Source organism: Paenibacillus sp. 2TAB23, assembly GCF_052115165.1.
Taxonomy (GTDB): domain Bacteria; phylum Bacillota; class Bacilli; order Paenibacillales; family Paenibacillaceae; genus Pristimantibacillus.
The window spans coordinates 1-82,815 of record NZ_JBFRGD010000028.1 but is presented as its reverse complement, the minus strand read 5'-3'; the positions used below and the strand labels follow the sequence as shown (position 1 = coordinate 82,815).

At 47.9% G+C, this 82,815-nt stretch carries 70 protein-coding genes; 47 read left to right on the top strand and 23 right to left on the bottom strand.

Translation table 11 applies throughout. The features are described 5' to 3' along the window. Positions 1–183, bottom strand: a 183-nt coding sequence (locus tag AB4Z29_RS28250) for a helix-turn-helix domain-containing protein (protein WP_441946299.1), incomplete at its 3' end; no start/stop codon positions are given. 212 nt (positions 184–395) lie between these two features. Between AB4Z29_RS28250 and AB4Z29_RS28245 the strand changes: the two genes are divergently transcribed. Further along, positions 396–1,640 (top strand): ATP-binding protein, encoded by a 1,245-nt coding sequence (locus AB4Z29_RS28245; RefSeq protein ID WP_441946298.1) that lies wholly within the window; start codon positions 396–398, stop codon positions 1,638–1,640. Positions 1,641–1,946: 306 nt separating this feature from the next. Then, entirely contained in the window at positions 1,947–3,332 is a 1,386-nt protein-coding gene (gene fumC / locus AB4Z29_RS28240; RefSeq protein WP_441946297.1) for a class II fumarate hydratase, read from the top strand. Between the two features lie 189 nt (positions 3,333–3,521). Here the strand turns inward: fumC and AB4Z29_RS28235 are convergent, their stop codons facing one another. Then, entirely contained in the window at positions 3,522–4,076 is a 555-nt protein-coding gene (locus AB4Z29_RS28235; protein WP_441946296.1) for a guanylate kinase, read from the bottom strand. Positions 4,077–4,256: 180 nt separating this feature from the next. On the opposite strand from AB4Z29_RS28235, the gene AB4Z29_RS28230 reads away from it, so the two are divergent. Beyond that, positions 4,257–6,197, top strand: coding sequence for an ABC-F family ATP-binding cassette domain-containing protein (locus AB4Z29_RS28230; RefSeq protein ID WP_441946295.1), 1,941 nt, complete (start codon positions 4,257–4,259; stop codon positions 6,195–6,197). Between the two features lie 35 nt (positions 6,198–6,232). Further along, positions 6,233–6,865, top strand: a complete 633-nt coding sequence (locus AB4Z29_RS28225) for a fumarylacetoacetate hydrolase family protein (protein WP_441946294.1) — start codon at positions 6,233–6,235, stop codon at positions 6,863–6,865. 83 nt (positions 6,866–6,948) lie between these two features. On the opposite strand, the gene AB4Z29_RS28220 is transcribed toward AB4Z29_RS28225, so the two are convergent. From AB4Z29_RS28220 to AB4Z29_RS28210, 3 genes are all read right to left on the bottom strand, one after another. Then, entirely contained in the window at positions 6,949–7,410 is a 462-nt protein-coding gene (locus AB4Z29_RS28220; protein WP_441946293.1) for a Dps family protein, read from the bottom strand. A 1,601-nt stretch (positions 7,411–9,011) separates the two neighbouring features. Continuing rightward, positions 9,012–10,988, bottom strand: coding sequence for a glycoside hydrolase family 15 protein (locus tag AB4Z29_RS28215; protein ID WP_441946292.1), 1,977 nt, complete (start codon positions 10,986–10,988; stop codon positions 9,012–9,014). A 4-nt stretch (positions 10,989–10,992) separates the two neighbouring features. Beyond that, the gene (locus tag AB4Z29_RS28210) at positions 10,993–12,021 is read right to left on the bottom strand and encodes a LacI family DNA-binding transcriptional regulator (RefSeq protein WP_441946291.1); all 1,029 of its coding nucleotides are present in this window, start codon (positions 12,019–12,021) and stop codon (positions 10,993–10,995) included. A 493-nt stretch (positions 12,022–12,514) separates the two neighbouring features. Between AB4Z29_RS28210 and AB4Z29_RS28205 the strand changes: the two genes are divergently transcribed. The 4 genes from AB4Z29_RS28205 (at position 12,515) to AB4Z29_RS28190 (ending at position 17,879) form a co-directional block, all read left to right on the top strand. Then, on the top strand, positions 12,515–13,837 hold the full coding sequence (locus tag AB4Z29_RS28205) for a sugar ABC transporter substrate-binding protein (protein ID WP_441946290.1): 1,323 nt from the start codon (positions 12,515–12,517) through the stop codon (positions 13,835–13,837). Positions 13,838–13,965: 128 nt separating this feature from the next. Next, positions 13,966–15,279 (top strand): carbohydrate ABC transporter permease, encoded by a 1,314-nt coding sequence (locus AB4Z29_RS28200; protein WP_441946289.1) that lies wholly within the window; start codon positions 13,966–13,968, stop codon positions 15,277–15,279. Positions 15,280–15,281: 2 nt separating this feature from the next. Next, on the top strand, positions 15,282–16,121 hold the full coding sequence (locus AB4Z29_RS28195; RefSeq protein WP_441946304.1) for a sugar ABC transporter permease: 840 nt from the start codon (positions 15,282–15,284) through the stop codon (positions 16,119–16,121). A 3-nt stretch (positions 16,122–16,124) separates the two neighbouring features. After that, a complete protein-coding gene (locus tag AB4Z29_RS28190) occupies positions 16,125–17,879 on the top strand; it encodes an alpha-amylase family glycosyl hydrolase (RefSeq protein WP_441946288.1) in 1,755 nt (584 codons plus the stop codon). Positions 17,880–18,162: 283 nt separating this feature from the next. Here AB4Z29_RS28190 and AB4Z29_RS28185 read toward each other — a convergent pair whose 3' ends face one another. Then, positions 18,163–19,017, bottom strand: coding sequence for an AraC family transcriptional regulator (locus AB4Z29_RS28185; protein ID WP_441946287.1), 855 nt, complete (start codon positions 19,015–19,017; stop codon positions 18,163–18,165). 292 nt (positions 19,018–19,309) lie between these two features. On the opposite strand from AB4Z29_RS28185, the gene AB4Z29_RS28180 reads away from it, so the two are divergent. Genes AB4Z29_RS28180 through AB4Z29_RS28165 form a run of 4 tightly spaced genes read left to right on the top strand, consistent with a single transcriptional unit; the run spans position 19,310 to position 23,482 of the window. Continuing rightward, a complete protein-coding gene (locus tag AB4Z29_RS28180; RefSeq protein ID WP_441946286.1) occupies positions 19,310–20,443 on the top strand; it encodes an LLM class flavin-dependent oxidoreductase in 1,134 nt (377 codons plus the stop codon). Positions 20,444–20,461: 18 nt separating this feature from the next. Beyond that, entirely contained in the window at positions 20,462–21,769 is a 1,308-nt protein-coding gene (locus AB4Z29_RS28175) for an ABC transporter substrate-binding protein (RefSeq protein WP_441946285.1), read from the top strand. A gap of 4 nt (positions 21,770–21,773) precedes the next feature. Continuing rightward, positions 21,774–22,646, top strand: a complete 873-nt coding sequence (locus AB4Z29_RS28170; RefSeq protein ID WP_441946284.1) for a carbohydrate ABC transporter permease — start codon at positions 21,774–21,776, stop codon at positions 22,644–22,646. Between the two features lie 20 nt (positions 22,647–22,666). Beyond that, positions 22,667–23,482 carry a carbohydrate ABC transporter permease gene (locus AB4Z29_RS28165; RefSeq protein WP_441946283.1) on the top strand — a complete coding sequence of 272 codons (816 nt, stop codon included), beginning with the start codon at positions 22,667–22,669 and terminating at the stop codon, positions 23,480–23,482. 21 nt (positions 23,483–23,503) lie between these two features. Here AB4Z29_RS28165 and AB4Z29_RS28160 read toward each other — a convergent pair whose 3' ends face one another. The 4 genes from AB4Z29_RS28160 to trxB form a co-directional block, all read right to left on the bottom strand. Then, on the bottom strand, positions 23,504–24,784 hold the full coding sequence (locus AB4Z29_RS28160; protein WP_441946282.1) for an MFS transporter: 1,281 nt from the start codon (positions 24,782–24,784) through the stop codon (positions 23,504–23,506). Positions 24,785–24,982: 198 nt separating this feature from the next. Further along, complete coding sequence (locus AB4Z29_RS28155) at positions 24,983–25,915, bottom strand: LacI family DNA-binding transcriptional regulator (RefSeq protein WP_441946281.1); 933 nt, start codon at positions 25,913–25,915, stop codon at positions 24,983–24,985. 453 nt (positions 25,916–26,368) lie between these two features. Continuing rightward, positions 26,369–28,285 carry a glycoside hydrolase family 13 protein gene (locus AB4Z29_RS28150; protein WP_441946303.1) on the bottom strand — a complete coding sequence of 639 codons (1,917 nt, stop codon included), beginning with the start codon at positions 28,283–28,285 and terminating at the stop codon, positions 26,369–26,371. 233 nt (positions 28,286–28,518) lie between these two features. Then, the gene (trxB, locus tag AB4Z29_RS28145) at positions 28,519–29,463 is read right to left on the bottom strand and encodes a thioredoxin-disulfide reductase (protein ID WP_441946280.1); all 945 of its coding nucleotides are present in this window, start codon (positions 29,461–29,463) and stop codon (positions 28,519–28,521) included. A 157-nt stretch (positions 29,464–29,620) separates the two neighbouring features. On the opposite strand from trxB, the gene AB4Z29_RS28140 reads away from it, so the two are divergent. The 5 genes from AB4Z29_RS28140 to AB4Z29_RS28120 all read left to right on the top strand — a co-directional run bounded on the left by AB4Z29_RS28140 (position 29,621) and on the right by AB4Z29_RS28120 (position 36,966). Then, entirely contained in the window at positions 29,621–30,295 is a 675-nt protein-coding gene (locus AB4Z29_RS28140; protein ID WP_441946279.1) for a response regulator transcription factor, read from the top strand. Next, positions 30,292–31,683, top strand: coding sequence for an ATP-binding protein (locus tag AB4Z29_RS28135; RefSeq protein WP_441946278.1), 1,392 nt, complete (start codon positions 30,292–30,294; stop codon positions 31,681–31,683). Before AB4Z29_RS28140 ends, AB4Z29_RS28135 begins: the two co-directional genes overlap by 4 nt. 404 nt (positions 31,684–32,087) lie before the next feature. Beyond that, on the top strand, positions 32,088–32,966 hold the full coding sequence (gene galU, locus AB4Z29_RS28130; RefSeq protein WP_441946277.1) for a UTP--glucose-1-phosphate uridylyltransferase GalU: 879 nt from the start codon (positions 32,088–32,090) through the stop codon (positions 32,964–32,966). Between the two features lie 1,609 nt (positions 32,967–34,575). Continuing rightward, on the top strand, positions 34,576–35,835 hold the full coding sequence (locus AB4Z29_RS28125; protein WP_441946276.1) for an FxLYD domain-containing protein: 1,260 nt from the start codon (positions 34,576–34,578) through the stop codon (positions 35,833–35,835). A gap of 12 nt (positions 35,836–35,847) precedes the next feature. Continuing rightward, complete coding sequence (locus AB4Z29_RS28120) at positions 35,848–36,966, top strand: S1C family serine protease (RefSeq protein WP_441946275.1); 1,119 nt, start codon at positions 35,848–35,850, stop codon at positions 36,964–36,966. A 113-nt stretch (positions 36,967–37,079) separates the two neighbouring features. On the opposite strand, the gene AB4Z29_RS28115 is transcribed toward AB4Z29_RS28120, so the two are convergent. Next, positions 37,080–37,427: a hypothetical protein gene (locus AB4Z29_RS28115; RefSeq protein WP_441946274.1), complete on the bottom strand. Its 348-nt coding sequence runs from the start codon at positions 37,425–37,427 to the stop codon at positions 37,080–37,082. A 59-nt stretch (positions 37,428–37,486) separates the two neighbouring features. Between AB4Z29_RS28115 and AB4Z29_RS28110 the strand changes: the two genes are divergently transcribed. Beyond that, entirely contained in the window at positions 37,487–37,966 is a 480-nt protein-coding gene (locus tag AB4Z29_RS28110; protein ID WP_441946273.1) for a hypothetical protein, read from the top strand. A gap of 247 nt (positions 37,967–38,213) precedes the next feature. Here the strand turns inward: AB4Z29_RS28110 and AB4Z29_RS28105 are convergent, their stop codons facing one another. Beyond that, the gene (locus tag AB4Z29_RS28105) at positions 38,214–38,825 is read right to left on the bottom strand and encodes a superoxide dismutase (RefSeq protein ID WP_138755821.1); all 612 of its coding nucleotides are present in this window, start codon (positions 38,823–38,825) and stop codon (positions 38,214–38,216) included. Positions 38,826–39,170: 345 nt separating this feature from the next. On the opposite strand from AB4Z29_RS28105, the gene AB4Z29_RS28100 reads away from it, so the two are divergent. The 8 genes from AB4Z29_RS28100 to folE all read left to right on the top strand — a co-directional run bounded on the left by AB4Z29_RS28100 (position 39,171) and on the right by folE (position 44,026). Then, the gene (locus tag AB4Z29_RS28100; protein ID WP_183570570.1) at positions 39,171–39,593 is read left to right on the top strand and encodes a GNAT family N-acetyltransferase; all 423 of its coding nucleotides are present in this window, start codon (positions 39,171–39,173) and stop codon (positions 39,591–39,593) included. 110 nt (positions 39,594–39,703) lie between these two features. Further along, the gene (locus AB4Z29_RS28095) at positions 39,704–40,261 is read left to right on the top strand and encodes a DUF402 domain-containing protein (RefSeq protein WP_441946272.1); all 558 of its coding nucleotides are present in this window, start codon (positions 39,704–39,706) and stop codon (positions 40,259–40,261) included. A 2-nt stretch (positions 40,262–40,263) separates the two neighbouring features. After that, positions 40,264–40,881, top strand: coding sequence for a signal peptidase I (gene lepB, locus AB4Z29_RS28090; RefSeq protein WP_441946271.1), 618 nt, complete (start codon positions 40,264–40,266; stop codon positions 40,879–40,881). Between the two features lie 13 nt (positions 40,882–40,894). Next, the gene (gene rnhA / locus AB4Z29_RS28085) at positions 40,895–41,329 is read left to right on the top strand and encodes a ribonuclease HI (RefSeq protein ID WP_441946270.1); all 435 of its coding nucleotides are present in this window, start codon (positions 40,895–40,897) and stop codon (positions 41,327–41,329) included. 3 nt (positions 41,330–41,332) lie between these two features. Continuing rightward, a complete protein-coding gene (gene queG / locus AB4Z29_RS28080; RefSeq protein ID WP_441946269.1) occupies positions 41,333–42,520 on the top strand; it encodes a tRNA epoxyqueuosine(34) reductase QueG in 1,188 nt (395 codons plus the stop codon). Between the two features lies 1 nt (position 42,521). Beyond that, complete coding sequence (locus tag AB4Z29_RS28075) at positions 42,522–43,052, top strand: methylated-DNA--[protein]-cysteine S-methyltransferase (RefSeq protein ID WP_441946302.1); 531 nt, start codon at positions 42,522–42,524, stop codon at positions 43,050–43,052. A 123-nt stretch (positions 43,053–43,175) separates the two neighbouring features. Then, positions 43,176–43,397, top strand: a complete 222-nt coding sequence (locus AB4Z29_RS28070; protein ID WP_183570562.1) for a YneF family protein — start codon at positions 43,176–43,178, stop codon at positions 43,395–43,397. 35 nt (positions 43,398–43,432) lie between these two features. Further along, positions 43,433–44,026: a GTP cyclohydrolase I FolE gene (folE, locus tag AB4Z29_RS28065; RefSeq protein WP_183570560.1), complete on the top strand. Its 594-nt coding sequence runs from the start codon at positions 43,433–43,435 to the stop codon at positions 44,024–44,026. A 218-nt stretch (positions 44,027–44,244) separates the two neighbouring features. On the opposite strand, the gene AB4Z29_RS28060 is transcribed toward folE, so the two are convergent. Then, the gene (locus tag AB4Z29_RS28060) at positions 44,245–45,330 is read right to left on the bottom strand and encodes a Fe-Mn family superoxide dismutase (protein ID WP_441946268.1); all 1,086 of its coding nucleotides are present in this window, start codon (positions 45,328–45,330) and stop codon (positions 44,245–44,247) included. Between the two features lie 81 nt (positions 45,331–45,411). Next, a complete protein-coding gene (locus tag AB4Z29_RS28055) occupies positions 45,412–46,464 on the bottom strand; it encodes an alpha/beta hydrolase (protein WP_441946267.1) in 1,053 nt (350 codons plus the stop codon). Positions 46,465–46,718: 254 nt separating this feature from the next. On the opposite strand from AB4Z29_RS28055, the gene AB4Z29_RS28050 reads away from it, so the two are divergent. Then, positions 46,719–47,462 carry an IclR family transcriptional regulator gene (locus tag AB4Z29_RS28050; protein WP_183570554.1) on the top strand — a complete coding sequence of 248 codons (744 nt, stop codon included), beginning with the start codon at positions 46,719–46,721 and terminating at the stop codon, positions 47,460–47,462. Positions 47,463–47,705: 243 nt separating this feature from the next. Here the strand turns inward: AB4Z29_RS28050 and acnA are convergent, their stop codons facing one another. Beyond that, a complete protein-coding gene (gene acnA, locus AB4Z29_RS28045) occupies positions 47,706–50,429 on the bottom strand; it encodes an aconitate hydratase AcnA (RefSeq protein ID WP_441946266.1) in 2,724 nt (907 codons plus the stop codon). Between the two features lie 244 nt (positions 50,430–50,673). On the opposite strand from acnA, the gene AB4Z29_RS28040 reads away from it, so the two are divergent. The 15 genes from AB4Z29_RS28040 (at position 50,674) to AB4Z29_RS27970 (ending at position 67,689) form a co-directional block, all read left to right on the top strand. Further along, the gene (locus AB4Z29_RS28040; RefSeq protein WP_441946265.1) at positions 50,674–52,002 is read left to right on the top strand and encodes an amidase domain-containing protein; all 1,329 of its coding nucleotides are present in this window, start codon (positions 50,674–50,676) and stop codon (positions 52,000–52,002) included. Between the two features lie 23 nt (positions 52,003–52,025). Further along, positions 52,026–53,147: a D-alanine--D-alanine ligase gene (locus AB4Z29_RS28035; protein WP_441946264.1), complete on the top strand. Its 1,122-nt coding sequence runs from the start codon at positions 52,026–52,028 to the stop codon at positions 53,145–53,147. Positions 53,148–54,437: 1,290 nt separating this feature from the next. Continuing rightward, positions 54,438–54,755 carry a hypothetical protein gene (locus AB4Z29_RS28030; protein ID WP_183570632.1) on the top strand — a complete coding sequence of 106 codons (318 nt, stop codon included), beginning with the start codon at positions 54,438–54,440 and terminating at the stop codon, positions 54,753–54,755. A gap of 3 nt (positions 54,756–54,758) precedes the next feature. Continuing rightward, positions 54,759–55,784, top strand: coding sequence for a UV DNA damage repair endonuclease UvsE (gene uvsE / locus AB4Z29_RS28025; protein ID WP_441946263.1), 1,026 nt, complete (start codon positions 54,759–54,761; stop codon positions 55,782–55,784). 192 nt (positions 55,785–55,976) lie between these two features. Next, on the top strand, positions 55,977–56,795 hold the full coding sequence (locus AB4Z29_RS28020) for a sulfite exporter TauE/SafE family protein (RefSeq protein ID WP_441946301.1): 819 nt from the start codon (positions 55,977–55,979) through the stop codon (positions 56,793–56,795). A 105-nt stretch (positions 56,796–56,900) separates the two neighbouring features. Further along, complete coding sequence (locus AB4Z29_RS28015) at positions 56,901–57,755, top strand: inositol monophosphatase family protein (RefSeq protein ID WP_441946262.1); 855 nt, start codon at positions 56,901–56,903, stop codon at positions 57,753–57,755. A gap of 72 nt (positions 57,756–57,827) precedes the next feature. Beyond that, positions 57,828–59,018 (top strand): PQQ-dependent sugar dehydrogenase, encoded by a 1,191-nt coding sequence (locus AB4Z29_RS28010; protein ID WP_441946261.1) that lies wholly within the window; start codon positions 57,828–57,830, stop codon positions 59,016–59,018. Between the two features lie 161 nt (positions 59,019–59,179). Continuing rightward, positions 59,180–59,782, top strand: a complete 603-nt coding sequence (locus AB4Z29_RS28005) for a sigma-70 family RNA polymerase sigma factor (protein WP_441946260.1) — start codon at positions 59,180–59,182, stop codon at positions 59,780–59,782. Beyond that, on the top strand, positions 59,709–61,031 hold the full coding sequence (locus AB4Z29_RS28000; RefSeq protein ID WP_441946259.1) for a DUF4179 domain-containing protein: 1,323 nt from the start codon (positions 59,709–59,711) through the stop codon (positions 61,029–61,031). The genes AB4Z29_RS28005 and AB4Z29_RS28000 overlap by 74 nt, the downstream gene beginning before the upstream one ends. A 148-nt stretch (positions 61,032–61,179) precedes the next feature. Next, the gene (locus AB4Z29_RS27995; protein ID WP_441946258.1) at positions 61,180–61,641 is read left to right on the top strand and encodes a DIP1984 family protein; all 462 of its coding nucleotides are present in this window, start codon (positions 61,180–61,182) and stop codon (positions 61,639–61,641) included. Between the two features lie 303 nt (positions 61,642–61,944). Continuing rightward, positions 61,945–62,190 (top strand): hypothetical protein, encoded by a 246-nt coding sequence (locus AB4Z29_RS27990; protein ID WP_441946257.1) that lies wholly within the window; start codon positions 61,945–61,947, stop codon positions 62,188–62,190. Positions 62,191–63,003: 813 nt separating this feature from the next. Next, positions 63,004–63,948 carry a helix-turn-helix transcriptional regulator gene (locus tag AB4Z29_RS27985; RefSeq protein WP_441946256.1) on the top strand — a complete coding sequence of 315 codons (945 nt, stop codon included), beginning with the start codon at positions 63,004–63,006 and terminating at the stop codon, positions 63,946–63,948. Between the two features lie 69 nt (positions 63,949–64,017). Next, positions 64,018–65,232, top strand: coding sequence for an epoxide hydrolase family protein (locus AB4Z29_RS27980; RefSeq protein WP_441946255.1), 1,215 nt, complete (start codon positions 64,018–64,020; stop codon positions 65,230–65,232). Between the two features lie 659 nt (positions 65,233–65,891). After that, the gene (locus AB4Z29_RS27975) at positions 65,892–66,740 is read left to right on the top strand and encodes a stalk domain-containing protein (protein WP_441946254.1); all 849 of its coding nucleotides are present in this window, start codon (positions 65,892–65,894) and stop codon (positions 66,738–66,740) included. Positions 66,741–66,762: 22 nt separating this feature from the next. Beyond that, the gene (locus AB4Z29_RS27970) at positions 66,763–67,689 is read left to right on the top strand and encodes a phosphotransferase family protein (protein WP_441946253.1); all 927 of its coding nucleotides are present in this window, start codon (positions 66,763–66,765) and stop codon (positions 67,687–67,689) included. Positions 67,690–67,815: 126 nt separating this feature from the next. Here the strand turns inward: AB4Z29_RS27970 and AB4Z29_RS27965 are convergent, their stop codons facing one another. From AB4Z29_RS27965 to AB4Z29_RS27940, 6 genes are all read right to left on the bottom strand, one after another. After that, positions 67,816–69,327 (bottom strand): ABC transporter substrate-binding protein, encoded by a 1,512-nt coding sequence (locus tag AB4Z29_RS27965; protein WP_441946252.1) that lies wholly within the window; start codon positions 69,325–69,327, stop codon positions 67,816–67,818. Positions 69,328–69,389: 62 nt separating this feature from the next. Further along, positions 69,390–70,151 carry a response regulator transcription factor gene (locus AB4Z29_RS27960; protein ID WP_441946251.1) on the bottom strand — a complete coding sequence of 254 codons (762 nt, stop codon included), beginning with the start codon at positions 70,149–70,151 and terminating at the stop codon, positions 69,390–69,392. Next, complete coding sequence (locus tag AB4Z29_RS27955; RefSeq protein WP_441946250.1) at positions 70,126–71,889, bottom strand: sensor histidine kinase; 1,764 nt, start codon at positions 71,887–71,889, stop codon at positions 70,126–70,128. The genes AB4Z29_RS27960 and AB4Z29_RS27955 overlap by 26 nt, the downstream gene beginning before the upstream one ends. A gap of 236 nt (positions 71,890–72,125) precedes the next feature. Further along, positions 72,126–73,631, bottom strand: a complete 1,506-nt coding sequence (locus AB4Z29_RS27950) for an ABC transporter substrate-binding protein (RefSeq protein WP_441946249.1) — start codon at positions 73,629–73,631, stop codon at positions 72,126–72,128. A gap of 87 nt (positions 73,632–73,718) precedes the next feature. Next, positions 73,719–74,648, bottom strand: a complete 930-nt coding sequence (locus AB4Z29_RS27945) for a carbohydrate ABC transporter permease (protein ID WP_183570525.1) — start codon at positions 74,646–74,648, stop codon at positions 73,719–73,721. Positions 74,649–74,660: 12 nt separating this feature from the next. Next, positions 74,661–75,617: an ABC transporter permease gene (locus AB4Z29_RS27940; RefSeq protein WP_441946248.1), complete on the bottom strand. Its 957-nt coding sequence runs from the start codon at positions 75,615–75,617 to the stop codon at positions 74,661–74,663. Positions 75,618–76,594: 977 nt separating this feature from the next. Here AB4Z29_RS27940 and AB4Z29_RS27935 point away from each other — a divergent pair. The 3 genes from AB4Z29_RS27935 to AB4Z29_RS27925 all read left to right on the top strand — a co-directional run bounded on the left by AB4Z29_RS27935 (position 76,595) and on the right by AB4Z29_RS27925 (position 80,179). After that, positions 76,595–77,068 carry a DUF3888 domain-containing protein gene (locus AB4Z29_RS27935; RefSeq protein ID WP_441946247.1) on the top strand — a complete coding sequence of 158 codons (474 nt, stop codon included), beginning with the start codon at positions 76,595–76,597 and terminating at the stop codon, positions 77,066–77,068. A 230-nt stretch (positions 77,069–77,298) separates the two neighbouring features. Continuing rightward, positions 77,299–77,967 carry a DNA alkylation repair protein gene (locus AB4Z29_RS27930; protein ID WP_441946246.1) on the top strand — a complete coding sequence of 223 codons (669 nt, stop codon included), beginning with the start codon at positions 77,299–77,301 and terminating at the stop codon, positions 77,965–77,967. Positions 77,968–78,676: 709 nt separating this feature from the next. Next, entirely contained in the window at positions 78,677–80,179 is a 1,503-nt protein-coding gene (locus tag AB4Z29_RS27925; RefSeq protein ID WP_441946245.1) for an alpha/beta hydrolase family protein, read from the top strand. 257 nt (positions 80,180–80,436) lie between these two features. Here AB4Z29_RS27925 and AB4Z29_RS27920 read toward each other — a convergent pair whose 3' ends face one another. Then, positions 80,437–81,288, bottom strand: a complete 852-nt coding sequence (locus AB4Z29_RS27920; RefSeq protein ID WP_441946244.1) for an aldo/keto reductase — start codon at positions 81,286–81,288, stop codon at positions 80,437–80,439. A gap of 172 nt (positions 81,289–81,460) precedes the next feature. Between AB4Z29_RS27920 and AB4Z29_RS27915 the strand changes: the two genes are divergently transcribed. Together AB4Z29_RS27915 and AB4Z29_RS27910 are read left to right on the top strand one after the other, a co-directional pair. Continuing rightward, positions 81,461–81,910, top strand: a complete 450-nt coding sequence (locus AB4Z29_RS27915) for a MerR family transcriptional regulator (protein ID WP_441946243.1) — start codon at positions 81,461–81,463, stop codon at positions 81,908–81,910. A 252-nt stretch (positions 81,911–82,162) separates the two neighbouring features. Next, positions 82,163–82,567, top strand: coding sequence for a nuclear transport factor 2 family protein (locus AB4Z29_RS27910; RefSeq protein WP_441946242.1), 405 nt, complete (start codon positions 82,163–82,165; stop codon positions 82,565–82,567). 142 nt (positions 82,568–82,709) lie between these two features. On the opposite strand, the gene AB4Z29_RS27905 is transcribed toward AB4Z29_RS27910, so the two are convergent. Next, positions 82,710–82,802 (bottom strand): IS3 family transposase, encoded by a 93-nt coding sequence (locus tag AB4Z29_RS27905; protein WP_441946300.1) that lies wholly within the window; start codon positions 82,800–82,802, stop codon positions 82,710–82,712. Between the last annotated feature and the right edge of the window lie 13 nt (positions 82,803–82,815).

The following is an 82,815-nucleotide window of genomic DNA, read 5'->3' as shown; positions in this document are numbered from 1 at the left end:
CGCTTCTTGGGCAGAGCTAGCCACATAAGTCCCATTCTTCTTACCACCGCTACGCGCCAGTTCCCGCGCAATAGTAGAAGGATGTCGACCTAACTCATGCCCAATCCTGCGGCATGACCAGCCTAATCGATGCAGCGCTTCTAGTTGYCCTCGTTCAATTATGTTAAGATGGGAGTAGCTCATGTTGGGTTCTCCTGTAATTGATGGTTGTGTGGTAACTTCCATTTTACACGAATCCACTCATGGGCTTCTTTGTTCTTCTAGCTGTCGCACTTCATATTACAATTCGACTTAAGAAAAGGTTTAGACATCTCCTTCATAGAGGTATATGCTTTAGAGTAGCCTGAAGTATGTGCTTCAAGACTATAATTATGTTTATGATAGGGATGGGTAGTATGAGGTCAACAATGATCGAGGACATGCTTACGATCGTCTCGCGCCATATTTATGATTCGGCAACGCAAGTCATGAGCACGGCGAGTGCGATGATACCGGCTAATACATTTTGCATTGCGATAAATGACAGGCTTACGACTACGGTGCTCCGATCGTACAACCGTCGGCATATGATTTTGGACGAAGGATTGGTCGTGGATAATGAGGATTCTTACTGCCATTTAGTTATCGAGAAGTCCAAGGGTCCGCTCGTAATTGAAGACAATCTTACGCATCCTCTCACGAGAGAGATGGATGCAACAAAGCTAGTCGGCGGATGCTCCTTCATGGGGGTTCCGATCGTGAAACGGGAAGGCGAGGTTTATGGCTCGCTTTGCGCATTTGACCATAACTTCTACTCCTATGATGAGAAGGAAATAGCGTTTATGTCATCATTGGCCGCGTTTTTTGCGAATGTATTGGAATTGGAGGATGCGGCAAACGCGTTGAAGGATGCCCATCGGACGATTTATAGCTTGGCAGAGGAGAAGTCCAATCTGCTGGCTGTTATGAGCCATGAGATACGTACACCGCTTAACGGTATTATCGGTATGATAGATTTGCTTCAATCGACTGAGCCGTCGCTGGAGCAGCGCCAATTCTTGGACATTGCGAAAGCAAGCGGAGATTCGTTGATGGCTATTCTGAATGACATCCTATCGTATTCCAAGTTGGAATCAGAGGATAAGGAAACAAGCTATCATTCTATTAATCTGCAAGCCTGCGTGAAGCAAGTGCATGACCTGCTCCTTCACGATGCTTCTAATAAAGGAATCGAGCTTTACATGGACATAGATCCCACGATACCTGATCTTATAAGCGTGGATGTGACCAAGCTGCATCAAATTATCATTAATTTGCTCAGCAATGCGATTAAGTTCACCGATTCCGGAAGCGTAACGATAAAGGCAGAAGCGCTAACGGAAAGCGCGGATAGCCCAAGGCTGCTGCTTATGGTCAAGGATACGGGAATTGGGATCAATGCTAAAAAGCTGGATCAGCTGTTTCAGCCTTTTAGCCAATTGCATGCGCCGAGCCGGTCCGAAGAATATGGCGGCACAGGACTGGGACTATCGATTTGCAAGAAGCTTGCTGAGCAGATTGACGGACGTGTCTGGCTGGTAGAATCAAGCGAAAGCGGATCATGCTTTGCGCTGGAGCTGCCGCTGCTGCTTACGGAAGCAGATGTACAGAAGGCTCTGTAGGCATTCGAAGTATACATGGTAATGGTCTCGGTAGTAGAGGCCGTCGAATCTTGTGCAATGCAAAGTTTGCGGAAATGATGGACGCCGAGAGGCGTTCTTTTTGTTAGCGTTCGGTTGGCTGCAGTGCGAGTTGAAAGGGTTTATAAACGCTTTCGCACTTCAGGAGAAAGTTCGGAACCAGGGAGCTGTGCACAATTTCTTCTTATCTTAAATACGCTGGTTTGCTTGATTCTGAGCCAGATTAGCGTTATAACAGAAACAGGGTCATGTGAGATAAAACAATTGATTAAAGGAGTCGTTCAATTAATGGATTATCGGATTGAGAAGGACACGATGGGCGAGATTCAGGTTCCAGCAGACAAGCTATGGGGCGCACAAACGCAGCGCAGCTTGCAAAACTTCAAAATAAGCGGAGAGCGCATGCCGATAGAAGTCGTATACGCGATGGCTTTTATTAAGAAAGCTGCGGCGCAAGCGAACGAAAAGCTTGGCGTATTGGACGCGGCTAAATCGGCAATTATCGGTGAGGCCGTTGACGAAATCGTCGCAGGCAAATGGGACGAGCATTTCCCGCTAGTCGTATGGCAGACGGGGAGCGGCACGCAAACGAATATGAATGTCAACGAGGTTATCGCTAATCGCGCTAACGGCTTGCTTGCTGAGCGGGGAAGCGAAGTGCGCATTCATCCGAATGATGACGTGAACCGCTCGCAAAGCTCGAACGATACATTCCCAGCAGCTATGCATATCGCGGGCGTAATCGCTCTTGAGGATCGTTTGCTTCCTTCGCTTGATTTGCTTAACGGTACGCTTCGCGCCAAAGCAGAGAAATTTAACGATCTTGTCAAAATCGGCCGTACGCATCTTCAGGATGCAACACCAATTACACTTGGCCAAGAAATTAGCGGCTGGTATTCCATGCTGGACAGAACGCGTGCGATGCTGGTTCAAAGCGTTGAAACGATGCGTGATCTGGCGCTTGGCGGTACTGCGGTCGGTACGGGGCTTAACGCTCACCCTGACTTCGCAGTAGCGGTAGCTGAGGAGGTTACGGCGCTTACTGGAAAAACATTCGTAACGGCGGAGAACAAATTTCATTCGCTTACAAGCCATGACCAAATCGTCTATACGCATGGTGCGGTTAAAGCGCTGGCTGCGGACTTGATGAAAATCGCGAATGACGTGAGATGGCTCGCAAGCGGACCGCGCTGCGGCATTGGCGAAATCTCGATTCCAGAGAACGAGCCGGGCAGCTCTATTATGCCGGGCAAAGTTAACCCGACTCAAAGCGAAGCTTTGACAATGGCGGTATGCCAAGTCATCGGCAATGACACTGCGATTTCGATGGCGGCAAGCCAAGGCAATTTCGAGCTTAACGTATTCAAGCCTGTAATCATCTATAACTTCCTGCAATCGGTAGCGCTTCTAGCTGACGGCATGGTGTCTTTCAATGACAATTGCGCAATTGGAATTGAGCCTAACGAAGCGGTAATCAAGCGCAACCTTGACCAATCGCTCATGCTCGTTACCGCGCTTAACCCGCATATTGGCTACGAGAACGCGGCTGCGATTGCCAAAAACGCGCATAAAAAAGGACTAACTTTGAAAGAGTCCGCCATCGCAAGCGGCTTGCTTACTTCAGAGCAATTCGATGAGTTTGTCCGCCCGGAGAATATGATCGGCAAACGTTAATCGATAGTAAAAAGGGCTGGTTCTCGTCTTATAGACGGGAATCGGCCCTTTTTGATTGGAAACAGGTGCAATGAGACTGTTAGTTAGTGTGTTAGTTAATAAGCTAATTAATAAGTTAATTAATAAGCTAATTAATAATTTATTCAATAAGTTATTCAATAAGTTAGTTAATAAGTTAGTTAGTGAGTTCTAATGCATATATCTGTTGATAATCGCTTTGATTTGCTTGACTGTCTCTTCAATCGTGACATTCTCGATAATATGCTCGCAGTATTTGCGATAAGTCACTTCTTCCGAATAGTGGTCGAGGTAGCTGTTGATGATTTCATAGCTCGTGCCTTTGCTTTCCAGCCGCTCGGAAACGGTTTTCTTATCCACATATAGGAAGATTCGAATGGCACGGTCACCATACAACTTACGAATCGTGTCAGAGCCTTCACGGTTTAAAATGAGATAGGCGCTATTGCCGGCTTGCAGGGCTAAATCGAGATAGCGTTTGCCGATGCCATAGCGGTGCCGGTCGATTCGGACCGATTCGGTGAAAAAACCTTCGGCTGCCAATTGGTCGAATTGCTCTTTGCTGACGTAACGATAATCCATGTCGGGGCGCTCTTTGTCGCGCGGCGGTCGATCCGTGCAGGAGGGGATATGCGCTATGCCGGAACCTTGTAGCGCCTTATGCGCTGCTGTTTTACGGCCGGAGCCGCTTGTGCCGGTAAACAGAAATAGATAGGGCTTAACCATGCGGAATCACTCCTTCCTCATAGGTTATATATCGGCATAAAGAGGACAAACGATGATCATGATTTAGTGAAGCGGGAAAGGCTTTCGTGGCAGGCTGCGAGTGAAGACTAATCCTTTTTGTGGTATGATACGAATGGTTGCAATTGCAGCTATACTCTTGCGAAAAAGTAGGTTTGCCTCATGCATTTATTGTCTGTTGAACATATAACGAAGAGCTACGGCGAGAAGCTGTTGTTCGAAAATGTCACGTTCGGCGTAGAGGATGGCGACAAAGTCGGCATTATTGGCGTTAACGGGACAGGGAAATCTACCTTTCTGAAGGTTATAGCCGGCCTAGAGCAGGCTGACTCTGGCAAAGTGTCCATCGGCAACCGGGTGACGGTCAGAATGCTGGCACAGGACCCAGTGTTCGCACCTAATGAGACGACGCTTGAGCATGTGCTAGGCGGCGATTCCCCGCAGCTTAGAGCCGTGCAGGCGTATGCGGCTGCAATGGAAGCTATCGAGCTGAATCCGAGCAGTACGGCGCTGCAGGAGCAGCTGATCAAAGCGAATCAGCTGATGGATGAGTTCGATGCCTGGCAGCTTGAGAGCGATGCGAAGATGGCTTTGTCGAAGCTGGGCATCTATGATTTTGAAGCCAAGGTAGAAACATTATCCGGCGGACAGCGCAAGCGCGTTGCCATGGCGGCTGCGCTTCTGCTTCCTTCCGATGTGCTTATTCTTGATGAGCCTACGAACCATATTGATAATGATTCCGTTGCCTGGCTGGAGGGAATGCTCCAGAAGCGCAGGGGTGCATTGCTCATGATCACGCATGACCGCTATTTCCTTGATCGTGTCAGCAACCGAGTGATCGAGCTTGATAAAGGGCAAGCCCATTTCTATCAAGCCAATTACAGCCGCTTTCTGGAGTTGAAGCTTGACCGAGAGGAGCGGGAGGCAGCGACGGAGTCGAAACGCCAAAACCTGCTCCGCAACGAGCTTGCCTGGATAAGAAGGGGAGCTAAGGCAAGAACGACAAAGCAGAAAGCGCGTATCGACCGATTCGAAGCTTTGAAGGCTGATGCGCCTAAACAAGCAGGCGGTAAAATGGATGTTTCGGTCGCCTCTACGAGACTGGGCCGCAAAATCGTCGAGCTGGAAGAGGTGACGAAGCGTTTCGGCGAACGAACGCTGATCCGGGATTTCAGTTACATTGCGGTACCCGAGGATCGGGTTGGCATTGTCGGGCGCAACGGGAGCGGCAAATCAACCTTAATGAAGCTGATTGCTGGACATTTAACGCCGGATGAGGGAACCGTAGATCTGGGGACAACGGTTAAGCTAGGCTGGTTCTCGCAGGAGCATGAGGAAATGGATCAGACGCTGCGCGTCATTGAATATATTCGCGAAGGCGCCGAGCAGGTGAAGACGGCAGACGGCTCGACGATATCCGCTGGACAGATGCTGGAGCGATTCTTGTTCTCGCCGACCATGCAGTGGACGCCGATCTCCAAGCTTTCGGGCGGCGAGAAACGCCGTTTGCAGCTGCTCCGCGTGCTCATGAACGCGCCAAACGTGCTGCTGCTGGATGAGCCGACGAATGATCTTGATATTTCGACACTTACGGTATTGGAAGATTATTTGGACGATTTCCCTGGAGTCGTATTTGTTGTTTCTCATGACCGCTACTTTCTGGATCGGACAGTGGATAAAATCGTCGCCTTCGAAGGTGATGGGGTCATTGCGCATCATACCGGCAATTATTCCGATTATCAGGAGTATGTTGCGAAGCATGGGGCTGCAGCGAACAACACTTCATCTGCTCCAGCGGTGAAAGCACAGGAGCCGGTAATATCAAGCGTAACTGCAGCATCTGAGAAAGAAGCGGCTAAGCCGCGAACGCTCAAAATGTCCTACAAAGATCAGAAGGATTTCGAGCAAATCGACGGCTGGATTGAGGCTGCCGAGAATGAAATTAACGATATAGCCTCCCAAATGGAAGCAGCCAGCAGTGACTCTGTTAAGCTGCAAGAGCTTGCTGCCAAACAGCAGCAGCAGGAAGAAAAGCTGGAGAAGCTGATGGACCGCTGGGCGGAGCTGAATGAATTGGCTGAGCAGATTGCAGCGCAGAAATAGACGAGTTATTTTCAAAGTGGAAGGCGGAATTTTTCATGAGTACGAATGATATTCGAAATATATACTGCATTGGCCGCAACTACCGGCTTCACGCCTTGGAGCTTGGTAACGAGGTGCCTGATGAGCCGCTTGTGTTCACGAAGCCGACGCATGCGGTTGTGCCGATGGACGGCAATACGGTGACGCTTCCTGGGAGTGTGGGCGAGGTGCATTTTGAGCTAGAGATCGTGCTTCGCATCGGCCGCGCTTACGAGCCGGGAATGGATACGGAGCAATGCATCGACGGTATAGCGTTAGGCCTTGATTTGACGCTGCGCGATGTGCAGTCCAAACTGAAAGCGAAAGGCCAGCCTTGGCTGGCGGCCAAAGGGTTCAAAGGATCGGCGCCGCTAGGCGAATGGCTTCCTTACCCGGGTGCGGCTGCGCTAGCCGAAACGGAATTCGTGCTGCTTCGCAATGGTGTAGAGGCGCAGCGCGGAAAAGCGGCGGACATGTTGTTTAGTGTAGCTGAGCTGATACAATATGTCGGCGAGCATTATGGGCTGGGCGAAGGCGATATTATTTACACAGGAACGCCTGCGGGCGTGGCTGCTTTGCATGAAGGTGATCAGCTGCAAGCGCTGTGGGCGGACAAGAATGTTGGAAGCTGCAATGTGACGTTGGTTTAAACAAAGATAACGATGCATACAAAAGAGGGTGCCCCAGCAGCGAATTGGCTGATGGGACACCCTCTTTTTACGATGATGGCCGCTTATTTGCTATTAAATGCGCTTAGCATCCATACATGCTTTTCAAGGGTTGTATGAATCGCGAGCAGCATATCAGCCGTAGTCTCATCCTCGGCCTCTTGTGCTGCTTGCATGCCTTCCTTCAGCTCGCCAATGATCGTAGTGAAATCGGCGATCAATTGATCGACCATTTGGGTAGCATCCTCTTTGTTCGAGGCTTCCTCGATGCTGGAGGTTTTCATATGCTCCTTCATCGTTGCGATTGGCTTGCCTTTCAAGGCGAGTAGACGCTCCGCCAGTTCATCGACATGGAGTGCAGCTTCCTCGTAAAGCTCTTGGAATTTGACGTGTAAAGTGAAAAATTGGGAGCCCTTCACATACCAATGGTAATTATGAAGCTTAATGTAGAGCAGGCTCCAGTTGGCGATTTGGTGATTCAGATGCTGTTGTACAGTTGTCGATTTAGCAGTAGTTGCTGTTGTCATAGTGATCATCCTTTCTGATGGTAGTTTGCGCTATAAGTAAGTGGTGAATACGAAGTAAATAAGGAGAACTATATTTGATGATTTCGATTTAGACCAATTCCTTATTTATAATTATTACAAATAGCTAACTACTTGTCAATACTATTACACGCATTTGCGCGATGTGAAACATGGCAGGTGTAGATGATGTTGAAATAGGCAGGAGAATAAGCTCAAGGCAGTAACGCTAGGGGAGAGGGAGAAAGCGCTGGGAATAAAGTTGATTGCTGGAAATGGAATGTATTGTTAGTGGTTGCTTTGCTGGAAAAGGAATGTATTGTTTGCTGAATGAGGGATAAAATGATTACCTTCAGCTAAGGCTACATTGTAGTTTTTACAATAGAAACCGGATTTATGAGGCAATTTACCAGCTACGTTGCAGTTATTGCAATAGAATAGATCTTCAAAGGCTAAGTATCGTCTATATTGCTGGCTTACGTTGCATAAACTGCAATCTAGATCCTTGATAAGGCTGTCTGCAACACTTTCTGTTGTATTTTCTACATCGTACGAACAGCATCCGGTAACTTATCCTTTCTATTGGTATGAATAGCTGGGGGTATGAAGGTAAAGCCGCTGTCTAGACAACCCACAGCTTCGAGTTGTACCAGTTATTGTTTGCGAACAGCTGTTGGTTAGGGAACAAGGATTGCTACTGAGGCAGTAATAGACATTCAACGAGCGGGTCCATCGGTTGTGGGCAGCTGTTGGTTAGGGAACGAGGATTGCTACTGAGGCAGTAATAGACATTCAATGAGCGGGGCCATTGGTTGCGAGCAGCTGTTGGTTAGGGAACGAACGAGGGCTGCTACTGAGGCAGTAATAGACATTCAACGAGCGGGTCCATTGTTGCGAACAGCTGATGGTTAGGGAACGAGGATTGCTACTAAGGCAGAATTGACACTCAACGAGCGGGTCCATCGATTGTGGCAGCTATTGGTTAGGGAACGAGGACTGCTACTGAGGCAGTAATAGTTACATTCAATGAGCGGGTCCATTGTTGCGAACAGCTGTTTGTTAGGGAACGAACGAGGGCTGCTACTGAGGCAGTAATAGTTACATTCAATGAGCGTGTCCATTGGATGCGTGCAGCTGTTGGTTAGGTAACGAGGACTGCTACTGAGGCAGTAATAGACATTCACCGAGCGGGTCCATTGGTTGCGAACAGCTGATTGGTTAGGGAACGAGGACTGATACTTCGGCAGTATTAGGCATTCAACGTGCGAGGCTATTCGTTGCGAACAGCTCTTGGTTAAGAGTGAGAGCCGCTTTTTAGGTGGTCCTTGGCATGTGTCGATAATTGTTACGATTAGCTGTTGGTTATGATGTGAAGAGTGAGCTGATGGTTATGATGCGAAGAGCACGGCGAAGGCAGCCCACGGCATACAATAATGCAGGTCATTTGTTGCAAACAGCTGTTGGTTTCAAAACAAGGACCGCTGCTTAGCAACGGTCCTTGGACGTAATTATACTGGTTAGTTACTAGCAGCATGAATCAACAGCTTCAGCAGTTCAGCTTCTACCGATCAACTGCTGCTGTTCTTGCTTCAGCTGTTCAGCTTCTACCGATCAACTGCTGCTGTTCTTACCGCTACTGTTTTTGCTTCTGCTTCAGCAAGCATAAATACAGTTAGAATAAACATCGCGTGCGACCATGTGAGCGGCACAACCCAGGCTGTTTCGCCGGTGTTTTTGTCGACTTGCTCGGGCAGCAGTCCCATTTCCGTACGGTGGTTGATCGCCCACTTGAGCAGCTGCTTGGCTTGTTCGAGGCTTCCCGTTTGAATGCGGTAATGGGCCAGCCATAGCGTCGTGAGAATCCATGGATTGCCGCCGATATAAATGTCATCCTCATAACGTTTAATGCCGCCAACACCAGGTACGGTTAAAGCCGCTTCCACTGCGTCGGCTGTCCGGCGCATATATTCGTGATCAGCAGATACAGCTTCAAAAGGAACCGCGATGCCGAGCAGGCTGACGTCGATGATGGCATCGTAATGGATAATATGCTTCTTGTTGCCCTTATTGCCTTCCACGATATAGCCCGTTGCGCCATCAGCAATCGTCTGCGTATATTTGCTCGCATGCACGGTCAGCTCGACTCCGCGATAGAAGGAACCGACGTCCTCGTTCCAGCATAGCTCTTTAATGGCTGATGCCATACGCTCGGCAGCTACGGTCCATTCGGCTGCTAGCTCAGCTTCATCCATAAGCTGCGCAAAGCTTGCAGCAGCGGTCAAGCCGCCATAAACGGCAGCGGAGGAGTAAGTATGGGAGGCTTCGCGTTCTTCCCACAAGTCGATGCTCGGTTTTGGCAAACCGCTCTCGGCATCGATATAGCTCATTAAGAAAGAAGCGCCTTTCTCGACGGCCGGCCAAACTTGCTCTGCAAATTGCCGATCTTGCTTTTCCATGTAATGCTGCCACATCCCCCAGATGATGGATGAGCCTTCGTCGATCTGAAGTCCCCATGATGGAGCTAGGCTCCCGTCATGATAATGGCGCTGCTGCCACGAGCCGTCAGGTGACTGTGCGGTAAGCGTCCATGCATAGAAGCTGTCCGATAAGTAGCCAAGGCCTGCTCTATCAAGCGCAGTTGTAATGAATGCGGCATCTCGGCCCCAACAGAACGAATATCCGCCGCAACGGACGAATTGTTCATCAAATTCCGGTGCTGCAATAATGCTTCCCGTCTGCTCGTCAGACATAAGCTTGAACATCAGCAGGGAGCGGTCATACAAATCGGATATGTCCGCATCTGCAATAGGACATGGTACTGCCGAGGTCAGGAAATTCTGCCAGTAACTCGTCGTTTCCTCCAGCCACTCAGCGCTTTCCTTCTCCTTCACCAAGCGCATTTGCTGCAAAGCGCTCTGTTCATCATGCCCTGCCGTAATATATACGGGGATCGTTAGTGATTCACCTGCAGCAAGTGAGCTAAACTGCCACTTTAATGCGCCGTCAGGCTTCATGTCAATCTCATTTCCATTCAACTGGCCGCTTTGCGCTGACTCCCATGAAAGCCCCGATTGGAAGTTTGTGCATACGTTTGCACTAGAAAGCGCAAAATAATACTTGTGCCGAAAATGAACCAAAGCATCGTCAGCTGCTGCGAACTTTGTAGTGTTGTAGAGCTGATTTTCGCTGACGAGAAAAGAGGAATGCATGACAAACGAGAAGGAGAGCGGCTCATTGCTTGTATTCGTAAAAGTATATTCCCGCACGATTGCATCTTGGCCAGGAATGGCGAAATGAAAGCTTTCAACCTGAAGCGGCTGCTGCACGGAACTTGCTGTCACGCGGAATATATTGGTTTTATCCACATATCCGGCTTGATGCTTCCAGCCATCAGCTTCTTCATCGAACCAAGATATATTCTCTTGCTCATATTGGATCCCCGTGCGAATCGCGTCTACATGTTGGGGGAGATCGATGTTTGGCCACCACAGGCGGTACATTTTGCCTGTGCGGCCAAGGGACGCGAGGAATTTAGAATTTCCGATGATCGCGTCGACTAAATATGGCTTTTTATCTGACATGAGGTCAGCTCCTTTTGGATATGTTCTGTATCGATGACTCTCGAACAATCAATCTATGGGGAATGATCATTCTGTTCTGGTGTACGCTTTCCTCCTGAATGAAACGAATCAGCATTTGCGAGGCAGTATAACCAAGCTGGTAGGTTCCGATATCGATGGAGCTGATCGGAGGCGTTGCTAGCTCGGATAGGGCAATGTTATTGAAGCTTACAATGCTCAAATCATCCGGAACTTTGAACCCAAGCTCCGTCAAGCCGCGGAGTACGCCGAAGCCGACAACATCATCGATGACGACAAGGCCGCTTGGCCGCTCAGGCAAGCTCATCATGAAAGACATCGCGCGATAGCCACTCTGTTGCAGAAACTCGCCTTCGACAATCCATTCGGATCGGACAGTGAGGCCTGCCTCGCGCATTGCTCTTCGATAACCTTCCATCCGGTCATGCGCCACGGTAAGCGTAGGCGGTCCGCTGACGAATCCGATTCTTTCATGGCCTTGCAAAATAAGATGCTGGGTTGCATCATACGCTGCGAGCTCATTGTCGTTGTCGACAGATAAAATATTCGGGCGATCTTCCGTTCGACCAATTAATACGGTAGGGAAGTTATGTTTGTTCAAGAGGTCAATTAGCGGGTCATTCACTCGTGACGACAACAAAATAACGCCATCAACTCTGCGGCCGAATACAAGTCTAGACACCGTTTCTGTTTCGTCGCTTGGCGAGGTTGCAGCAGTAAGAAGCATGTCATAGCCAGCTCTTGTTGATTGTGTCAAAATACCGCGAAGCAATTCACCGAAGAAAAAATCTTGGAACAGCTCTTCGGCAGGTCGAGGAAGCATGATGGCCAGCGTCTGGGTTGTTTTTGAGACAAGGCTCTTCGCCATCACGTTAGGATGATAGCCCATTTCTTCCATAAACCGTTTAACCTTCAAGGTGGTTGCTTTACTGATTCGAGGGTGATTGGAGACGACCCTGGATACGGTAGAAGGAGACACTCCGGCGGCTTTTGCAATATCTTTAATGGTTACCATAGTAAGTACCTTCCCCCATTGCGCAATCATGCATGCTATATATGCTACATCCTAATGCAATTGTTGCCTAAAAGTAAATATATATCTAAAGAAAGCGTTTCACAAATCATAAAAAACTGAATCAGAAAGAGAAAAGAGGAGAATAATGAAGAAAACGCAGTATTTGTTCCGCATAATCAACTGTGCAAACGTTTTAACAAATGATAGAGCTTGTTGTATGATGAATCCACGAATAGAACGCTTTCAAAGTCGTTTACTCAGGTTAGCTTCGCAAATAACGCTGAAAATGCCAATTGCGACGCTATTTTTTTGACAGATTGTACAAACGTTTGCACAAATCGTATAAGAGGTCATTCCAACCGGATGGGACTATTGCGGAAGGTGCCAAATGAAGAGTGCTAGAAACAGTCTGCCGATTCTAATCTGAAAAACCTTTTGAACGGCGTCGATTCAAAAAAAGCATGGAACACATTATGGAGGGGGATCACCCAGCATGAAAAAGTGGTTTGTAATGTCATTAATTGTTTCCTTGTTTATCGTATCCGCATGCGGCGGATCGAACAACGGAGGTAAAACGGAAAATGCCGCTAACGCTACAAATGCACCTGCTAACACAAACAACGCAGCAGGTAATGAGAGTGAAGGCGCAGCAGAGTCTGACGAAATAACTCCTGAGGAAGGCGCATCCTTGCTCGTATGGGAGAGTAAAGAAGAGCGTCCATTCGTTGAAGCAATTTCAAAAGAATTTACGGAAAAATACGGCATTGAAGTGAAATTCGAAGAGGTTGGCGCAGCTGACCAAGTAACGAAGCTTACCACGGACGGTCCGGCTGGGCTTGGCGCAGACGTCGTTGTTTTCCCGCATGACAACCTGGGCAGAGCGGTAACGGCAGGCCTTGTTCTTCCGAACGATTTCTATGAAGAGCAAGCCAAAACGGCTAACTCGGAAATCGCGGTGAACGCCGTTTCTTACGGCGGTACACTTTACGGCTACCCGCGTTCGATCGAAACGTATGCTTTGTTCTACAACAAAGCACTCATTAAAGAAGCGCCAAAAACGTTTGACGAAATCGTAGCGTTCGCAAAAACCTACAATGACGTGCCAAATAACAAATTTGCTCTGATGTGGGAAGTAGGAAACTTCTACTTCAACTATCCGTTCATCTCAACTGGCGGCTATGTTTATGGCGAGAATGGCCAAAACAAAGACGACATCGGCTTGAATACAGAAGGCGCAGTCAGCGGCTTGAAATACTATGGCTCGCTAAAAGACAGCATCCTGCCGCTTAACTCCGGCGACATCACGTATGACATCAAAAAAGGCATGTTCACAGGCGGTACGCTTGCCATGGACATTAACGGCCCTTGGACGATTGCGGATTACAAAAGCGCTGGTATTGATTTCGGCGTGGCACCAATCCCGAGCATTAATGGCCAACCGGCATCTTCGTTCTCCGGCGTAAAGGCTTGGTATGTGAATCAATTCTCGAAATATCCGAATGCGGCTCGTTTGTTCGCGAATTTCGCTTCCACTAAGGCAGCTCAATTGAAGGATTTCGAATTGACAGGCGCTATTCCAGCTAACACAGAAGCAACAAATGACGCAGCAGTCCAAGGAAATGACATCGTAAAAGGTTTTGTTGCACAGTTCAACCAATCGACGCCTATGCCTTCGATTCCTGAAATGGGCAACGTATGGAGCCCAATAGCGGCGGCGTTCTCCGATGTGTGGAATTCCGGCAAGGATGCGAAAGCAGCTCTTGATAACGCGGTTCAACAAATCAAGGATGCGAATAACGGTACAGCAGCCAAATAATAAATCATGTCTGGCACAACCCGCCGAGCTATGCTCGGCGGGTGAGCCGATGTGCTGAAATCCGCGGCTTATTTAAGCGTATGGCGGTTTAAATTGTTTGTGATATGAAAGGAAGGGAGCTTGGCGGGATGAAGCGTCATCGCAGCACCGCGGCTATATTGTCGTTACTCGTAATGGGTCTTGGCCAATTGTATAACCGCCAGTTTATTAAAGGCTTGATCATGCTTGCTGTCGAAGCGGCAGCGCTGATGTATTTTATACCGAATTTAGGAAGAGCCATATGGGGTATCGTAACATTAGGCGAAAAAACGCAAGGGCTCGAGAAAATCGGAAAAATAAGTGTGCGCGTGGAGGGAGATCACTCGATCTTTCTATTAATCAGCGGTCTAATTACGCTATTCCTATTTATACTTTTTATCATCATCTACATTATGAATATTCGCGATGCCTATCGGAATGGCAAGCAGAGAGATGAAGGCGTACTGCTAGCAAGCTTCCGGCAGACGTTGGCTTACGTGACGGACCGTAATTTTCCGCATTTGATGCTGACCTTGCCGGCGCTCGGCGTGTTGTTTCTAACGATCATGCCGATTATCTTCATGGTTATGCTTGCTTTCACCAACTACGCGTCGCCTGATCATATTCCTCCGGCCAAGCTGGTGGATTGGGTAGGCTTCCAAACGTTTGCTAATTTGCTCACACTCAAGACGTGGAGCCATACGTTTATTGGCGTGTTTACATGGACGATTATATGGGCCGTTATCGCAACGGTAACGACATATTTCGGCGGCCTGCTGGTTGCCCTGTTAATCGAGCAGAAGGGCATTCGCTTCAAAAAGCTGTGGCGGACGCTGTTCATTATTCCTTATGCGATTCCGCAGCTGATTTCCTTGCTCGTCATGCGAAATCTATTCAACGGGCAATTTGGTCCGATCAATCAATACTTAGGTTATTTCGGCATGGGCAAGCTGCCTTGGCTGACAGATCCTTTCTGGGCAAAAGTAACGGTTATTCTAGTTAATATGTGGGTGGGCATACCGGTATCGATGGTGCTCATTCTGGGTGTATTGACCGCTATTCCGAAGGACCTGTATGAAGCGGCGGATGTTGATGGAGCGACCGGTATTCAGAAGTTCCGCATCATCACGATTCCGTTCGTGCTGTTCTCTACAGCGCCGATTCTGATTACGCAATTTGCTGGCAACATTAACAACTTCAACGTTATTTTTCTGCTTACGAACGGGGATCCGGTAAAAGGTGATTATCAATTCGCCGGCAGCACCGACCTGCTCGTGACGTGGCTGTATAAACTGACGCTGAACAACAGTCAATTCAACATGGCCTCGGCCATCGGCATTATTATTTTCATCATCGTCGCTACATTCTCGATTTACAACTATCGCCGTACGCGGTCATTCAAAGAGGAGGATATGATCCAATGAAAATGGGACGCAAAACAGCGAATGTTGTCCGTTTGACGTTAAGCTATCTCTTATTAATAGCGATTGCCATCTGCGCGATCTATCCGGCGCTTTGGGTGCTGCTGTCGTCGCTTCGTCCGGGTACGTCGCTATTCAGCTCGAGCTTGATTCCGGAATCCTTTACGCTTGTCCATTATAAAGAGCTGTTCACGAATCCAAGCTTCCGTTACGGAGTCTGGTACTTGAACACGCTGAAGATTGCGACTTTAACGATGATTTTCTCTACGATTCTCGTTACGCTAAGCATGTACGCCTTGTCGCGTTTCCGCTTCCGCGGCCGCAAGATGACACTGACGATTATGCTTGTACTCGGCATGTTTCCCGGCTTTATGAGCATGATTGCGATCTTTATTTTCTTGCTGCAGCTTAATTTGCTGGATACGCATGCAGCGTTGATCATCGTTTATTCGGCAGGTGCGGTACTGGGAGGCTTTGTCGTAAAAGGCTTCTACGATACGATTCCACGCAGCTTAGATGAAGCGGCGCGTATTGACGGAGCGTCTCATTTGCAGGTATTTGTCAAAATCATGCTCCCGCTATCGCGCCCGATGCTTACGTACGTGGCACTAACGACATTCGCGGGCTCATGGGTTGACTTCATATTTGCGAGATTGGTGCTGCGCAGCAAAGACAACTGGACGCTGGCTGTCGGAATGTGGGATCTTGTTAACTCCTATCAGAACAGTAACTTTACGCTCTTTGCGGCTGGTGCGGTCTTGATTGCGATTCCGATTACGTTGCTATTCGTCTTCTTGCAGCGTTTCCTTGTGCAAGGGCTTATGTCCGGCGCTTCAAAAGGGTAAGGCATGAAAGACATACGTTTGCATAACGTTGGAACTGTCCTGTTTAGTCTAATGCTGCTTGCTGCACTTGCTGCTTGCTCTTTGGGCGGCGACAGCACTGAGCCGCATTCGGGAAATCCAGCGCAAGGAAATCATGCCCTTAGTACACCGGATGGTGATGATAAAGGTAAAGGTGAAAGTGAAAGTGAAAGTGAAAGTGAAAGTGAAAGTGAAAGTGAAGGTGAAAGTGAAGGTGAAAGTGAAGGCGAACCGGCCGCAGCGGCTTATCAAGTGGATGAACAGCCAGGAGGCGTTTATTATGAAATCTTTGTGCGTTCCTTCTATGACACGAATGGAGACGGAATTGGCGACTTGAACGGGGTTACCGCCAAGCTTGATTATTTGCAAGAGCTTGGCGTGAGCGGCATTTGGCTTATGCCGATCAATGCCTCTCCAAGCTATCACGGATACGACACGACCGATTATTATGCCGTTAATCCGGAGTACGGTACGCTTGAGGACTTGAAGAAGCTGCTGGGTGAAGCGCATAAGCGCGGGATTAAGATCATCATGGATCTTGTCGTGAATCATACGAGCAAGGAGCATCCTTGGTTCAAAGAAGCGCTCGCGGATGAGAATAGCCCTTACCGTAGCTGGTATACGTTCACGAAGCCAGACGATAAGGTTCGTGCAGACGGCGCGGTTGGCGGCGACCCTTGGCATAGCTATGGCGGTTTGAAGTATCTCGGAGTGTTCTGGGAGGGTATGCCTGACCTGAATTTCGATGAGCCTAAGGTTCGAGAGGAAATGGTCAAGATCGGTCAATATTGGCTGGATCAAGGACTGGACGGATTTCGGCTGGATGCAGCCAAGCATATATATGGAGACTTTGCTTCAACGGCTAGCACGCCGGAGATTCAGGCTAAGAACAAAGCCTGGTGGCAGGAATTCCGTACAGGCGTGACAAAATCGAAGCCGGATGCGTACCTCATCGGAGAGGTATGGGATTCACTGACGGTGATCGCGCCTTACTTTGACCAAGCGCTGGATTCCGCGTTTCACTTTGATCTGGCGGGGCGCTTGATTAGCTCAGCCGACAAAGAACTAGATGTAGACTTGGCTTTCTCGCTAGGGCGCGCCTATGGCGTCTACGAGAAATCCTCGGGCGGCAAGTTCGTGGATGCGCCATTCCTGAGCAATCATGATCAGAATCGCGTCATGACCGTATTGAACGGAAACATTGATCATGCCAGAATGGCGGCGGCTATGCTGCTGACCCTTCCGGGAACGCCTTATCTTTATTACGGCGAGGAGCTCGGCATGAAAGGCGCTAAGCCAGATGAGTTTATCCGCGAGCCGATGCCGTGGTATAAAGATTCAAGCGGCGGCGATGGTCAGACTGCATGGGAGAAGCCGCGCTTTAATCTGGAGCCGGAAAAGGTGTCCGTAGAAGCGCAAACGAAAGATGAAGCCTCTCTACTGAACCATTATCGCCAACTGATTAAGTGTCGGAACGAGGAACCCGCGCTGCGGGACGGGAGCATTGCGGAGTTCAAGCTGGAACCGGCTAATCGAAAGCTTAGCGCCTATGTTCGAATGACAGCCGGTGAACGTGTACTCGTTATTCATAATTTATCCCCAGACAAGCAAACGACGATGTTGCAAGCGTCTCAAGCATATGGCAGCTTTGAGGCGCTTACCAGAGCGACAAGCACCGAAGCCGAGCTAGCTGAGAGCAGGCTAACGATTCCTGCATACAGCACGGTTATATTGAAATAATGAAGAGGGAGCTGCACATAAAGTGCGGTTTCCTCTTTTTTGTATACAGATTGGGGACGAACTTTGTAAGGAGCATCCGCTTGCTTGGATCGCCTAGAAAGCGACATAGGAGGAGATTTGCAAAAATATTGAAGTGTGATGCCGTTTTTTTAACAGTCTGGGCTTTGCATGGGCAATGTGGGAAATTACGAATGTGCTGGTACTGGTTGGGTTCATATATGTCCTGCATCTCTTCAAAAGCAGAATGGGGAGCGAGACGAAGGGCGCTTCTTAACTGGGAGGGTTATTCTTTCCTGAACTGGGCAGGAGACACGCCAACATGTTTTTTGAATGCCTTCGAAAAGGAGAATAAATCGGGATACCCGACGGATTGCGCAATTTCAGCAAGCTTGTAGTCCGTCTGCTTCATTAGTAATCTAGCTTCGTTCATACGGAGCTGCTGCACATATTTCATCGGAGAGAGTCCGAAAGCTTTGGAGAAGCTTTTGGAAAAATGCGTGCGGTCGATACCTACATAATCCGCAACGCTTTCAATGGTTATCCCGTCGGCATAGTGGATTTCCAAATAATCCTTTGCCCGCTGCAGCCAGCTGCCAGATGAGGCGAGAACATCTTGCGGAACATTGCTTCTAGCGAGGATGTCGAATATTTGATGAAAGATGGACAGGCGCAACAAATCCGAAGCAGGTTCTACCTTGTCAGTGGCAAGGGTGAAGAATTGCCCCATTCGCTCAATTGCAGCATTGGTCAATCCGTCCCGCAAATGAGGTTGATAGGGAGTTAGTCCGACTCGCTCCAGCAGGGACAGTGCGTATTTACCATCGAATGCAAAAAAGATTTTGCGCAGCAAAGCATGCTCGGTTGTGTAATATTCATGCGTCACCTGAGGAAACAGGCAGTAGAGATCGTTCTTGCGCAGCGGGTACGTTTGTCCCCCTTGAATAAAGGTGCCTTCCCCTTCAAGCACCATAATCAAATAATAATAAGGCGTAATTCGGGGACCGATATGATAGCCGGGCTTTGCGATATTGGCACCGAGCCGAATAGGCCAAGCTGCGCCTGCCTTCTCGAATGCAGACGGCGTGAAATAGTGGATCTCAAGCTGCTCGTGATGATCCTCTTTCATGTTATGGAACATGGATGGCCCCCCCTTTTTTACCATTGCTTTTCCGATGTGAAGCTTATCCTATGATTTGGTTCATACCTATGAAACCACAAAATGACAAACAACTCAAGCTACGAATTGACATTTACACGATGGGTGTCTCCTTGCTATTATTCAAATAACAAATTAATCCGATAAATTTTGTTGGTTATCTACCGGACAACTGGTGAAACGGCAATATTCGCATCGTATGCGTTTGTTGTTGTATGACTCGAACATAGCATTCTTTACTTCACGACAACGAAGCGTAAAGGGGACAAACGAAATGAGCAAGCAAGCAAAGGTGGAATTTGGCTGGTTTATTCCGACAAACGGAGATGGTCGCTATATAGGCGTGAAGCCGGAACGGGAACCGTCTCAGCAATATTTTGTAGAGGTTGCACAAGCCGCAGAGGAAGCGGGTTATGAGTTCGCGCTTATTCCGGCTGGAGGGGATTGCTGGGATGGCTGGATCGTTGGTTCTTGGGTAGCCTCGGCGACAACGAAGCTGAAGCCGCTAATTGCGATGAGACCAGGCCTCGTCTCACCTGTGCTTGCTGCCCGCATGGCCTCGACACTGGACCGCATGTCAGGCGGACGCGCGCTCATTAATGTGGTAACCGGACATTACCCGGCAGATTTAAAAGCAACTGGCGATCCGCTGCATGGCAGCCACGATGAACGTTATGAGCGGACAAAAGAATTTCTTGATGTTGTGAAGGGTGTATGGCAGCAGCCGGAAAGCGAAGGGGCAGGCTTTGATTTTGCTGGGAAACACTATGAGGTAGAAGGCGGCCTTAGCAAGCCTGCGCCGATTCAAACGCCGCATCCCCCCCTGTATTTTGGAGGAAGTTCGGTCGCTGGCAAACGTGTGGCAGCGGAAACGGCGGACGTTTACTTAATGTGGACGGAGCCGCTTGATTGGATTCAAGGTCAAATCGGCGAGATGGAAACGTATCTGGCAGAGCTTAAAACAGAGAAGGGTATCGAAAGAGAGCTGCGCTACGGTATTCGGGCACAGGTCGTGGTTCGGGAAACGGAAGAAGAGGCTTGGGCGGCAGCTTGGAACATTCTGAGCAAAGCCGATCCGGAGCAATTAAAGGCTAAGGAGAAGCTGCATTCGAAGACGGATGCGACGAACCAGAAACGCCAGATGGATTTGTTCAGCCAATCGAAGGAGCAGGACTATGTAATCGGACCTAACCTTTGGTCAGGGCTGTCTGCGATTCGCGGCGGCGGCGCGGTGACGTTCGTCGGAACGCCGGAGCAGGTATCGGATCGTTTAATCGAGTTTATTGATGCCGGTGTCACCTCATTTATTTTATCGGGTTATCCGCATCTGGAAGAAGCTAAAATCTCAGGAGAGCTGCTGCTGCCTCTCGTGAAGCGGAAGCTCGCTGCTAAAGGCATCACCATTTAATCCATTGGAGGAATGAGAATGAAATCATTACGTAAACCGCAACTAGCGCTGCTGGCGCTAACGATCATATTGAGCTTGGTGCTGTCGGCCTGCGGTTCGAATAATTCTGCGAATTCGAATACGGGCGGGAACAAGCCGTCTGAAGGTTCGGAGGAAGGCGGCAATGGAAATAAGCCTGTAACGATCAGCTTTATTCACTGGCGCGGCGAGGATGCTGCCGTGCTCGACGGCATCATTAAGAAGTTCGAGGAGAAGAACACGAACATTAAAGTGGAAACGCAGGTGTTCCCTTCCGATCAATATCAATCGACAGCTCAAGCGAAGCTGCTTGACGGTTCGGTAGGCGACGTGTTCGCTTCATTCCCGGGCGCCCAGTTCGAGGCGATAGCCAAAGCCGGCTTGTTCACCGATTTGACAGGAGCCTCTTTCGTAGCCAACTTTACGCCATCCTTAATTGAATCGGGCCAAAAAGAAGGCAAGCAGCTGGCGGTACCTTACCAGCTGGTATACAACATTCCGATTTATAATGTAAAGCTATTCGAGAAATACGGCATCGAGGTGCCGAAGGATTGGGAGGGCTTCCTTGCTGCGGCCGAGAAGCTGAAGCAGGAAGGCATCGTGCCGATTGCATTCCCGGGAGCAGATATCGGTCCAGGCCAATTCATGAATCCGATGGTAATGAATAACGCGCCCGATGAAGAGGTATTCGTGAAGCTTGAAGCGGGCGAAACAAAGCTTACCGATGAATGGTGGGTCAAGACGCTGTCCCAATTCAAGGAGTTAAATGACAAAGGTTATTTCCAGAAGGATGCGCTCGGAACGAAGGGCGATGCGGCAGGTGCGTTGTTCGTGCAGGAGAAGGCGGCGATACTGGCTACTGGCTCCTACCAGCTCGTGGGCAATAAGAAAAACAATCCAGAGCTGCAGCAGGGCTTGCTTGCGCCGATTACGGTTTCTGCTGATCAAGCCGTGTTTGAGGGGATTCATACGACGACCTTCATGCTCGCTGTGAACAGCAAGTCGAAGCATCCGGAGGAAGCGAAGAAATTCATCGAATTTCTGAGCCAAAGCGATGTTGCCGGCGAATACGCAAACGGAACGGGACAGAACGTTACGGTCAAAGACGTGGCATACACGAGCGACGAGCTGAAGGCTGTTGCTGAATGGACGGCGAAGAAAACGCGGTTCCAACCCCGCTTTACGATTAAAAACGCAGAGGTTCAGAAAGCGGTCACCAGCTCCATACAAGCCGTGTTAGGCGGGACGGAGCCGGCGAAGGCCGCGGCAGACGCGCAAGCGATCGTGAACCAGCAGATAGGAAAATAAACGAATGAAAAAGGCAACGAAGCTATTACCGTTTTTTGTACCGGGCATTGCCTTGTACCTTGTACTCTTCATTTATCCGACGGTTACGGGCTTCTATTATTCTTTAACGGATTGGGACGGCTTATCGCCGTCCTATCAGTTCGTTGGCTTGGATAACTATGCGAACGTAGCCAAGGATATTATTTTCCGCAAATCGATCGTAAACAACATTAAATTTATGCTCGCTGTCGTTGTGGTGCAGACGCTCGTTTCGCTGCTGCTTGCGCTGCAGCTGTCCAAGCAGACAAAGGTGAACGTAGCGCTGCGTTCCCTCTATTTTGTTCCAACGATTCTCTCGTCCGTATCGGTCGGATTCATTTGGACGTTCGTATACGATCCGTTGCTCGGGTTATTGAATGGCTTGCTTGAGGCGGTTGGCCTGTCATCCTGGACACAAAATTGGCTGGGCGATGCAGGAATAGCGATATTCTCGATTGCGGCCGTTCAAGCTTGGGCGCATATCGGCCAAATGGTTATTTTGTTCGTCGCGGGACTGCAAGCGATACCGGAGGAGCTGGTAGAATCGGCAAAGCTGGACGGCGCAACGCGGCTGCAGCTGTTCTTTCGGGTGATCTGGCCGCTGCTCGCGCCGGCTGCCGCGATCGTAGTTTCCTATACGACTATTCAATCGTTTAAGGCGTTTGACCTTGTGTTCACGATGACCGGAGGCGGACCAGCGTATTCCACTGAAATCTTATCGACTTATATTTACAACTCGGCGTTCATGAATTATACGTTTGGCAAAGCGTCGACGGCATCCGTATATTTTCTTGTGCTGATTTCGTTTATTACGTTTCTTCAATTCCGCGCGCTTCGGACCGATCGCGTAAACTATTAGCAAGCAGGCAGGTGAAATCGTTGGTTCTCAAATGGTTAGGCAAATTGCTGCTGCTCTTGTTCGCAGCTGTTATTCTCGTTCCTTTATTGATCGTATTGTTTACCTCATTAAAGACGACACCGCAGTTCTATGCAAGTCCGCTTGGTCTGCCGGAATCGCTGTCGCTCCACAACTTCAAGGCGCTGTTCGACGGACAACCGATGTGGGGATATTTCCGCAATAGCGTTGTCGTTACGCTGGCTACGGTAGGTCTCGAGCTTCTGCTTGCCGGATTTATCGGGTATGGCATCATGCGCTCGGGACGCCGGGCAGGGGCATTCGTATTCGGCTTATTCGCTATTGGACTGATGGTTCCGTCACAAGTGAATATGATCCCGATCTACACGTTTGTGCATAAATTGGGCTGGAGCAATTCCTTAGCGGGATTAATTGTCGTATCCGCTTCGGTGCTGCTTCCGCTTTCCGTGTTCATGCTATCTGGTTTTATGAAAACATTGCCGAAGGAGATCTTGGAGGCAGGGGAGATCGACGGCGCAGGCGAATGGACGCTTCTTGCACGTATCGCACTTCCTCTTAGCGCTCCGTACCTCGCGGCAACAGCAGCATTTTTGTTCGTTATCGTCTGGAATGACCTGCTTTTCCCTATGCTGCTGCTGAATGGAAAGGATAAGCTGACGCTTCCCCTAGCTATGCTGCAATTCCGGGGAGAGTACATTACCGATTATCCCGTGCTTCTCGCTGGTGTCGTCATAACGGCATTGCCGATGATTGCTTTGTTTATATTTCTTCAGCGTTATTTCATCTCGGGTGCGCTGGCAGGTTCATTAAAGGGTTAGCTACCGGGGACTCCCCCCCAGCTACTGGAAGGCACGAATAGCTGTGAAACGCCGGTAGGAGATCATTCCCATCAGCAGCATGGCGGTACCGCTTGCCGCAATAATGACGGAAGGGCCGTATAGATCCGATAAGGTGGAGAAGACAGCGAGCCCGATTGGCGGGGCTACGCTGGTTAAAGCGCCTACCAGGCCGAATACCCTGCCCTGCATGGATGGTTCAACGGCAACTCGAAGCGCGATGAAAATAATAGTTGTGCTGAACGAGAAAAGGAAGCCAACGAGCAAGATAAGCGGTAGAGCTGCGCTTGCTGATGACATGAGCGAAATGGCGATAAACAAAGGTCCCATTAGGATCATGCTCCATAGTGTCCATTTCCCTCTGCTTTTTAGCCGAGTATCGAGCCGCATGATTAATATTGAACCAATCACGTAGCCTAGAGGGATACATGCTTCCATGAGTCCAAAGACAAAGGGCTGCGCATGCCACACCTTCACGGCCATGACTTGTATTAGCATAAAGGTTGATAGGAAGAAAAACATGACGAGCGGGAGCAGCAATACAGCCGCTTTGGCAAATGGCTTCCTCCATACATAACAGAATCCTGCTTTGAGATCCTCTTTGAAGGAGGTCTTCGCTTTGGCTTCGTCCTTAGATGCTTGATAAGGGAATTTGCCTGCAACCAGCAAAAGAATTGCCGAGAGGAGGAAGGTGGCAGCATCGATTGCGATCGCGAAAGCGCCGCCGAATGCAGCGACTGCTATGCCTCCGAGTGCAAATCCGGATATGCGGATGATATTATCGGAGATGCTGATTGCCCCAACTGCTTGGGTAATCTGCTCTTTGCCTACGATCTCGACGAGCGAGGCTTGGAAGGCAGGCGTACGGAATACACCGGCAAATGCGACAAGCCCGGTTAACAGGACGATATAGGCAAAAGGCACATTAGGAAAGTAAATGAGTAAAGCGATCGCTGCGACCAGCACGAAGCGTACCGCATCGGATACCCACATTAATGTGCGGCGGTCGGTTCGATCGGCAAAGGTTCCTGCGAAGGACCCGAACAACATGCTGATGACGAGATGCGTGATGAGGACGACGGACATGAGCTTAGCGCTTCCGGTCGTTTGCAGCACCCAGAGATTGAGCGCAATGCTGTGAAAGGTATTGCCGAGCAGTGACAGGCTGTAACTGGAGAATACGGCGAGAAAAGTCCGGTTTCTCCAAATAGATACGGTACTCGCATCGTTTGTCAGGGCTGTAGTCTTCGCATCATCCTTGGCTGATTTAGCTATTTCAAGCATATGGTAACCTCCTGAATGAATGATTGGAATGGTGAATGAGCAGTCGAACATGGATGCGAAAAAATAGCATTCGTCTTTTAACTTAAACGTTTAAGTTGATATAGGAATAGTAGTAGCTGTTCGCTTTCCAAGATACTGGACAGCGAACTGGTGTCATTTATTTTCTATTATCGCGGTTACAAGAACACATTAGCACCGTTAATGTTCTCTGTCCGCTTTCACAAGCACATATTGGGTATCGGGGCCTTCTCTCGGCGCTATTAAAAGCTTCATCATCAATTGAAATACTGCTTCCGACTTGAGATCGCCAAACGAGATACGTACGGCTGCGTTCGGTAGAATGTCCGGACAACCTGCCGAGCAAATAACGGCTAAATTCGCCGGATTCACGTATTTTGCCGCCATAATGGCTGCAAATTCGCTTAGTGCCAATCCTGTCTGATTCATTTTGTTTTTCAGAAAACGCGAAAGCGATTCCTCATCCCTTAGAAAATGAACTGCATCTTGCTCCAAGCCCGAGACGGAGGCAATATACTGGGTAAGCTCTTCATTGTTGAAGCTATCAATGATGATATACCCGAATGGAGCGAGTGGGGATGCTTTTGCAAGGGCGAAGGCATCGTCATAGTCGTAATTCACCTTATAAAACAAAGAATCATTTATGATGCTGTCGATTACAATAAGCGGAACGCCTATCGAGAAGCGGCTTGAAATGAGGTGGAAATTTTCAGTTCTGACATCGACGACGTAGACGCCGTCCAGCTTTCGCTCGGAAATAATATCGAGCTTCGGATCAGCCGCGTCGAGGCTGAATAAAACAACATGATAGCCTCGTGCCGTGAGCAGCTGCTCCAGGCGATTAATGAATGTCGAATAATGCAGCTGCCTCCAAAAGCCGTCATTCTCGGTGCGATTGACCAAGATTCCAATTAAGCCGGACTTTTGCTTCACTAGCGATCTAGCCGCTAGGTTGGGCACGTAATGCAGCTGTTTGGCTGCTTCCAGCACGCGGCGCTTCGTCTCCTCGGGTATTGTCTGGCTAGTGACGTTGTTGATCACATAGCTGACGGTTGCGACAGACACCTCAGCGGCTTTGGCAATATCTTTGAGCGTAGCTTTTTTGATCGTCATACAGCTCCCTTCCTCTTTGCCTGCAAGCAAAAATACGATGGCATATGTGTATAAGACATACCGATGCAGCACAATCATAATAACTTAAACGTTTAAGTTATTATGACATCCTATAAGCTCATTTGTCTAGGGGCTATGATATGCAGCAAAGCCCAACAAGGTGAGGACCAGTAGGGCTTAGAAAGGAATGCCTGATATGCCGAGATCGGCTCGAGGCATTCCTTTCTGTATAAGTTGAACGAATGAATGATCTGCGCAGGCGGAGAGAATAAAGTCGTTCTGAAGGAATGTAATGTTCGCTTTTGCAGACCAAATGGAAACTATATATGAAGCTAACGAATCAAACCATTTGGCTGCAACCGCGATCGGAAGAATGGCTTTGTTCACGCAGCTATGACGGCATACTAATGTTTAGTTCATATTACATTGATTTCCTATTACATTAATTCTCTATTAGTATTCACTTTGCTCTAATACAACAAAACCGTATGCCGGAAGAGTAAGGTTAAGCTTGCCGCTGATCGTATCGAACTTTGAAGCAGTGTTTGCAGCAGGAGCGGAATCGCTTGAAAGCACTGTTATCCAATGGGTTTCACTCGCATAGTCAGCTGATCGGATTATGCTTGATTCTGCCATCTTAGCCGATAACAACCCAACAGGCGGCTCTGAATCAGTTCTCGCAAAGCCGGTAAATGTGATAGCTTGCGGCTGCAAATCATCACCATCTTGCACAGCTGGGATAGGGATGCTGAGTTCCGCTTCATTCTCGCGCGCATTTAATGCGATCAGCAAACGCTGGTTGCCTTCACGCCGTTCATAGACGAGGATGCCGTCTGTGCTGCTGGCATGGACAAAGCGAATATCTGCGCTGCGGAGCGCATCGTATTGGCGTCGAAGTCCGATTGCCGAGGTATAGAAAGCGAGCAGATCGCGATTTTGCTCAGCCGGGTCCCAAACCATGCACTTGCGGCATCCAGGATCTCCGGCACCGTCAATACCGACTTCATCTCCGTAATAGATGCAGGGAGTACCAGGATAAGTGAGCTGGAACAAGGAAGCAAGCTTCATGGCTGCTTCATTATCACCGCAGAGTGTAAGCAGCCTTGGCGTATCGTGGCTGTCCAGCAGGTTGAAGGCCGTTTCGGTTACCTGCTGCGGGTAAGCTGCCAGCTGCTCGCCGATCGCCAGCGCAAATTGTGATGCATCAATCGTCTGGTAGGCGAAGAAATCTAATACGGCGTTCGTGAACGGATAATTCATGACGGCATCGAATTGGTCCCCTTGCAGCCACATGATCGAATCATGCCAAATCTCGCCCAAAATATAAGCCTCCGGGTTAACCTTTTTCACCGTCATTCGGAATTCGCGCCAGAATTGGTGATCAACCTCATTCGCTACGTCAAGCCGCCAGCCGTCGATTCCGATTTCCTCGATCCAATAACGCGCAACCTCGAATAAGTAATGCTTCACCTCGGGATGCTCGGTGTTCAGCTTAGGCATAAGCGGCTCAAACGCGAACGTTTCGTAAGTAGGAACGCCGTCAACGACTTGCAGCGGCCATTCCCTTACATAGAACCAATCCGCATATTTGGAATCACGCCCATTCTGCTGCGCATCGACGAAAGGCGGGAATGTTTTGCCGGAATGGTTGAATACGGCGTCCAGCAAAACGCGAATACCGCGGGCATGGCAAGCAACAACAAGCTCTTTGAGCTTCTCGTTTGTACCGAACTGTGGATCGACCTTCATATAATCCTGCGTATCGTACTTGTGATTGGTCGTAGCCTCGAACAGAGGCGTGAAATAGACGGCATTAATGCCAAGCGCGGCAATATGGTCTAAGTGGTCGATTACCCCTTGCAGGTCCCCGCCAAAGAAATTGTAAGGCGTCGGTTCGCCGCCCCACGGCAGAACGTTCTCTGGATCAAGCGAAGGATCACCGTTCGCAAAGCGCTCCGGGAAGATTTGATAGAATACGGCATCCTTTACCCAAGCAGGCGGCTTGAATACGTCAATCGGATTGATATAAGGGAAGTCGAAAAAAGTGTTCGGGTTATTCGGCAGCAATAGCTCGAAGCCTTTATCCGTAAGCAAGATGCATTCAGAGCCGCTAGTTAAGCGGAAAGCATAGCGAAGACGGCGAAAAGGGGGAATAACAGCCGTTTCCCAATAATCGAATCGTGCGTCCGAGGACAAAATACGCATAGGCACCGTGGTTATGGTTTGATCCCAAGCATATTTGTCGCCAACGATCGCTTCAACCGCGGTTACGTCATTTTTTTTGGTGCGAATGCGAAGGTGCAAGGTTTGATCGTCGTAGGCATAAGCCCAGTTCTGCTTTGGTCTGTGATATACCGCTTCTAATAACATCATAATCGCTCCTTTAAGCTAAATGGGAGAAAGGATGAAAACGCGAAAAAAGGTACAACCTCTGCTCATAAAAGCCGAGGTTGTACCTTCTCCCATAACACGTTCAGGCGCCGCTAACGCGATGCATAATGTGAACATATGGATGCGGTAGCATTGCCTTTCTATTGTAAATCTCAACACATTTATTATACATAATTTGCACGTATTGTACCAGTATGAATTTCAAAAAAAGTTTATGCGTGAACGGCTTCGTGTGCTTGGGATTCCAAGAATCGCTCGCAATCAAGGGCAGCCATACAACCGCTGCCTGCCGCTGTAATGGCTTGACGGTAATTGCGGTCCTGAACGTCGCCGCAGGCGTATACGCCTGGGATGTTCGTCTCGGAGGTACCCGGCTTCACGATAATATAGCCTTGGTCATCGGTATCGATTTGCCCGCCAAGGAAGCTAGTATTCGGGGTATGGCCTATCGTAATAAATACGCCGTCCGTTTCAAGCAGCTCTTCCTCGCCGGTTTCATTATTGCGTACTTTCAACCCTTGCAAGCCCATGCCTGTCGCTGCTACTTCAAGCGGCGTGCGGTTTAAGCTCCACACGATTTTTTCGTTGGCGCGAGCGCGGTCCTGCATGATTTTGGAAGCGCGCAAATCGTCGCGTCGATGTACGAGTCTGACCTCGGAGGCGAAGCGGGTAAGGAATACCGCTTCTTCCATTGCGGAGTCGCCGCCGCCGACTACAATAATTTTTTTGCCGCGGAAGAAGAAGCCGTCACAGGTTGCGCAGGTGCTGACGCCGCGTCCGATATTGTCCTGTTCGCCTGGGATGCCAAGGTACTTCGCGGAAGCGCCGGTTGAGATAATGATCGACTCCGCCTGCAATTGGCCAATACCCTCAACGTCTAGCGTATAAGGTCGTTTGCTGAAATCAACGCTTTTCACGGAGCCTGTTTTGAAGTTCGCTCCGAATCGCTGTGCTTGCTTGCGCATATTGGACATCAGCTCGCTGCCCAGTATACCGTCTGGGAAGCCGGGGAAGTTCTCTACCTCTGTAGTCGTAGTCAGCTGGCCGCCTGGCTGCCAACCTTCAATGACAAGCGGCTCCATGTTCGCGCGGGCTAGATAGATGGCAGCTGTCAATCCTGCAGGTCCTGTACCGATAATGATCGTTTTGTAAGTCATCTATATTCTCCTCCATTTCGTATACGTTCAATGTAATAAATACTACTTTAAAATTATTACAATCTACATGCAATGTCAATATCGTTCATGTAACGTTCATGTTCGTATTATATGCTGTTTGTAGAGCTTGCTTGAGCAGGACTGGAGGACGATTGAAATGCCGAAAATTGTCGTGGTTGACGATGATCCGAATATTCGCGAGCTGGTAAGCCTTTTCTTAAAAAGAGAGGGCTATCAGGTGATAGAAGCCATAGATGGAGTAGATGCGCTGGAGCAGCTTGATGCGGTTCGCCCCGATTTTGCCATAATCGATGTGATGATGCCGCGAATGGACGGATGGGCGCTTTGTACCGCGCTGCGGGAAAGCTATGACATTCCGCTGCTGATGCTGACGGCGAAGGGGGAAACGACCCATAAAGTAAAAGGCTTTGAGCTTGGAGCGGATGATTATATGGTCAAGCCGTTTGATCCGCCAGAGCTGGTAGCTAGGGTCAAGACGCTGCTCAAAAGATACCGCATAACCGCATCCCAGACGGTCGAATTCGGCGAAGTTACGATGAATAAAACCGATTTCCATATGTCTGCATGCGGCGAGAAGATTACCTTGCCGCCCAAGGAATTCGAACTGCTGTTCAAGCTTGCCGGTTATCCTGGCAAAACGTTCGCGCGCGATCAGCTGATTGAACAAATTTGGGGCATGGATTACGAGGGAGATGAACGGACGGTCGACGTACATATCAAAAGGCTCAGGGATCGTTTTCCGGAGGAGTCCTACCGCTTCCGTATTGTTACGATTCGCGGGCTTGGGTATAGGCTGGAGGAATGGTCATGATTCGCAGCTTGTATGTCCGTATCACAGCTACTTTCCTAGTCGTCGTCTTAATAAGCATCGGCGTTGCTTTTTTGTTTACGAATCAAATGTTCAAACGTGACGCAAGGGGACAGCTTCCGAATCAGATGGAGAAAGCGATCAGCCGGATCGAGCAGCTTTATGCTGTTTCCAAGCCAGCATCGCTGAAAGAATTTTTGGAAGAGGTATCGGATCAGCAGGGCTTGTCGATCATTGCAGTCAGCAGCGCAAACCGGCTCGTGCAGGCTGGCGAGCGAAGCGATGCGATGGTGAATAGGCTGACATATGAGCAGCTTGGCAGCGTATTCCGAGGGAATATGGTCAACATGGGAATGTTCAACCGCGAGGAAGGGAGCCCGCCGACGCCGCCTGCCATGGGCAAGCTGGTACAGTTCGGAAACGAGAACTGGGCATTGTTCGTGCAGCCGGAATCTTTCCCGCAGAACAGTAATTTTATATGGACGGCCGTTACGCTGCTCGTCACGCTGCTTGTCGTCGGGAGCGTGCTTATTCTCGTTGCCGCCCGTTATTTGGTCATGCCTCTGAAAATGATGACGAATGCGGCTACGCGGATGTCAGAAGGAGATTTCACTGTTCGCCTGCCTGTCAGGCATGGGGACGAGCTTGGCGAGCTGGCCGAGGGGATGAACAAGATGGCGCTAAGCTTGTCCCAGCTTGAGATGATGCGCCAGGACTTCGTATCGAACGTCTCCCATGAAATTCAGTCGCCGCTTACGTCGATTGGAGGTTTTGCTGAAGCGCTTCGCAGCGAAGAGGTAACCGAATTGGAGCGGGATCGCTACATTACCATCATTAAACAAGAAAGCATGCGGCTGTCGCGTTTAAGCGAGAACCTGCTCAATCTGGCTTCTTTGGACTCGCGGCAGCATCCTTTTCATCCACGGCCGTATCGTCTGGATCGGCAGCTGCGCGACGTCGTGCTTGCGTGCGAGCCGCAGTGGATGGCTAAGCGGCAGACCGTCGAGCTTCTAATGGAAGAAACGACGATTACAGCGGACAGCGACCAGCTTAATCAGCTATGGATGAATCTGTTCGCGAACAGCATGAAATTCACGCCGGAGGATGGGAAAATATTTTTTGGGCTGAGTGAGCAGGATGGGTATGCTGTCGTCCGAATATCTGATACGGGCATAGGCATCAGCGAGGAGGACCGCGAGCGTGTCTTCGAGAGGTTCTATAAAGGCGATATGTCGCGGGACCGCAGTCAAGGAGGCAGCGGTCTTGGATTATCGATCGCGCAAACCGTTGCCCAAATCCATGGAGGCAGCATCATGCTTGATCCGCATGCGGATCAGCTGGCAGGTGCGAGCTTCATTGTGAAGCTCCCTCTCGTGGCGTTAGAGCGATAACGCGGTATGGCTCCCCCTCTCGTGGCATTAGAGCGATAACGCGGTGTGGCTCCCTCTCGTGGCTTTAGAGCGATAACGCGGTGTGCCTCCCTCTCGTGGCTTTAGAGCGATAACGCGGTGTGGCTCCCTCTCGTGGCGTTAGAGCGATAACGCGGTATGGCTCCCCCTCTCGTGGCATTAGAGCGATAACGTGATGTGGCTCCCTCTTATGGCGTTAGAGTAATAACACGGTGCGACTCTTTCTCGTGGCGTTAGAGTGCTAGTTGCGGTGCAGCATGAGGTAGTGCGATAGCGTACGTCGGCTTCCTATTTAGTGATGCTGAAAACGTAGATAATCCCAGGCCAAGCGGTTATGATGGAGGGAGATTATTTCATACATGTAACGTTTTGGGGGAGAGACTTAAATGGAGAAACGGATACGGAAAGCCATCATACCGGCAGGAGGACTGGGAACAAGATTTTTGCCTGCAACCAAAGCGCAGCCGAAGGAAATGCTCCCAATTATCGATAAGCCTGCTATTCAATATATTGTAGAAGAAGCCGTTCATTCTGGTATCGATAGCATCGTTATTGTCAGCGGCCGCAACAAAAGGGCGATCGAGGATCATTTTGACAAATCTGCTGAGCTTGAGATGGAGCTGGAAGCACGCCATAACGAGGAAATGCTGGAAATGGTGCAAAAGATATCACAGCTGGCGGACATTTATTATGTCAGGCAGAAGGAGCCGCTCGGACTTGGTCATGCCGTATTATGCGCACGCCGCTTTATCGGAGACGAGCCTTTCGCGGTCCTGCTGGGCGACGACATTCTGAAGTCAGACCCGCCTTGCTTGCGCCAAATGATGGATATTTACGAGCGTGACCAATCATCGGTCGTAGCAGTCATGGAAGTGCCGTGGAACCAGACCCATAAATACGGAATCGTCGACATCGAAAGCGGCAAGCAGATTGCCCGCGTACGCGACATTGTCGAAAAGCCGGCACCCGGTCAAGCACCTACCAATTATGCGGTTGTGGGACGTTATGTACTGGATCCCGCTATATTTGGATTGCTGGAGAACGCAGCGCCGGGGAAGGCGGGCGAGATTCAGCTTACGGACAGCCTGCAGCAATTAAACCGGCTTTCTTCATTGACCGCGTACCGTTTCGACGGACGCAGGCATGACGTAGGCGACAAGCTTGGTTTTGTTCAAGCTACGATCGACTTTGCGCTGGAGCGTGCAGATTTAGGCGATGACGTAAGGAAGTACATGCTGGAGCGTTTGAAGGAAACCAACGCTTAGGATTGGTCTGTGAATGAGAACCTGAAAGAACCATGAAAAGAACGATAGACAGAACTGCAGGTAGAATCGCAGAAAGATCTAAATAAAGAGCAAATGACATAACCATAGAGAGAACCACAAACAGAACCACAAACAGAACCACAGACAGAACGACAGACAGAACGACAGACAGAACGACAGACAGAACGACAGACAGAACCACAGACAGAACGACAGACAGAACCACAGACAGAACGACAGACAGAACGACAGACAGAACGACAGACAGAACTACTGACAGAACGACAGACAGAACGAAAGACAGAACGACAGACAGAACTACTGACAGAACCACGGATAGAACGTCAGAGAGAACCACTGACAGAACGACAGACAGAACGACAGACAGAACCACGGACAGAACGTCAGAGAGAACCACTGACAGAACGACAGACAGAACGACAGACAGAACGACTGACAGAACCACTGACATACCCACAGAAAGAACCGCGCGGACAGCGGTTCTTTTTTGTTGTTTGGGGAATTATGCAGATATTAAAGTGGTGGATAAGCCTGTGGAAATATAAGATAGGGGGATGGACGTGGAGGAACGAGAGACATCAACGAGCCTATAAGAAACATATTGGCAGGAGAAAATCTGAGATAACCAACCATTACTTCGGGTACACTGCACTTTGTACAATAGAAACCTCATATAAAGGGAACTACGAGAAGCTACATTGCAGAAAGTACAATAGAATCAGCCTTACGAGTGAAATATGGCTGTAACAGCGTCATTCTGTTGCAGAAACTACAACGTAGCAAGAGCCTGATGACTTAAACGACGAATAGAGTGTATAAAGTACAACGTAGCTTGGGTAGCCGAAAAGAGAAAGCTGAGACGATCAACCAATCGCTTTGAGAAAGCTTAGGTAGCTAACCAAGCAAAAAAAACAAATTAGTTGGAGAAGGTCAGAGGCAACCAGATTTGAGAAGCTATAATGAATCAAGAACCCTATTACTTAAACGAAGAATATAGTGTGCCAGGTTCAACGTAGTTTAGGTAGTCGGCTAGAGAAAGCTTAGGGAGTTAACTAAACTAAAAGAAACAAATCGGCTAGAGAAAGCTTAGGAATTAAACCAAGCTACATGAAACAAATCAACTCGCGAAAGCTAAGTTTGTCAAACGAGCTAATTGAAATAATCGGCTGGAAACGCCAGAGGCAGCCAACCAATCTTTACAAAACAAACAAAGAGGCGCCATTTGAGCGCCTTTTCTCTTTTTAGCCACGCTTCATCTTACGAAAGTCTGACGGTGTTACGCCGGAGCTTTCCTTGTGCTAAGTCCCCTCTTCCATGGAGGAAGGAAGCGTTTGCTCTCTACACGGACGAAATTATATACGTACAAACCAGAAGCAGCCTATCGGGTCACTGTTTTCGTGAGCGCGAACGGTTGCTTTTTGTATGCCAAGGGATAATGAGGCGTTGAAATGTGTGAATGGCAGGATGCCATAAAAGACGATACGTAATTCCCACTAATTAAAAATGGAGATCATTTACTTTTTGAGATAGAATAGATAAATGTGTATAGAGAGAGATGAGAGAATCATGGGCTGGGGGATGAACGGAAGTGTATTGCCATCATTGCGGAAAGAAGCGCACAGACGATGCGGTTTATTGTAGCCAGTGCGGCAGGTTGCTTGCTGCTGATGAGAATGAAACGGCAAGCGTTAGCTCGGAGAGTACATTGGTCGTATTGGAAACGGCTGCTTCTATAGAGACAAGGCGAGCAGGGACGATAGAGAGCGTGAGCGTGCCGGCTGGCGTACATCGGGGAAAGAGAAAAGGGTCGGCTTTGGTATGGCTGCTGCCTGTTATTCTTTTTTTAGTTACGGGAGCCTCACTGTTTGGCTACTATATATATCAAGCTGGAATGAATGATAGAGTTATCAAGCTGCAAATAGAAGCGAAGATTTCAGCGCTTGATGGCAAGTATGAAGCAGCGCAGGCAAAGCTTAAAGAGGCGGCAGAAGCTAGGCCCGCTTTTGCTTCGGTACAGAAGGATGCGGAGATCGTTGCGATGGCAATCGAACTGTCGCGTTCTGTCGCAGCCGCAGGCAAGCAGTTGGAGGAGAACAAGCTGGAAGACGCTGAGCTGACCATTGAGAAAGCTAAAAATGAGCTGCATGGGCATAGCGAGCCGATTTTTTTGAGCATGAAAGAACAGCTGAGGGGTTATGCCGTAAAGCTTAGCGTATTGAAGCTGACAGCGGAGCTGGCTGATTTGAATACGGTGGATGAACTGGGAGCGAAGCTCAGCCTCGCAAGTCAGCTGGACGGTGAAGAAGCTGCTGCCGTGAAAGAGCAAATTATCGTTAAAATCGTAGAGATTAGCATAAAGGAAGCAGATGCTTTACTGAAGAAGAAAAGCTATTCCGATGCTTTGGCGGTAACGGGCAAGGGGCTGTTGTATGCCAAGGATGAAGCCAAGCTGATTAATCTGGAGAAAAAAATTACCGATGCTCAGGCTGCGTACGAGCAGGATGAGCAGCGCCGGCTGGAGCACGCCATGCAGCAAGCGGCAGCGGAGGATTTGAAAAATCAGACAGCAGCCGTTGAGGTCGTCCAGATTGAATCTACGCTGGATGAATTCGGTGACCTGAACATTGAAGGCGAGTTAAGAAATGCGGCAACGCGTCCGATTTATTCGATTTCCGTGAAACTTATCGTACGAGACGCCGAAGGCAATGAGGTAGGGTCCGGCACGGCTGAGGCAACGCCTGATTATGTAGAACCGGGCGAAAGCATTCGCTTTACGAGCACCGTATACGGCGTCTACGTTCAGAATACGACTGTCGTCGTGGATCATGCGACATGGTACTTGGATTAAGGTGGTGGTGAGATGAGCAAACGAGCGTGGGTCAGCGCGATCGCTTCCGTCTTGATCGTGTGCGGAGGACTGGCGGCTGCAGCTGCTATTCATTCAGAGGTGCCTAGCAGACTAGAAGGAAAGCCGCTGCTTGCAATTGCCGATGAATCGAAGAAAAAGTCATTAAAGGATATTATTTTTGAAACGCAGAAGCTCGTTGTGATGATTGAAACGGATGACGGCACACAAGGCTCCGGGTTTCTCTATAACTCGGAGGGAGACCTGATTACGAATGCACACGTCGTTGCAGGCGCCAAAAAGGTGAAAATTAAAACAGCTGATGCTCGTGAGCTCGAAGGAGAAGTCATCGGCATCAGTACGGAGACGGATGTTGCCGTTGTGCGTGTCGAAGCGCTGGCAGGCACCGAGCCGCTGCAGCTTGTGCGCGATGAAAAAGCGGAGGTCGGCGACGAGGTAATGGCGGTAGGAAGTCCGCTCGGCTTTCAAAATACGGTGACAACCGGCATTATTAGCGGACTCGGACGTAGCTTCGAGATCGAGCCATATCTTTATTCTGATTTGTACCAAATATCGGCGCCTATCGCGCCAGGCAATAGCGGAGGCCCTCTTGTCGATCGAACGACCGGCGCTGTGCTGGGGATCAATTCGGCTGGATACGAGCAAGGCTCGATAGGGTTCAGCATGCCAATCTCGAACGTCATCGACATTGCGGAAAGCTGGTCGAAGGAGCCTATGGCGGAGCTGCCGGAGCTGGAAGTATCAGAGGAGTCTGCTGTTAACGAGGCTGACGCGAAAGTAGAAGAGTTCGCAGGTTATCTCGTGACGCATTTCTATGACAGTCTTAACAATGCGGATTATGTCTACGCCTATTCGCTGCTCGGAGGGAATTGGAAAGAAGGCACGAGCTATGAGAAGTTTAGAGAAGGATATCTAGGCACCTTGAATGTCGTCATCGACGATATGCATGTGAAGGACAGCAGAGACGACAAAGCGACGGTCATTGCGGTTATTTCGGTGGATGAGCGCGTCGACGGCAAATATGTATTGAGCAAGTATCAAGTCACCTATGAGGTTGGCTACGAGAATGATCAATTGAAGCTGGTAAGCGGCAAAGGAAAAGCGATCAAATAAGCAAGCTCCAAACAGCATGATTACGCACAAAAAAAGAGCGAGAGAAAGCCGTTCAGGGGAAACGGCTTCTCTCGCTTTTTTGCTATCGGAGCAGATCGGATATGATGCTGAACCTAGTCCTGCTCGTTAGATGATTCGAGGTAGTCCTGTTCATAGGCAAACTCGGCTTCCTCTTCGCGCAATATCGGATTGAAAATAAGCACAAGTGCTACAGAATCGTTGCGCTGAACAGGGAAGCTAAGCAGCGATGCTGGTATGACGCGTCCATTCAACTGAAGCTGATAAGTGGTTCTGCCGCCAATAGGTACACCGCTGACGGAAACGATTTGTCCGTTGAAGTTGAAGCGAACGGCGCCTGTTTCCGCTAGTGCCTGATATATCGTCAAGCCAGGGCGGAAAGGTACCCTGTAGGCCTGCGTGACGTTAGGAAACGTTCTGCCTCCATTGATTACAACCGTCACCGATGCCTGATGCCCAGGAGGAAACGGCAGAGGAATGGGAAACGGAATAGGGAACGGAAATGGAAACGGCGGACGTGGCGGAGGGAACGGCCCTGGTCCGGGAGGGAACGGTCCTGGCCCAGGAGGGAACGGCCCTGGTCCGGGTGGAAACGGCCCTGGTCCGGGTGGAAACGGCCCTGGTCCGGGTGGAAACGGCCCTGGTCCGGGTGGAAACGGCCCTGGTCCGGGTGGGAACGGTCCTGGCCCTGGAGGGAACGGCCCTGGTCCGGGTGGAAACGGCCCTGGTCCGGGTGGAAACGGCCCTGGTCCGGGAGGGAACGGCCCTGGTCCGGGAGGGAACGGCCCTGGTCCAGGAGGGAACGGCCCTGGCCCGGGTGGAAACGGCCCTGGTCCAGGAGGGAATGGTCCTGGCCCTGGAGGGAACGGTCCTGGCCCTGGAGGGAACGGCCCTGGTCCGGGTGGAAACGGTCCTGGTCCGGGAGGGAACGGCCCTGGTCCTGGAGGGCCGAAGCCGCCGCCTGGCGGGGGAGGCGGCATAATGGACCTAGGTCCGCCGCAGCCGCAGTCGCTGCCGGTTGTAATCGCTTGCTGCGGGTACGCAGGAAATTGTTGCTCGTTAGTGTAAGTATAATCCATGCAAGCACTCATACTCCTTTACGAAACAGATTAGGCATCTATCCTTATCTATCGTATGCGGCAAATGCCTATCCGGTGTACGCAGCGTTTAACGCAAAAAAAACGACGCCGTCTCATAAATGAGACAAGCGCCGTTTCTATTTCAATCGATTATTTTACAGCTGCTTCGTAACGTTTGCCAACTTCATCCCAGTTAACTACGTTCCAGAACGCCGCGATGTAATCAGGACGTTTGTTTTGGTAGTTCAGGTAGTAAGCGTGCTCCCATACATCAAGACCAAGAACTGGCGTTTCGCCTTCCATGATCGGGCTGTCTTGGTTCGGCAAGCTGTATACTTTCAATTTGCCGTTAGCAACTGCTAGGAATGCCCAGCCGCTGCCGAAACGAGTTGTTGCTGCTTTAGCGAAATCAGCTTTGAAAGCCTCGAAGCCGCCAAGCTCGCTCTCGATTGCAGCTGCAAGAGCGCCAGTTGGTGCGCCGCCAGCGTTCGGAGCAATTGTTTCCCAGAACAAGCTGTGGTTAGCATGTCCGCCGCCGTTGTTGCGAACAGCTGTGCGAATGGCTTCAGGTACGCTTGCAAGGTCGGCAATCAATTCGTCGATTGATTTGCTTTGCAATTCTGGAGCGGACTCCAGTGCAGCGTTAAGGTTAGTCACGTATGCGTTATGGTGACGGCCGTGGTGAATTTCCATTGTAGTCGCATCGATGTGCGGCTCAAGTGCGTTGTGCGCGTAAGGCAAAGCTGGTAGTTGATGTGCCATTATTTACAGCCTCCTAATTTGTATGTAGTTATTCCATTCCATTATCCCTTATCCGATCGAATAAATCAACATTATTGTTTCAAAAGTCAAAGGGGGAACATCGCTCGAAATAGGGTATCACCGTCCTATGGATATTATACGAAGTAGGCGCAAGGAACGGCATTCGTTAACACAAAAACCGATTAAATGACTGTAAGCGCTTAATATAAAGCGTTTTCACGAGATAATCGATGATTTGTTTAATTTTTTTAAGGAATATTAAAGATACAAGCAGGATTTCGTTAAATTTTGTCGTAATATATTCTAAATGCAGTACTATGACATGGTATAGAAGGTGTAATTTTAATGAATGTTCGTTCCTTCCAGCTGTCCGATTACCGACCAATTACAGCACTGCTTGAGGATGTTCTTACCGAAGAGTGCTACGAACAAACGATGGAGGCTTTTGCCCGCCAGTTGTCATGGGATAGTGATTTGGTTCTTGTCGCTGTCGAAAATTCCGAGATTGTGGGCATGATTATCGGTACGATCGATAATAACAAAGGTTATTATTATCGCATTGCCGTGTCTCCCCTCCACCAACGGAAAGGGATCGGCAAAACGCTTATCCAGTCACTGCGTCAGCGCTTCGAACAGCGCAATGTCACAAAGATACTAATTACCGCGGACGAGCACAATGAGCCTGTTCTGCCGCTGTATGAATCGATGGGCTACGTTGCCAACGATTTTATCAGATCATTTCAGAAGCTCAGCATTGTAGCCGGTTAACGCGAACTTTACTGCATGTACGTTGTACGCAGGGCATATCTGCATCGCCATTGCTTTTGGCGGTCAGATATGCTTTTCTTATTACTATATACTTTTATGAGGAGAACGGGATGGAACCATATCGGCACTGTGTCATCAAAAGCTTTAAACATAACGGTCACATTCACCGTACTTGGCAGCAGAATTGGCTTGTTCCGGACGAGCTGCTTGATGATAAGCATAAAGCGGAAGCGATGAAGGTCTTCATCAACCGCCAAACGCCAATTCAAGAGTCGGATGGGAAGATATGGATCAGCCGTGTGCCGGCAGTCTCGTTTTTTATACCGAAGCAGTGGTTCAATGTCGTTGCTTTATTGGAAGAAGGAGGCGTACGCTACTATTGCAACATTGCTTCTCCTCCTTATATGCAGGGCGACGTATTGACCTATATTGATTACGACCTGGATGTTATTCGTACGGCAGATGGCGAGAGATCCATCGTGGACCAAGATGAGTATGAGCTGCATAAGGCGGCCTATCACTATCCGAAGATGGTGGATGAGAAGGTGCAAGCAGGCCTTTCCGCGCTATTGGAGCGCATGGATCAGAACCTGTCTCCTTTCCAGGATGAGCTCGTTACGTCCTATTACGAGGCATGGGTCAAACGCAGCGATGAGGTGGAACAATGAGCATGAACGAGTTGAGCGGCGGCGAAGGCAATGGTCAAGCTGCAGAGAATCAGGAAGCCGGTGATTCCAAGCAGTCGCCTGCAGGCAAGCGGCCGCGCTGGATGACAGAGACGGAGGATTGGGCCAAAACGCTGATCATTGCCTTTTCGGTCGTGCTGCTCCTGCATTTTTTTGTATTCAACCTCTCTAAGGTTGAAGGGCATTCCATGGAGCCCACGCTTACCGCTCATGAATGGCTGTTTGTAAACAAATTCATATATCTCGTCAGCAAGCCGAAGGTTGGCGATGTTGTTATCCTAAAGGAACCGGATACAGGCGACGGGGAGCAGAAGTACTTAGTCAAACGCATTGTCGGCATTCCCGGCGACCGCATCGAGGTTCATGACCAGCAGCTGTATCGTAATGGACAGCTTGTAGATGAGCCTTATACGGACACTGTAATTGAAGATATGAGCTACGGGCCAGAGGTTATTAACGAGGGGCATTATTTTGTCATGGGAGACAATCGCCATGCCAGGGCAAGCTTGGACAGCAGATCGTTCCATGCGGTGCCGAAAGGGCTTATCAGGGGCAGAGCTGATTTCATCCTATGGCCATTCAAAGAGATAAAAGCGCTCTAAGGAGGATTCAACTATGAAGGACGTTATGATCTATACGGATGGAGCATGCTCCGGCAACCCGGGTCCGGGCGGCTGGGGAGCGGTGCTCTTTTTTGGCGTCCATCAGAAGGAAATCTCAGGCGCGGAAAAGCATACGACAAATAATCGCATGGAGATCCAAGCGGTGATCGAAGGCCTAAGCATTCTGAAGGAGCCGTGTCAGGTCAAGGTGTACAGCGATTCCGCGTATGTCGTGAATTGCTTTCAGAAGGGCTGGATTAAAGGTTGGCTCCGCAACGGCTGGAAAAACAGCAAGCAGGAGCCCGTTGAGAATCAAGAGCTTTGGAAGGCGCTTTGGGAGCTTATGAAGAAGCATAAGGTAGAATACGTAAAGGTAAAAGGCCACAGTGACAATGAATGGAACAATCGCTGTGACGAGCTTGCTCGTGCAGCGATTAAACGGTTATAGCGTATGAGCGATAAATGGGAAAAGCTGAAAGCGGAAATGCAGGCGGCTGCGAAGAGTCTGGGTATCGACAAAATCGGCATTGCCTCGGCAGATCCGTTTGTGTCTCTGAAGCAAATATTGCTGCGCCATCGGGAGCTTGGCCGTGAGTCGGGCTTCGAGGAGCCTGACATCGAGAAGCGGACGAATCCCGCGTTGTTATTCGATAATCCGCAGTCGATCATTGCGATTGCAATCGCATATCCCTCGAAGCTGAAGGATCCGCCCAAATCGGAGCCTGGAGCACGGCGGGGCATTATGTCCCGTTCGGCATGGGGAGAGGATTACCATAAGGTGCTTCGCGACAGGTTGGCCAAGCTTGAGGCGTGGCTTCGAGAGCGGGTTCCTGAGCTGCGGGTAGAGAGCATGGTCGATACGGGAGCCTTGTCGGACCGAGCGGTAGCAGAGCGTGCAGGCATTGGCTGGAGCGCTAAGAATTGCTCGATTATCTCGCCTGAGCTTGGATCATGGATATATCTTGGCGAGATGATTACGAATTTGCCTTTCGCACCGGATGAGCCTGTCACTGAAAGCTGCGGGACTTGCACGAAATGCATCGATGCGTGCCCGACCGATGCGCTGGTTGGGCCGGGACAGCTGAATTCGAGTCGCTGCATCTCCTTCGTCACGCAGACGAAGGGCATGCTGTCAGACGAGTTTATGCGCAAAATCGGCAATCGGCTCTACGGCTGCGATACATGTCAAACCGTCTGCCCGGTGAACCGAGGCAAAAGCTGGACGCATCAGCCGGAGCTGCAGCCCGAACATGAGCTGGTGAAGCCTTTGCTTGTTCCTTTGCTGACGATTGGCAACAAGGAGTTTCAGTCCAGATACGGCCGTACCTCCTCGGCATGGCGCGGTAAAAAACCGATTCAGCGCAATGCGGTTATCGCGCTTGGCAACTTCAAAGAAGCAAGCGCCGTACCGGATTTAATACGGGTGCTGGAGCAGGATACGCGCCCGGTGCTGCGCGGGACGGCAGCATGGTCCCTTGCGAGAATCGGCGGAGAGCAAGCGAGCGCTGCTCTGCAAGCTGCTTCTGATAAGGAAACCGATGAAGAAGCGCTGCAAATGATTCATAATGCTTTATTCACGCTTAGTGAAGATAAAGGGACTGATCAATCCACGGTAGAAGCAGGTGGCCACGGTGAGTGAAATGTTTTTTTCAGCAACAGTCGACACGCCCATCGGGCCGTTGACGCTGACTGCCAACGAAGATGCAATTTGTTATTTGGATTTTGCCCCATACGAGGCTGCCTCGGAGAGGTTCCGTCAGTGGGCTGGTCGGCAAATGGGCCTGCATGCTGCAGATATGGTATTGGTTGAATCGGCTGACCATGCTTTGCTTAAAGAGGCAGACAAGCAGCTTAAGCTTTATTTTGAAGGAAACCTGCAGCAGTTCGATCTTCCCCTGCAAATGCACGGCACGCCTTTTCAGAAAAAAGTGTGGGCGGCTCTTGAGCAAATCCCGTATGGAGAGACAAGGACCTACAAGGATATCGCCGTTATGCTAGGCCAGCCAGGCGCGATGCGTGCAGTAGGCGGGGCGAATAACCGCAACCCAGTTTCGATTATTGTGCCATGCCATCGAGTGATTGGAGCAAGCGGTCAAATGGTTGGGTATGGCGGCGGTTTGCCTATTAAAATAGCACTGCTCGACTTGGAGCAAACCGTTATGAATAAGTGATGGATTCCGTTCCAAAATAGGAAGAACCTGCAAGAATACGTTCGTTGCGCGTACGGGATGAACATGCTATCATGGGAACATTATACACACAGCAGGAGATATAGAAAGGGTCTGGTGAAAGGTATGTCTTGGGTTAATATCGTAGTTCCTATCGTTACATTGCTGGCAGGAGCGGTTGGGGGATTTTTTGTAGGGGTATTCTATCTGCGCAAGCAGCTTGAGAAGATGCAGAACGATCCGGAAATGATTCAGAAGATGGCCAAGCAAATGGGCTACAACCTTAATAAGCAGCAAATGCAAAAGGCACAGCACATGATGAAAAACCAAAAAATGCCTCGGAAATAAAGTTTCCGTGAGGGAGGCGGGAGGAGAAATCGGAAATGGCGGGAAGGAAAGACTACGTCAATTCGGCTGTAACGAGCAATCGTGAACAGATTGAGTATCATATAAAAGAAGTATTGAAGCTGATTGGTGAAAATGTAGAGCGCGAAGGATTGCTTGAAACTCCTGCCCGTGTAACTCGGATGTATGAGGAAATCTTTGCCGGCTATGAGGTCGATCCTCGCGAGGTGCTTGGCGTTACTTTCGATGAGCAGCATGAAGAGCTGGTCATTGTCAAAGACATCGTCTACTACAGCCAATGCGAGCATCATATGGCTCCATTCTTCGGGAAAGCACATATCGGCTACTTGCCTAGCGGCAAAATAGCAGGGCTCAGCAAGCTTGCAAGACTCGTAGAAGCGGTTACCCGCCGCCTGCAGGTGCAAGAGCGCATTACATCACAAATCGCTGACATCCTCGATGAGGAGATGCAGCCTCATGGCGTAATGGTCGTGGTGGAAGGCGAGCATCTATGCATGTGCGCGCGCGGCGTGAAAAAACCTGGCAGCAAGACGGTCACATCCGCTGTGAGAGGCGAATTCCGTACCAATTCCGCCCTTCGTTCCGAGTTCCTTACTCTGCTTAAGCAATAGCATGGCAACATAAAGTCCGACTAGGGAGCATCCCTGTCGGGCTTTTGCTTATATTTCTACGCGAAACGTTAGCTTAGCCGCCAGAGGACGGCGACAACCGTTTACGCTTGACGTATAGGAAAGGATATGAGTTTGCTCATCCTTTCTCTATACGTTTCGCCGAAACGATGGCGTCTATAGAAAGGACGCCATCAGGCGTTTCTTTTTATATAACGAAACTAGTAGGGGGCCCATGTTAGTTTGCGTGCTTCCTCAAAGCGCTCGTTCACGAACGGCCATATGACAACGTTCCACCAGCTTTGAACATACGCGGCACGATTGTTTTGGTGTTTGAGGTAATAGGCGTGCTCCCACACATCGAGTGCGATAATAGGAACAACATCCCATTGCGACAGGTTCTGGTGTTTCTCGGCCATCAATATTTCAAGTCTTCTGCTGCGCGGGCTCCATACGAGAAGAGCCCAGCCGCCGCCTTCCACCTTAACGGCCGCTTCGCTGAACTGCCTCTGGAAAGCAGCCGGGCTGCCGAAATCGGTTCGGAGCTGCTGGCTCAGCGACCCGGCCGGCTCACCCCCGCCATAAGGTGACATGATGCTCCAGAACAGCGTGTGCAAATAATGCCCGGCGCCGTTGAAGGCTAGCTCGCGCTCCCAATGCTTGATGAGCTCGAATCTATTTGATTCACGCGCGGCTTGCAGCTGCAGCTCAGCTTTATTAAGGCCGTCGACGTAGGCTTGATGATGAATATCGTGATGGATACGCATCGTTTGCTCATCTATATAGGGCTCAAGCGCATCGTAAGCATAAGGAAGCGGCGGCAGCTGATGCCCGCCAACGGGAACACGTTGAAGATGTGTACGCTGTTCGCGGCTCGTAGAACTGTTCGCGCCTTGGCGGTAAGCGCTCATCAAGCCGACGTAATAGTTTGATTCCCGAATCGCATGCAGGATGACGGTTCGGGATAGTGGCGTTGAGACAGCAGCTGTGCGCTCCATGAGCTGTGTTAGCTGATCAATATACGTACGGGACTGCTCAAGCGCCGCATCAACAAGGGATTCGACCGTTTGCTCCACATAGGCAGGCAAACGGGCAGGATAAGGAAGCCAGTCATCCAGCCGCTGATTCGTATAATGGGCAGTTTGGGAGAAAACGGGCTCCCAGGATTGAATAAGCTGGACGTATTGCGGTTCGAGTTCCGGCGATGCTTCCAAAATAACAGCGGCATGCTCCTTTTCTTGCAGCTTCCAATGGCGAATCAATTCCATGACGCGAACGGGCATGAGCGCTCCGTAAACAAAAAGCACGACCATCGCCTCCTTTGTTGCAACAATAGCATCTATGTTAGATGTATTCGTTGCCAAACGGGCTTATGTCGTGCTTGTCGATTATATTCGTTCAGCTTGGAGCTGCTGATCGACTTGGCTGAGAAACAAAGCAGCTCTCTGAATGTACTCGCTCGGATGAACCTGGAACAGCAGCTCATGCTTGCCATCCTGTACGATCCAAGAGCGGGAAAGAACGTTTCCTTGGCCTTCGGCAATCGCTTCGGCTGTTTCGAAAGGGGCTTTCACATCGTTCGTACCATGGATGATAAACAATGGGATATCATACACATTAGCGATGACTTCGCTGGCTGGAATGGAGCCGAAGCTCGTTCCCGTCCATAATGGAATCATGGATTCTATTAATGGTAATGAGAAATCCGGCAAGGATACGAATTGGTTCAGGTTATCGAACAATGCTTCTGAGCTTGGGATAAATAAGCTATCAAGAATCATGGCATCGATCACGTCAGTCTGAAGGGCAGCTTGGAGGGCAGTGCCTGCGCCCATTGAGAAGCCCCATACGACGATGTCCTCAGCCCCGCGTGATTTGGCATAATCAACAGCTGCAAGCAGCTGCTGCGACTCCTCCAGACCTCCTGTTGCCGGAGCTTTGTATTGCTTCGAGGCGTATCCATAGTCGAACAACAATATATTATAATTCAAGCCGTGAAGCAGCTTGGAGAGTTCATACATAGGCACCCATGATTCTTCACGGTTGGCGCCGTATCCGTGGCTGAAAACGACCGTTCGAGCAGAGGGCACAGACAAGGCGCTATCCGCTTCTGCAGGAATGAACCAGCCGCTGACCGTCGTATCGCCGCTTTTACTAGGGAAAATGACATCCTCGTAATCTAGGCCGATAGCCGCTTGCGGATTGGAGGAGAGCGGAGCCACATAAGGATAAGCAAGCATCCATGCCACATAGCCGTGAAAGATAATGATAGCAAGCAAGCACATGGCGGTTACGGAAGCGACAGACGCAATAAGCAAATGCTTGCCGCGGCTTCTCGTTCTTCGCAAGAGGAAAGAATGGTCGGAATCTCCGAGTGGAAAGGGTTGAAGGCTCTGCGGGAACCCGCCTTCAAGCGGCATTGGTGTCATCATCGTGCTCATGTCGGTGTCCTCCCTCTGCGTGCAAACGTCTATATGGTCTTAAACAAGCCATAAGTTGTAAGCGCTTTTCGTTTCTAGTACTTTTATCGTAGTCCGGTCCTAGGAGCCTGTCAATTGATGTCGAGGTATTGTTAATCATTTGTAATATTACTGTAATGTAAAGAACTTTTCTTTACGTGGATGGAAGCAATGAGTTATACTGAATGAGAATCGGTTTCATTGGATGAAACCATTTATAAGGGAGGTGCAGCTGCATGGAAGAAGGGAAATCGACGGTTCGGGCAGTGGATCGGGCGCTGGATATTTTACTGTGTTTTACTTCGAAAACAGACTGGGCGATGACGGAGATTGCCGAACATGTCGGCCTGCACAAAAGCACGGTTCACCGGATGCTCGCAACGCTTGAAGAAAAGGGCTTCATAGAGCGGGATCGCTCGACGGACCGTTATCATTTGGGTATGAAAATGTGGGAGCTATCCGCCAATATATCACGTTCTGATGATCAAGCTACGATTTGGCTGCCAGAGATGGAGAGGCTTCGCGATCAGCTTGGAGAAACAGTTAGTATATACGTAAGAGACGGCTCTGAGCGGATTCGCATGCAGGCCGTACAGAGCAACCAACCCGTAAGGCGGGTGGCGCCGGTGGGTGCGAGACTTCCGCTTTATGCAGGTGCTTCGAGCAAAGTACTCATTGCCTATTCTGACCCATTGGTGCAGGAGAGCATATTCGGGGATCCGGCATGGCTGTATTCGATTGATCTGGATCTTTATAAGCAGCAGCTGGAGGAGATTTGCCAGCAAGGCTACGCCACAAGCTTTGAAGAGCGGGAGCCCGGCGCTGCTGCGTTGTCTGCCCCAATATTCAACCGGACGGGCAAGCTGGCCGCTGCGTTGTCGGTGTCGGGACCTGCAAGCAGATTAACGATGCAGACGATGCGGGATTACGCTCCTGTTATGATGGAGTCGGCCAAACGAATGGGAATTATGATTTTATAGGCAGGGAGCAGGTCTGGGATAGGTTCCGGAGCTGCTTTTTTTTTGAGCAGAGAGAAGCAGGGGCTTCCTAGAAAGTCATTATTGGAAGCTATAGCGTCAACTTTGTACATAACGCGTAGCATAGAATAAAAAATAACCTTCAGCTCCACTAATTCAGTGGTGTTGAAGGTTATTCTGTGCATGTTGCGGCATTTGTTCAATCGAATTTACCTATTAGGTAGGGATACACCCGTTGTTCAGCAATTAAGCTGTTGTGTTCATGTTCGCAATCATTTGGCGAAGTACCGTTTGAAGGATACCGCCGTTGCGGTAGTAATCAACGTCAACTACGGAGTCAAGACGAACAATCGCAGGGAAATCGAATGTCGTGCCATCTTCGCGCGTCGCTGTAACGGTTACTTGCAAGCCTGGCGTTACGTCATTGGACAAGCCAACGATGTCGAACGTTTCACGGCCGGTAATATTAAGCGTCTTCCAGCCTTGGCCCTCTGGGAATTGCAGCGGCAGTACGCCCATGCCGACAAGGTTGGAGCGGTGAATACGCTCGAAGCTTTCAGCGATAACAGCTTTCACGCCTAGTAGGAAAGTACCTTTTGCTGCCCAGTCACGGGAGCTGCCTGTACCGTACTCTTTACCGGCAAGAACAACAAGGTTTTTGCCGTCTTTCTGATATTTCATCGAAGCATCGTAGATGGACATTACTTCATCAGTTGGAAGGTAAGTCGTTACGCCGCCTTCTGTACCAGGAGCCACTTGGTTACGGATACGGATGTTCGCGAACGTTCCGCGCATCATGACTTCGTGGTTACCGCGGCGGGAGCCGTACGAGTTGAAGTCTTCGCGTTTAACGCCGTTATCGATCAAGTATTGGCCGCCCGGGCTGTTAACAGTAATGTTGCCGGCAGGGGAGATATGATCCGTTGTTACGGAATCGCCCATTAGTGCAAGCACGTTTGCTGCATGAATGTCTTTGATGTCGGATAGATCCGGTCCAAGGTTTTCGAAGAACGGCGGGTTTTGGATGTAAGTTGATTTGTTATCCCACTCGTAGCTTTCGCCCTTAGGAACCGAAATAGCGTTCCAACGCTCGTTTTGTGTAAATACGTTCTCGTATTTATCGCGGAACATTTGCGGGTTAAGCGCAGCTGTCATCGCGTCGTTGATTTCTTGGGACGTAGGCCAGATATCTTTGAGGAATACCGGTTTGTTGTCCTCTGTGTAACCGATTGGATCGGTAGTCAAATCAATGTTAGTCGTGCCTGCAAGCGCATAAGCGATAACAAGCGGCGGTGAAGCCAGGTAGTTCGCTTTTACTTGTGCATGGACGCGACCTTCGAAGTTACGGTTACCAGAAAGCACGGCGGAAACCGTCATATCGTTGTCGGCAATCGCTTTGCTAACTTCATCCGGAAGCGGACCTGAGTTACCGATACAAGTTGCGCAGCCGTAGCCTGCAACGTGGAAGCCAAGCGCTTCAAGCGGCTCGATTAGATTTGCTTTTGTTAGATATTCCGTAACGACGAGCGAGCCCGGCGTCAGGGAGCTTTTAACGTAAGCAGGTTTTTTTAGTCCTAGCGCTACAGCTTTCTTAGCCACGAGGCCAGCACCAACCATTACGCTCGGGTTAGATGTGTTCGTGCAGCTTGTAATAGCAGCGATTACGACTGCGCCAGTGCCCATTTTGCTCACTTGGCCGTCATTGTGCTTAACCGTTACCACTTGCTCGATTTTCTCATCACTTAGGCCGTATCCGCCTTTGTCGATCGGCGTACGAATGATGCTGTTGAACGATTCTTTCATCGCAGTCAGCTCAACGCGGTCTTGCGGACGCTTTGGACCTGCAAGGGAAGGAACGATCGTTGAAAGGTCAAGCTCAACTACATCCGTGAATACCGGATCCGGAGTTTCGTCCGTACGGAACATGTCTTGTGCTTTATAGTAAGAGCCTACCAGCTCAATAAGGTCCTCAGAACGACCCGTTTGCTGCAAGTAGCTGAGTGTTTCGTTATCTACAGGGAAGAAGCCGATTGTAGCGCCATATTCCGGGGCCATGTTGGCAACTGTAGCACGGTCAGCAAGGCTGATGTTCGATAGACCAGGGCCGAAGAACTCAACGAATTTGCCGACAACGCCTTTTTTACGCAAAATTTGAGTGACGGTAAGCGCTAGGTCAGTTGCAGTGGAGCCTTCAGCCAGCTTGCCAGTCAATTTGAAGCCGATAACCTCAGGCATTACAAAATAAAGCGGTTGGCCAAGCATACCAGCTTCAGCCTCGATACCGCCAACGCCCCAGCCGACAACGCCGAGTCCGTTGATCATCGTTGTATGCGAATCCGTACCAACGAGGGAATCAGGGAATACGACGGTTTCGCCGTCAATGGTTTTGGTTGCGGCAACCGATGCAAGGTACTCTAGGTTAACTTGGTGAACGATACCTGTGCCCGGCGGAACCGCGCGGAAGTTATCGAACGCTGTTTGTGCCCAGCGAAGGAAACGGTAACGCTCTTCGTTGCGCTCAAACTCTACCTTGGTGTTGTATTCAAGCGCTTCGGGCGATCCGAATGCATCTACCATGATGGAGTGATCGATTACAAGGTCAACGGGTACGAGCGGATTGATTTTTTTCGGGTCTCCGCCAGCTTTTTTCACCGTATCGCGCATTGCCGCAAGGTCAACGACAACGGGAACGCCTGTGAAATCCTGCAATACGATACGAGCAGGGATGAAAGGAATTTCTTTGTCTTCGCGTCCGTCAGCCCAAGTTGCCAGCTGCTTTACATGTTCAGGTGTAATGGCGCGTCCGTCGAATTGGCGAACAGCTGCCTCAAGCAATACTTTAATAGAGAAAGGCAATTTGGAAATATCGCCTAATCCTTGTTCTTCAAGTCCGCCCAGACGGTAGTAAGCGTAAGATTTGCCACCCGCGTCCAGCGTTGTGCGAACCGAATAATGATTTTGTGTAGCCATCGTCATTCTCCTCTTTGAATGTAGTTTGTGTTTCATACTGTGAAACACAATTTCAAAATCGCTATATCTACAGTATATCGTTAAAATAGTGCTTACGTAAAGTCCAATTATGTCTTTTTCGGCATGCCCGCCACTCCAAAACGTAAACTTACGAATGTTACATGAAACGTAGGGCTGCTTCATATAATGAAGCAGTTAATCTGCGTTAAGCCTGCAGTCACGACTAAGTGAAGGAGGGATTGCTTTGCCGCGAACAGGTAACCGGGGACTGGGGAACACGGGTCCGAAAAAAACGCAAGCTCCGCCTAAACAGACTGTCTCCGAGCGAAAGCCGCAGTTAAAGCCCACGGCGCCTACAGCTCCTGCAGCTCCGAAGCAGCAAGCTTCTGCCGAGCTGCAGTCGATGCGCCAAGCCGAAATTAGCGGACATGCGCCGCAAGACCAGAAACGCTCGAGCCAGGAACCAATGACGCCAAGGCAGCAGAAGTCTAAGCTCAATTCGCTGCTTCGCTCATCCGATTATGAGCAGAGAGCCGGTGAAGAAAAGCTGCTTGGCTGGAAATCAGCCGTTCACCGGTATGTGAGCCTGTACAATCAGGCAGAAGCCAATCAGCATGCAGCCGTACTGACCGATTACGTAACCGACTCGGATCATTGCGATCGCCTTCGCGGCAGGCTCGAACGACTGAGAGAGCGCGATTTGCTCAGGGGCGCGCTTCCGGCCGGCAGCGAAACGAAAGCAGAGCTCATTCGCGTTAACGAATCATCCAGCGAGGTTTCTGTACTCGTTAGACTGCATATCAAACGGAGGATGGAGCAGTCAGGACGGTATTATATGGAGGAAAGATCCGAATTCGAGCGTCTATGGCTTGGATTGTCAGGCGGTGCATGGGATGTGCTGCGCGTTGAGCCGATTATTGCAGAACGCAGACCTCGTTTTGGCACAGCAACCGACAACTGGATGACCATCGATGACTATTCGGAGCTATTTGGCGATCTATCGTCACCGTCAACACCATACTTAAATTATGACCTATTACAGCAATTCAAACACAGACCATCCGGTATTCGGTACAGGAGAGATTTGGTTGCGGCGTATGCGGACCGTTGGTGGAATGAAGGAAACCCGGCCTACGAGCTTTTTGAGGTGAATTGTACCAATTACGTGTCGCAGTGCATCTTTGCAGGCAATGCCCCGATGAACTATACTGGTAAAAGAGAAACGGGCTGGTGGTATAAAGGAAGAAATAAAGGCAGCGAATGGTGGAGCTACAGCTGGGCCGTTTCGAATGCGATAACCAATTATTTGACCGGCTCCAAGTCTTCCGGCTTGCGTGCGGAGGTTATGCAATCTGCTGACGAGCTGCAGCTAGGGGATATTATTACCTATGACTGGAATGGCGACCAACGCTTCCAGCACAGCACGGTCGTTACTGCCTTTGACTCGTTCGGCATGCCGCTAGTGAATGCCAATACCGTTTCCAGCAGGCATCGCTACTGGGATTATCGTGATTCCTATGCATGGACGGAACAAACGAAGTATCGATTTTTTCATATTGCCGATCTATTATAAATTATTGTACCGGAGGATATGCCATGGGGAGCAAGGTTCGAGTAGGTTTAGTTTACGGGGGAAAATCGGGAGAGCATGAAGTTTCTCTGCAAACGGCTTACGCGGTTATGGGTGAGTTTGATTACAACAAATACGAAATCAAACCTTTTTATATTACGAAGCTAGGCGAGTGGAAGACGGGAGACGTACTGCATGCGCGGCCGTCGACCGTTGAGGAGCTTCGGTACGCATCTGGAGAGGCGAAGCGGGCTGGCTTCACTCTGGCTCCGTTGTTCGCGCGTTTAGACTCTGAAGGCTCGTCTGAAACGGCTGGTGAGCCTGGTATCGATGTCATATTCCCGCTGCTGCATGGCACATTCGGCGAGGATGGCACGATTCAAGGGCTGTTCGAAATGGCGAACATGCCATATGTCGGAGCGGGTGTTCTCGCTTCTGCCGTTGGCATGGACAAGATTCTGATGAAAAAAGTATTCGCGCAGGAAGGCTTGCCTCAATGCGTATTCCGTTTTTTCAACCGGACACAGTGGGAGCGCGATGCATCCTTCTTCATTATGGAATGCGAGGTTTCACTCGGCTATCCATGTTTCATTAAGCCGGCCAACCTTGGCTCCAGCGTCGGGGTTTCGAAGGCTAAAAACCGCGAGGAGCTAATAGCGGCGGTAAACTATGCGTTCCGTTTTGACCGTAAGGTTATCGTCGAGGAGTTTGTCGATGCCCGCGAAATTGAAGTAAGCGTGCTCGGCAACGACGATGCAAAGGCGTCTGTTCCAGGCGAGATTGCGCCATCTAATGAGTTCTACGATTATAAAGCGAAGTATATTGACGGCAAATCGACGATGCAGATTCCGGCTATTTTGTCCCCGGAAATAACAGAGTCGATTCGAGAAATGGCAGTTCGCGCATTCCAATCGATTGACGGCTCCGGCTTGTCGCGCGTTGATTTTTTCCTCCGTAAAAGCGATAACCAGATTTTTATTAACGAAGTCAACACCTTGCCGGGGTTCACGCCGTTCAGCATGTATCCGCTCATGTGGAAGGAAACCGGCATTCCATATAAAGAACTATTAGACACCTTGATCTCGCTCGCGCTCTCACGCCACGCCGAGAAGCAGCGTATAGACTTTACCGGCGAAGCAGCAAAATAAGCTTTAAGTCTGTGCTGAGCTAAGCCGCGCAGATCCCCATTGAATAAATCCAGAGGGGAAGCTCTCTGGATTTTTGTTTGCTTAAGAAATGATACAAAGCCGAAAAGCAGAGGTAAGCACACATATGTCCTTACAGCAGCCCGAAAGGGTGTGCTGTAAGCACGCATGCGTTCTTATGGAGCTAGGGCAGCGTGGAAGTGAGCTCGAAAAGTAGCTGTAAGCACAAATATGTTCTTACAGCAGCCAAGTAACCCGAAAGGGTGTGCTGTAAGCACGCATGCGTTCTTATGGAGCTAGGGCAGCGTGGAAGTGAGCTCGAAAAGTAGCTGTAAGCACAAATATGTTCTTACAGCAGCCAAGTAACCTGAAACTGTATACTGTAAGCACGTATGCGTTCTTATGGAGTCAGAGCAGCGTAGAAGTGAACTCGAAAAGTAGCTGTAAGCACAAATATGTTCTTACAGCAACCAAGTAACCCGAAAGTGTGTGCTGTAAGCACGCATGCGTTCTTATGGAGTCAGGGCAGCGTAGAAGTGAGCTCGAAAAGTAGATGTAAGCACATATATGTTCTTACAGCAGCCATGTAACCCAAAAGTGTGTGCTGTAAGCAGGCATGCGTTCTTATGGAGCTAGGTTAGCGTAGAAGTGAGCTCGAAAAGTAGCTGTAAGCACAAATATGTTCTTACAGCAGCCAAGTAACACGAAAGTGTGTGCTATAAGCACGCATGCGTTCTTATGGAGCCAGGTCAACGTAGAAGTGAGCTCGAAAAGTAGCTGTAAGCACAAATATGTTCTTACAGCAGCCAAGTAACTCGAAAGCGTGAGCTGTAAGCACGCATGCGTTCTTATAGAGTCAGGGCAGCGTAGAAGTGAGCTCGAAAAGCAGCTGTAAGCACAAATAAGTTCTTACAGCAGCCAAGTAACCATAATTAGTCTTCTGTAGGCACGCATGCGTGCCTACAGGGCCAGGCCAGTGTAGGTGTGAACTCGAATGGCTGTTGTGAGCTTATATATGTTCATATGAAGCGAATGTTACAATGGAGTTCGACGTAAAGCGTGTCCCGCAGGGACGAAAGCGCTCCCTGAGCAAAAGCAAGCTATAACGCTCTCCGCGGCGCTAACGTTAGTCCAATTGCGGGAGTCCAGAGGGTGCAACCCTTGGGGCCCTCCCTTGGATGGGAGGGTTTGGGTGGGTTCGAAAGCCTTTGAAGGTTGGTAATAACCCTTTAAAGGTCTGGTAGTAGTGCCTTCAAAGGTCTGGTTGTATTCTACAGAAAGGAGGGAAATCAAATGGGATTTGCAACAGAGTTTAATTCGGTTTGTAAATTTAAGTCCGAGCAAGAGCTGTATGAATTGTTGGAGTACGGTCGGGGCAAAATGGTCAAGAGCGGCTTTCGCGTGTTTCCTACGGGGCAGAAGGTCATTGCCTATACGCCTGGTAATGAAGCGATCGCGATTGTCCGCATCTTAGCTTCTATTGCAGAGATTAATTTTCAAGGCGAAGAAGTGACACAGGTGGAGATGGAGCTCGTGAGAAAGTTGACTGAGGAAGAATCAAAAATTCAAACGGCGCTTGCTTTTGAAATGTTTTTCGGAGAGAAGGCCTAATCGATGATCGTTAGATTAGGCTTCGTTGCAATGAGCTTGCAGCTCGAGAACGCCTCACCTTCCAAAACGATGACCTATGCCAGTTTCTCTAAGCTTGGCGACCGTGAGGCGGGGATTCGGAAGCTGGAGCGGATTGCCGAGGAGAACCTCCGCAGCTCGCTGCGGATTCTCAAGCATTGCAAAGCCAGCGGCATTCAAATGTATCGATTTTCGTCCAAGCTCATTCCACTCGCTACGCATGAAGAATTGGCGGAATGGGATCCTTTTGCAGCGCTTAAGCCAGCTTTTCGCGAGGTTGGCGAGTATGCGGACAAGCATGGCATTAGAGTTTCTTTTCATCCAGACCACTTCTGTGTGTTCAGCACGCCGAGGCCGGAGGTGCTTGCCAAGTCCGAGCTTGACTTAATCAATCATGTGCGAATGCTGGAAGCCATGGAGCTGGGCGAGGCAACCAAGTGCAATATACATATTGGCGGTGCTTACGGCGACAAGGCTGTGGCCGGAGAACGATTTGTTCGACAATTCGGAGCACTGCCTCCGCGTCTAAAGCACCGAGTTACGCTTGAAAATGATGACAAGACGTTTAATGCGCGGGAAACGCTTGATGCGGCGGAGCAGGTAGGAGTGCCTATGGTGCTCGATATCCATCATCATGCTGTTAATTCCGGCGATATTGATGATGAAGAGCTGTATAACGGACTTTGGCCGCGGATTGTTCGTACTTGGGACATGGAGCGTGGAAGGCTCGGACTGACAGACGCAGGACAGCTTCCGCCCAAAATTCATGCATCCAGTCCCAAAAGCTTATCCGATCCGCGCGGTCATGCCGATTATCTGGAAGCAGAGCCGTTATTGCGGTTTCTCCGGCATGCGGCTCGAACGAGCGAACATGTGGATTGCATGCTCGAAGCCAAAAGCAAGGATGAGGCACTATTTAAGCTGATGGCTGATTTCAAGCAATTGGAAGCGGAAGGCGAAGGCGTCAGAGTGCTCGATGGCGGACGTGTTGAAATATCTGCCGTAGATTAATTAAACGGGAACCACCGCCAAGGCATGCCTTGGCGGTGTTATTATATGTCGGCAATTCGCCACAGCCCGCACAATGACCACAATTATTATATGTCGGCAATTCGCCACAGCCCCCACAATGACCACAATTATTATATGTCGGCAATCCGTCACAGCCCGCACAATGACCACAATGAAAAGGTGATTAACATCATGGAATGGATCTTATTAGTATTGTTAGGCGTCGTAGCCGCTATGTTTGGCAGTATTGTCGGTCTGGGCGGCGGCATTATCATCGTTCCTGTGCTTATGCTTATTGGGCCCGTATTAACGGGAGGAGAAATCGGACATGCCACAGCGGTGGGCATTTCGTTAACCGTACTCGTCGTAACGGCATTAGCATCTACGTTAAGCTACGCCAAACGGAAGATTGTTGATTTCCGCAGCGGCTGGATGTTTTTTATAACGAGCGGACCTGCTGCTATGCTGGGCTCAGCGCTGACCGGCTTGCTGCCAGCTGGAGCATTTCAGCTTATATTCGGCATTTTTATGCTGCTTATGGCCTCGCTACTCATTGCTCGTGACTATATGAAACCGTTTTCCAAGGAGTGGCCGATCGTTCGGACGATTACGGATGCTTCAGGACAGGTTCATACGTATAGCTATGGAATCGTGCCTGCGCTCGCGATAGGCTTCGGCGTAGGGCTGATGTCTGGCTTGTTCGGCATCGGAGGCGGCTCTCTGTTTGTACCGCTAATGGTTTTATTGTTTCGCTTCCCGCCGCATATGGCGACAGCCACCTCCATGTTCGTTATTTTCCTGTCTTCCATACTTGGCAGCGGCATGCATGCTTATTTGGGGGAGACGGACTGGCTGCTTGTGCTGGCATTAGTGCCAGGTGCTTGGATCGGCGGCAAGCTAGGTGCGGCAATCGCTGTGAAATTGAGCGGAAAAGGTTTGCTGTGGCTGCTGCGGGTGACGCTGCTGCTGCTTGCTGTACAATTAATCATTGAAGGTATTGGATCATTTTGATATGGTGGAGTAATCAAAGGCGAAACTTGTGTGACGCTTCATACGTAGAAGAGGATAACATGGATTTTTGATCGTGAATTTACATAGAGGGAAGAGTGATGGAACGTGAGTGACCAGAACAATGCTTCCGTCGTTGGCGGGAAAAGCTTTACTGCTGTCGCAATCAACTGTGCGTCCAAAGCAGGAGAATGGATTAAGACGAAGCTTGGCAATTATGCGAGCCTTGATATAAAGTATTCCTCGCATGACTTGGTGACCGAGATTGATAAAGGGTCGGAGCGCTTGATCAAAAATTTAGTCATGACTCATTTCCCGCATCATTCCTTTCTGGGTGAAGAAGGCGTGGAGCCGGGGCCAGAGGCTTCGGCTAAGGCGCTTGCCAATATCCGGGACGCGGAATATTTGTGGATCGTCGATCCGATCGACGGAACGACTAACTTTGTTCACGGCTTTCCGTTTTTCTGCGTATCAATCGCGCTTGCATATAAAGGCGAGGTTATCGTTGGCGTAGTGTACGATCCGATGAAGGATGAGCTGTTCGTCGCTGAGAAGGGCAAGGGAGCCTACGTCCACGGCAAAAGAATGCAGGTATCGAAGGATGAAACGCTTAGAGGCAGCTTGGTGGCAACGGGCCTCCCTGCTGACCACCACTACGCGCTGCCGTTAAATCTGAAAGGCATCCAAGCGATTGCTCCGCAGGTTCGGAATCTGCGTATCGCAGGATCTGCTGCGATGCACTTGGCGTATGTAGCAGCGGGACGCTTGAGCGGATTCTGGGAGATCGGGCTTAGCAGCTGGGATCTGGCGGCAGGAACCTTGCTTGTACAGGAGTCTGGTGGAAACGTAACCGACACAATGGGCAAGCCTTATGATCTAGGCGTACGCAATGTCGTAGCTACCAATGGCCACATTCAAGATGAGCTGGTTGCGGCTCTTGCCGCGTCGAACGCAAACGAATAAACGAATGGGACAGCGTACTGCGATACTCGCAGCTGCGGTGTCCTTCTCTGTTTAGAGGAGGAGTCCATCCAAATGACTGCAAAGAAACGAATTGCTGCAATGATTATGACGACCCTATGCCTGGGGATGCTTGCTGCTTGCGAGTCGAACGAAACAAAGGAAGCACAACCAGCTACTGAGGTACCGACCATGACCGCGACAGAAAAACCCAAGGAAACCGATAGCGCCATGGAATCAACCGGGCCTGATAAGACTGACCCTGATAAGACTGATCCTGAAATGAGCGATGAACCGTATACCGTGCTTGCACAGGAGCTGCGCGTCCCTTGGGTTATTGCATTTGATGAGGATATTGTCTATATAAGCGAACGCGAAGGAAACATCGTAAAGGTCGATGGTGCGCAGATGACGCGCCAATCCGTCCATTTGAAGAAAAGTGTACAAGGGGTTGGGGAAGGGGGCTTCCTCGGGTTTGTGTTAAGTCCGGACTTCGCGCAGTCGAAGACAGCTTATGCTTATCACACCTATGAGGAAGAGGGACGTCTTCTGAATCGTGTCGTTCTTCTCGAGCAAAGCGGCGACCAGTGGTACGAAAGGGAAACTTTGCTTGAGGGTATACCCGGAGCCGCTAATCATGACGGGGGAAGAATGGCTTTTGGCCCGGACAAGCAGCTGTATATAACGACGGGAGATGCGCAGCAGCGGGAGCTTGCTCAGGACATTAATAGTTTAGCGGGTAAAATATTAAGGATGACGCCGAGCGGCGAAATACCGGAGGATAATCCTTTCCCGAACTCCTACGTTTATTCATACGGACATCGCAATCCGCAGGGATTGGTATGGAATGACGAAGGCATCTTGTTCAATACAGAGCACGGTCCTTCGGGAAATCCGGGAGGGCATGATGAAATCAATATAATTGAAGCGGGTGGCAACTACGGTTGGCCCGCTATATACGGGGATTCAACTGCAAAAGGCATGATTGCACCAATCTACCATACAGGTGAGGACGCGATTGCTCCTTCGGGCGCCACGCTCGATGCGGGCAATCGCATGCTGATTGCTACCTTAGTGGGCGGCGCGCTTTACCGTTATGATCCAGCTACCAAAGAGTTGATTGTCGTATTTGAGGGCGAGGGAAGGCTTCGGGATGTGAAAATAAAGGACGGACGCGTGTATGTGATTACGAATAATACCGATGGACGAGGCACGCCTTCAGAGAAGGATGACAGACTTTTACTGCTTAGGGATCTGAATAAGTAGAGGATCGAGAGGATTTATACGGTGTTACCTTGCTTTTATACACCTCCGCAACCACTTAGGGATAGGAAAACTTCCCTATGACTTGGTTGTGGAGATTTTTTTTGTAGATAATGAACTTTATTAGCCTGTGAGATCTCTTATCTATGAAAAGGGGTGAGAACGTGAATATAAGCCGTCTTGTCAAACAAGCCCAAAGAGGCAACAAGGAAGCTTTACTACAACTAATCATAGCCGATCAAGACGCTTATTATCGACTTGCCTACAGCTATATGAGAAATGAGCATGACGCGATGGATGCAATGGAGGACATGATTGTGACGTTGTATGAAAAGCTGGATCAATTGCAGAAGAGCGAAGCCTTCTACAGCTGGAGCAAAACCATTCTCGTCAATCGCTGCAAAGCCATTCTCCGCGGCAAGGAACGATTTGTTCCGTTAGAGGACGAGGGTGAACCCTCGCTTGCTGCTTTAACAGACGATAATCCATATCGCGATACGGAGTCTGAGATGGACATGGAGGTACTGCTCTCTCATCTGAATGATCGGCAGAGGGAAGCGATTGAGCTTCGTTACGTACATGATCTTCCTTATCAGACCATTGCGGATATGACCGGTACGCCGCTAGGCACAATCAAATCAAGAATTTCGCAAGGCATTCAAAAGCTGAAAACCATGATCGGAGGTGATCGTTATGAAAACGATCGAGGAGAGATTACAGGAGCACAAGCAGACCTTGAATATCGTACAGGCCCCGTCAAAACTTGAGGGCAGACTTCGATATGCACTTGAGCAAGTTCCGACAAAGAAAAGAAAAAGGAATAAAGCGATGACGTGGGCTGCTTCTTCTGCGGCAGCACTCCTTTTGATTGTCGGAACCTATCAATATCCTGCATTTGCTTATTACGGAGGTAAGCTGTTAAATAAGATCGAGCTGAGCTCACTAAGCTTTTCTGAGGTGGCGGAGCAAGGCTATGGACAAACGGTCAATAAAAGCAAAACGCTTGATGACGGTACGGTTATTAGCATTAATGGAGTTATTGCAGATGATAACGGTATGTTAATGTATTACACCATAGATCGACCTGCAGGCTCCGTATTTAAAGACGATAGCACCTTTCGTTACGGAGTGGGTAATATGCATGGGTTCTTGACGAATTCAAATCCGAAAGAAGGAAGCGGTGGCAATCTTACCGATGATATGACCCATTTCGATGGCGTATATAAATTCGAGCCGGTTAGTCCATTCGCCAGAACATTAACGGTTGCCTTTAGTGAGCGGCTAGAAAATGGGGAAGTGGCTTCCTATCCGATTTCCTTCAAGTTCGATGCGAACAAAGCGATGAACAGCTTGCTTAAAGAGGATATCTCGAAATCCGTTGCTGTCGATCAGGGGAAAGTCTACTATGAATCCATTACGGCTTCACCAACCTCAACCGTTGTGAAGGGACATTATGAAATGGATAACGAGGAATTTCCGAGATTTCCGGGCAAAACAAAGCTTTATGTGAATGGAACAGAAGTGAAATCATGGGGAATGCAATCAAGTCGTGACGGTAAAAAGGGCATCCCGGGATTTGAACTTGAATTTGACGTGCTTCCGACAGACAAGCTCGAAACAATTGAACTTGTACTTGAAAATTTCGGCGGATACCAGAAAGTAGAAGAACCGATATCACTAGCTTCGCCATCGGATTTATCGATCAAAATCGGCGATGAAAAGCTTTGGATTCGAAGCGTTACAAAAACCGACACAGGCTATGATATCGTTATCGCCAGAAAACAATTCACCTTCGTCGAGACGGAAAATTTATCGGTACAAGCTGGGGGGATCAAGGTTCCCGTATCCACCATTTCCACTCCACGTCCTTGGGATCTGAAAAACGGAAATATCCTGTGGGAGCAGACGTATTCTTTTAACACAATGGAAGAACCGGAGCAGCTGCTGATGGACGGATTTCACTATATTAAAACCTACGATAAGACCATATTAATACCTGTAGCTGCTAAAAAATAAAACCATGCGCAGATTACAGCAGTCAATGCCTCTTTGCTGCTGTAATTTCGGTTTGTATATTTATAAGAAAAATCAATTGGCAAATATAATATATATTGGTATATTTGGTTTATTGTAATTGTTCTTAAGATAGCGGAGGGGATTAGCGATGAGACTTGCGGAAGCGCTTGTCATGCGAGCGGATTGCCAACGGAGGGTTGCGCAGATCAAGCAGCGTCTTGGGAGAGTCATAAAGGTTCAAGAAGGCGAGAAGCCTCCGGAATCTCCAACCGAGCTGCTGGATGAAATAAGAAGAACGCTGGATGATTTGGCCGTCTGGGTGAAAAAGATTAATAAGACGAACGCTTTAAGTACGTTCGATAAGAGCATAAGCTTAGCAGATGCGCTGGCGGAACGTGATCGCATCATGCAGCATCGGAATATTCTGAATGAATTGCTTAATGAGGCATCGATTAAGCAGGAACGATACAGCCGACAAGAAGTGAAGTTCCACACGACCATTGAGATCGCTGATCTCCAAAAAGAAGTAGACGAGCTTTCAAGGAAATACCGCGAGCTGGACTTCAAGATTCAAGAGAAAAACTGGAGCACGGATTTGTTGGATAACTAAACAAGTTGGTAACCGAAATCGTACAGGCGAGCACAACCCGCCAACGGGCAGTTGGACCTCCGAAGTAGATGCAGGGCCATATCTACAAACATAACGAATTAGCCCAATAAGGTAACAAGATTGCGCGATAGCATGTAACTAGGCTGTATATGGTTTAATGTAACTACCACGTGCTGATGTATCGATTAGGTGAGGGCGGGTTCGGGGACTTGGTTAATTTGTAGGTGATGAGACAGTTGATGAGACAGTTGGCATATAGCTAACCTGTCTCTTTTTGATTTAAAGTGTTAGGTGGAGTTGGAAATGAGAACATCATTTTCTATCACATTTGCCTTACTCGTATTTCTTATCATGGTAAGCGGATGTTCAAAGAATGATACATCTATAATGGAGAAGATTCGAAAAGCATTCCCTGATTATGTTCATATTGATGAGATTTACCATGCTGAAATGATCAAAAATGGTTCGCTTGTCTTTTATAAAAGTAACGAAGGTTTAGGTGCAGCATTTATTAGACAAAAATCAGAAGACGGATCCAAATATTTTTGAAGTGCAGTCATCGGAAAACAAAGCGAAAATTATTCAAATTGCGAATGGTACAAGAATATGGTTCATAACGTATGAACAACTCCTAGGGTCCGGTAACTCCGTGCTACCTGCTATAATCGGTATAACTAAAGATGGAAATGAAATTATAACGATTAAGTAAAGGGAGTAGCGGTACACACTAGTTTAGTTTCGGTTTCAATTTAGGGACAATATTTCTGTGGAGGATGTTATGAAGTGTACGGAATGCAGCTATGAGCATAATTCAAATACTGAAAATTGGGTGTATCTTGGAGATGCTTCTTATGAAATCAAATCTAATCTATTTGATAACCAATTACTAATCGAAATAGTAGAGCATGCTTTCTCTTTAGACACCCAACCAAAGGGGATTTATATAGATACTTGGCTAATTAATTGCCTATCTTGCAGTTTGTGTTCTCTTCAAAATATAAGAAATAAAGTTAAAAGGTCAGAGCTTGAACGAGAATATGATCGCAGAGGTTTTAACATATATTACTATTTTTAAAAATTTCCATGTTGATCTCACTCTAACGGGAATCATGATCAAGCCAGCAAAGAACGGAGTTAGCGGAATGTCTAGCGGGTACTCTCGTTCAATCAAGTAAGGAGCAGATTGTCGCTTCGACATCTGCTCCTTACTTGATTGAACGAATGGACGTGATGTCGGTATTAGCCAATTAAGAGTAACAAAACACTAGTGAATGTACGACCCCTGATACACTATTGTCAACAATGAATCTATATTATGCAATTATGTTGAACAAGTCGTTCTGAATGTGGGAGGGAACAATAGTGAAGCTTGAGCGACTTATGGCCATTACGATCCTTTTATTAAACCGCAAACGCGTACAGGCACAAGAATTGGCTGATCGTCTGGAGGTTTCTTTACGTACGATTTATCGTGATTTGGAATCTTTAAATCTAGCAGGAATTCCTATCGTTTCGTACACAGGGACGGAAGGCGGATTTGAAATCATGGAGAACTTTCGATTGGACCGACAAATGCTTTCATTCGAGGAGCTTATTGCCCTCTCTACAGCTTTGCGAGGTCTTCAATCTACGCAAGTATTTGAGAACCGAAATATGGAAGGATTACTTGATAAGGTAGGTGCATTGGTCTCTAAGGCTGAGCAAGGTCGCATGGCTGGTACGGATCAGGTCATCATAGATTTAAATCCGTGGAGAAACAGCTCTTCAGACCGAATTAAATATGACATGCTGCATAAAGCAGTGAGTGATAAAAGGCTAATCCGTTTCACATACACCAACGGACAAGGGGGAGAAACAGAACGTAGCATTGAACCTATGGGACTGGTGCTCAAAGGCTACACCTGGTATCTTCACGGTTATTGTTTAAATCGAGATGATTACCGCATGTTCAGGCTTTCACGGATCCGAGATCTACTCATTCTTGTGGATACGTTTCAGCGTTGCTTGTTGACTCAGTCTATGACAAATGAAAATTGGGATCCGCAGCGCGATGCCAAGATGGTTGATCTGGTACTTAGATTTACAGGACCCGCTAAGGTTCCAGCAGAGGATCATTTTGATTCGGATGAGATTGAAAGGCAGCCTGATGGTTCGCTTGTCGTTCGGGTCCGATACCCGGAAAATGACTGGTTAATCGGTTTTTTATTACATTTTAGAACGGATTTATTCATTCTTGAACCTCCTCATATTGCTGAAGCGGTACGGAAAAGTGCTTTGGAGATAGCTAAACTTTATATCGATTGTTGACACACAGTTGTCAACAAGCCTGGTTTATTATGAGTTTAAACAGAGAGAACACTTTAGCAATCCAAAGATATGCGAAGAAATTTGAGGAGGTTTTCCAAAATGAATCATTTAGAAAAACAAAGTGTAGGCAGCAGCCACCAAAGTACAGAGATCAAGCCTTTCCACATCGATGTTCCGCAGGCTGACCTTGATGAATTACGAGACCGTTTAACCCGCACCCGTTGGCCAGATGCTCTGGCCGGTGTGGGCTGGGACTATGGTATTCCCGTTGAATACCTCAAGGAGCTGGCGGAATACTGGAGATCCGAATATGACTGGCGCAAACACGAAAGTCTTCTTAACCAATTCCCGCAGTTCACCACGAACATAGATGGACAGAACATACACTTTCTGCATGTACGTTCACCAGAACCTAGTGCAATGCCACTGATCATCACACATGGTTGGCCGGGTTCAATCGTAGAGTTCATGGACATTATAGGACCGCTCACCGACCCCCGTGCTCATGGCGGCAACCCGGAAGATGCCTTCCATGTCGTTATTCCTTCGCTACCCGGTTTTGGCTTTTCTGGACCTACAACGGAGGTTGGATGGAACATTGGCCGAGTAGCTAGAGCTTGGGCAGAACTGATGCGTCGGCTAGGCTATGAGCGTTACGGAGCACAAGGTGGGGACACCGGAGCATTGGTCTCGCCAATGCTTGGACGATTTGCGCCTGACTGTGTCATTGGGGTTCATGCAAACGGGCTTACAACTTTCCCGTCCGGAGATCCCGCAGAGTCAATCAATTTAACTGAGATCGAGCGAGAACGCTACGATAAGTTGACTGGACAAAGCTTTGAGTCATCGGGTTATGCGATTATACAATCTACGCGACCTCAGACGCTAGCCTATGGTCTGACTGACTCGCCTGTCGGTCAGCTTGCATGGATTGTTGAGAAGTTCAAAGAATGGACAGATCCTATAGCAAATCTTCCGGAAGATGCCGTTGATCTAGACCACTTGTTAACTAATGTCACCTTGTATTGGCTCACCGGAACGGCAGGGTCATCGGCACGAATTTATAAAGAGGAGGCAAAGTCTTGGGGCATGCCTGCTCAGCGCTCTACGGTTCCCACCGGTGTTGCGGTTTTTCCGAATGACATCTCGATCAGAGGGATTGTCGAACGAGAGCATAACGTCGTGCACTGGTCAGAGTTCAATAGCGGAGGTCACTTTGCGGCAATGGAAGTGCCTGATCTATTCATTAAGGACATTCGAAAGTTTTTTGGTCAACTTCGCTAAGACTAACCGGGAATTGATGAATGGCAGCTAATCAACAGTTGCTACGCTAAATAGACATATAATGTAATGGAGAATGAGCAGAACTGCCTCGGCGGTTCTGCTCTATTTTCGTTGAAGTAATGGTCAGCAACGCGTAATAACATCAGTAATATTGATTGTTTCATAAAAGCGAGGACCCTGCGAGTTATATCGCAGGGTCCTCTTAAAGTGGGAAGCGGTTTAGTTCAAAAATGCACTTTTAATGCTACGTCTTACTTAAAAAGTATCGAATCAGAAATCCCGAAACTTTTTTCCTTTTTCGTGTTTTCATGGTGAATCAACAACCTTTCGGAAACTAAAATTGGAATCCGTTTTTCGCTGTTTATCAATACCACTTCCCACTTATCGTATATTTACCCTGTACTTTGTATTTTGAATCAATAGGGTATTTATGAATCTCAAAAAATAAGGTTTTAGAATGACAATGCTTGATTAAGCCAACTGGCAGGGTAGAGGATTTGTATATAAATTGAAGCAACTTGAGGAAATCAAAATAACATTTGGGGAGTATTAATTGAAAGATTGTTTGCCTTAAGAACCGCAACAAAATTTATCCATATTCGTCTTAATATGGGGGGAGTGAAATGTTCATCTATTATAACCAAAAGGAGCGATCATTAATGAAAAAAACGTGCTTTGGGTTTTTACTTGCAATCCTTTTATTTATTACATCTTCAACTGCTTATGCAGCAGCGATTCAAATCAAAATTGATGGAGTTACTATTGCATCCGATGTGTTGCCCGAAATAAAGAGTAAACGCACAATGGTACCTCTTCGTGTGATTAGTGAAAATTTGGGGGCTAGCGTCGAATGGTCCAATTCAGCGGTGATCCTCACTAAAAACGACTTGAAAGTAATCGTATCTCTAAACAGCAGTACAGCGGAGAAGAACGGTGAAAAAATGCTGCTTGATGTAAAGCCTTATATGAAAAGCAATCGCATATTTGTTCCACTTCGTTTTATTGCAGAAACGTTTGGAGGCCATGTCCATTACAGCAAATCTACAGTGTCTGTCGATACTAAACCCTTTCTCATAGAAGGTGTACAGGTAAAAACCTTGCAACAAGAATACCATATGATTATGGGCGGCGTAGTACAGCAAGTGTATGGGAATTCATATAACGAAGCTATCCATTCTATTTTTGTGAAAAACAAAGGTGAAAAAGTCGAAGCTCCTGCTAACTACTCTTGGAGTCTTCAGCTTGAAATACCTGGGTCTTATTATAAAAATGGTCAATATGATTTTGAAGACTATAAAGGGAACAAGCTAGCAAGCTTTGATATTTACACGTTAATTCATTCGTATCCTGCAGAAACGTTGTCAGGCTACCCTGAAGTTTTCTTACATGACGTTAAGGAAAATGCATGGTATATGTTTAGTGAGGCCGCTTTACATTCCATTAATCATTTAATGGGTACTGCTGCGAAAAACGGCTTTCTGACGATTATAAGTGATACCGTTGTATAAAGTGAAGAGTGGGGAGCGAGCAATGACTGCGTATGAGAAACCGACCTTGGATATAAGCAAGGTTGAGAGAATATTAAAGACTCAACTAGGTTCTAATGTAGCAGAGATAACGCCACTCTCAGGCGGCAACTTGAGCAGTGTTTTCTCTTTCAATAATGAAGGGAAAGGATACGTCATTAAGTTCAGTGACATGGAGGGAGCGTACCAAACGGAACGCTATATTTCAAATATGCTTTCCAGCCAGGGTATTCCTTTCCCTAGATGCATGGAGCAGGGGAAAGTCGAACATCTAGCCTATTCTATCATGGAACGGATGGATGGCCGCAATCTAGCGGATTTCTCAGCCGAAGAGCAAGCCCGCCAAGTTCCGGAGCTTATCAAGCTCTTGACGCGTCTAAACCATGTGGATCTGGGACCAACTAGCGGATATGGGTGGATAGGGCCTCAAGGTGACGGACAATTTCAGACTTGGAAGGACTATTTGGTTGCATCATTTGCGGAGGATCAGACAGGGAGCTTCTGGGACAATTGGTATGAATTATTCCAAAGTACTTGTTTAGAAAAAGACGTCTTTGATGAATGCTATAGCCGCTTGATGGCCTTCTCACCTTATAATGAACCGCATCGCTACTTTATCCATGGGGATTTTCACCAATGGAATATCCTGTCCGACGGCACGCGTATAACCGGTATCATTGATGGCAACTGCGCATATGGAGATTTTCTTGTCGATCTCGCCATTCTCGATAGACATATGGAGGGTCGTGAAGTCATTCGAGCGTATCAAGACTACCAAGAAAAAGCTGGAATAATGATTCCGAATTTTGAAGAAAGATTAATTGGAGCGTATTATTTTAAAGGGATGGACGGACTTCGTTTTTATGCGAAAATGGGGTGGGAAGATGCTTATTACAGCACGCGAAATTTTCTTCTCCAGTTAAACACTTGAGTCATTGCAAGCTATTCCTCGAATAGAGCCCCTTGATAATACCTTATTCAATAGCATACAAAACAGCGGCAATTCAACCGGATTTACTCGGTCAAGGCTGCCGCTGTTTCTAATAATAGGGTTAGTTTATTGGGATGCGGGAGCTGCTATAGCGCTTGCCGCTTTACGCCGCACATCCAACTGCTTCTGTACTTCCTTCATTACCTCTTCAATGCCTGCTAGCTTTAGCTCCTCATTAAATTTGGGGAGGATCGAATCAATATCGACGGTACCCGTCATGAGGCTTGGAAAATATTTTTTCCAAATCATCTCAATATTTTCGACTTGGGCGGTCAGCTTGGATAGATCAGGAGTGAAGCCGAGAACAGTCGACTTGACTGCTTCAGCGTTGTATTTGCGGAATTGCTCCCATTTATCAAGAGGTTCCGGGTTATCGCCGCCCATGGTTTTCAGGATAAACCAATTGCCCTGCGTATATTGTACGCCTGCATAGCTTGCCGGTGCATCCGGAAGGGGGTCGCCTTGACTGTCTTTCCCGGGAATGGGAATCGCTTGCCCTTGTTCACTCAGCGTGTAATGCACCCCTTCAATTCCATAATTAAATAGGTTTCGTATTTCAGGATCTGTATTGAGCAGATTCAAAAACTTAATACATGCAATGGGATGCTTGGTATTGGCATTAACGGCCATGATTCCGCCACGGACCGATTCCGTAGTGACGACGCTAGGGGTTACGGGATTCGAGACAACCTTGTAGCCGCGATCCTTGCTCCATGTAGTCTCCGAGATGGGGCCGCCGCCAGAGGACTTCCAGAACACTTTATCCCCACGCTTAAGTCCGCCAGGCTCCCGCAGCGCTGCATCTTTGTTAATGAAGCCCTCTTTATAATAACGCCTTAATGTGTCTAATACTTGACGAGCTTCCTTTGTCTCAAAGATATTGACAACTTTGGCGTCAGCATCCAGTGATTTCACCATTAAAGGAACTTTATTGTTCACAATATATTCGTACCCATAGAGCGCGAAGAAGTTGTGGGAATCCCGGTCTAATTCCATAGGAATGTATGCGGGCTCATTCTCTTGAATCATCCGGAGCAAAGGCTCGAGCGATTCCAGCGTATTGTAAGCGGTAATGTCGATATTGTATTTTTCCACGATTGAAGCGGGGTACATCCAATGATCACGCACGGCCAGTTCTTTATTGGTCGGTACCCCATAGATGCCTCCGTCATTCATTTGCAGCCCTTGCCAGAAGGTTGGGTCAATGGTATCGTACAAATCCTTACCGAGACCTGTAAGATAGTCATCAAGTCTCAGCCAAGCGCCGCGCATCGTTGTGTTAGCATAGTTGGGTGCAAAAGCAATATCGAAAGGAGTGCCTGCGGAAATAAGCGTATTCAGCCGCTCTTCATACTCCTGCCAACCAATCTTTATATAAGTGATCGTCACGCCGATTTTACGAGCCATGATTTCATTGATTTTATCGTTTACGAGCTTCAGATCCTTGTCTGGCTCTCCAATCGTGTAATAAATCAGATTTACGGTTTCACCATAATCGTTATCATTGATGTTTCTGCTAGGCTGCCGGGAGCAGCCGGTTGAATACGCTGTGAACAGCAGTATAATACTGATCGTCATGAAGATACTTCTGTATCTAGAACACTTTAGCATCCATATTCTCCATTCTGCTTTGATCGTTATTATCCTTTTCCCCGCAGATCAGAGGGAGATTTCCCGAAAAAGCTTTGAAAGTGAGTATAGAAATAATTGAGATTGTTGTAGCCTACGGAAACGGCGATAGAAGAAATCTTCTCATCTGACGATTGAATACGTTCTTGTGCGAGAAGCATCCGGTAAGCCATGAGGTATTCTGAAAACTTCATTCCGGATTCTTTAAGGAATAATTGGCCAAGATAGGTGCTGTTCATCTGAAATAGCTCTGCCACAGATTTCAAGGTAATATTCTGAGCATACTCCGTCTTGATCATCAGCAGAATGCGGTTGACCAGCTTGGATAAGCGGTCATAGCTTACACCGAGTACCGGATCCTTGTTCAAGCTCTCGCAGCTTATATTTCCGATCGTACCACCCAGATCTTCAACAATAATTTTCTCAATGACTTGCTGCAGCTTTGTACGATCCAAAGGCTTGAGCAAATAGTCTTTAACACCACAACGAATAGCTTCTTGGGCATACTTGAATTCACTATATCCGCTCATAATGACATACTTGGTAGGTATTTGGAGCTCGTTAAGTCTTTGGATCGCTTCGTAGCCAAGATCCTTGCCAACACAGACATCAAAAATCGCGACATCCGGCAGTAGGTCTACAACCTTAGACATGGCCGCCTCGGTAGATTCGCAGGTATCTATTCGACTGAAGCCGTATTGCTTCCAGTCTAGGATTCGCTTCATGCCCTCCAAAATCTGTGGTTCGTCATCCATGATCAGTAGTTTGTACATCTTCAATCACCTCTTTTGGAATCCGTACAGAAATCTTAACGCCAGCTTCCTGATTATTTCCAATCTCTATGGAAAAGTTTTTCCCGTAAAAGAAGTGCAGCCTTGTGTATACGTTGCGCAAACCGATACTCTCGGAGGAATTGTCGTCCTGGTTGGACAGCGTGTTTCGTACGGCATGCAAACGCTCCGATTGAATACCGCGCCCATTATCCACGAATTCTAATACGTAACTATCCTCAGCCTCCCAGCCATTCACGACATATAGATTAAACGCATTGCTAGCGTTGAAGCCGTGGATGAAAAAATTCTCAGCCAAAGGCTGCATCCAAAATTTCACGGTGGGGATCGAGAGCAGCGTCGGGACTACATTGACTTGATAAAAAAAACGTTCCGGATACTTAAACTCCATAATTTCCAAGTATTTCTGCAGCAATTCCAGCTCACTTGCAATCGTAATAATATTTTCCTTTTTGACTATTTCACGATAGAGGGCACCTAAGGTAGCGATGGCATCAGCGGTGTCCCGATCCTGGTTAACGAGAGCAGTGGAGCGTATGACCTCTAACGTATTATAAAGAAAATGAGGGTTGATCTGATTTTGGAGTGCTTTCATCTCGGTTTCTTGCTGCTTTAGTTTAAGCAAATATTCATTCCGGATATGCTTATCCAACTGCTGAATCATATCGTCTAATTCCCTTGCGATCATGCCGTATTCATTGCGACGATACCGGGCAGGGCGATTAGGTGTGAAGTTGGCTGTTTTGACGCGACCTATTGATTGAATAATGCGGTGCAGGAAGCGGGAATCGTCCCGCAAATTGTACACAATGAGCAGCAGCACGCTAATCATAGTCGTTAGCACGATCAGAAAGATGGTGATCAGCATCTTGGCATGCTGCCGAATGAGCATAGATAAATCAACGATGCTAACGAACTTGAAATTGAACTTTGTGGATGGGAAGGTGATAAAAAAGCTATGCTCAAATAATCCCTTCGAAATATAACCATGACTGCGTCCATTCGCTGCCGCTAGACGGGATAATTCCTTCAAGTCTGGGTCCTGTCCGTTACCGATCACGTATATCTCCCCGGAAGCGCTGACAGCAGCAGCCTCTCCCAATCGATAATTTTGAATAGACTTAAAGATACGTTCACTGCTGACCAAGAAGCGAAGCTCCCCTAATTCCTTAGAGCCTAGCGCTAGATCCGAGAGTTTCTTGCGATATACGAAGCCATTCAAAATAGTATCGTTGAAAGCTTCATCCGTATTTGGCAGACCGAACTTGAAGCTTGCAATTCCGTTATCGTTAAAGTGTACGACATTGCCATACTGGCTGGTATGCAAGCTAACCTGCGTGATACCGCCTTGCGCCCAGCTGTAGAGGTAGGTTTTAATATCCTCTGGAAAGGATACCAGCGGCTGTGAGAATTGGCTGTTTTGCAGACTATTGGTTAAATAGCCTTCGGCACTGTTGCTTAAAAAACTGCGAGCATCATCCATCAGACCATGATTGGAGTAGATACGCTGCATGTAAGCCTCGATTCGATCAGCATCATACTGAAGCTCATTCTCTACACCAGCGAAAGCATTGGCAGCCTCTAAGCGTGCATCGGCAACCCATTGATTCAGCAGCATGACACAGGTCAGAATGCCAAGCACGAGTCCAATGATCACGACGAAGATGACATATGCGATAAACTTGTAACGATAAATTTTGATTTGTAAAAAAGAGCTCATTCGACACCTCAATTGCAGCAGCATGCTCTAAAGTAAGCGTTTACTTTACCACTGTAACATGATTAAGCGAAGCTTCATAGATAGCAAGAAAAAAGCATCCCATACCGAGGTATCTCAATAAGGGATGCATAAGTAAAATATAGGAAAGCACTTGATTTCGCCAAACGATCTCTATATTTCTCGGAATGAATCGCGCAGGCGCCGCCAAAGGGCGGCGATAGCCGTCTCACCTTCACTTACTTGAAGTAGTTATTAATTTGCTCTTGAGCGGCTGTCATAATCGTATCCATGCCGGCAGACTTTAATTCAGCCGTAAGCTTCGGAATCACTTTCTCCGGATCGGATGCGCCAGTAATGAGTTCGTATTTGTATTTATCCCATACGGATTGGCAATTCGCGACTTCTGTCTGAAGATTGCTGATGTCCAGCGCGAAACCTAACAGAGAGGAGGATGTCGCTGCATCGTTCAGCTTTTTAACTTGATCCCATTGGTCCTCAGGAGCACCTTTGGTAACGGCTAGGTTAAAGAATGTAGCTTGAGAATAAGCAGCCAGCGGCCAAGTATCGGAAGTGCGCTCGATTACCTTTTCGCCATCGACGTTTTTATAGTCTACGTCCAGCTCGCCGAATGCGAGCATATTGCGCAGTTTTGGATCTGTGTTTACTAATTCGAGATACTTCAATGCTTCATTCTTGTATTTCGAATTCGCAGAAATGGCGTTCAGCGAGCCTTGAATCGTACTTGTTGTGTAAATAGGTCCGAAGTGCTGAACCATATCATACTTTTGAACAGCATCATTGATTTGCCAGCTTACTTCTGCGCCAGGGAATGCCTGTGCTGCGAAGAATGGTCTGCCTTTGTCGCTCTCTGTTTTAGTCGGAGCATCAGGGTTGATGATGCCATCTTGATACCATTGGTGCAGGAGCTTCAAATCGGCCATAATATCAGGCTGCTCAAGAACTGAGACAACCGTGCGTGACGCATCGTCTGTTTTTACGCCAATGGGTGAGAAGCCTAGCGTTAGATCGTCATAATTGTTAAAGAAACCGTTCAAGCCTTCGCCTTGCGTCATTGGCAATGGGTAGAAGCTCTTGCCTTCGCCAGCCTTTATGCTGTGCAGAGGCGCATCAAGGTCCTGAAGTGTTTTGATGTTGTTGATATCGATATTGTATTTTTGCACGTATTTATCATCGTACACCCAATATTGCGTTAGCGCAGAATCCTTATAGGTAGGAACGGAATAATATTTGCCGCCAATTTTCGTGCCATCCCATACCTTTTCAGGAATCAATTTGTATAAATCAGGAGTTTCGCTTTGAACCAAATCCGTAATATCGGCAAAAGCGCCCATAGCTACCTGTTTGCTGTATTTGCCGCTGTTTGTGAACATAATGTCGAATGGCTCGCCCGTATTCACAATCGTGTTTATTTTGGTATCCCATTCACCCCAGCTGGCGACTTTAATGTCAATTTTTACGCCAATTTTCTCGGCTGTGTACGCATTCATGGCATCGATAGCTTTGCTGAAGTTATTCGGTACTTGGCCGCCGATAGTCCACCAGACCAGCGTTGGAATATCCTTGCTAGGCGTTTCTGTGTCCTTTGGCGCATTTGTAGCTTCATTCGTTGCATTAGCTGCATTTGTTGCAACTGGAGAGTTCGAGCCGGAGCAGGCTGCTAAGGCAGTCACCAGCAGTGTGAGCGTACAGAGCATAGAGATGAGCTTCCAAGATTTCTTCATTTCATTTCCCCCTTATTGAAGTTGTATTACCGTACGAGTCGTAAAGTGATCTATCATAAACCAAGCTAGCTTGGCTTATTTCGTTGGTTATCCTTTGACAGCGCCAATCGTAAGTCCGGAAATGAAATATTTCTGGAAGAACGGATAGGCGAAGGCCACAGGCAGAACGATGATAATCGCAACAGCCATACGTGCAGATTCCTTCGGCATCGTTGCGACTAGCACGGCGTAGCTAACGCCCATGCTTGCAGCATTTTTGGCAAGCGCGTCTACGTTGCTCATCAAGCTATTTAGGAGTGCCTGCAGCGAGTAGAGGTTCTGGTTGTCGATGTACAGCATCGATTGGAACCAGTCATTCCAATAAGAGAAGCAGAGGAACAGCCCGATAGTAGCAATGACCGGCAAGGATATCGGCAGGATGATGGAAAAAAAGATTCGCAGCTGGCTTGCGCCATCAATTTCAGCAGACTCAATCAGCCCATCGGGAATTGTGCTCTTGAAGAAGGTTTTACAAATGATTACGTTGAACGATGAGACGGCGAGCGGTAGAATAAGTGCCCAGACGCTATCCTTCAGTCCTAATAAATTGGTATTAATGAAGTAGCTGGATACGAGACCGCCGTTGAATATCATCGGGATGAACACGACCCAGGTCAGAAAACCATTGAGCTTGTAGGTTGGGCGAGAAAGCACATAACCCATGGAAGTGGTAAGCAATACGCCAAGCACAGTACCAACCACCGTCACAAGAGCAGATACGCCGAGTGCCCGCAGAATCATCGTTCCCTGCTTGATTACATAGGCGTAAGCTTCTCCTGACAAAGCAACAGGCAGCAGATGATACCCTGTCTCCCGTATGGAGTCCTCACTGGAGAATGAAATGGATAGAACAACGATTACAGGTATGACGCAGAGCAGCGCCAAGACGATAAATATCAGGTTGAAAAAAAGGTTTACGACGTTGCTCGTACGGTTAAATTTCTCAAGGCCTGTTTCATAAGTCTTTCTCGTTGACATTGCGTTACCTCCTTACATCATCGCGCTGTCCGGATCAATTTTGCGAACAATCCAGTTAGCGATTAGAATAGTTGCACAGCCTAGAACCGACTGCACGAATGCGGCGGCAGCCGCCATCCCCAAGGTAGCGGATTTCAGTTGTTTATACACCATGACATCGATGGTGGTAGACACGTTGAACAGAGAGTTGGAATCTCGCGTAACCTGATAGAACAAGCCGAAATCGGTATAGAATATTCGTCCAACTGCCAAGATGAACAGCATGACGATAACGAGTTTGAGCATGGGCAATGTAATGTATCGCGTCTGCTGCCAAATGGAAGCGCCATCAATAACAGCTGCCTCGTAGTAGGTGCTATCAAGGCTTGTGATGGTTGCCAGATAGATGACCATGCCGTAGCCTAAGCCTTTCCAAACATTTAAGAGAATGAGAAAGTAGGGCCAGTATGCCGGCTCCATATACCAGTTAACAGGATCGCCGCCCATATTGACGAGCATTTGATTGAGAATGCCTTTATCAAAGCTCAGGAACGCCCAACCAACCGCAGAGACGACAACCCAGGATAGGAAATAGGGGAGAAACATCATCGTCTGATAAACTTTACTCGCCTTGCGGCTGTGGAGCAGTCCAATCATAATAGCGAGCAGGACGGGCAGCACAATACCTAGGACGATAAAAATAATGTTGTATCCAATGGTGTTTCGAATAATGATCCAAGCGTCATTCGACTTGAATAGGAACTCGAAGTTTTTGAAGCCTACCCAAGGACTATTGAATACATTGCTCAAGAACCCGCCGCTAATTCTGAAGTTTTTGAAGGCAATAATAATCCCGAACATAGGTAAGAAACAAAATAGGATGTACCATATCGTCGTAGGCAATGCCAAAAGAGTGAGCTCCGTATCCTGCTTGTGCCAACGGATTCGTAAGCGCTTTCTTTTATCTTGAAGCTCAATTGTGGATTTCATGCCTTTCGCTCCTTTCGGTGTTGCCTCGGTTGTTTTGCTCTTATTGAGTTCATTGTATAGCAGGAGGATTCGATGCTTCTAGATAACAAACTTGATACTATAGTCAACAAACGTTAGATTGGAAAAATCATTTATAGAATAGGTGTACGATTCCATTCAATTGATGCTGGCTCATGGTGCTCAGCAGATTTAATGGGATAAGGTATTAACATGGCAAAATAATAAAATTGATTTAATATGGGATTTTCTGTAACAATTTATATTGTTGAAACGTTTGGAAATAGTGTAAGGAATTATACGCAGAGTTTCCCGGCACATGGGGTTGTGGAAATACGAATACGTCACAAAAAGCTGAGGTGATTAAGATATCAAATGCAAAAAAATATCTACTTACGTGGTTGTTAAGCATATTGTTCACACTTATGTATTTTGTTTATTATCATTTGCGCCATGCTTCCAATGTTCCGATCCAGGATAGCTTGCTTATGTTTTTTCAGTATTATGTTGTGTTCATCTTCATAGTAGGCAGTCTTCTTTATTTTGTTTGTAGGGTGCTTATCAAATTGCCAATCATCCATATTATTCTCATTTTGATCGCACATTTCTTGTTCGTGATTTTACTTATAAATGAGCTTGTTCATTTAGATAGTGGCAGTTTTTTTGAAAGAGCGCCTTAAAGGAGAAGGCTTTATATGTTCTTGAGAGGTTTGATTTTTACAAAACAAAGGAAGAATTTGCGGACGATTATGAACTCAATTTTAGGAATAGCATTATAATAAGAGAAGATGAAATTTCGCTGTTCTTAGCTGAAATGACAAATCGGATAAAGCTGCGGACAATTGAAGATGCTTAAGATAGTTAAATAAAAACACGGAAGCAGCCGATCACAATGATCGGCTGCTTTATTACGCTAACGGATAGAATAGTGAAAGGGGGAAATGGGAAAAATAGCCTCAAAATGAACGGGGGATAGAGTAATGGTTAAATGGGTGATAATGTTGTTGCTGCTTATATGTGGGACTAACGGAAACTTAAATGACAGTATTGTTATGGCATCAGAAAAAACTAAATTAGTAAATTCTGATAAGCCTAAACAAGACTCAAAAGAATTAATGTATCAGGACATGTTAATGTTGTTCCTTTTACCACATATGGATAAGAAAATAGACGAAATCTATTCGAATTTATTAAATTACTCACCAGAAATATATCCATATTTCGTTAAAGTTAAGGACGTGCATCGTGTAAATGGATTTCGAGGATTTCACTTTTTAATTACTTTAGATGTTGTTCCTACTGTTGGTCCCCATATACCTGTTGGAGAAGACCTTCTTACATTCGACATTCCACCTGTTAACCCTGATCATGTTAAGCTGATAAGTTGGAAACACATTAAAGATCCGCAGAAGTCCGATTTCCCACCCAATTGGCAGGATGTATTAAGAGAATAACTACATCAATTTTCATTGAACTAGCGGGAGAATATAGCATCAGAATTACCAGAACGAGGCTGCCGGCATAAATCGGCAGCCTCGTTGAGCTAACTGGCAGATTAGTTAAAAGGGCGATGAGGGTAACCCCGATAATGCGGTAATATTGTTATCAAGGAGGGATTCCGTTCGAAACAGTCGAATCTGAGGAGATATTATGAAACAGTGCTTTTATAAAGGAGTTGTATAAAATGAATGAAAATAAAGGTACAGAAATAAAACGTTCTTCAAAAGCAGAAAGCATTCTATCGCAGATCAATAGTAAAACTAAGCTAGGCGACTTACGGACAATCGCAAAGGACATAAAAAAAGATCACGAACTAGCTATGGAATTTTGGTCAACTGAAGAGTATTTGCCCAGACTATTAGCAATCTTAATTATGGATAAAAAGCTACTTTCACAAGAGGTGCTAAATAAGCTTGATAAGGATATGCAGACTCACACTTTTGATGAGCGAAATAACTTAATGGATTGGTTAATGGCTAATCAGCTCACCAAAGACAAGAGGACAATTGCATTGATGGAGTCATGGGAAAAAAGCCCTTCTGCTCTTCAAAGGCGAGCTTTCTGGTATTATCATGCGCGATTGAGATGGACTGGGCAAACACCGCCTGATAACACCGCAGACTTACTGTCTACATTAGAAACTAATATTACGCAGGAAGAAGCGGAAGTTCAATGGGCTATGAATTTCACCGCAGGCTGGATAGGCGTTTTTGATGAAAAGAATCGCGCACGTTGTATTAAACTTGGTGAGGAAACGGGTCTTTATAAAGATGAAATGGTATCAAAGGGCTGTACTCCCAATTATTTGCCGGAGTTCATTGCGATTGAAGTTAACAAGCGACATAATAATTAGTTACCTTTGAAAAAGAAAATTCAGTTGAACAGAGGGTTGGTTCCTTGGATGAATTAATAAATCAGTCGAAGCTCAATTTGATCTGATCAGCTCGTTTTACGGGAAATCCCTTTAAGTAAACTAAGTATTTTCATTAATGTTTTAGAAGAGCCTTGAAAGAAGTCACTTAAATATTTTTGGACTAGGAACCCCACCAAACTAAAGAGTAGTGAAATAAATATGATAAACACAAATAGTTTTATTCCTGTTTCTATAGATTCCATATAGATACAGCACCTCCTATTCAATTATCATTATATACTTAAAATACGGCCGCTGTTGGCATCGTTTGCGACAGGGCAGTTTTTTACGTTAGCTTTAAATTCGCTTGAATCCCCAGTTTCACCCAATATACCAACTAATGACATATAACTATTCCCTTATTCGCGAGGATGGATTATGCAAAGGGAATGTGTTCTCATACGGTTGAAATCTTAACTCCACAACCTCTAATTGTCCGATAGCAAGGTCATATTCCGCGAGCAATTGGTTCTAGCGTAGCTTGTAGTGATGAGTAGCTTCAGGAATGGTTACCACATCATGGTTACGTGCTACGTAAACGTCTTACAAAGTTGTAAGGTAGATGTAAGGAAAATCGATAGCTTAGGCCAGCCTATAAGGATAATATTGGAATAAATAAAAATGAAAATTTTTTAAAAGGAGAATCGAGATGAGGCTGTTTGAACTGTTGCTATTTATGTCAAACATCGGCTTGTTTGCATTAACAATCCTATTAGAAAAAGGACGGCGTAGAATGCCGGTATTCGTTGCAAGCGGGATCGCCACACTTTTACTGGTCATTCATTGGACGGTGGAAGGATACAGATTTCAGCTATTTTTCCCATATTGCATAACGATCATTTTTTCAGCCATTTCAAGTTATAGCTATTTTAAAAAGAACGGCCAAAAAAAAATTCCACGATTCATGTTGGTTTCAGCTAATACCGCTTTAGCGATAATGCTAGTCGTAACAGCAGGTCTTATGTATGCTTTTCCTGTATTTAAACTACCTGAACCGACAGGCGAATTTAAGGTAGGAACGCAAACTTTTCATTTCGTGGATACAAAGAGGGAAGAGACTTTCGACGAAGCCAGAGATGGTAAGAGAGAATTGATGGTTCAGGTATGGTATCCGGCTCAAGCTGGCAGCGGCAAGTACGCTCCCTTTATTCCCGATACCCAAATTTTACGTTATATGGCCGCGAACTATGGCCTTCCCGGGTTTACTTTTCAACACCTGAAGTACGTATCCAGTCATTCTTATTCGGGTGCCGAAGTCTCTTCGGCACAGACCTCATACCCGCTGATCCTTGCGAATCCCGGGTTCGGTTCTTCTAGGTTCCTCCATACGTCGCAAGCCGAAAATCTCGCGAGTCACGGATATATCGTGGCAGTGATCGACCACACCTACAATACATTTGCAACCGAGTTTCCGGACGGTCGAATCACGACCAGCACAACCAACGACTTATTCTCGCCCGACCATGATTATCGGACGGAAAGCGGAAATCGCGACATGTTGGGAAAAGTTTTAACCGGCGATGTGGCGTTTGCGCTGGACCAATTCGAGCTCATCCAATCGGGGCAGATTCCAAGTCATCTAAAAGGGAGGATTGATCTCGCCCATGTCGGGGTGTTCGGTCATTCTATCGGCGGAGCGACGGCCTATGACGCTTCTTACGATCCGAGAATCGCGGTTGGAATAGACTTAGATGGAGGACTCTATCGACTGCGTGAGAGAGAAGGTCTGCGAAAGCCGTTTTTGTTTACGACCTCGGAAAGCGAATTCGAAAGATTAAAAATGGTAAAGGATAACCGTGTCTACACGGATGCAGAGCTTAACCGTATGGGCAACACAAGAGAGTGGATGGATCAAGTAACGGAAGACAAAAAGGTAGAGCTTGAACGGATGCGCGAAACGGTTGCTGCAGGGGGACAATTCCTCTATATCGACAATACGKAGCATTTGAATTTTACCGACGTACAGTTTATTTCTCCGATTTTTAAAATGCTGGGTGTTACAGGAAAGATCGCGCCTGAAAGAGTGAACTCCGTTATCAATGCCTATATGCTGGATTTCTTCGATATGTATCTAAAAAATCAAGGCGGAACCTTAATGAAAGGACCGGATAGCCGCTTTCCGGAGGTGAAGTTCGTAACCTCGCAATTATAGATTATGGAACAGGCTGCCGATTTTGACATGCTATCACGTACAACTAGCTCCATCTCCATCTCCATTTAAGTTCAAAAGTTTTGCGATACCTATCCCATAACGTGACAAGTAATTGGAAGCATAGATTTCGTTACACCGGTAGCAGCGGTTTTGCAATTTTTAGATTTTGCGCCTCAAGCAAAGAAAGGGCAGGGGTGACCTGTCCTTTCTTAATAGACGAGTGTAAAAGCGTGAAATGTTTACTGTTCGATCAAGGATTACAGATCGACTTTCAAGGTGCCCAGCATCTTGGCGAATTTCGGATCGTGGTAGGATAAAAAAAGACTTTCCCGTGTATCGAGGGAGGAGATCTGTTTCATATTGTCTACACTCAGCTCAAAATCGAAAATGTCGAAGTTTTCGACGATTCGCTCTTTTCTCACCGATTTTGGAATAACAACGACTTCACGCTGAACAAGCCAGCGCAGCACGACCTGGGCGACGGACTTGTTGTGTTTCTCTGCTATCGAGGCCAGCACTTCGTTGCCAAACATGTTGTTGAGTCCTTCAGCGAACGGCGCCCAAGACTGGTGCTGTACTCCCTGCTCTTTCATAAAAGCGGCACTCTCGACCTGCTGGTAGAACGGGTGCGTTTCAACCTGGTTGACGGCAGGTACGATTTCGTTATGCACGATGAGGTCCATCAGACGGTCGGGCAGGAAGTTGCTGACACCGATCGCCTTGATCTTTCCTTGGCGGTACAGGTCTTCCATCGAGCGCCAAGCGCCGTAGTAATCGCCGAACGGCTGGTGTATAAGGTATAGATCGAGATAGTCGAGCTGTAGCTTCTTCAAGGATTTGGAAAACGCCAGCTTCGTACTCTCGTAGCCGGCATCCTGAACCCACAGCTTAGTCGTGATGAACAGCTTCTCACGCGGTACGCCACTGCGCTTGATCGCGCGTCCGACGGCTTCCTCGTTCAGATAACCGGCGGCGGTGTCGATCAGTCGGTAACCGGCCATCAGTGCTTCATATACCGCGTTTTCGCATTCATCAGCATCGGGAACCTGGTAGACACCGAAGCCGATGATCGGCATTTTCACTCCGTTGTTCAATGTTGCGTATTGCATTGTAATTCCTCCTAGTGTTCAAATGTATAACAGCAAACGACGCGTATTCCGGGAATCGGGCACTGCAGCGGTGATTCCACTTACGGCTGAATTGCATTACAATAAGCTTAGAACCTTCGTGTTACACGAAGTCAAGCCGTCTTCAAACATTTATTTTCTAGGAGGGTTTCAAATGCATACGGTCAAAGAAGCCGCCCAGATAACGGGACTCACCGAGCACGCCGTGCGCTTTTACACGGATAAAGGCCTAGTGCCAAGCGTACAGCGCAATCAAAACAACATTCGGATGTTCGACGATGAATCGATCAACTGGCTGCATGGCGTCAAATGCCTCAAGCAATCCGGAATGCCGATTGAAATCATTAAAAAGTATATTGATCTCTGTCTCGAAGGGGATTCGACCATCCCGCAACGCTTCACACTCATGATGGAGCATAAAGAAGCGGCTCTAGTTCAGCTCGAAGAAGCCAAACGGCACGTTGCACATTTAGTACAAAAAACTGAACTATATCAGGCCATTCTGGAGCACCGCATTCCAGACACGACCAATCCCGGTAACTGGGACGAAATTCAGCATATGCATGCTGATGTATTTTACTCGCACTCTGTTCGGAAGGCTTGAGAGATAATCATAGGCTAGGCACATCAACCGTTTTGGAGAAAATTCTCGGTTTAAAACTCTTGATTGACTCACAATGAACACGATGCATATTAGTTTTGATTGAACTAACGGGCACTATAGCTTAACAATCACCAGAACACGGCTGCTGGTATAAATCGACAGACGCGTTAAGCTAACTGGCACGGTAATGGGGATATATGTTAATATTGGATTGTAATGCTTATGCCCATCTCGAAAGGAGTCTTATTAAAGATGCTTAGTGCTCAACAGGTGCTAACAAGTTATTTTCAAGCATTAGGGAGTAAACAGATTGATAAAGTGATCGAATTGATTCATGATGAAGCGAGATTTATTATTCTAAAAAAAGAGTCCTCCGATAAAATCCCTTTATACGGAACATTTTATGGTAAAGAAGGGGTTAGAAAATATTTAAACCTCTTAGAGGAAACAGAACAAATAGAACGGTTTGCTCTACATAAACTCATTGGTAATCAGGAAGCCGCTTGTGCATGGGGGAATTTCCGCATCAAGGTCAACCTAACCGGAAAAGTGTTCGAGAGTGATTGGGCTATGGCTTGCGAAGTAGAGCACGAGAAGATAAAGTTTTTTCAAGTCTTTGAAGATACGGCGGCACTAGAAGAAGCTTTTTTGATTTAAGAAATCGTTGATATGTCTATTTAAAACAGGATACGATAAAATTTTATATTGCGCTATATGGGAACGTTAGTTAAACTCACTATGGAGCAGTTGCATCGTGAACTGCACCCCGTCAAGTAGACAGTACAAATAATAAAAATAGTTAGGCGGTCTTGGTCCTGTAATCCATTGGACTGAGGCCGTTTAATTTTGCTTGTAATCGTTCGTGGTTGTAAAAACGGATATAGGCCTCAATGTCCCTCTTGAGA

Coding starts and splice junctions, on each gene's coding strand:
- AB4Z29_RS28245 (WP_441946298.1), top strand. CDS start 396: ATGAGGTCAACAATGATCGAGGACATGCTTACGATCGTCTCGCGCCAT.
- fumC (WP_441946297.1), top strand. CDS start 1,947: ATGGATTATCGGATTGAGAAGGACACGATGGGCGAGATTCAGGTTCCA.
- AB4Z29_RS28235 (WP_441946296.1), bottom strand. CDS start 4,076: ATGGTTAAGCCCTATCTATTTCTGTTTACCGGCACAAGCGGCTCCGGC.
- AB4Z29_RS28230 (WP_441946295.1), top strand. CDS start 4,257: ATGCATTTATTGTCTGTTGAACATATAACGAAGAGCTACGGCGAGAAG.
- AB4Z29_RS28225 (WP_441946294.1), top strand. CDS start 6,233: ATGAGTACGAATGATATTCGAAATATATACTGCATTGGCCGCAACTAC.
- AB4Z29_RS28220 (WP_441946293.1), bottom strand. CDS start 7,410: ATGACAACAGCAACTACTGCTAAATCGACAACTGTACAACAGCATCTG.
- AB4Z29_RS28215 (WP_441946292.1), bottom strand. CDS start 10,988: ATGTCAGATAAAAAGCCATATTTAGTCGACGCGATCATCGGAAATTCT.
- AB4Z29_RS28210 (WP_441946291.1), bottom strand. CDS start 12,021: ATGGTAACCATTAAAGATATTGCAAAAGCCGCCGGAGTGTCTCCTTCT.
- AB4Z29_RS28205 (WP_441946290.1), top strand. CDS start 12,515: ATGAAAAAGTGGTTTGTAATGTCATTAATTGTTTCCTTGTTTATCGTA.
- AB4Z29_RS28200 (WP_441946289.1), top strand. CDS start 13,966: ATGAAGCGTCATCGCAGCACCGCGGCTATATTGTCGTTACTCGTAATG.
- AB4Z29_RS28195 (WP_441946304.1), top strand. CDS start 15,282: ATGGGACGCAAAACAGCGAATGTTGTCCGTTTGACGTTAAGCTATCTC.
- AB4Z29_RS28190 (WP_441946288.1), top strand. CDS start 16,125: ATGAAAGACATACGTTTGCATAACGTTGGAACTGTCCTGTTTAGTCTA.
- AB4Z29_RS28185 (WP_441946287.1), bottom strand. CDS start 19,017: ATGTTCCATAACATGAAAGAGGATCATCACGAGCAGCTTGAGATCCAC.
- AB4Z29_RS28180 (WP_441946286.1), top strand. CDS start 19,310: ATGAGCAAGCAAGCAAAGGTGGAATTTGGCTGGTTTATTCCGACAAAC.
- AB4Z29_RS28175 (WP_441946285.1), top strand. CDS start 20,462: ATGAAATCATTACGTAAACCGCAACTAGCGCTGCTGGCGCTAACGATC.
- AB4Z29_RS28170 (WP_441946284.1), top strand. CDS start 21,774: ATGAAAAAGGCAACGAAGCTATTACCGTTTTTTGTACCGGGCATTGCC.
- AB4Z29_RS28160 (WP_441946282.1), bottom strand. CDS start 24,784: ATGCTTGAAATAGCTAAATCAGCCAAGGATGATGCGAAGACTACAGCC.
- AB4Z29_RS28155 (WP_441946281.1), bottom strand. CDS start 25,915: ATGACGATCAAAAAAGCTACGCTCAAAGATATTGCCAAAGCCGCTGAG.
- AB4Z29_RS28150 (WP_441946303.1), bottom strand. CDS start 28,285: ATGTTATTAGAAGCGGTATATCACAGACCAAAGCAGAACTGGGCTTAT.
- trxB (WP_441946280.1), bottom strand. CDS start 29,463: ATGACTTACAAAACGATCATTATCGGTACAGGACCTGCAGGATTGACA.
- AB4Z29_RS28140 (WP_441946279.1), top strand. CDS start 29,621: ATGCCGAAAATTGTCGTGGTTGACGATGATCCGAATATTCGCGAGCTG.
- AB4Z29_RS28135 (WP_441946278.1), top strand. CDS start 30,292: ATGATTCGCAGCTTGTATGTCCGTATCACAGCTACTTTCCTAGTCGTC.
- galU (WP_441946277.1), top strand. CDS start 32,088: ATGGAGAAACGGATACGGAAAGCCATCATACCGGCAGGAGGACTGGGA.
- AB4Z29_RS28120 (WP_441946275.1), top strand. CDS start 35,848: ATGAGCAAACGAGCGTGGGTCAGCGCGATCGCTTCCGTCTTGATCGTG.
- AB4Z29_RS28110 (WP_441946273.1), top strand. CDS start 37,487: ATGGAAACGGCGGACGTGGCGGAGGGAACGGCCCTGGTCCGGGAGGGA.
- AB4Z29_RS28105 (WP_138755821.1), bottom strand. CDS start 38,825: ATGGCACATCAACTACCAGCTTTGCCTTACGCGCACAACGCACTTGAG.
- AB4Z29_RS28100 (WP_183570570.1), top strand. CDS start 39,171: ATGAATGTTCGTTCCTTCCAGCTGTCCGATTACCGACCAATTACAGCA.
- AB4Z29_RS28095 (WP_441946272.1), top strand. CDS start 39,704: ATGGAACCATATCGGCACTGTGTCATCAAAAGCTTTAAACATAACGGT.
- lepB (WP_441946271.1), top strand. CDS start 40,264: ATGAACGAGTTGAGCGGCGGCGAAGGCAATGGTCAAGCTGCAGAGAAT.
- rnhA (WP_441946270.1), top strand. CDS start 40,895: ATGAAGGACGTTATGATCTATACGGATGGAGCATGCTCCGGCAACCCG.
- queG (WP_441946269.1), top strand. CDS start 41,333: ATGAGCGATAAATGGGAAAAGCTGAAAGCGGAAATGCAGGCGGCTGCG.
- AB4Z29_RS28075 (WP_441946302.1), top strand. CDS start 42,522: ATGTTTTTTTCAGCAACAGTCGACACGCCCATCGGGCCGTTGACGCTG.
- AB4Z29_RS28070 (WP_183570562.1), top strand. CDS start 43,176: ATGTCTTGGGTTAATATCGTAGTTCCTATCGTTACATTGCTGGCAGGA.
- folE (WP_183570560.1), top strand. CDS start 43,433: ATGGCGGGAAGGAAAGACTACGTCAATTCGGCTGTAACGAGCAATCGT.
- AB4Z29_RS28055 (WP_441946267.1), bottom strand. CDS start 46,464: ATGAGCACGATGATGACACCAATGCCGCTTGAAGGCGGGTTCCCGCAG.
- AB4Z29_RS28050 (WP_183570554.1), top strand. CDS start 46,719: ATGGAAGAAGGGAAATCGACGGTTCGGGCAGTGGATCGGGCGCTGGAT.
- acnA (WP_441946266.1), bottom strand. CDS start 50,429: ATGGCTACACAAAATCATTATTCGGTTCGCACAACGCTGGACGCGGGT.
- AB4Z29_RS28035 (WP_441946264.1), top strand. CDS start 52,026: ATGGGGAGCAAGGTTCGAGTAGGTTTAGTTTACGGGGGAAAATCGGGA.
- AB4Z29_RS28030 (WP_183570632.1), top strand. CDS start 54,438: ATGGGATTTGCAACAGAGTTTAATTCGGTTTGTAAATTTAAGTCCGAG.
- uvsE (WP_441946263.1), top strand. CDS start 54,759: ATGATCGTTAGATTAGGCTTCGTTGCAATGAGCTTGCAGCTCGAGAAC.
- AB4Z29_RS28020 (WP_441946301.1), top strand. CDS start 55,977: ATGGAATGGATCTTATTAGTATTGTTAGGCGTCGTAGCCGCTATGTTT.
- AB4Z29_RS28010 (WP_441946261.1), top strand. CDS start 57,828: ATGACTGCAAAGAAACGAATTGCTGCAATGATTATGACGACCCTATGC.
- AB4Z29_RS28000 (WP_441946259.1), top strand. CDS start 59,709: ATGAAAACGATCGAGGAGAGATTACAGGAGCACAAGCAGACCTTGAAT.
- AB4Z29_RS27995 (WP_441946258.1), top strand. CDS start 61,180: ATGAGACTTGCGGAAGCGCTTGTCATGCGAGCGGATTGCCAACGGAGG.
- AB4Z29_RS27990 (WP_441946257.1), top strand. CDS start 61,945: ATGAGAACATCATTTTCTATCACATTTGCCTTACTCGTATTTCTTATC.
- AB4Z29_RS27980 (WP_441946255.1), top strand. CDS start 64,018: ATGCGAAGAAATTTGAGGAGGTTTTCCAAAATGAATCATTTAGAAAAA.
- AB4Z29_RS27975 (WP_441946254.1), top strand. CDS start 65,892: ATGAAAAAAACGTGCTTTGGGTTTTTACTTGCAATCCTTTTATTTATT.
- AB4Z29_RS27970 (WP_441946253.1), top strand. CDS start 66,763: ATGACTGCGTATGAGAAACCGACCTTGGATATAAGCAAGGTTGAGAGA.
- AB4Z29_RS27965 (WP_441946252.1), bottom strand. CDS start 69,327: ATGACGATCAGTATTATACTGCTGTTCACAGCGTATTCAACCGGCTGC.
- AB4Z29_RS27960 (WP_441946251.1), bottom strand. CDS start 70,151: ATGTACAAACTACTGATCATGGATGACGAACCACAGATTTTGGAGGGC.
- AB4Z29_RS27955 (WP_441946250.1), bottom strand. CDS start 71,889: ATGAGCTCTTTTTTACAAATCAAAATTTATCGTTACAAGTTTATCGCA.
- AB4Z29_RS27950 (WP_441946249.1), bottom strand. CDS start 73,631: ATGAAGAAATCTTGGAAGCTCATCTCTATGCTCTGTACGCTCACACTG.
- AB4Z29_RS27945 (WP_183570525.1), bottom strand. CDS start 74,648: ATGTCAACGAGAAAGACTTATGAAACAGGCCTTGAGAAATTTAACCGT.
- AB4Z29_RS27940 (WP_441946248.1), bottom strand. CDS start 75,617: ATGAAATCCACAATTGAGCTTCAAGATAAAAGAAAGCGCTTACGAATC.
- AB4Z29_RS27935 (WP_441946247.1), top strand. CDS start 76,595: ATGGTTAAATGGGTGATAATGTTGTTGCTGCTTATATGTGGGACTAAC.
- AB4Z29_RS27930 (WP_441946246.1), top strand. CDS start 77,299: ATGAATGAAAATAAAGGTACAGAAATAAAACGTTCTTCAAAAGCAGAA.
- AB4Z29_RS27920 (WP_441946244.1), bottom strand. CDS start 81,288: ATGCAATACGCAACATTGAACAACGGAGTGAAAATGCCGATCATCGGC.
- AB4Z29_RS27915 (WP_441946243.1), top strand. CDS start 81,461: ATGCATACGGTCAAAGAAGCCGCCCAGATAACGGGACTCACCGAGCAC.
- AB4Z29_RS27910 (WP_441946242.1), top strand. CDS start 82,163: ATGCTTAGTGCTCAACAGGTGCTAACAAGTTATTTTCAAGCATTAGGG.